This is a genomic window from Stenotrophomonas sp. YJH_SMC_79, assembly GCF_059367995.1.
The window spans coordinates 224,753-339,843 of the sequence record NZ_JCAFRK010000004.1; the positions used below are offsets into that span (position 1 = coordinate 224,753).

At 67.6% G+C, this 115,091-nt stretch carries 98 protein-coding genes (1 of these 98 cut by a window edge); 38 read left to right on the forward strand and 60 right to left on the reverse strand.

The features are described from left to right. A protein-coding gene (locus AC5P57_RS16380; protein ID WP_262235062.1) for an AraC family transcriptional regulator crosses the window boundary here: on the forward strand, positions 1 to 170 show its final stretch. Its footprint begins 706 nt before the window's first position; 170 of the gene's 876 nt are visible here — the last part of the coding sequence; the start codon falls outside the window, past its left edge; it ends in the stop codon at positions 168 to 170. 129 nt (positions 171 to 299) lie between these two features. Here the strand turns inward: AC5P57_RS16380 and AC5P57_RS16385 are convergent, their stop codons facing one another. From AC5P57_RS16385 to AC5P57_RS16420, 8 genes are all read right to left on the reverse strand, one after another. Next, a complete protein-coding gene (locus AC5P57_RS16385) occupies positions 300 to 860 on the reverse strand; it encodes a TetR/AcrR family transcriptional regulator (protein ID WP_099550940.1) in 561 nt (186 codons plus the stop codon). 4 nt (positions 861 to 864) lie between these two features. Then, positions 865 to 2,397 carry an MFS transporter gene (locus AC5P57_RS16390; RefSeq protein WP_099550941.1) on the reverse strand — a complete coding sequence of 511 codons (1,533 nt, stop codon included), beginning with the start codon at positions 2,395 to 2,397 and terminating at the stop codon, positions 865 to 867. A gap of 183 nt (positions 2,398 to 2,580) precedes the next feature. Then, positions 2,581 to 3,327 (reverse strand): hypothetical protein, encoded by a 747-nt coding sequence (locus AC5P57_RS16395; RefSeq protein ID WP_099550942.1) that lies wholly within the window; start codon positions 3,325 to 3,327, stop codon positions 2,581 to 2,583. Further along, positions 3,327 to 3,947 (reverse strand): DUF3299 domain-containing protein, encoded by a 621-nt coding sequence (locus tag AC5P57_RS16400; protein WP_262235061.1) that lies wholly within the window; start codon positions 3,945 to 3,947, stop codon positions 3,327 to 3,329. The genes AC5P57_RS16395 and AC5P57_RS16400 overlap by 1 nt, the downstream gene beginning before the upstream one ends. Further along, positions 3,937 to 4,488, reverse strand: a complete 552-nt coding sequence (locus AC5P57_RS16405) for a DUF3299 domain-containing protein (protein WP_099550944.1) — start codon at positions 4,486 to 4,488, stop codon at positions 3,937 to 3,939. The genes AC5P57_RS16400 and AC5P57_RS16405 overlap by 11 nt, the downstream gene beginning before the upstream one ends. 2 nt (positions 4,489 to 4,490) lie before the next feature. Beyond that, positions 4,491 to 5,744 carry an ABC transporter permease gene (locus AC5P57_RS16410; protein ID WP_262235060.1) on the reverse strand — a complete coding sequence of 418 codons (1,254 nt, stop codon included), beginning with the start codon at positions 5,742 to 5,744 and terminating at the stop codon, positions 4,491 to 4,493. Continuing rightward, positions 5,737 to 6,432: an ATP-binding cassette domain-containing protein gene (locus AC5P57_RS16415; RefSeq protein ID WP_262235059.1), complete on the reverse strand. Its 696-nt coding sequence runs from the start codon at positions 6,430 to 6,432 to the stop codon at positions 5,737 to 5,739. Before AC5P57_RS16415 ends, AC5P57_RS16410 begins: the two co-directional genes overlap by 8 nt. Next, positions 6,429 to 6,962, reverse strand: a complete 534-nt coding sequence (locus AC5P57_RS16420) for a DUF2796 domain-containing protein (protein ID WP_262235058.1) — start codon at positions 6,960 to 6,962, stop codon at positions 6,429 to 6,431. Before AC5P57_RS16420 ends, AC5P57_RS16415 begins: the two co-directional genes overlap by 4 nt. 32 nt (positions 6,963 to 6,994) lie before the next feature. Between AC5P57_RS16420 and AC5P57_RS16425 the strand changes: the two genes are divergently transcribed. Continuing rightward, positions 6,995 to 7,468, forward strand: coding sequence for a MerC domain-containing protein (locus tag AC5P57_RS16425; RefSeq protein WP_142806076.1), 474 nt, complete (start codon positions 6,995 to 6,997; stop codon positions 7,466 to 7,468). A 153-nt stretch (positions 7,469 to 7,621) separates the two neighbouring features. Here AC5P57_RS16425 and AC5P57_RS16430 read toward each other — a convergent pair whose 3' ends face one another. Then, a complete protein-coding gene (locus AC5P57_RS16430) occupies positions 7,622 to 8,524 on the reverse strand; it encodes a LysR family transcriptional regulator (protein ID WP_099550949.1) in 903 nt (300 codons plus the stop codon). A gap of 118 nt (positions 8,525 to 8,642) precedes the next feature. Here AC5P57_RS16430 and dkgB point away from each other — a divergent pair, with 118 nt between their 5' ends. The 8 genes from dkgB to AC5P57_RS16470 all read left to right on the forward strand — a co-directional run bounded on the left by dkgB (position 8,643) and on the right by AC5P57_RS16470 (position 15,217). Next, positions 8,643 to 9,446, forward strand: a complete 804-nt coding sequence (gene dkgB / locus AC5P57_RS16435) for a 2,5-didehydrogluconate reductase DkgB (protein ID WP_262235057.1) — start codon at positions 8,643 to 8,645, stop codon at positions 9,444 to 9,446. 11 nt (positions 9,447 to 9,457) lie between these two features. Then, on the forward strand, positions 9,458 to 10,432 hold the full coding sequence (locus tag AC5P57_RS16440; protein ID WP_262235056.1) for a TIGR03571 family LLM class oxidoreductase: 975 nt from the start codon (positions 9,458 to 9,460) through the stop codon (positions 10,430 to 10,432). Positions 10,433 to 10,451: 19 nt separating this feature from the next. After that, positions 10,452 to 11,390, forward strand: a complete 939-nt coding sequence (locus AC5P57_RS16445) for a cyclase family protein (protein WP_262235055.1) — start codon at positions 10,452 to 10,454, stop codon at positions 11,388 to 11,390. Continuing rightward, positions 11,387 to 11,710 carry a MoaF-related domain-containing protein gene (locus tag AC5P57_RS16450; RefSeq protein WP_049471694.1) on the forward strand — a complete coding sequence of 108 codons (324 nt, stop codon included), beginning with the start codon at positions 11,387 to 11,389 and terminating at the stop codon, positions 11,708 to 11,710. The genes AC5P57_RS16445 and AC5P57_RS16450 overlap by 4 nt, the downstream gene beginning before the upstream one ends. Positions 11,711 to 11,836: 126 nt before the next feature. After that, positions 11,837 to 12,214: a copper homeostasis periplasmic binding protein CopC gene (gene copC, locus AC5P57_RS16455; protein WP_099550953.1), complete on the forward strand. Its 378-nt coding sequence runs from the start codon at positions 11,837 to 11,839 to the stop codon at positions 12,212 to 12,214. 10 nt (positions 12,215 to 12,224) lie between these two features. Continuing rightward, on the forward strand, positions 12,225 to 13,109 hold the full coding sequence (gene copD / locus AC5P57_RS16460; protein WP_099550954.1) for a copper homeostasis membrane protein CopD: 885 nt from the start codon (positions 12,225 to 12,227) through the stop codon (positions 13,107 to 13,109). A 45-nt stretch (positions 13,110 to 13,154) separates the two neighbouring features. Continuing rightward, positions 13,155 to 13,853 carry a heavy metal response regulator transcription factor gene (locus AC5P57_RS16465; RefSeq protein ID WP_099550955.1) on the forward strand — a complete coding sequence of 233 codons (699 nt, stop codon included), beginning with the start codon at positions 13,155 to 13,157 and terminating at the stop codon, positions 13,851 to 13,853. Continuing rightward, entirely contained in the window at positions 13,850 to 15,217 is a 1,368-nt protein-coding gene (locus AC5P57_RS16470) for a heavy metal sensor histidine kinase (RefSeq protein WP_262235054.1), read from the forward strand. Before AC5P57_RS16465 ends, AC5P57_RS16470 begins: the two co-directional genes overlap by 4 nt. Here AC5P57_RS16470 and AC5P57_RS16475 read toward each other — a convergent pair. Further along, positions 15,203 to 16,129 (reverse strand): LysR family transcriptional regulator, encoded by a 927-nt coding sequence (locus AC5P57_RS16475; protein WP_262235053.1) that lies wholly within the window; start codon positions 16,127 to 16,129, stop codon positions 15,203 to 15,205. The two genes, AC5P57_RS16470 and AC5P57_RS16475, sit on opposite strands and share 15 nt — an antisense overlap. 106 nt (positions 16,130 to 16,235) lie before the next feature. On the opposite strand from AC5P57_RS16475, the gene AC5P57_RS16480 reads away from it, so the two are divergent. Then, positions 16,236 to 16,979, forward strand: coding sequence for an SDR family oxidoreductase (locus AC5P57_RS16480; RefSeq protein WP_262235052.1), 744 nt, complete (start codon positions 16,236 to 16,238; stop codon positions 16,977 to 16,979). Between the two features lie 132 nt (positions 16,980 to 17,111). Here the strand turns inward: AC5P57_RS16480 and AC5P57_RS16485 are convergent, their stop codons facing one another. Genes AC5P57_RS16485 through AC5P57_RS16495 form a run of 3 tightly spaced genes read right to left on the reverse strand, consistent with a single transcriptional unit; the run spans position 17,112 to position 22,602 of the window. Next, entirely contained in the window at positions 17,112 to 20,189 is a 3,078-nt protein-coding gene (locus AC5P57_RS16485; protein ID WP_262235051.1) for an efflux RND transporter permease subunit, read from the reverse strand. Continuing rightward, positions 20,186 to 21,358, reverse strand: coding sequence for an efflux RND transporter periplasmic adaptor subunit (locus AC5P57_RS16490; RefSeq protein ID WP_262235050.1), 1,173 nt, complete (start codon positions 21,356 to 21,358; stop codon positions 20,186 to 20,188). Before AC5P57_RS16490 ends, AC5P57_RS16485 begins: the two co-directional genes overlap by 4 nt. Then, positions 21,355 to 22,602, reverse strand: a complete 1,248-nt coding sequence (locus tag AC5P57_RS16495; protein WP_099550960.1) for a TolC family protein — start codon at positions 22,600 to 22,602, stop codon at positions 21,355 to 21,357. The genes AC5P57_RS16490 and AC5P57_RS16495 overlap by 4 nt, the downstream gene beginning before the upstream one ends. 62 nt (positions 22,603 to 22,664) lie before the next feature. Between AC5P57_RS16495 and AC5P57_RS16500 the strand changes: the two genes are divergently transcribed. Beyond that, positions 22,665 to 23,339 carry a response regulator gene (locus tag AC5P57_RS16500; protein ID WP_262235049.1) on the forward strand — a complete coding sequence of 225 codons (675 nt, stop codon included), beginning with the start codon at positions 22,665 to 22,667 and terminating at the stop codon, positions 23,337 to 23,339. After that, positions 23,332 to 24,714 (forward strand): sensor histidine kinase, encoded by a 1,383-nt coding sequence (locus AC5P57_RS16505; protein ID WP_262235048.1) that lies wholly within the window; start codon positions 23,332 to 23,334, stop codon positions 24,712 to 24,714. The genes AC5P57_RS16500 and AC5P57_RS16505 overlap by 8 nt, the downstream gene beginning before the upstream one ends. A 245-nt stretch (positions 24,715 to 24,959) precedes the next feature. Here AC5P57_RS16505 and AC5P57_RS16510 read toward each other — a convergent pair whose 3' ends face one another. After that, positions 24,960 to 27,311: a GH92 family glycosyl hydrolase gene (locus tag AC5P57_RS16510; RefSeq protein ID WP_262235047.1), complete on the reverse strand. Its 2,352-nt coding sequence runs from the start codon at positions 27,309 to 27,311 to the stop codon at positions 24,960 to 24,962. Between the two features lie 350 nt (positions 27,312 to 27,661). On the opposite strand from AC5P57_RS16510, the gene AC5P57_RS16515 reads away from it, so the two are divergent. Beyond that, on the forward strand, positions 27,662 to 30,034 hold the full coding sequence (locus AC5P57_RS16515; protein WP_495219668.1) for an autotransporter family protein: 2,373 nt from the start codon (positions 27,662 to 27,664) through the stop codon (positions 30,032 to 30,034). A 160-nt stretch (positions 30,035 to 30,194) separates the two neighbouring features. Here AC5P57_RS16515 and AC5P57_RS16520 read toward each other — a convergent pair whose 3' ends face one another. Then, a complete protein-coding gene (locus AC5P57_RS16520; RefSeq protein WP_099550965.1) occupies positions 30,195 to 30,611 on the reverse strand; it encodes a baeRF12 domain-containing protein in 417 nt (138 codons plus the stop codon). Positions 30,612 to 30,807: 196 nt separating this feature from the next. Here AC5P57_RS16520 and AC5P57_RS16525 point away from each other — a divergent pair, with 196 nt between their 5' ends. Further along, the gene (locus AC5P57_RS16525; RefSeq protein WP_254919678.1) at positions 30,808 to 30,936 is read left to right on the forward strand and encodes a hypothetical protein; all 129 of its coding nucleotides are present in this window, start codon (positions 30,808 to 30,810) and stop codon (positions 30,934 to 30,936) included. 261 nt (positions 30,937 to 31,197) lie between these two features. Further along, the gene (gene proP, locus AC5P57_RS16530; protein ID WP_099553989.1) at positions 31,198 to 32,685 is read left to right on the forward strand and encodes a glycine betaine/L-proline transporter ProP; all 1,488 of its coding nucleotides are present in this window, start codon (positions 31,198 to 31,200) and stop codon (positions 32,683 to 32,685) included. A gap of 84 nt (positions 32,686 to 32,769) precedes the next feature. Here the strand turns inward: proP and AC5P57_RS16535 are convergent, their stop codons facing one another. The 10 genes from AC5P57_RS16535 to AC5P57_RS16580 form a co-directional block, all read right to left on the reverse strand. Then, a complete protein-coding gene (locus tag AC5P57_RS16535) occupies positions 32,770 to 33,384 on the reverse strand; it encodes a hypothetical protein (protein WP_262235045.1) in 615 nt (204 codons plus the stop codon). A gap of 109 nt (positions 33,385 to 33,493) precedes the next feature. After that, the gene (locus AC5P57_RS16540) at positions 33,494 to 34,120 is read right to left on the reverse strand and encodes an ATPase (protein WP_262235044.1); all 627 of its coding nucleotides are present in this window, start codon (positions 34,118 to 34,120) and stop codon (positions 33,494 to 33,496) included. Positions 34,121 to 34,123: 3 nt separating this feature from the next. Then, complete coding sequence (locus AC5P57_RS16545) at positions 34,124 to 34,465, reverse strand: type II toxin-antitoxin system prevent-host-death family antitoxin (protein WP_099553994.1); 342 nt, start codon at positions 34,463 to 34,465, stop codon at positions 34,124 to 34,126. Between the two features lie 70 nt (positions 34,466 to 34,535). Further along, on the reverse strand, positions 34,536 to 36,131 hold the full coding sequence (locus AC5P57_RS16550) for a sensor histidine kinase (protein WP_262235043.1): 1,596 nt from the start codon (positions 36,129 to 36,131) through the stop codon (positions 34,536 to 34,538). Positions 36,132 to 36,140: 9 nt separating this feature from the next. Further along, complete coding sequence (locus tag AC5P57_RS16555) at positions 36,141 to 36,545, reverse strand: response regulator (RefSeq protein WP_099554030.1); 405 nt, start codon at positions 36,543 to 36,545, stop codon at positions 36,141 to 36,143. A 144-nt stretch (positions 36,546 to 36,689) separates the two neighbouring features. After that, positions 36,690 to 38,144 carry a surface lipoprotein assembly modifier gene (locus AC5P57_RS16560; protein ID WP_262235042.1) on the reverse strand — a complete coding sequence of 485 codons (1,455 nt, stop codon included), beginning with the start codon at positions 38,142 to 38,144 and terminating at the stop codon, positions 36,690 to 36,692. Positions 38,145 to 38,234: 90 nt separating this feature from the next. Then, the gene (locus AC5P57_RS16565; protein WP_262235041.1) at positions 38,235 to 38,999 is read right to left on the reverse strand and encodes a Slam-dependent surface lipoprotein; all 765 of its coding nucleotides are present in this window, start codon (positions 38,997 to 38,999) and stop codon (positions 38,235 to 38,237) included. A 53-nt stretch (positions 39,000 to 39,052) separates the two neighbouring features. Further along, on the reverse strand, positions 39,053 to 42,175 hold the full coding sequence (locus AC5P57_RS16570; RefSeq protein WP_495219669.1) for a TonB-dependent receptor: 3,123 nt from the start codon (positions 42,173 to 42,175) through the stop codon (positions 39,053 to 39,055). Between the two features lie 182 nt (positions 42,176 to 42,357). Further along, positions 42,358 to 43,314, reverse strand: a complete 957-nt coding sequence (locus AC5P57_RS16575) for a FecR family protein (protein ID WP_262235039.1) — start codon at positions 43,312 to 43,314, stop codon at positions 42,358 to 42,360. Between the two features lie 82 nt (positions 43,315 to 43,396). Then, positions 43,397 to 43,900 (reverse strand): RNA polymerase sigma factor, encoded by a 504-nt coding sequence (locus AC5P57_RS16580; protein ID WP_262235038.1) that lies wholly within the window; start codon positions 43,898 to 43,900, stop codon positions 43,397 to 43,399. Positions 43,901 to 44,085: 185 nt separating this feature from the next. Between AC5P57_RS16580 and AC5P57_RS16585 the strand changes: the two genes are divergently transcribed. The 4 genes from AC5P57_RS16585 to AC5P57_RS16600 are packed head-to-tail and all read left to right on the forward strand — an operon-like array spanning position 44,086 to position 50,736. Beyond that, complete coding sequence (locus AC5P57_RS16585) at positions 44,086 to 46,029, forward strand: TonB-dependent receptor domain-containing protein (protein ID WP_495219670.1); 1,944 nt, start codon at positions 44,086 to 44,088, stop codon at positions 46,027 to 46,029. A 2-nt stretch (positions 46,030 to 46,031) separates the two neighbouring features. Beyond that, a complete protein-coding gene (cobN, locus tag AC5P57_RS16590; protein ID WP_262235036.1) occupies positions 46,032 to 49,940 on the forward strand; it encodes a cobaltochelatase subunit CobN in 3,909 nt (1,302 codons plus the stop codon). Then, positions 49,937 to 50,413 carry a MotA/TolQ/ExbB proton channel family protein gene (locus AC5P57_RS16595; RefSeq protein ID WP_099554013.1) on the forward strand — a complete coding sequence of 159 codons (477 nt, stop codon included), beginning with the start codon at positions 49,937 to 49,939 and terminating at the stop codon, positions 50,411 to 50,413. The genes cobN and AC5P57_RS16595 overlap by 4 nt, the downstream gene beginning before the upstream one ends. Next, positions 50,413 to 50,736, forward strand: coding sequence for a DUF2149 domain-containing protein (locus AC5P57_RS16600; protein ID WP_099554015.1), 324 nt, complete (start codon positions 50,413 to 50,415; stop codon positions 50,734 to 50,736). Before AC5P57_RS16595 ends, AC5P57_RS16600 begins: the two co-directional genes overlap by 1 nt. A gap of 26 nt (positions 50,737 to 50,762) precedes the next feature. Here AC5P57_RS16600 and AC5P57_RS16605 read toward each other — a convergent pair whose 3' ends face one another. Beyond that, on the reverse strand, positions 50,763 to 51,689 hold the full coding sequence (locus tag AC5P57_RS16605) for a LysR family transcriptional regulator (RefSeq protein ID WP_099554018.1): 927 nt from the start codon (positions 51,687 to 51,689) through the stop codon (positions 50,763 to 50,765). A 150-nt stretch (positions 51,690 to 51,839) separates the two neighbouring features. On the opposite strand from AC5P57_RS16605, the gene AC5P57_RS16610 reads away from it, so the two are divergent. The 4 genes from AC5P57_RS16610 to AC5P57_RS16625 all read left to right on the forward strand — a co-directional run bounded on the left by AC5P57_RS16610 (position 51,840) and on the right by AC5P57_RS16625 (position 54,636). After that, positions 51,840 to 52,706, forward strand: coding sequence for a pirin family protein (locus AC5P57_RS16610; protein ID WP_262235035.1), 867 nt, complete (start codon positions 51,840 to 51,842; stop codon positions 52,704 to 52,706). A 72-nt stretch (positions 52,707 to 52,778) separates the two neighbouring features. Continuing rightward, positions 52,779 to 53,459, forward strand: a complete 681-nt coding sequence (locus AC5P57_RS16615; protein WP_142806106.1) for a hydrolase — start codon at positions 52,779 to 52,781, stop codon at positions 53,457 to 53,459. 52 nt (positions 53,460 to 53,511) lie between these two features. Beyond that, positions 53,512 to 54,153: a hydrolase gene (locus tag AC5P57_RS16620; RefSeq protein ID WP_099554024.1), complete on the forward strand. Its 642-nt coding sequence runs from the start codon at positions 53,512 to 53,514 to the stop codon at positions 54,151 to 54,153. 84 nt (positions 54,154 to 54,237) lie between these two features. Continuing rightward, positions 54,238 to 54,636 carry an OsmC family protein gene (locus tag AC5P57_RS16625; protein WP_099554026.1) on the forward strand — a complete coding sequence of 133 codons (399 nt, stop codon included), beginning with the start codon at positions 54,238 to 54,240 and terminating at the stop codon, positions 54,634 to 54,636. A gap of 34 nt (positions 54,637 to 54,670) precedes the next feature. On the opposite strand, the gene AC5P57_RS16630 is transcribed toward AC5P57_RS16625, so the two are convergent. The 6 genes from AC5P57_RS16630 to AC5P57_RS16655 all read right to left on the reverse strand — a co-directional run bounded on the left by AC5P57_RS16630 (position 54,671) and on the right by AC5P57_RS16655 (position 61,455). After that, the gene (locus AC5P57_RS16630) at positions 54,671 to 55,000 is read right to left on the reverse strand and encodes a hypothetical protein (protein ID WP_005409871.1); all 330 of its coding nucleotides are present in this window, start codon (positions 54,998 to 55,000) and stop codon (positions 54,671 to 54,673) included. 98 nt (positions 55,001 to 55,098) lie between these two features. Beyond that, positions 55,099 to 56,844, reverse strand: coding sequence for a putative porin (locus AC5P57_RS16635; RefSeq protein WP_495219671.1), 1,746 nt, complete (start codon positions 56,842 to 56,844; stop codon positions 55,099 to 55,101). Positions 56,845 to 56,886: 42 nt separating this feature from the next. Continuing rightward, complete coding sequence (tolA, locus tag AC5P57_RS16640) at positions 56,887 to 57,552, reverse strand: cell envelope integrity protein TolA (RefSeq protein ID WP_129550516.1); 666 nt, start codon at positions 57,550 to 57,552, stop codon at positions 56,887 to 56,889. A 39-nt stretch (positions 57,553 to 57,591) separates the two neighbouring features. Further along, positions 57,592 to 58,005, reverse strand: coding sequence for an ExbD/TolR family protein (locus tag AC5P57_RS16645; protein WP_005409874.1), 414 nt, complete (start codon positions 58,003 to 58,005; stop codon positions 57,592 to 57,594). 10 nt (positions 58,006 to 58,015) lie between these two features. Further along, the gene (locus AC5P57_RS16650) at positions 58,016 to 59,800 is read right to left on the reverse strand and encodes a DUF2341 domain-containing protein (protein WP_262235033.1); all 1,785 of its coding nucleotides are present in this window, start codon (positions 59,798 to 59,800) and stop codon (positions 58,016 to 58,018) included. Positions 59,801 to 59,838: 38 nt separating this feature from the next. Continuing rightward, complete coding sequence (locus AC5P57_RS16655; protein WP_262235032.1) at positions 59,839 to 61,455, reverse strand: ShlB/FhaC/HecB family hemolysin secretion/activation protein; 1,617 nt, start codon at positions 61,453 to 61,455, stop codon at positions 59,839 to 59,841. Between the two features lie 201 nt (positions 61,456 to 61,656). Here AC5P57_RS16655 and AC5P57_RS16660 point away from each other — a divergent pair, with 201 nt between their 5' ends. Next, complete coding sequence (locus AC5P57_RS16660) at positions 61,657 to 61,992, forward strand: hypothetical protein (RefSeq protein ID WP_262235031.1); 336 nt, start codon at positions 61,657 to 61,659, stop codon at positions 61,990 to 61,992. 100 nt (positions 61,993 to 62,092) lie between these two features. Here AC5P57_RS16660 and AC5P57_RS16665 read toward each other — a convergent pair whose 3' ends face one another. Further along, positions 62,093 to 62,542: a general secretion pathway protein gene (locus AC5P57_RS16665; RefSeq protein ID WP_142806112.1), complete on the reverse strand. Its 450-nt coding sequence runs from the start codon at positions 62,540 to 62,542 to the stop codon at positions 62,093 to 62,095. A gap of 115 nt (positions 62,543 to 62,657) precedes the next feature. Here AC5P57_RS16665 and gspH point away from each other — a divergent pair, with 115 nt between their 5' ends. From gspH to AC5P57_RS16680, 3 genes are read left to right on the forward strand one after another with little or no spacing between them, the layout of a single operon-like run. Then, a complete protein-coding gene (gene gspH / locus AC5P57_RS16670) occupies positions 62,658 to 63,104 on the forward strand; it encodes a type II secretion system minor pseudopilin GspH (RefSeq protein WP_134529343.1) in 447 nt (148 codons plus the stop codon). Next, positions 63,101 to 63,463, forward strand: coding sequence for a type II secretion system minor pseudopilin GspI (gene gspI, locus AC5P57_RS16675; RefSeq protein WP_262235030.1), 363 nt, complete (start codon positions 63,101 to 63,103; stop codon positions 63,461 to 63,463). Before gspH ends, gspI begins: the two co-directional genes overlap by 4 nt. Continuing rightward, on the forward strand, positions 63,460 to 64,074 hold the full coding sequence (locus AC5P57_RS16680) for a prepilin-type N-terminal cleavage/methylation domain-containing protein (protein WP_262235029.1): 615 nt from the start codon (positions 63,460 to 63,462) through the stop codon (positions 64,072 to 64,074). Before gspI ends, AC5P57_RS16680 begins: the two co-directional genes overlap by 4 nt. Positions 64,075 to 64,410: 336 nt before the next feature. Here the strand turns inward: AC5P57_RS16680 and AC5P57_RS16685 are convergent, their stop codons facing one another. The 15 genes from AC5P57_RS16685 to AC5P57_RS16755 all read right to left on the reverse strand — a co-directional run bounded on the left by AC5P57_RS16685 (position 64,411) and on the right by AC5P57_RS16755 (position 91,275). Continuing rightward, a complete protein-coding gene (locus AC5P57_RS16685; protein ID WP_262235028.1) occupies positions 64,411 to 76,794 on the reverse strand; it encodes a filamentous hemagglutinin family protein in 12,384 nt (4,127 codons plus the stop codon). A gap of 202 nt (positions 76,795 to 76,996) precedes the next feature. Continuing rightward, a complete protein-coding gene (locus AC5P57_RS16690) occupies positions 76,997 to 78,229 on the reverse strand; it encodes a substrate-binding domain-containing protein (RefSeq protein ID WP_099553491.1) in 1,233 nt (410 codons plus the stop codon). 271 nt (positions 78,230 to 78,500) lie between these two features. Next, the gene (gene gspF / locus AC5P57_RS16695; RefSeq protein ID WP_099553488.1) at positions 78,501 to 79,700 is read right to left on the reverse strand and encodes a type II secretion system inner membrane protein GspF; all 1,200 of its coding nucleotides are present in this window, start codon (positions 79,698 to 79,700) and stop codon (positions 78,501 to 78,503) included. Positions 79,701 to 79,707: 7 nt separating this feature from the next. Next, positions 79,708 to 81,141 (reverse strand): type II secretion system ATPase GspE, encoded by a 1,434-nt coding sequence (gene gspE / locus AC5P57_RS16700; protein ID WP_099553486.1) that lies wholly within the window; start codon positions 81,139 to 81,141, stop codon positions 79,708 to 79,710. Next, positions 81,138 to 83,519 (reverse strand): type II secretion system secretin GspD, encoded by a 2,382-nt coding sequence (gene gspD / locus AC5P57_RS16705; protein WP_315974201.1) that lies wholly within the window; start codon positions 83,517 to 83,519, stop codon positions 81,138 to 81,140. The genes gspE and gspD overlap by 4 nt, the downstream gene beginning before the upstream one ends. Then, positions 83,516 to 84,043: a type II secretion system protein M gene (locus AC5P57_RS16710; protein ID WP_262235026.1), complete on the reverse strand. Its 528-nt coding sequence runs from the start codon at positions 84,041 to 84,043 to the stop codon at positions 83,516 to 83,518. Before AC5P57_RS16710 ends, gspD begins: the two co-directional genes overlap by 4 nt. Beyond that, complete coding sequence (gspL, locus tag AC5P57_RS16715; protein ID WP_262235025.1) at positions 84,040 to 85,203, reverse strand: type II secretion system protein GspL; 1,164 nt, start codon at positions 85,201 to 85,203, stop codon at positions 84,040 to 84,042. Before gspL ends, AC5P57_RS16710 begins: the two co-directional genes overlap by 4 nt. Beyond that, positions 85,200 to 86,105, reverse strand: a complete 906-nt coding sequence (gene gspK, locus AC5P57_RS16720) for a type II secretion system minor pseudopilin GspK (RefSeq protein WP_262235024.1) — start codon at positions 86,103 to 86,105, stop codon at positions 85,200 to 85,202. The genes gspL and gspK overlap by 4 nt, the downstream gene beginning before the upstream one ends. A 9-nt stretch (positions 86,106 to 86,114) precedes the next feature. After that, entirely contained in the window at positions 86,115 to 86,552 is a 438-nt protein-coding gene (gspG, locus tag AC5P57_RS16725) for a type II secretion system major pseudopilin GspG (protein ID WP_005409890.1), read from the reverse strand. Between the two features lie 57 nt (positions 86,553 to 86,609). Then, on the reverse strand, positions 86,610 to 87,170 hold the full coding sequence (locus tag AC5P57_RS16730) for a hypothetical protein (protein WP_239503792.1): 561 nt from the start codon (positions 87,168 to 87,170) through the stop codon (positions 86,610 to 86,612). Positions 87,171 to 87,314: 144 nt separating this feature from the next. After that, positions 87,315 to 87,866: a hypothetical protein gene (locus AC5P57_RS16735; protein ID WP_099553474.1), complete on the reverse strand. Its 552-nt coding sequence runs from the start codon at positions 87,864 to 87,866 to the stop codon at positions 87,315 to 87,317. Positions 87,867 to 87,924: 58 nt separating this feature from the next. Continuing rightward, complete coding sequence (locus AC5P57_RS16740; protein ID WP_099553473.1) at positions 87,925 to 88,905, reverse strand: FecR family protein; 981 nt, start codon at positions 88,903 to 88,905, stop codon at positions 87,925 to 87,927. A gap of 69 nt (positions 88,906 to 88,974) precedes the next feature. Continuing rightward, positions 88,975 to 89,505 (reverse strand): RNA polymerase sigma factor, encoded by a 531-nt coding sequence (locus AC5P57_RS16745; RefSeq protein ID WP_099553513.1) that lies wholly within the window; start codon positions 89,503 to 89,505, stop codon positions 88,975 to 88,977. Positions 89,506 to 89,521: 16 nt separating this feature from the next. After that, positions 89,522 to 90,202, reverse strand: coding sequence for a TonB-dependent receptor (locus AC5P57_RS16750; protein ID WP_315974200.1), 681 nt, complete (start codon positions 90,200 to 90,202; stop codon positions 89,522 to 89,524). 608 nt (positions 90,203 to 90,810) lie between these two features. Continuing rightward, on the reverse strand, positions 90,811 to 91,275 hold the full coding sequence (locus tag AC5P57_RS16755; protein ID WP_005413654.1) for an Lrp/AsnC family transcriptional regulator: 465 nt from the start codon (positions 91,273 to 91,275) through the stop codon (positions 90,811 to 90,813). 128 nt (positions 91,276 to 91,403) lie between these two features. On the opposite strand from AC5P57_RS16755, the gene AC5P57_RS16760 reads away from it, so the two are divergent. The 4 genes from AC5P57_RS16760 (at position 91,404) to AC5P57_RS16775 (ending at position 94,553) form a co-directional block, all read left to right on the forward strand. Continuing rightward, entirely contained in the window at positions 91,404 to 92,135 is a 732-nt protein-coding gene (locus tag AC5P57_RS16760; RefSeq protein ID WP_262235022.1) for an AzlC family ABC transporter permease, read from the forward strand. Next, positions 92,132 to 92,446 (forward strand): AzlD family protein, encoded by a 315-nt coding sequence (locus AC5P57_RS16765; protein WP_099604053.1) that lies wholly within the window; start codon positions 92,132 to 92,134, stop codon positions 92,444 to 92,446. The genes AC5P57_RS16760 and AC5P57_RS16765 overlap by 4 nt, the downstream gene beginning before the upstream one ends. Positions 92,447 to 92,598: 152 nt before the next feature. Beyond that, a complete protein-coding gene (locus AC5P57_RS16770) occupies positions 92,599 to 93,027 on the forward strand; it encodes a PAS domain-containing protein (protein ID WP_010485321.1) in 429 nt (142 codons plus the stop codon). After that, entirely contained in the window at positions 93,024 to 94,553 is a 1,530-nt protein-coding gene (locus AC5P57_RS16775) for a diflavin oxidoreductase (RefSeq protein WP_262235021.1), read from the forward strand. Before AC5P57_RS16770 ends, AC5P57_RS16775 begins: the two co-directional genes overlap by 4 nt. Positions 94,554 to 94,640: 87 nt before the next feature. Here AC5P57_RS16775 and AC5P57_RS16780 read toward each other — a convergent pair whose 3' ends face one another. After that, positions 94,641 to 95,447 (reverse strand): TOBE domain-containing protein, encoded by an 807-nt coding sequence (locus AC5P57_RS16780; protein WP_099553461.1) that lies wholly within the window; start codon positions 95,445 to 95,447, stop codon positions 94,641 to 94,643. Between the two features lie 183 nt (positions 95,448 to 95,630). On the opposite strand from AC5P57_RS16780, the gene AC5P57_RS16785 reads away from it, so the two are divergent. From AC5P57_RS16785 to AC5P57_RS16810, 6 genes are read left to right on the forward strand one after another with little or no spacing between them, the layout of a single operon-like run. Beyond that, entirely contained in the window at positions 95,631 to 97,616 is a 1,986-nt protein-coding gene (locus AC5P57_RS16785) for a TonB-dependent receptor plug domain-containing protein (RefSeq protein ID WP_262235020.1), read from the forward strand. A 2-nt stretch (positions 97,617 to 97,618) separates the two neighbouring features. Next, a complete protein-coding gene (locus AC5P57_RS16790) occupies positions 97,619 to 98,161 on the forward strand; it encodes a DUF2478 domain-containing protein (protein WP_262235019.1) in 543 nt (180 codons plus the stop codon). Continuing rightward, positions 98,158 to 99,195, forward strand: coding sequence for an ABC transporter substrate-binding protein (locus AC5P57_RS16795; protein ID WP_262235018.1), 1,038 nt, complete (start codon positions 98,158 to 98,160; stop codon positions 99,193 to 99,195). Before AC5P57_RS16790 ends, AC5P57_RS16795 begins: the two co-directional genes overlap by 4 nt. Positions 99,196 to 99,197: 2 nt before the next feature. Continuing rightward, positions 99,198 to 100,211: a FecCD family ABC transporter permease gene (locus tag AC5P57_RS16800; protein ID WP_099553451.1), complete on the forward strand. Its 1,014-nt coding sequence runs from the start codon at positions 99,198 to 99,200 to the stop codon at positions 100,209 to 100,211. Beyond that, on the forward strand, positions 100,208 to 100,984 hold the full coding sequence (locus AC5P57_RS16805) for an ABC transporter ATP-binding protein (RefSeq protein WP_099553449.1): 777 nt from the start codon (positions 100,208 to 100,210) through the stop codon (positions 100,982 to 100,984). Before AC5P57_RS16800 ends, AC5P57_RS16805 begins: the two co-directional genes overlap by 4 nt. Further along, the gene (locus tag AC5P57_RS16810) at positions 100,981 to 101,781 is read left to right on the forward strand and encodes a class I SAM-dependent methyltransferase (RefSeq protein WP_495219673.1); all 801 of its coding nucleotides are present in this window, start codon (positions 100,981 to 100,983) and stop codon (positions 101,779 to 101,781) included. Before AC5P57_RS16805 ends, AC5P57_RS16810 begins: the two co-directional genes overlap by 4 nt. A gap of 76 nt (positions 101,782 to 101,857) precedes the next feature. Here the strand turns inward: AC5P57_RS16810 and AC5P57_RS16815 are convergent, their stop codons facing one another. The 11 genes from AC5P57_RS16815 to AC5P57_RS16865 form a co-directional block, all read right to left on the reverse strand. Continuing rightward, positions 101,858 to 102,526: a sulfate/molybdate ABC transporter ATP-binding protein gene (locus AC5P57_RS16815; protein ID WP_099553445.1), complete on the reverse strand. Its 669-nt coding sequence runs from the start codon at positions 102,524 to 102,526 to the stop codon at positions 101,858 to 101,860. Further along, positions 102,516 to 103,199, reverse strand: a complete 684-nt coding sequence (gene modB, locus AC5P57_RS16820; RefSeq protein ID WP_005413347.1) for a molybdate ABC transporter permease subunit — start codon at positions 103,197 to 103,199, stop codon at positions 102,516 to 102,518. Before modB ends, AC5P57_RS16815 begins: the two co-directional genes overlap by 11 nt. A 3-nt stretch (positions 103,200 to 103,202) precedes the next feature. Continuing rightward, positions 103,203 to 103,946 carry a molybdate ABC transporter substrate-binding protein gene (modA, locus tag AC5P57_RS16825; RefSeq protein WP_099553440.1) on the reverse strand — a complete coding sequence of 248 codons (744 nt, stop codon included), beginning with the start codon at positions 103,944 to 103,946 and terminating at the stop codon, positions 103,203 to 103,205. A 19-nt stretch (positions 103,947 to 103,965) separates the two neighbouring features. After that, the gene (locus AC5P57_RS16830) at positions 103,966 to 104,742 is read right to left on the reverse strand and encodes a helix-turn-helix domain-containing protein (RefSeq protein ID WP_005416832.1); all 777 of its coding nucleotides are present in this window, start codon (positions 104,740 to 104,742) and stop codon (positions 103,966 to 103,968) included. A gap of 11 nt (positions 104,743 to 104,753) precedes the next feature. Then, a complete protein-coding gene (locus tag AC5P57_RS16835) occupies positions 104,754 to 105,968 on the reverse strand; it encodes an oxygen-independent coproporphyrinogen III oxidase (RefSeq protein WP_262235016.1) in 1,215 nt (404 codons plus the stop codon). A gap of 142 nt (positions 105,969 to 106,110) precedes the next feature. Further along, positions 106,111 to 107,442 carry an MFS transporter gene (locus tag AC5P57_RS16840; RefSeq protein ID WP_012480466.1) on the reverse strand — a complete coding sequence of 444 codons (1,332 nt, stop codon included), beginning with the start codon at positions 107,440 to 107,442 and terminating at the stop codon, positions 106,111 to 106,113. Between the two features lie 23 nt (positions 107,443 to 107,465). Then, complete coding sequence (locus tag AC5P57_RS16845; RefSeq protein WP_495219674.1) at positions 107,466 to 108,365, reverse strand: peptidylprolyl isomerase; 900 nt, start codon at positions 108,363 to 108,365, stop codon at positions 107,466 to 107,468. A gap of 3 nt (positions 108,366 to 108,368) precedes the next feature. After that, a complete protein-coding gene (gene narI / locus AC5P57_RS16850) occupies positions 108,369 to 109,076 on the reverse strand; it encodes a respiratory nitrate reductase subunit gamma (protein ID WP_099553434.1) in 708 nt (235 codons plus the stop codon). Further along, positions 109,073 to 109,753: a nitrate reductase molybdenum cofactor assembly chaperone gene (gene narJ / locus AC5P57_RS16855; protein ID WP_262235014.1), complete on the reverse strand. Its 681-nt coding sequence runs from the start codon at positions 109,751 to 109,753 to the stop codon at positions 109,073 to 109,075. The genes narI and narJ overlap by 4 nt, the downstream gene beginning before the upstream one ends. Next, a complete protein-coding gene (gene narH / locus AC5P57_RS16860) occupies positions 109,753 to 111,297 on the reverse strand; it encodes a nitrate reductase subunit beta (protein ID WP_262235013.1) in 1,545 nt (514 codons plus the stop codon). The genes narJ and narH overlap by 1 nt, the downstream gene beginning before the upstream one ends. Next, positions 111,297 to 115,040 (reverse strand): nitrate reductase subunit alpha, encoded by a 3,744-nt coding sequence (locus tag AC5P57_RS16865; RefSeq protein ID WP_142806130.1) that lies wholly within the window; start codon positions 115,038 to 115,040, stop codon positions 111,297 to 111,299. Before AC5P57_RS16865 ends, narH begins: the two co-directional genes overlap by 1 nt. Positions 115,041 to 115,091 lie beyond the last annotated feature (51 nt).

Sequence of the window (115,091 nt, forward strand, 5' to 3'; positions counted from 1 at the left end):
ACTGGCGGCTGAGCCTGGCCTGCGCGCAGCTGCGGGCCGGCGTGGCGGTCAAGCAGGTGGCGATCGAGGTGGGGTTTGCCGATACCGCCTCGCTGTCGAAGGCGTTCCGCAAGCGGTTGGGGGCATCGCCGAGGGCGTGGTTGGCCGCGAGCGCAGCGCAGGCTGGGTAAATAGGTGAGGGGTAGAGTCGACCGCTGGTCGACTATCGCGCGAAGCGCGGGGGTTTCGTTGTCTGACCGAAGGGCAGCCGACCAGCGGTCGGCTCTACCACGGCCGATGTCTGCGCGCCGGCTGGCCGCTCAACTGGACGTTCCGTCAGGCTTCGCCAACAACCCGGCGATGCGCTCGGCCACACGGGCGCGCACGCCTTCATCCAGCTGGCCTTCGTACATTGCCTCGTAGATCCACAGGCCATCGGCGGCCAGCCGCGCCACGAAATTGTCGAGCGCGGCGCTGTCTTCCGCTGCACCCGCCTCCGGCGGCAGCGGTGCCCAGCGACGTACGGCCGGCCCCCACGGGCGCTCATCGGCGTCCGGGTCGGCCGACTCGAGCATGAACATCAGCTCGGCACGGGTGGCACTCTGCGCCGAGACACGCACGAAGGTCTGGTAGCGCTCCAGTGCCGTCGCTTCGTCCGCGCGCTTGCCCAGCAGCGTTTCCATCGACGTTTCCCAGGCCTGCACCAGGTGCTCGTCGATGCCGCGCAGCAGCGCCTCGCGCGACGGGAAGTGGTACAGCAGTCCGCCGCGGGTCAGCTTGGCCTCGGCCGCCACCGACTCGAAGGTCACCGCACGCACGCCGTCACGATTGATCACGTTGACGGCGGCGTCGAGGATGCGGTCGCGCTTGCTGGTTCTCATCGCTTCATTTTACGCGATCGGCCGCGCCCTCGCGGCTGCCAACGCGGCCACGCAGCAGGCGCGCCAGGATCGTCGCGCCCATCGCCAGCACTGCGGTGATCACCAGCAGCACGATCTGGTAGCCACGGTCATACGCGGCCGCGGCCAGTGCGAACCACTCACCCTGCCCGCTCTCGCGCGCGGCATGCAGCGCCTGGGTGAAACCCTCGCGGGCAAGCGCGGGCATGTCGGCCGAGACCGGCAGGAACGCGCTGTACATCGCGGCGCTCAGGCTGCCCAGCATCGCCACCGCCAGCAGGCCGCCGAACTCATAGGACACTTCTTCCACCGACGAGGCCATGCCCGCACGGTGCGCCGGCACGTTGTTGAGGATGGCAGTGGACGCCACCGAGATGGCCGAACCCATGCCGAAGCCGGTGATGGCCATGCCGGCGACCACCCAGCCCAGGCCGTGCGGGAAGCCGAACGCCACCACGCCGACACCCAGCGCGCCTGCGGCCAGGCCACCGCAGATCAGCGGGCGCAGGCCCACCCGGTGCAGGATGCTGCCGCCCAGCAGCGCGCTGGGCAGGCTGCCCAGTGCCGCCACCGAGACCAGCAGGCCCGCCTGCAGCGGCGTGAAACCTGCCACCAGCTGGAAGCGCTGGGTGGTGACCAGCTGCAGGCCGGCCATCGCGAACAGGGTGAATACTGCCGACAGCGTGCCGGCCAGGAACGCCGGATTGCGGAAGATCGCGAAATCCAGCAGCGGGTACGGCAGCTGCTGCTGGCGGCGTGCGAACGCCGCACCGCTGACGACGGCCAGCAGCAGCGCGCCTGCGCCCAGCGCATACGACGGCGGCGTAGCGATCAACGACTTGATCGCCAGCACCAGGCCGGACAGTGCAGCCAATGCCAGAACTGAAGACACCAGGTCCCACGGCCGCGAGGTGTCGCGCTGGCCTTCCGGCGCCAGCAGCAGCGTGGCCACGAATGCGACCACCACCACCGGCACGTTGATCAGGAACACCGAGCCCCACCAGAAGTGCTGCAGCAGCCAGCCGCCAATGATCGGGCCGAGCGCCGCACCGACGATGGCCACCGAACCCCAGATCGCGATGGCGATGTTGCGTTCGCGCTCTTCGTGGAAGCTCAGGCCGATCAGCGCCAGCGTGGCCGGCATCATCGCTGCGGCACCGATCGCCAGGAACGCGCGTGCGGCAATCAGCTGCGCTGCGGTGTCGGCGAACGCCGCTGCCAGCGAGGCGACGCCGAACACCACCAGGCCGATCAGGAACATGCGGCGGTGGCCGATGCGGTCGCCCAGCGTGCCCGCACCCAGCAGCAGGCCGGCCATCACCAGCGGATAGGCGTTGATGATCCACAGCGCCTGGCCGGCACTGGCCGAGAGTTCCTCGGTCAGCGTGGGCAGTGCGGTGTAGAGCACGGAGTTGTCGAGCGTGACCAGCAGCAGGCCAGCGGCGACGGTGAACAACAGTGCCCAGCGACGGGCACGCGACAGGGCCGGAGCACCGGCCAAGGGCTGGGACAAAGCCATGGGAGAACCTGATGGGGGATGGAGTACGGCCATAACTATACAGGATGTCCTGTATAGTTATGGCCGTCGGAGCCAGCCGGTTCAGCTTTTGTAGAGGCGAGCCTGCTCGGCGGAACCGCCAGCCAGGCATGGCCTGGCTCTACTGAAACGGGCCTGGGATGGCCTGGCTCTACTGTTGAACGCCTACCGGCAGTCTTCCGGCAGCGCGGCAATCGCCGACACCACCGCCGCCTGCATGCCCTGCCCCACGGCCATGTCCAGCTCCCCGCCCGTTGCCCCATGCTGGCGCCGCAGTTCGTCCTCGCACAGCCCGCGCACCCGCGCACGGGCATTCGCGCGCAGGCTGCTGCACCGCCAATCGGTGCCGCCCAGCGGCAGCACCGAATACACCACGCTGTTGCACGCGTTGCCGGCGCGCTGCTGCAACGACAGTCCGCCGAAATCCCGCGGTTCACTGCTGCGTCGCGGGTCGAAATAGCTGTCGGGGAAGGTGCGCGCGTACTGCTCGATGTCCACCGCCATGCTGCCTCCACCGGCCAACGGCATCTGCAGCGGCTGCCCGCACGACGTCGCATCGGCGCGGTGCTGGATGTACTGATAGATCGGCCGGTCCAGCGAAGGATCCTGCTGGGTCACCGCGCTGACCGCCGCCAGCACCGGCAGCGACGCACGATTGGCCATGCGCGCCAGCAGTCCCGCCTGCGCCGGCTGGCAACGGTCGCGCAATGTTGCTGCGAGCAGGAACAGGACATCGTTGCGGAACGCGTGGTCGTCACCCAGGCGCTGTTCGATACGCTGGCTGGCATCGGACGCCGGTGCCGGAAACGCGACCGCCGGCGGCGCGATGGGTGCGCGCTGCCGCTGCCACCACACCAGCAGTACCACCGCGCCCAGCAGCACGCCGGCAGCCATGATCCATCGCCTGCGCATCAGTTGCGGATCGCCGTCAGCGTGGCTGCCGCGGCATCGTAGGACGCGCTGGCGATATCTGCATCGAAGCGTTTCACCTGCAGACGGCCGGCAAGCCGGTACGGATCCCACAGATCGCCCAGCGCGATCGGCGTGGCCAGGGTCACGTGGATGATCTGGTTTGGCGGCGGTGGTGGCACATGGATGCAGGCGCCGTAGAACGGCACGAACAGCAGTTCATCCACCAATCCTGCATCGTTGGTACCGAGCGGCACCACGTAGCCATCCAGATCCACCGCGCGACCATCGACAGCATCGACCACGCGCGAAGAGCCGAACTGCTTGGCGCGGTCCGGGCTGGAATGGTCGATCTCCAACCCCGGTGGCGTGCCCGAGCCGGTGTCATCGATCAGGCCACCCACGCCGTCCATGCCATTGCGTGACAACCCGATCTGCGGAGGTGGACGCTGGTAGGTCACTTCGTCCGGCCGCAAGGCGTCCCAGCGATCAATGGCGGCTTCGGCCGTGGCAGAGGACGCCGGTTCGTCCTGCGGCGTTACCACCACCGCATCGCCGCCCGGCGCCGTACAGCCCGCCAACCACAGGCATCCCAACGCCAGTAACAGGTGACTACGGTTCATAGGGCCTCAGCTGTGCGTCACGCATGGTGTAGGCCGAACCGGCCAGATCGTCGTCCAAGCGTTCGGCCCGCAGGGTGCCGGCCAGGAAGAACGGCGAATACATGTCGGGCATGTCGATCGGGCGCGGCAGCACCACGTGCACGATCTGGTTCGGCGGTGGTGGTGGCACGTGGATGCAGGCGCCGTAGTACGGCACGAACAGGAACTCGGTCAACCGCCCGTCCTGCGCGTTGGCCAGCGGAACCACGTAACCCGGCAGGCGCACCGGCCGCTGCAGCACCGTGTCCACCGTGCGGAAGGTGCCGAACTGCGGCATGCGCCGGTTGCCGTTGTGCTCGACTTCCGGGCCCTCGCCCCGCTCCAGCGCGGCCAGCTCGTCCCTCGGCATCATCTGCAGCCAATCCAGCTCCTGCTCCGCAGCAATTGCAGGGTCATCACGGTCGACCACCGGCGCGGGCGGCAAGGCCTGCACGCCGGTGTCCACCGGCCGCTCGCAGGCAACCAGGGCAAGCACCATCGGTAGCGACAGCATCCAGCGCATGCTCAGCCTCCGGGTGACAGGCCATCGGCCAGCGTTCGCCGGTAGGCCAGCCATGCCGGCACCAGCCCGGCCACGGCGCTGATCAGCAGCACGCCTGCCACCCACGCCAGCTCGCGGCCATCCGGCCAGACATGGGTGATCGACAGCCCGAAGGTGGCCAGCACCCAGCCGCGCCCGGCAATGCTGGCGACCACCAGCAGCGACAGGGCCAACACGCAGGCCACGGCACTGGTCGCCACCGCCTCCACCACCAGCAGGCCAGCGATGTAACCCGGCCGTGCGCCGGTGGCACGCAGGATGGCCATCTCACGTCGCCGCTCCTGCAGGGTCGAGACCAGCAGCGCCACCAGCGAGACCATGCCCAGCAGCACCACCATCGCACTGATCAGCTGCAACGCCCGCTCGGCGGTGCCCAGTGACTGCCACAGTTGCTGCAGGGTCACGCCGGGCAGGATCGCCAGCATCGCCTCGTCCGGATACTCGTTGATCCTGCGCTGTACCGAGAACGTGGCGATGCGCGAGTTCAGGCCGAGCATGAAGGCGGTGATGCTGGTCGGGGTCAGGTCCAGGTGGCGCGCCTGCTCGGCGCTGACGCTCTGGCTGCGCAGCTGCACGCCCGATCGCCAGTCGACATGGATCGCCTCGATGGCTGGCAGCGAGACCAGCAGCGACGAATCCACCGGCGTGCCGGTGCGCTGCAGGATGCCGGCAACACGGAACGGCTTGTCGGCATGCGTGGCCAGGGTGACCGCGCCGGTGCCGTGCGCCAGCACGATCTCATCGCCGAGGCCGACCTTCTGCGCGCGCGCTACCTCCGCGCCGATTACCGCGTCGTACAGATCATCAAAGGGCTGCCCCTGTGCAAAGGTCAGCTCGTGGCCGGAACCATAGCGATAGTGTTCAAAATAGCCGCCCGTGGTACCCACTACCCGGTAGCCGCGCCAGGAATCGCCCAGCGACAGTGGCACCGACCACTTCACCTGCGGCAATGCGGACAGCTCCTGGTAGGACTGCCAGGACACGTTGTTGGTCGGGTCGCCGATATGGAACACCGAGTACAGCAGCAGGTTCACCGGCCCCGAGCGCGCACCGACGATCAGGTCGGTGCCCGATACGGTGCTGGCGAACCCCTCGTGGGCCTGCGTGCGTACACGCTCGACGCCCAGCAGCAGCACCACGCTGAGAGTGATAACCAGCACGGTCAGGCCGACACTCAACGCACGGCTGCGCAGGCTGGCCCAGGCAAGCTCAAGCATGGCCGGCACCTGCCTGGTTGATCTCGGACAGTGAAATGGTGCGGTCGAACAAGGGCTGCAGGCTGTCGTCATGGCTGACCACCAGCACCGTGGTGCCGGCCGCCTCGCACTGCGCGGACATCAGCTTCAGGAAGGCGGTTGCCGCTTCGCGGTCGAGCGCCGAGGTGGGCTCATCGGCCAGCAGCAATGCCGGACGACCGATCAGGGCGCGTGCTGCCGCCACGCGTTGTTGCTGGCCGACACTGAGCGTACCCGCACGCCGCTGCATCAGTTCAGGATTGAGTTGCAGGGCCTGCAGCAGGCGGGCGACCTCGGCATCCAACGGCCCACTGATGCGCGCGCTGCGCAGGCGTGAAAAGCGCAGGCCCAGCGCGATGTTGTCGCGCACGCTGAGGAACGGCAGCAGATTGAACTGCTGGAAAATCACGCCCAAATGGTCGGCGCGGAAACGATCCCGCGCCGCGCCTCCCATGTCCTGCAGCGCCTGGCCGGCCACCTCGACACGGCCCTTGCCGGGCAGCAGCACGCCCGCCAGCAGGCCCAGCAAGGTACTTTTGCCGCCACCACTGATTCCGCGCAGCAGCACGCTGCTGCCCTGCTCGATCCACAACCGCGGGATGTCCAGCACCGGGCGCATGCCGTAGCCGAACTGCACGTCTTCCAGGGCGATCACCGGTGCCGTGCTCACGGGTCCAGCACCACGCGCAGGTTGTCGGGCGTGAGCACGCTGCGGTTCTGGCCATTGGCGGTTGCGCTGTTGACGATGACTTCGTGCAGGCCCGGGAACAGCACGGGCAGGCGTACGACGATGGCGCGCAGCTCGACCGGTTTGGCACAGTGGTACTGCAGCGTAGCGCTGAAACCTGCATGCCTATGCTGTCCCGGCGGCGGCGCGGCGACCGTCGCGTCGAAGCCCTCGGCATCGGCTTTACTGCTGGTCAGACGGCAGTCTGCAGCGGTGGGCAAGGTGACCCAGCTGCCGCCCTTGAACACTGTGGTAGCCCGTGCCAGCGCGGCCTGCTCGGCTGCATTGGCCGGCGGTCGCTCGTAATCGAGGATGCCGATGCCGGGGGCCTGAAGGGCGAATTCCAGAGTTTGCTGGTCAAGCGCAACATCGACGGTCGCCTGGCCGTGCACGTGCGGTGCGTGCTGGCGGATGTCATGGGCCTGCGCGGCGCTGGCAGCCAGCAGCAGGAAAAGAGCAGCAGAAAGCTTCATGGGGGAGGCTCCAATTGTTACTATGTAACATTATGGACCACATCCCCACGACGCCCGCAAGGGCCCTGGCCCAGCCGCCAACTTCGGCACGCTGGCACCCCCGCTTCGATCTTGCCGGTGCCTGGCTGTCGCTGGCCTGCGCCGTCCATTGCATCGCCCTGCCCCTGCTGCTGGCCTTCGTGCCGGCGGCGATGATGGCGCTGCGCTCGTTCCAGCACCCCGGCCATGGCGCGATGACGGTGCTGCTGATGATGTCGCGCTGGGAGTGGCTGTTCGCGCTGCTGGCCTCGTCGCTGGCCCTGGCGAGTACCTCGGCCGGGGTGCACCGGCATGGGCGCTGGCGGCCTGTGCAGCTGGCCTGCGCCGGCGCCATCCTGCTGCTGTCGGCCTCGCTGTATCTGCCGCTGAAGGAATCGCTGCTCTGGCATGGCGTGGCGACAGCCAGTGGTGGCGTGCTGCTGGCATGCGCGCACATCGGCAACCGGCGCGCGCTGCGCACCCGGTAACACCGGCCGCGGGGCGGTTGGCACGCGCCATCCACGCATGGCGTGGATCTACTGAAACGTTCAACGCAGCCAGTGGTAATGCCGGCCGCTGGCCGGCAGCTCCGGTGATCCCGCAGATGGGCAAAGCCGGCCATCGGCCGGCTCTACCGATCTCTATTCGTCGAACGGTCGCTGCCCCAGTGTCTGCGTCACGTGGTCCACGAAACAGGTGATGCGCGCGGCCAGCGCGGTGTTGCGGTAGTACACCGCGTTGATCGGCTGCCGCACCTCCTGCGTCTGCCTGGCGAACAGCTGCACCAGATGGCCGTCACGCCGGTCCTGGCGGGTCAGGAAATCAGACAGGCAGGCGATGCCCAGCCCGGCCACCGCCATCTGCCGCAGTGTCTCGCCACTGGATGAAGCGATGGCCGGCTCGATCACGAAAGGCCCGCCATCGGTATCGTGCAGCGGCCATTCGTTCAACGAACTGGGCTGGGTGAAGCCCAGCAGGTCATGCTCGCGCAGCTGCTCCACCCGAGTCGGCGTGCCATGCCGGCGCAGATACTCGGGGCTGGCTACCACGCGGATACGGCTGTGGCCGATCGGCCGCGCATGCAGGGTCGAATCGCGCAGCACGCCGATGCGGAATGCTACGTCGGTGCGCTTCTCGATCAGGTCGGTGATGCCTTCATTGGAATTCAGCTCCAGCTCCACCTGCGGGTAGCGCTCACGGAACCCCTCAAGCAGCGGCACGATCACGTGCAGCATGAATGGCGTGGCCGCATCCACGCGCAGGCGCCCGACCGGCTGCAGCCGCCGCGCTGCCATCTGTTCTTCGGCCTCGTCCACCGTGGCCAGGATCGTGCGCGCGTACTCCAGGAACGCCGCGCCTTCCTCGGTCAGCTCCAGCCGCCGCGTGGTCCGCCGCAGCAGCGTGGTCTGCAGCTTGTCCTCCAGCCGCGCCAGGGTGCGGCTGGTGGCCGAGATGGTCAGTTCCAGCGCCTCGGCCGCCGCCGTGATCGAACCACTGTCGACCACGGCCACGAAGGCCTTCAGCTCATCCAGGGTGGTTTTCATTTTTTACCTCGGCGCAAAAGCGTTTCCCGTATACACGGCTTAATCAACAAATGTAAAGCGCCCACACTTCGCCCTGTCCCGAGCCCACCGGCTCTCAACGAAGTCCCTGGAGTCCATCATGAGCGTTCCTTCCTTTGGCGTCGGCACCTTCCGCCTGACCGGCCAGACCGTCATCGACTCGGTGCGCAACGCCCTCGAGGTTGGCTACCGTGCAGTCGACACCGCGCAGATCTATGGCAACGAAGCCGAAGTCGGCCAGGCCATCGCCGAATCCGGCGTCCCGCGCAACCAGCTGTTCCTGACCACCAAGATCTGGGTGGACAACCATGCCGCCGACAAGCTGATCCCGAGCCTGCGCGACAGCCTGGCCAAGCTGCGCACCGACTACGTCGACCTGCTGCTGATCCACTGGCCGGCGCCGGGCAATGGCATTGAACTGCGCGAGTACATGACCGCGCTGGCCGAAGCCAAGACGCTGGGCCTGACCCGCCAGATCGGTGTGTCCAACTTCAACATCGAGCTGACCCGGCAGGCCATCGAGGTGGTCGGCGCCGGCGAGATCGCCACCAACCAGATCGAACTGAGCCCCTACCTGCAGAATCCGGCACTGACCGCCTTCCTGCAGGACCAGGGCATCACCGTCACCTCCTACATGACCCTGGCCTACGGCAAGGTGCTGAAGGATCCGGTGCTGGCCGCCATCGCTGGCAAGCACCAGGCCACCGTGGCCCAGGTCGCGCTGGCGTGGGCGCTGCAACGGGGCTACTCGGTCATCCCGTCCTCGACCAAGCGCGAGAACCTGGCCAGCAACCTGCTCGCCCAGGACCTGCACCTGGATGCCGATGACATGGCCGCGATCGCTGCGCTTGACCGCAACGGCCGCGAAGTCGATCCGCCGGGCCTGGCCCCGGCCTGGGACTGAGGAACCTCGCCATGGGCAGTGCGTTGACGCGGCTGCAGGCCGGTGGTTTCAGCATCGGCATCGAAGCACCGCTGGACAATGACTGGACGCCGCTGGGCGAACAGGCACGACGCGCCGCGCGACGCCTGCCCGGCGAACCGGACCTGCAGCGCCATGCAGAACTGGCACGGTTGGCCGACCGCCTCGGCTTCCGTGCGCTTTGGGTACGCGACGTGCCGGTGTACGACCCGGCCTTCGGCGATGCGGCACAGGTGTTCGAGGTATTCAGTTACCTCGGCTACCTGGCCGGCATCACCAATGACATCCTGCTGGGCACCGGTGCGGTGGTGCTGCCGATCCGTGAGCCGTTACTGACGCTGAAGTCGGCGCGCAGCGTGCAGCACCTCAGCGGCGACCGCCTGTTGCTGGGCGTAGCCAGTGGCGACCGCCCGGTGGAATACCCGCTGTTCGGCCGCGACTTCGACAGCCGTGGCAGCCGTTTCCGCGAGCAGATCGCATTGCTGCGCGAAGGCGCCACCGCGCACCTGCCGCAGGGGTTGGACGTGCTGCCCGCGGATGGCCCGGCCTTGCCGCTGTTCGTGGCCGGCCTGGCCCAGCAGCAACCGGCATGGATCGGCCAGCACATGGATGGCTGCCTGGCCTACCCGGGCACGCCGCAGGACCATGTACAACGCGTGGCGGCCTGGCGCGCCGTGGCCGGCAACAAGCCCTATGCCAGCTTCATCCACCTGGACCTGGTGGCCGATGCCGATGCCCCCCTGCAGCGCTGGCGCTTCGGCCTGCGCGGCGGCCGCAACGCCCTGCTGACCGAACTACGCGCCATGCAGGCGGCCGGTGTCGACCACATCGGCCTGCAGTTCCGCCGCAACGAACGGCCGCTGGCCGAAACCTTCCACGAAATCGCCGAGTACGTGCTGCCGCACTTCCCGGCCCATGCCGGCGCCGCCGCGTCGCATGCCCCGATTGCCGCCCCCGCGACGGCCTGACAGTTACCGGAGCTTTGCCATGAAGATGAAGACCCTGGCCGCGCTTGCGCTGACCACCCTGCCGCTGTCCTTCCAGGCCACCGCCGAGGACTGGTATCCCGCTGCCTACGGTGCCAACGACGAGATCGGCGCGGCCAACCTGCTCACCGCGGACGTGGTCAAGCACGCGGTATCGCTGGTCAGGACCGGCAAGACCTATCCGCTGGCGGTGCCGGTGGACAAGAACCTGCCCGCGTTCCGTCACCGCAGCTTCCGCCTGTACAACGTGCAGGTCGGCCAGCAGGCCGGCAAGTCGCTGGGCCCCAACACGTTCACCTTCAACGATGAACTGGTGAACGCCTGGACCGGCGTTGGCACCCAGCTCAACGGCATCGGCCATATCGGCATCGACAACGTCTACTACAACGGCAACAAGGCCGCCGACTTCGTCACCGTGGACGGCGTACGCAAGCTCGGCGTCGAGAAGGTGCCGCCGATGGTTACCCGCGGCGTCGTGCTGGACATGACCGCGTACTACGGCAAGGCGATCGTGCCCGGCGGCACCGAGTTCACCGTGGCCGACATCCAGGCCGTGCTGAAGAAGCAGGGCCTGAGCCTGCGCAAGGGCGACGTGGTGCTGTTCAACACCGGTTGGCTGGAACTGATCGGCAAGGACAACACGCAGTTCCTGGAAGTGGAGCCGGGTATCGGCATGGAGGCCGCGAAGTGGCTGGCCGACCAGGGCATTGTCGCCTTCGGTGGCGACACCTGGGCCTCGGAGGTCTACCCGAACCCGAACGGTGCCGAGGAGTTCCCGATCAACCAGTACATGCTGGCCAAGCGCGGCATCTACAACCTGGAGCTGATCGACAGCCGTGCCCTGGTGCGCGACAAGGCCTGGGAATTCCTGTTCGTGCTCGGCCAGCCGCTGTACGTCGGCTCGACCCAGGTCAACATCAACCCGGTGGCGATCCGATGAATACTGCCCCCGCCTTGCCGTTGTTCGCCGGCCGCCGCTTCCGCGTCAGCTATGACGGCCTGGCCGCCGACAACGTCTACAGCGCCGATGGCCGCCATGTGCAGTACGCCATCGTCTCCGGCGCCTATGCCGGTGCGCAGGGCGAAGCCGCCTGCGAGTGGCAGCAGATCAGCGAAGGGGTCTATGCCATTTCGTGGCAGGAAGCCGATGGCGCAACGGTCGTGCATGTCGATGACTTCGTCGGCGGGCGTTCGCTGGCCTGGTTCACCGCCACCGATGGCAGTTTCCATCGCATGCAGGGGCCGTTGGCAGCACTATGATGCCGGTCAGCGGCCGGCACCACCGGTGAGTGGACGGAACATTACAGATCGGTAATGTTCGGGTCAGGGCAGCGAAAGGCGCTGCCCTCCACCCTGTGGGCCACGTCTTCTACAGGTGTCCCGCGCATGACCCGTTCCCTGCTCCGCTCCGCTTCCCTTGCTCTTCTCCTGTCCGGCCTCGCGGTTGCGCCGCTGGCCCTGGCCCATCCCAGCCTGGTGCGTTCGACGCCGGCCGCCGACGCCACCATAGCTCCGGCGACCGAGATCACGCTGCAGTTCAGTGAGAAGGTGATGCCGCGCGCCACCCGTATCGAACTGAGCATGGACCATGGCCGCATGAAGATGGCCGTGCCCACCGCCGCGCAGGACCTCTCCGAAGATGGTCACACGCTGCGTGCGCGCTTCGCCAAGCCGCTGCCCGCCGGCAGTTACGCACTGCAATGGCGCGCGGTCGGCCAGGACAGTCATCCGATGACCGGCAACTACCGCTTCACCGTGAAGTAAGGCCGCCGTCATGGCCGAGCTCTCGCCGTATGCGCTGCGGCTGGCGCTGTACCTGGTGCTGATGCTGCTGTTCGGGCGGCTGCTGTTCGTCCGCCCCGGACTGCCGCGCAGCATCTCGCTGACGCTCGCCGTGGTTGCGCTGATCCTGGTCGTCATCGATGCCGTGAACCGGTTGTCGGGCGTGCTTGGCGTCCCGGCAGCCGACATCGACCCAGCAACGGCGCACTGGTTCCTCACCGGCACGCCGGTGGGTGAGGCCGGCCTGCTGCGCACCGTGGCGGTGCTGGCAATGCTGCCCCTGCTGGCATCCGTTACGCCGCTGCGGGGCCTGCGCCGCCTGGCGCTGCTCGCGTTGTCCGCCATCGCCCTGGCCAGCCTGTCCTGGAACGGCCATGCCGCCGCCGGGGATGGCTTCGGTGGCACCTTGCGGCTGGTGGCCGGCATCGTGCACCTGCTGGCCGCCGGCGCCTGGGTCGGCGCGATCGCCGCCATCCTGCAGTTGGCGGCGCGACCGCAGGGCCTGCGCCTGCGCGAGCGCACCCACGAGCTGTGGCAGGCCGCCCACAGCTTCGCCCTGCCCGGCACGATCATCGTCGCCACCCTGGCGATGACCGGGACCTACACCTATGTCGATCTTGGCGGTTCCGTGCAGACCCTCATCGGCACCGCGCACGGACGCTGGCTGCTGCTCAAACTCGCCCTGGTCGGTGGCATGCTGGGGCTGGCCGCCCTGCATCGCTGGCGGCTGGTACCGGCGCTGGCCAGCTCCATCCGCGGCGGCTGGCAACCACGGCCACTGCGCTCACTGCGCCACAGCCTGGCCTTCGAATCGGTACTGGCCGTGCTGGTGCTGGCCTGCGTGGCCGTGCTCGGTACGCTGGATCCGCTGACATGAGCCTGCGCAGCCGGCCCACGCGCAAGCTGCGATGATGGGTGCATCATGAAACTGCTGATCGTCGAAGACGAACCCAAGACCGGCAACTACCTGCGCCAGGGCCTGATCGAGGCCGGCTACGTGGTCGATCTCGCCTGCAACGGCGTCGACGGGCTGCACCTGGCCGGCAGCGGCGAGTACCAGCTGGTCATCCTCGACGTGATGCTGCCCGGCCTGGATGGCTGGAACGTGCTGTCGCGGCTGCGCGAGGCCGGCTGGCAGGTGCCGGTGCTGTTCCTGACCGCGCGCAGCAGCATCGCCGACCGCGTGCAGGGCCTTGAGCTGGGTGCCGACGACTACCTGGCCAAGCCGTTCGCCTTCGCCGAGCTGCTGGCGCGCGTGCGCACCCTGCTGCGTCGCGGCCAGGCGCTGCCACAGACCGAGCGCATCGTCATCGCCGACCTGGTGGTGGACACTCTGCGCCGCCGGGTCGAACGCGGCGGCCAGCGCATCCCTCTCAGCCAGAAGGAATACACCCTGCTGGAACTGCTGGCGCGCCGTCGCGGCGAAGTGCTGCCGCGCTCGTTGATCGCCTCGCAGGTGTGGGACATGAACTTCGACAGCGACACCAATGTGATCGACGTGGCGATCCGCCGCCTGCGCGCCAAGATCGACGATGACTTCGATGCCAAGCTGATCGTCACCGTGCGCGGCATGGGCTATGTACTGGAGGCGCCGGACGACGGTGCAGCGCACAGCGGATGAGCCTGCGTCGTTCCATCGCGGTACGGCTGACGCTGCTGTTCGCCATCGTGGCCACGCTGGTGCTGGCCGCGTTGGGCGTGGCGATCTATGTCAGTGCCCGCCACGACCTGGTCGCCCAGGACTTCGTCGAACTGGAGAACAAGGTCGCGTTGATCCGTGACCTGGCCGATAACGGACCTGCGCCCGCACGCGGGCAGCGGTTGGCAGAGGCGCTGGGCCACCATCCGGATATCGCCTTCCACATTGTTGACGGGCGTGGCGCGGTGCTGTTCTCCACCGCACCGGCACTGCTGCGCGAGCATGCACGCAGCCAGCCGATCGACGCCGCGCCACGGCGGCACGACTGGATCCTCGCCGATGGTCGCTGCATGCATGCCCTGCACCTGCGCCAGACCCTGGCCGACGGCAGCCAGCTGGTCACCCTGCTGGCCATCGATGACGACCGCCATGCCGATTTCCTGCAGCGCTTCCGCCATCTGCTGGCGATCGCCATCATCGGCGCCGCCGTGGCCAGCAGCCTGCTCGGCGGCTATGTGGTGCGGCGCACGCTGCGGCCGCTGCGCACGCTGGCCGATGAGGCCCGGCAGATCACCGCCGGTCGGTTGCAGCGACGTCTGAGCGCGCGTGCTGCACCGGCCGAACTGGAGCAGCTGGCGCAGACGCTCAACGGCATGCTGGCGCGCCTGCAGCAGGATTTCGCGCGACTGACCGAGTTCTCCGGTGACCTTGCCCACGAGCTGCGCACCCCGATCACCAACATGCTGACCCAGGTGCAGGTGGTGCTGGCGCACCCGCGCAGCAACGAGGCCTACCGCGAGACGCTGGCGTCGTGTGCCGAGGAACTGCAGCAGCTGGCGCAGACCGTGGGCGACCTGCTGTACCTGGCGCAGGCCGAGTCGCCGGGCGCGCTGCCATCGCGCGAGCCGGTGGCGCTGGAGGGAGTGGTGGATTCGCTGCTCGAGTTCTACGACCTGCTGGCCGAGGACCGGCAGTTGACCCTGCGCCGCGAAGGCACCGCACGCGTCGAGGGCAACCGCTTGATGCTGCATCGGGCGATCGCCAACCTGCTGTCCAACGCGTTGAAGCACGCCACTGCCGGTAGCGAAGTGCGGGTGCGGCTGGTCGAGGCCGATGGCATGTGCAGGGTCAGCGTGCACAACCTTGGCACGCCGATTGCCGCCGAAGCGCTGCCGCGCCTGTTCGATCGCTTCTACCGCGGCGAACGTGGCCGCCTCGAAGGTGCCGGGCTGGGCCTGGCGATTGCCCGCGCGATTGCACAGGCGCATGGCGGCAGCGTGAGTGTTGTGTCGGATGACACCGGCACCGTGTTCGAGCTGGTGCTGCCGGGCTCAGCCGCCCGGTAGTGCCGGCCGCTGGCCGGCAACCCCGGTCTGGTCGAACACCCCAGCCACCCAGTCGATGAACACCCGCAACCGCGGCGACGGCGTGCGGTTGCGGGGGTAGACCAGGCTCAACGGGCTCGGCGTCGGCGGCGCCTCAGGCAACAGCTCGACCAACTGCCCGCGCGCGATATAGGGGTCCATCCGGTAGCGCGGTGCCTGGATGATCCCCAGGCCCGCCAATGCGGCCCCAAGGAATGCATCCGCGCCTGAAACACGCACCCGCGCCGGCAGCGGCACATAGCGCACCTGTCCAGCCTGTTGGAACTCCAGGGGAATCAGCTGGCCGGTGGCGCCGGAGCGGTAGCCGACCATCTGGTGGCCTTCCTCCAGCGATTCGATGGTATCGGGCAGGCCATGCGCCTCCACATAACCCGGCGAGGCCACCGTGACCTCGCGCAGCATCGCCAGCCGGCGCGCCGCCAGATCGCTGTCGGCCAGCGTCCCCACCCGCAACGCCGCATCCACGCCTTCGCGCAGCAGGTCGACATAGCGGTCGCCTTCGCTGACGTCCAGCTCGATCTCCGGGTAGCGCTGCAGGAAGTCCGGCAGGTGCGGAAACAGCAGGTGCCGGCCCAGCGTGCCATGCACTTCAATGCGCAACGGACCGCGTGGCGGCGCGTCACGGAACGCGGCCTCGGCATCGTCCATGTCGGCGATCAGGCGCAGGCAACGCCCATAGAACGCCTCACCTTCCAGGGTGGGCACCACCAGCCGCGTGGTCCGGTGCAGCAGGCGCACGCCCAGCCGCTGTTCCAGCGCCTTGATCGCGTCGGTCACCGTGGCCCGTGGCAGGCCCAGGTCCTCGGAGGCACGGGTGAAGCTGCGGCGCTCGACGATACGGACGAAGGCGCGCATGGCCGTGAAGCGATCCATTGTTCGGCTATCCGGATGATATTGGCGGATTATGCAGGATTATCCGGACCAGCGATGTGGCGAAGATGGCTCTGCGCCACTCCGGCGTGCCCTGCTGGAAGCCACCATGACCCTCTCCCCCGCCCGCTCTGTCGCCCTGGTCACCGGCGGCTCCCGTGGCATCGGCGCCGCCATCTCCCGCCGCCTGGCCGCCGATGGCCACGCGATCGCCATCAACTATGCGGGGCGCCGCGACGACGCCGAAGCCTTGGCGGCCGAACTCAACGCGGCCGGTGCGCAGGCCATCGCGCTGCAGGCCGATGTCTCCGATCCGCAGGCGGTGCGGCAGCTGTTCGATGCCATCGAAGCCCGTTTCGGCGGCATCGACGTGGTGGTCAACAGCGCCGGCGTATTGCAGCTGGCGCCGCTGGCCGACACCGACGACGCATTGTTCGAGCGGGTGGTCGGCATCAACCTCAAGGGGGCCTTCAACGTGCTGCGCGAAAGCGCGCGACGGGTGCGCGACGGCGGCCGGCTGATCACCCTGTCCACCAGCGTGGTCGGCATCAGGCTTGAGAACTACAGCGTTTACGCGGCCAGCAAGGCGGCGGTGGAGACGATGGGCGCGATCCTCAGCAAGGAGCTGCGCGGGCGCAACATCACCGTGAACGCGGTGGCACCCGGCCCCACCGCCACCGACCTTTTCCTGGACGGCAAGTCACCGGAACTCATCGAGCGGCTGGCGAAGATGAACCCCCTGGAGCGGCTGGGTACGCCGGACGACATCGCCGGTGCGGTTGCGTTCCTGGCAGGCACCGATGGCGGGTGGATCAATGGCCAGGTCCTGCGCGCCAACGGCGGGATGGTGTAGAACGCGCGAACGGCATCCACGCATGGCGTGGATCTACTGATCGCATCTCCGCGGAGCGCGGGAACTCGGTAGCGCCGGGTCATGCCCGGCGGCGGGGTCGCATCCACGCATGGCGTGGATCTACCGTGCGGATCATCCGGCGCGCGCCTCGCGGCGGCGATGTACCCAGTAGTACAGCGTGGGCAGTACCAGCAGGGTCAGCAGCATCGCCGACAGCAGGCCACCGATCACCACCACCGCCAGCGGTTTCTGGGTCTCGGCACCAATCGCATGCGAGGTGGCCATAGGCAGCAGGCCGAACATCGCCAGCAGCGCGGTCATCAGGACCGTGCGCAGGCGCTGCAGCGAGCCCTGTACCACCGACTGCAGCAGGTCCATGCCCTGCTCTCGCAGCTGCGCGAAGCGACTGAGCATCACCACCCCGTTCAGCACCGCTTGCCCGAACAATGCAATGAAGCCGATCGCCGCAGACACTGACAGTGGAATGCCGGTCAGCCACAGGGCGAGGATGCCGCCGATCATCGCCAGTGGCACGTTGGCCAGGATCAGCGCGGCGCTGCTGATGTCCTTGAAGGCATCGAACAGCAGCACGAAGATGATCAGCACCGACAGTGGAATCACCCAGCCCAGACGCTTCATCGCACGCTGCTGGTTCTCGAACTCGCCGGACCATTCCAGGCGGTAGCCTTCCGGCAGCTGCACGCTGGCGTCCACGCGCTTGCGCATGTCGGCCACCACGCTGCCCATGTCGCGGCCGGCGATGAAGATGCTGACCGCCTTGACCCGCTGCGCGTTCTCGCGCGAGATGTTGATCGCACCGCTGGCCATGCGGAAATCGGCCACGTCGGACAGTGTCACCGTGTGGCCATCGCCGATGCCCACCGGCACCGTGCGCAGCCGTTGCAGGTCCCGGTCGGCGTCGTCCAGGCGCAGCGTGATCGGGAACTTGCGGTCGCCCTCCCACAGTTCGCCTACCTGGCGCCCGCCCAGCGCGGTCTCGATCACCTCGTCGATGTCGCGCACATTGAGCCCATAGCGCGCAGCACGGTCGCGGTCGATCTCGATCTGCAGCTGCGGCAATGAGCCGTCGCGGTCGATGAAGGCGCTCTCTACGCCCTCCACGCCACGTACCTGCCCCAGGATCGCCTGTGCCTGCTGGTTGAGCACGTCCAGATCCGAGCCGCTGACCTTGATCACCACCTGGCCCTTGATCTGCGAGATGCTCTCCAGGATGTTGTCGCGCACCGGCTGCGAGATCGAGAACTCCGGCCCGGGAATGCGCTGCTCCAGCGTGCGCTGCAGATCGCTCACCAGCTGTCGCTTGTCCACACCCTTTGGCCACTCCTTCTCCGGCTTCAACGCCACCAGCGCCTCGATCTGGTTGGCGCCCTTGGCATCGGAGCCGTCTTCCGGGCGCCCAAGCTTGGCCACGACCGTCGACACCTGCGGGAAGGTGCCGACCAGCTCACGGATGCGCCGCGACTGCTGCTGCGCCTCAGCCAGGCTGGTGCTGGGATCCAGCGTGGCGGTCAACCAGATCGAGCCTTCGTCCAGCTCGGGCAGGAACTCCGACCCCAGCCGGGTGCCCAGCGCCAGCGTGCCGACCAGCAGCGCAACCGCGGTCAGTACCACCGCACGCGGACGGGCCAATGCGCGCTCCAGGATCGGCCGGTACCAGCCGGTCAGGCGGTCCATCAACGGATTGCCGTCGCGCATGCGGTCGCGCCGCAGGCACCAGTAGCAGAACAGCGGCACCACGGTCAGCGCCAGGATCAAGGCACCGATCAATGCCGAGGTCACCGAGTACGCCATGGGCGCGAACATGCGGCCTTCCTGGCGCTGCAGGGTGAAGATCGGGATATGTGCGGCGATGATGATCAGCATCGAGAAGAACGTCGGTCGCCCCACTTCCGACGCTGCCGAAAGAATGGTCGAGAAGCGCGTCTTCCGGTCGGCCGCAGGGGGCAGTTTCGACAATCGCGAGACGATGTGCTCGGTGACGATCACCGCGCCATCGATGATGATGCCGAAGTCCATCGCACCCAACGACAGCAGGTTGGCCGGCACGCCCCACAGATGCAGGCCCAGGAAGGTCGACAGCAGCGCCAGCGGCATCATCGCCGCCACGATCAGCGCGGCACGGGCGTTGTACAGGAACAGCCACAGCACCAGGAACACCAGCACCGCACCTTCCAGCAGGTTGCGGAAGACGGTTTTCAGCGTGGTCGAGACCAGCCACGAGCGGTCATAGAACGGCTCGATGCTGACCCCTGCCGGTAACTGATTGGCCTCGATCTCGGCGATGCGTGCATGCAGAGCGTCCAGCACGTCGGACGGATTTTCGCCCTTGCGCATCAGCACCATGCCGAACACTGCATCGTCGTTGTCGTCCTGGCCGACCAGGCCCTGACGCGGCAGGCCGGTGTCGGCGATGCCGGCCAGGTCGCGCACCAGGATCGGCGTGCCCCCGCGCTGCGCCACCACCACATTGCCGATGTCGGCCGGCGAACGCATCAGGCCCACACCGCGGATCAGGAACTGCTGCTGGCCACGCTCCACGTAGCCGCCGCCCGCATTCGAGCTGCCCTTTTCCAGCGCCTCGGCGAACTCACCCAGGCTGATGCCGCGGTCACGCAGCTTGTCCAGGTCCGGCTTGACCTGGAAGGTGCGCGCGAAGCCGCCGAAGCTGATCACATCAGCCACCCCGGGTACGGTGCGCAGAGTGCGCTCCATCGTCCATTCCTGAACGGTGCGCAGCTGGGTTGGCGTCATGTGCGGGCCTTTCAGCACATAACGGTAGATCTCACCTACCGCCGAGCTCATCGCCTCCAGTTCCGGGGTCACCCCTTCCGGCAGCTCCACGCCCTGCAGGCGCTCCAGCACCTGCTGGCGCGCGAAGTAGTCATCGGCCTTGTCGTCGAAGGTCAGGATGATCATCGACAGCCCGAACTGCGTATGCGAGAACACACGCACCGAATGCGGGATGCCGGACAGCGCCACTTCCAGCGGCATCGTCACCTCGCGCTCCACCTCTTCGGCGGCCCGGCCCGGGTGCAGCGATACCACTGTCACCTGGGTGTCGGACACATCCGGGAAGGCTTCCACCGGCAGCACGCGGAACGCGGCAATGCCAGCGCCAATGAACAGCAGCAGTGCCAGCATCACCATCAATGGCTGGCGCAGGCAGTAGGCAATCAGGCGATCGATCATGGGGCGGCGTGCCCCGTGCCGGTGCTGGCGGCGGCCGGCGCGTTGTCCGCCAGCTGCTGCAGCAGCAGGCCGCCCTCGACCACTACCCTGGCGCCCGCTGCCAGGCCCTCACGCACCCACAGCCGGCCATCGCCCAGTTCCTCGGCATGCACGGCATGGCGAACGAAGCGGCCCTTGCCCTCCTCGACGAACACCACCTGCTTGCCGTCGATCAACAGCACCGCGGCATCGGGCAGCGAGACACCGCCCTCGGCCGGCAATGCAACCCGCGCACGCACGTACTGGCCAGCCTTGAAACCCCGTGCACGGTTGTCCAGCTCGGCGCGCGCCTGCACCACGCGGCGTTCGCTGTCGACGAAATCATCCACGTGCTGCAGGGTCGCCCGCAGCGGCTGTCCATCGGCGCCGGGCACGGTCACCTGCATGCCCGCCTTCAAGCGTCCGGCCAGGCTCTCGGGAACATCCAGCAGCAGCCACAGGCGGTCCGGATCGCCAATCACCGCCAACGGCTGTTCGCTGTCGGGGCTGACTGCCATGCCCGGGCTCATCCGCCGCTCCACCAGCACGCCATCGATCGGCGCGCGCAGCGGCAGGCGCTGGTCGACGTGCTGGCCGTTGCCATACGCCTTGGCGAAGGCGGTTGCACGCGCATGATCGGCCTGGCTGCCGGCGAAGTTGGCCTCGGCCTCGTCCAGTTCGCGGCCCGACGCCACACCCGCCACATGCAACTCGCGGGTGCGCTCCAGCTCCTTGCGCGCCTGCTGCAGCTCGGCGCGGCCACGCACGCCGTCGGCCTGTGCCTGGCCGAACTCGGGCGAGGTGATCCAGGCGATCACCTGCCCAGCCTTCACCTTCTGCCCTGGCTGCGCCTCGATGCGCGCCACCTGCCCCGCCAACGGCGTGTGCAGTGCACTGGATCGGGTCTCGTCCCACACCACCCGGCCCGGCAGCTGCAGGCTGGCGCTGGCGCCGGCGGTCACCGACTCGCTGCGCAGCACGTCCAGCTGCCGGCTGCCGGCAGGAAACTGGATCTGGTCGGCACGGACCTGCGGCGCATCCTCGGTGTAGGACGCCGGCTCACGGCCGCAGCCACCCAGCAGGGCCAGCGCCAGCAAGGCCGGCAGCGCTGCGTGTCGCGCCCTCGGGCGATGGGCGACGGTGGACTTCATCGGGACTCTCCTTCAGCAACGGATGTGGCCGCTTCCCAGCGCGCCAGGGCAATGGCATGGTCGGCACGCGCATCGATCAACGCGGCCTCAAAGTCGCGCCAACTGCGGCGCGCATCCAGCAGATCGGTCAGGCTGGCGGCACCGCGGCGGTAAGCCAGTTCGATGCCCTGCACTGCCTTGCGTGCAGCGTCGGACTGCAGCCCTTCGTAGTCGCTGCGGCGCTGCGCGGCGGACTGCGCGCTGGCCTGCAGCTGGTCCAGTTCGGCGCGTGCTTCGCGCTGCCGCACCTGCAGCTCCAGCACGGCATTGTCACGGTCGGCCTCGGCACGCTGGATCGCGCCGCGTGCACGTGACGGCCCGCCGAGCGGAATGGTCAATGACACACCCCAGGTGACGCCGCTGATGTCGGTCGGCTCGCGCTCGGCCTCCACGCCCAGCTGGATGTCGCGGTGGCGCTCACTGCGCGCCAGCGCCACACCGGCGTCGGCTGCGGCCAGGCGCGAACGTGCCGCGCGCAGATCGGCACGCTGCTGCGGATCGAACGGGCGCGCATCGGCCCTGCCCGCGGGGTCTGGCCACGGATCATCGGCGCTGAGGCCATGGCTGTCGTCGCGGCCGAGCAGCAGGCCCAGTGCATGCCGCGCATCGCGCAGATCCAGCGCTGCCTCGCGCGCCGCGTCGGCCACCGCCAGGTCGTCCACCGCCAGTCGGGCACGATCAACCGGCGCCATCGCCCCTGTCGCAACCTGCTTCTCCGCCGCCGCCATCTGCTCGGTCGAACTCTGGCGGTTGGCATCGGCAATCTGCGCCCGCTCCTGGGCGCCCTTCAGGCCGAAATAGGCTTCATGCAGTGCCACCTGCTGTCGGCGCCTGGCATCGAGCATGTCCAGCCCGGCGACCTCCAGCAGCGCGTCGGCCTGGCGGATGCGCAGTGCGCGCTTGCCGCCGCGTTCCCAGGTCCAGCCCAGGCCAACGGTGCTGTCCACCCGCTTGTCCTGCCAGCGTCCGGGGCCGATGCCATGCCTGGGGCTGATCTTGCTGGTGCCGATCGACAGCTCGGTGGCCGGGCGCAGCGCCGCCGTCTGCGCATCGCCCTGCACACCGCGCAGCTCCAGTGCCGCCGCACGCAGGTCCGGGTTGTGTGCTTCCATTGCGCGCTGCGCTTCCTGCAGGGACAGCGCCGAAGCCGCAGGTGCGCACAGAAGAGTGGCCAATACGGCCGCAAGACGAGAGGAGAAATTCATGCACGTCACGGTAAGGTGATGCACTTGCGCCAAACTTGCCCCAACCTTGCACGAAGCTTGCAATGCGAATCCTGCTGATCGAAGACGACGCCGCTCTGGCCGATGGACTGATCCGCGCCCTGCAGGGTGCCGGTCATCTGTGCGACCACCTCTCGCGTGGACTGCACGCGCCGGCGGCACTGGCCAGCGCACCGTATGACGTGATGGTGCTGGACCTTTCATTGCCCGACGTCGATGGTCTGGACCTGCTCTCACGCCTGCGCAACGACGGCGCCACCCTGCCGGTGCTGATCCTGACCGCACGCGATGGTGTGGAGGACCGCATCCTCGGCCTCGACCGCGGTGGCGACGATTACCTGGCCAAGCCGTTCGCACTGGGTGAGCTGGAAGCCCGCCTGCGTGCACTGTCGCGCCGCCGCAGCGATGCACCGGCGCAGAAACGGCTGGGCCGGTTGTGCTTCGACAGCATCCGCAATGAGGTGCAGGTTGAAGGCCGGCGCATCGAGCTGACCGCCCGCGAGCTGTCCCTGGTCGAGGCACTGATGCAGCATCCCGGCCGCACCGTGACCAAGCAGCGCCTGTTCGACGCGCTGTACAGCTGGGACCACGAGGCCAACCTGTCGGTGATCGAAGTGCATGTCAGCCGCCTGCGACGCAAGCTGGAACAGGCGCATGCCGGCGTCGGCATCCGCATGCTGCGTGGCCTGGGCTATCGCCTGGAGGCCGTGGGTGACTGAGCGCGTGCACAGCCTGCGCGGCCTGCTGCTGGGACGCCTGTGGCTGCCGCTGCTGGTACTGCTGCTGTGCAGCGCCGTCGGTTCATTTGCGCTGGCCCGGTTCTATGCCGGCCAGGTCTACGACCGCTGGCTGCTGGATTCGGCGATGTCGTTGTCCGAACTGGTGACGGTGCAGGATGGTCGCGCTTCGATCGAGATCACCCCAGCGGTCTCGCGCATGTTCACCTGGGACACCGCCGACGAAGTGCATGGCGAGGTGGTCGACGCTGCGGGTGGGCGTTTGTATGGTGACCTGCCCGAAGCCCTGCCACGCCCCACAATCACTGCAGGAAATGATGACGACGCCGTGTACTACGATGCACGGGTGCGTGGTCAACCGGTGCGCATGGTCGAAGTGGTGGTCAGCGCCGGACCGGGCCATGACATCCGGTTGCGCGTGGCTGAGACGCTTCGCAAGCGCCACCGGCTGGAGCGCAAGCTGCTGCTGGCCAGCGTTCCCTTCCAGGCCGCGATCCTGGCACTGGCGGCGTGGCTGGCCTGGTCCGGTACAGGCGCTGCCGCTCGCCATGCCAACCTGGTTGCGCGGAAGCTGGCCAGCCCGCGGCCGGATCCGTTGGCACCGCTGGATCCGGCGCAGGAGGCACCACGTGAACTGTGGCCGGCGGTGGAGGCCTACAACGCGTTGCTGCAGCGCCTGGACGCGATGCAGGCAGCGCAACGGCGCTTTGTCAGCAATGCCGCGCACCAGCTGCGCACGCCCTTGGCGGCAATGCAGGTGGAGCTGGAGAGTTCATTGCGCCAGCACGACCCGCAGGCCCAGCAGCTGGCGCTGTCCGGCACGCTGGCCGGGCTGGCCCGCTTGCAGCACCTGGTCAACCAGCTGCTGATGCTCAGCCGCTCGGAGGATCCGCATGGCAGTGCACTGCCACTGCAACCGGTGGATCTGGCTGCGTTGGCACGCGGCGTGGTGGAGCGCTACGCCGACCGCGCATTGGTGGTGGGCGTGGACCTGGGTTACGACGGGCCCGACGACGGCGTGCAGGTACAGGGTGATCCGCAGCTGCTGCGCGAGGCGTTGGGCAACCTGCTGGACAACGCACTGCGCTACGGTGCCGTGCCCGGTGTGATCACCCTCGGCGTTCGGCAGGAGGCCGATGGCGTGCAGGCATGGGTGGACGATGACGGCGCCGGCATTGCCGAAGCCGAGCGCACGCGCGTCACGGAACGCTTCTACCGGGCCTGCAGCGAAGGAGATGGCTGCGGGCTGGGGTTGGCGATCGTGGCCGAGATCGCGCAGCGGCATGGCGCGACCCTGATGATTGATACCGCCCCGATCGGTGGCGCGCGGGTGGGGTTGCGGTTTCGTTCCCGCTGATCTGCCGCGTGCCAACCGAGGTTGGCACCTGCCAAAGGCGCCCCGGCCGGCAGATTCCGGTAGACGCCCACCCTGGTGGGCACCGTTGATGTCCCCCGTGCCAACCAAGGTTGGCACCTACCAAAGGCGTGCCGACCCACGGATTCCGGTAGTCGCCCACCTTGGTGGGCGCCGTTGACGTCCCCCGTGCCAACCAAGGTTGGCACCTACCAGAAGCGGGACCCCGTACGCCAACCAACAACCCGTCACCGGCTCATCGAGTACGGCGCCTGCGCGCCCTGCCCCGGCCAGTCCTTGTTCGGCTCGGCCTGCATGCTGAAGCGCAGCTCGCCGCCGGCCAGGATCTCATCATGGCGCAGGAAGGTGCGCTGCAGCGGCTTGCCGTTCAACGTCACACCGCCCACATAGGTGTGCGCATCGTCCAGCCCATCGGCCACGATGGTGAAGGTCCTGCCATTCGGAAGGCGCATCGCGGTCTTCGGCAGGAACGGGCGGCCGAGGATGTACTCGCCCGAGCCCGGTGCCACCGGGTAGAAGCCCAGCGCGGTGAACACGTACCACGCTGACATCTGGCCGACATCATCGTTGCCGGCCAGGCCATCCGGACGGTCGGCGTACTGGGTGTCCATGATCTGCTTCAGGCGCGCCTGGGTGCGCCACGGCTGGCCGGCATACGAATACAGGTAGGCCACGTGGTGGCTGGGCTCGTTGCCATGTGCATACCAGCCGATCAGCCCGGTGATGTCTTCCATGTGCTCGAAGATGGACGGATCCACCTTGGCGTTGAACACCTCGTCCAGCCGCGCCAGCAGTCTGTCACTGCCTCCATGCGCTGCCGCCAGGCCGGCCACGTCCTGCGGTACGTACCACGAGTACTGCCAGGCATTGCCTTCGGTGTAGTCGGTGCCGTAACCGCTGGCACTGGGGTCGAACGGGGTGCGGAAACTGCCATCGCGCTTGCGTGCGCGCATGAAGCCGGTGTCCTTGTCGAAGGCGTTGCGCCAGTTGCCCGCGCGCTTGTCGAAGGTGGCCGCGATATCGCCCTTGCCCATCGCCTGCGCCATGCGTGCGATGGTCCAGTCGTCGAAGGCGTACTCCAGCGTCTTGCTGGCCGCTTCACCTTCCTCGTCGATCGGCACATAGCCCAGCTCGCGGTACTGCGCGATGCCGTCATAGGGGCCGTAGTTGGCGGTCTCGACCATTGCCTTCAGCGCCTTGTCGGCATCGAAGCCACGGATGCCCTTTACGTAGGCGTCGGCGATCACCGGCACGGCGTGGTAGCCGATCATGCACCAGTCCTCCAGCCCATGGAACGACCACACCGGCAGCATGCCGTAGGGGCTGTGCTCATGGTGCGCCAGCATCGAATTGACGAAGTCGCTGTTGCGCTTCTCCGGCTGCACCAGCGTCAGCAACGGATGCAGCGCACGGTAGGTGTCCCACAGCGAGAACGTGGAGTAATTCGTGTACCCGTCTGCCTTGTGCACCGCGTTGTCCGAACCGCGGTACTGGCCATCGGCATCCATGAACAGCGTCGGCCCTAGCATCGTGTGGTACAGCGCGGTATAGGCACTGCGGCGAGCGTGCTCGGGTGCATCGATATCGAGCACCGACAGCGCCTGCGTCCATTCCTGCTTCGCCTGGGCACGTACCCGCTCGAAATCGAAGTCCGGCACTTCGGCATCGAGGTTGGCGATGGCGCCAGCCTCGCTGACGGGTGAGATGGCGACCTTGACCACCAGCGGTGCGTCCAGCTTGCCGAATGCGAAGGTACCGACCAGCTGACGGCCCTCGATCTGTGCACGCTGCGCCGGATCCTTCTCGCCCGGCGGCGGGAAGCCCTTGTAGACAATGTCCTTCTCGGTGCTGTGCAGCTCGTGGCTGGCCAGCGGCCGCGAGAAACGCATGGCGAAGAACAGCTGGCGGCCCGGCGCCCAGCCGCGGGTTTCACGGAAGCCGGTGATCGTGCCGTCAGCACGCACCCGCACCCTCGACCACAACACCTTGCCCGGGTAGTCGTACATGCTGGTGCGCATGTCCAGCAGCACCTTGGCGTCGGTGCCCTTCGGGAAGGCGTAGCGATGCATACCCACGCGGGCACTGGTGGTCAGCTCGGCGCGCACCTTGTAATCGTCCAGGGTGACGGCGTAGTAGCCCGGCTCGGCTTTCTCGTCGTCATGGCGGAACCGGGAGGCATAGCCGCTGCCCGGCTTCTCCGGATCACCGCGCTCGAGCCCGGGATTGCCGGTGAACGGCATGACCAGGATGTCACCCAGGTCCGAATGGCCGGTGCCGGAGAAATGGGTGTGCGAGAAGCCGACAATGCTGCTGTCGTCGTAGCGGTAGCCGGCCGCCCAACCGTAGGCCTTTTCGCGCGGCTGGATGCGCGTATCCGGGCTGAGCTGGACCATGCCGAACGGCACCGTTGCACCCGGATAGGTGTGGCCTTCCCCACCGGTGCCGATAAACGGGTCGACCGAGGCGTAGGCCTTGTCGGCGGCGGTTTTCGGCGTGGCAGCCAGAGCGGCACCGGAAGCAAGCATGGCGGTGGCCGCGAAGGCGATCAGGAGACGACGGTCCAGCGTGGGCATCGGCATTTGGATCGATTCATATGATGGCCGGATGCTAGCACCCGGCTACCGGCACCGCATGTTGCGGCGCAGCTGAATGGATCCAAAGGCGACAAAAGTTGTCCTGTCTTATCTGCAACTATTTGCATGTTCCAGCGCCTTGGCGATCACCAGACTCTGCGCAAGCCCAATGCGGCACACAAAGAGGCGTCTTGCGACATGCCCGTTTGCGATGTGACGGCTATCGCAATACGCCTCGCGCGGGCCAGGAACAGCGCCTGATTCACTTCGCTTTCACGCCATGTGAGCGTTTGATTCACACCGACGAAGTGAATGCGGTCCCTTTCCTGAAGTTCGATACCCACAGGAGTCCGGTCATGAAGATCGCCGTTCGTCGTTCCCTTGCGCTGGCTGTCGCCAGTTCTCTTGCCCTGGGCTTTCCGGCTTACGCGGGCACCCTCACGCCGGGGCAGTCCGCCACCGTGCAACCCGGGGATACTGCCGAGACGTGGAGCCTGTCTGGTGCAACGCTTACCGTCAATCCTGGCGGACAGGCGCTGCGCATAACCGCAGGATCTTCTTCGAACCTGCTGCTGTCGGGGGCAGCGGTATCGGCGGCTGTAACGAGTGGCGCCGTCGCTCTCAATAACAGCACGGGGGAGATCAACGACACCAGTATCCGCAACACCGGCGGACGAGCACTGACGTTGGCTGATGTAGGCGGTGGCGCGCTGCCAGGCTCGGTCGCCACGGTCCGGCGAAGTGATCTTCTCGGCCTCGGTGTGGGCGCCAGCGTAAGTACTGCCGCCCCCAGCCAGCGCGCGATTCTGATTGTTGACGCCACGCGTATAGAGGCGCTTGCCAATAGTGGCGCTTCGGCAATACTCGCCGGGAACGGGCTGCTCGTGATCGGGACTGCGGATGTATCTCTCCAGAACGGCAGCAACGTCATCGGCGCTCAGAATGGTATCTATGCCATTGATACCGACGAGGGCGGAGCCTCCAACATCACCGTGGACGGATCGCAGGTGCAGGGCCGCACTGGTGCCGCCATCCGCGTGGCTCCCTCGCGTTCGCCAACGAGCCCGCGTTCCAACGTGGTCTTCAACGTTCGGAATGACAGCCAGATCGTCGGCGGCGACGGCAACCTCCTCTTTGTAGAAGCACCCGACGCCACCGTTGGATTCAAAGTGGACAACTCACGCCTGGCCGGCAACATCATCAACACGGTCGGCAGCACACTGGATGTGAGCCTTTCCAGCAATGCCAGCATCACCGGCACCATGACCAACGTCACCAGCGCCACGCTGGACTCGGCCACCTGGAACATGACCGGCAATTCCACGGTTGGCGCCCTCAACCTCGGCAACGGCACCGTCTCCCTGGGCGACGGCTCCGCCTTCCACACCCTCAACGTGGCCGGCAACTTCACCGGCAATGGCGGCATCCTCGCCTTCAACACCGTACTGGCCGGCGACGATGCGGCCACCGACAAGCTGATCATCGGCGGCGACACCAGCGGCAGTGCCAACGTACGCGTCAACAACGTTGGCGGTGCAGGTGCGCAGACCAGCCAGGGCATCCAGCTGATCCGGGTTGGCGGTGCGTCCAATGGCCAGTTCAACCTGGCCGGCCGCGCGGTGGGCGGCCAGTACGAGTACTTCCTGCACAAAGGCACCGGCGCCGACGGCAACTGGTACCTGCGTTCGCAGCTACCGACCGTGCCGGACCCGTGCGTGGTCAATCCGAGCCTGCCCGAGTGCAAGCCGGTTGATCCTGTTGATCCTGTTGATCCTGTTGATCCGGTCGATCCGGTCGATCCGGAGCCGGTGCTGCGCCCCGAACCCGGCGCCTACCTGGCCAACCTGCAGGCTGCGCAGAGCATGTTCCGCCTGGGCTACCACGACCGCCATGCCGGCCAGAATTCCGGCCGCGCCTGGGCCCGCGTGGATGGTTCGCGCAACGGCTTTGATGCCATCAGCCACCAGCTCGACATCCGCGGCAACAGCCAGGCGCTTACCGTCGGCGCCGACGTGTGGCGTCACGAATCGGGCAGCGGCGTGGGCGTGATGCTGTCCAGCGGCAATGCCACCAGCACCTCCACCAATGCGCTGACCGGCTACTACGCGCGCGGCAAGGTGAAGGGCGAGGCGCTCGGCGTCTACGGTACCTGGCGCGGCGGCAACGGCGCCGATCCGTATGCCGGCTTCTATGTGGATGGCTCGGTGCAGCGTGCGCAGTTCCGCAACCGGGTGGAAGGTATCGGCCTGGACACGGAACGCTACGACAGCCGCGCCTGGCAGGGCGCAGTGGAAACCGGCTATGCGTTCCGCGTGGGCGGTGCCAGCAACGGTGGCATCTACCTGGAGCCGCAGTTGCAGGTGGGCTACAGCCGCTGGGACAGCAACCGCCACACCGAGGCCAACGGCACGGTGGTCAGCGCCGAGAATGCCAATGGTGTGTTCGGGCGCGCGGGCCTGCGCCTGTCCGGTGTGACCCGCTGGGGCAACGGTGCCGCCGAGGTGCAGCCGTACCTCGCCGCCAACTGGCTGCATACCCGCGCCGAGTCGCAGATCCGCGTGGATGACGAGATCGCCGATGCGCGCGTGCCGCGCAGCCGTGGCGAGTTCAGTGGCGGTGCGTCGGTGAAGTTCGGCAACGGCCTCGGCGCCTGGGGCGGCCTGTCGCTGCAGAGGGCCAGTGGCTATCACCAGACCCGTGCGCAGGTAGGTGTCAGTTACAGCTGGTAGTCGGTCGCCTTTTCCTGGGCTTCCCTGGAGTGGAACCGCGCAAGGTGAACGCCGACGGGGCAGCGTCGGCTACGCCTTGCGCGGCGCAGAGATCCCACGCTTCCCACGATGGCCGAGCATGCGCTCGGCTCTGGCCTCTGGAGGAGATCGATCGGTCTTTCTACGCCGCCAGCACCTTCTGGATATCGGCCAACGGTGCGTTGGTCAGGTCCTTGGCGATGTCGCCCAGCAGGCGGGCCTGCGTTTCCTTGTGCAGCAGCGGGCGGATGCGCCCCAGCGTGGTCGGATCGGCCACCAGCACCAGGTGTGCGTAGCGGTTGTTCAGCGCGTCCTCGTTCAACTGCTCGGCAACCTGCTTGGCGAAGGTCGCTTCGTTGAGCTGGGAAATGGACATGTCCTTCGGCACTGCCCCCGACGGCCCCTGTCCCGACACGCCCTGCTCGCTGATGTCCTGCAGGCGCAGTTCGCCTTCCTGCTTCAGCGTCAGCTGATGATCGCTGCCGACGTTGGTGAACACGCGGGCCGAACCACCATCGGCGACAATGATCAGCGTACCTTCGGGAATGCGACGGGTCATGCGATGCTCCTTCTCGATTGCGTTATTGCGTTATTGCGTTCACCACCACCGTAGACAGGACCATGTGAGCGCTACGGCCAGAGTTCGTTCAATGCACGTCATCGCGTTCAGTGCAGATGAACAGGCGTGATGGAACACAGCGTGCAGATCAGTCCGCTTCGCTGCACGCTCACGCCGATGCCGTTATGATGAATCGATGATCGACAAGACCCACTACGTGACGGGCGCACCTGTTACGTGGGAAGCACTGCCGACCGGCGCTTCGCTTGCCACGAATGCTCCCGCCCTGCATTTCCATCGCCTTGCGCTGGATCCCGGCGGATGACGCCCGCAGGCCCTCTTGCCTGCACCCCTACGCTGATGTGATACCCGGCCGCTGACTGCGCGGTCGTTGTGATCCCGTTGTCGCGTCTCCGCCCCTGCGGCGGTGCTTTGCCGTGCGCGTGGCGTTGCGCCTGCACACACTCCCCGGCCCCCACGCCACCCATCGATGCCCCCGCGCCACTTGCGCCTGCATCGCCGTTTCCGATTTCCGGGACACACCACACCGCTCATTCCCCTATTCCATACCTACAAGGGAGACCCCATGCAGGACACGCCCGAGGCACATGCCCATTTCGGCTGGTTCAAACGCCGCCGCCACCTGAAGGTCGATGAGATCACCGTCGTCGACAAGCCCATGCTCAAGCGCGCCGTGGGCGCCGCCGCACTCGGCAATGCCATGGAGTGGTTCGACTTCGGTGTCTACGGCTATCTCGCCGTCACCATCGGCCAGGTGTTCTTCCCGTCCAGCAACCCTACCGCACAGGTGATCGCCGCCTTCGCCACCTTTACCGTGGCATTCCTGGTGCGGCCGCTCGGCGGCCTGGTGTTCGGCCCGCTCGGCGACCGTTATGGGCGCCAGAAAGTACTGGCGTTCACCATGATCCTGATGGCGCTGGGCACGTTTGCGATCGGCCTGATTCCTTCCTATGAGCGCATCGGCATCTGGGCGCCGGTGCTGTTGCTGCTGGCGCGCGTGGTGCAGGGCTTCTCCACCGGCGGTGAGTACGGCGGTGCGGCCACCTTCATCGCCGAGTATTCCACCGACCGCAACCGTGGGTTGATGGGCAGCTGGCTGGAGTTCGGCACGCTGGGCGGCTACATCGCAGGCGCCGGTACCGTGACCGCGCTGCACATGCTGCTGAGCAGCGGGCAGATGCTGGACTGGGGCTGGCGCATTCCGTTCCTGGTGGCCGGCCCACTCGGCCTGCTCGGCCTGTACATGCGCATGAAACTGGAGGAAACGCCGGCCTTCCGCGCCTTCGCCGAGGAAGCCGAGAAGCGCGAGCACGATCGCCCCGGGCTGGGCGCGCTGTTCCAGGTGCACGGCCGCCAGCTGCTGGTATGCATGGGCCTGGTGCTGGTGTTCAACGTCACCGACTACATGCTGCTGACCTACATGCCCAGCTACCTCAGCGTCACCATGGGCTATGCCGAGAGCAAGGGGCTGTTGCTCATCATCATCGTGATGCTGGTGATGATGCCGCTGAACATCGTCGGTGGATTGTTCAGTGACAGGCTGGGCCGCCGCCCGATGATCATCGGCGCGTGCATCGCACTGCTGGTGCTTGCCATTCCGTGCCTGCTGCTGGTCGGCAGCGGCAACGACTGGATGATCTTCCTTGGCCTGATGCTGCTCGGCCTGGCACTGGTGTGCTTCACCAGCTCGATGCCATCCACGCTGCCGGCGCTGTTCTACACCCCGGTGCGCTACAGCGCGCTGTCGATCGCCTTCAATGTGTCGGTATCGCTGTTCGGCGGCACCACCCCGCTGGTGACCGCGTGGCTGGTGGAACGCACCGGTGACCCGCTGGTGCCGGCCTACTACCTGATGGGCGCGGCGGTGATCGGCCTGGTGACCATGCTGTTCGTGAAGGAGACCGCCGGCCTGCCGCTGCGTGGTTCACCGCCGGCCGTGGGCAGCGACAGGGAAGCGGCTGCGTTGTTGAAGAGCGATGTGCCGGTAACGGTGGACCCGAGTCTGCCGCCACTGCCGGACGTTGCGGAGCCCGAGCAGGTGAAGCCGGCCTGAGGCCGGGCGCAGAACGCGATCCACGCATGGCGTGGATCTACGGGGCCAGAAGCGCCGGGTGGATACGCCCGGCGCTGCCTGGCGCTACGTCTTGATGCGGGCCAGCTTCCCCGGCGTCCAATGCAGCGTCCAGGTGTAGTTTCCGTCCGGCGGACAGACGTGGCGGTTCGGGCTCTTCCATTCGCAGACGGTCGCCCCGGCACTGACGGTGAAATCGACAATGATGCGATCACCCTGGATGCGAATGGCACGGATGGCGCCTGGAATCTGTTCAGCCGCGTCGTCACCGTAGTCATACCGGCGGATGGCGGCATAGTCTTCTGCTTCCACCGGCGACAGGCTGTTCGGGTTCTCCTGGCCGCGCGGATCGTTTGCCGTCAGCGCCGTCATCACCGCCACCACATTTCGTTGCGCGAAGCTGCCGCCGGTGTAGGTGGACGTGTAGAAGTACACGACCTCGGCACGGCCATCACCATCGAGGTCGGCAACAGCGGTCCACACCGGACGGAAATGGGATTCAATGTCGTCGCCGGGAATCAGCCGCAGATTGGCTTCGGCGGCGTGGAAGGCCTGCACCAAGCTAGGCGGCGATGGTCGCTTGGCGGCGGGCGACGCGGCCATCGCCGGCATGCAGGACAGCGCCAGCGCAGCAAGCACCAGGCAGATAGAAGTGGAGCGGAACGTCGCAGGTCCGTGCATGTCATCCTCCTTGAGTGTGCGGTCAGTCTAACCGCAGCTCCGGTGGCGCCCAGTCGTGCACGGCGCGGTTTCGCGCGATGTGTGAAAGGTATCCACGCATGGCGTGGATCTACTGCGGGGTATCCAACTCCATCGCGCGCATCACGATGGGTTTGGCCCAGTCCGGCGTGTGCAGCAGCTCGGCCACCGAGACCGGGTATTGCAGCTGGCCGCGCTCCATCGCCAGCACCGGCAGCGGCTCAACGCAGCCGTCGGCGTCGGCCGGCGCGCTGTTGTCGTAGACATGCAGCTCGGCCAGGTGTGGCAGCAGTTCCAGCAGGTTCTCGCGCGCCGAATCGAAGCGGGCGTGGATCTTCTCCACCGGAATATCATGACCGCCGGCGGCCACCCGCGCTGCAACGCGGGCAATGTGCAGGTCCACCGTGGCCAGCCCGCAGAACCAGATCGCAACATGATGGTGTTCGCAGGCCCCGCGCAGCAGGCGCGGAATAGTGTTGCCACCCAGCGTGGTCTCGAAGGCGAAGTCCGTGCCATCGGCCATGGCCTGGCGCAGGCGGCGGGTGCCTTCCAGCCAGGCCTCGGCATTGGCGTCGGGCAGCGGCCAGCCGGCCTCCACCAGGCGGCGGGTGAACGAATCGGGATTGAACCAGCTCAGCCCTTCGGCTTCCAGCCAGGTGCCCAGCAGCGAACTTTTGCCGGCGCCATTGACGCCGGCCAGCACCAGGATCCGCCCCATCGGTCAGAGCGGACGGCCGAGGGTGACCTTGCGGCCGCGGCGGATCGGCTGGCCCAGCACCTTGCCCAGCCCCTCACCGCGCTGCAGGCTGGCCAGGGTCTGGTCGAACTCACCGCGCAGGCGCAGCAGTTCTTCGCTGCGCTCACCGGCATCGCTGCCAGCGGCCTTGGCCAGCAGTTCCTGATACGTGCGGATATCCACGATCACCGCTTCGGGATGGTTGTGGTTGGTGATGACCAGCGCCTGCTTCTCGCGCACGGTGCGCATCAGGCTCGGCCAGCCACGGGTCTTCACCGACGACGCGGGGGCCTTTTCGAGGCCAGGCAGATCCAGCGGCAGGGTCATGGCACGGCTCCAGACGTGGACAGTTGAGGCCATTATGCCCAATTTGGCCCAATTGGGGATAAATGGACCTTTACCTGCCGGAACCGTCCGCCGCCGCGCCCGGAGCATCGGTCTGCAGCAGGCTGTCCCGCTCGCGCAGCGGGAAGCGGATCCAGGCATCCAGGCCTTGCGGCGCGAAGCGCAGTTCGCCACTGCCGGCCAGTTCGTAGGGGACGCGCTGCTCGATCAGGGCCCGGCCCAGGCCGCGCTGGTGGGGTACCTCCCAATCCTGCACCTCGGCATGCCGCTCGCACCAATGCAGCCCCAGCCATGGCTGCCCCTGCTGGATCTGCAGGTTCCAGGACACCTCGATCCGGCCGTCCTCATGGGTCAGCGCGCCATGCCGCAGCGCATTGCTGGCCAGCTCGTGGATCGCCAGTGACAGCACTTCGGCAGCCTTGGGTGGCAGCAGCACGTCCTCACCCTGCAGGTGATAGACCGCGGCAGCCGGTGTCTGCGCTGCAATCTCCTCATCCAGCATGCCGCGCAGGCAGACCCCTGCATTGGCGCCACGGGTCAGCAGGCTCTGCGTGCGTGCCAGAGACATCAGTCGCCCGCATAACCGTTCAGCGTATTCATCCACGCTGCTGACCGACTCGCGGGTTCGCCAGGCAATGGCATGGATGGTCGACATGATGTTGCGCACCCGGTGCTGCAGTTCGGCCAGCAGCACCGCCTGGCGCTCGGCGGCACGCTTGAGATCGTCGATGTCCACGGCGATGGCGAACACCCCGCTGACCCCTCCATCGGCGTCACGCAGCGGTGCTGCGGCAACCCGCGTCCAGCGCACCCGGCCATCGTCGTGCAGGTACTGGAACTCCAGCCCCGGCACCACGGTTTCGCCGCGCATCGCACGGGCAATGGCGAAGTCCTCGGGCCCGATGATGGAGCCATCCGGATGCCACCCCCGCCAACGATGCTGGTTCTCCGCATCGGTCGAAGGCACCTTGCCACTGGGCAGGTACGCACGCATCTGGTCATTGGACAACACCATGCTGCCCTCCAGATCGACGATGCACAGACCCACCGGCAGCACCTTGAACGCCAGCTCCAGGCGCCGCTCGCTTTCACGCCGGCGTTGCTCCTCGCGTTCGCGCGCGGCCTGGGCCACGTGCGCAGGGGTGGTCTCGAACATCGTCACCAGCACGCCATTGATGCGCCCTTCCTCGCCGCGGATCGGGCTGTAGGTGATGGTGAACCAGATGTCTTCCAGGCGACCCTGCCGCGCCAGCGGGTACAGCTTGTCCTCGAAGGTGAGGGTCTCTCCCTGCCAGACGCGGGCATAGAGCGGGCCGTTGATGTGCCAGACCTCGGGCCAGCACTCGCGGGTCGGCTGACCGAGCCCCCCGGGGTGCCTGTCGGCCAGGATCTCGGCGTAGCCATCGTTGTAGAGCTGCACCAGCTGCTCGCCCCAAAGCACGATCATCGGGAAGCCATGGGCCAGCATCAGGTCGACGGTAGCGCGCAGGTGCGGCGGCCAGCGCTCGATCGCGCCCAATGGCGTGGACGACCACTCGTGGCGGGCGATGCGCGCGGCCATGCCATCGTGCCGGGCATGCATGCGCAGTGCAGGAGGCGCGGACCCACGCATGTCGGCAGCGTGGAGACCTTCAGTCGGGCGGGCCATGCCGCGCAATCAGGCGGCGCCCGCAGAGGCCCGTGGGACCGCCACCAATCCGGCCAGTTGCTGGACCAGGGCCTCGATGTGGTAAGGCTTGGTGCAGCGAGGAGCCGCAGCAAAGCGGCTGGGCAGGTTCTCATCGTAGCCGGAGGTGAGCAGGAAGGGTGTGCCCGCCTCAGCCAGACGATCGGCCAGCGGATAGACCTGCTCACCGCCCAGGTTGATGTCCAGCAGTGCCACATCGATGGGATGGGTATCGACCAGCTGCCCCAGCGCCTGCAGGTCACCGGCAGGCCCCACCACCTGTGCGCCTTTCAGCTCCAGATAGTCGACCAGGAACATCGCGATGGCGAATTCGTCTTCTGCCACCAGTACGCGCAGCCCATTCAGGCCATCCGGTTTGCTACCTGCCTCCAGCACGCCCTGCACTCCTCGGTACACGCGGCCTGCTTGGCCGCAATGCTGGCAGGATGCGCGATCCGGGCTACAAGGGCGCGTGACGACCGATGAAGAACGCTGCCACGTCGCATTCACTCCGATGATGCAGGCGTCGCGGGCGGCGATTCAGAAGGCGCGCTCCCATTTGAGGCTGAGCAGGCTGCGGTCGTGGCTGTACAACCAGCCAACGTTGCTGTCGATGCGCGCATAGCGCAGGCTCAGGCTGGGTACCAGCCCGGCCACCGCCAGGCGCTCGCTGCGGACGACGGCGATCAGGTTCTGTTCGCTGTCCTCACGCCGCGCCTCCAGCAGCGGGCTCCACGCGTCGTAGTCGCGCTCGCGCAACGACACGAATACGGTGGCAGTGGTGCCCGTCCACTGGCGTGCCGCCCCCAGGCGCAGGCCACGCTGGCGGTAACCGTTGGCCGGATTGGCAGCGCTGCTGTCACTCAGGTCCAGCCCGGCAAAGAGGGTCCAGCGCGGGTTGAGCGCATGGAACCAGGTGGCATACACCGCGGCCAGCTCACCGTCGTAATTGCTGGCCAGGCCGCGCTGACGATAGCGCTGGCGCTTCCAGTCGGCCTCCAGCTTGAGCAGGCTGCGCGCGTCCAAGGCATATTGCCATTCGCCATGCAGCCCGCTGCCGCCCTGCAGGGCCCGGTTGCCCAGGCCCTGGTAGTCATAGCTCGGCGCGATCTGCAGGGTATGCCGTGCGCTGCGCCAGCTATAGCCCGCCTGCACGCTCGCATTGAGCTCGTTGTAGGCGCTGTGCCCGCGCCATGCCTGGCCGAACGCAAGCCCGCGCACATAGACGCCGTGATGTCCGGCCAATGCCCAGCGACGTTCGAGGTTGCCGTCGTAGTCCAGGCCCATGGCGCGCTGGGCATCGGGAAGATTGCGCTGGATGATGCAGGTGTCGCCCACTCCGAACAGGCAGGTGCGGCTGGCCGAGCTGCGGTTGATGTTGTCGCTCCATGCCGGGCCGGCCGCCAGCGCTCCTTTCCAGCGTTTGCGGGCCTGCAGCGCAGCCAGGTAGGCGTCCACCCGGCCGCGCACACCTGCGGTGGCGGGGTCGTCGGCATTGATGCCACCGGCGATGGCCGTGAACAACACCACGGCATCGCGGTCGCGCTGGTCCTCGGCATAGACACGTGCAAGCTCAAGGCGGGCCGGCAGGAAATCCGGCTGCGCCGCCAGCAGTGCTTCGTACTCGTTGGCCGCGCGGTGGTGATTGCCGGCCACCCGCGCCAGGCCGCCCTGCGCGTAGTGGCGCAGCAACGGGTCGTGGCCGGGCAGTTCGATGTATTCGTCCAGGAAGCGCTGCGCTGCGCCCCATTGCTGATGCTGCAGCGACAGGTACAGCGCCTGGCCCAGATCGTCGACCGTGCGCTCCACGCGCAGGGTCTGGCCGTCGACGGTGATGGTCGGCCGCGCCGACTCGGCCTGCTGCAGGCGCTGCTGGTCCTGCTGCTGGTGGCGCAGCTCGCTGCCCTGCTCCAGCACACGACGAAGATCATCCTGCTGGGCGCGCACATCGGCAGCCGCCAGCAACAGGATCACAAGGAAGATGGGAAGGCGCATGGTCGATCCGTGGTGATGCATGCAGCGGGCCGAAGCAGGGACTGGCGGATCGCGGCTTGTCCCTGCCCTGCCCCGTCAGGGGCGTGGCAATCAGTTCTTGCTGCCGCCGAAGGCGGTGTCGTACTGGCTGTTGCCGGCGAAGGTGGCGATGCCGGCCAGGGTGGCGGCGTTGGCGCCGAAGAACTGGCCCTGGGTGGTGCCGTTGACGCTGCCATTGACGTTGGCCGAACCGGCGAACGATGCATCGGCACTGTTGATGTTGGCAACGATGGCCAGGGTCAGGCCATTGCCGGTCAGCGCACCGTCCAGGGTGCCGGCGCCGAAGTCGGCGTCGAAGGTGCCGCTCAGCAGGTTGCTGCCGTTGAACTTGTTCAGGCCGGCCACGGTGTAGGACGCCACGCCGGCGGGCAGCGTGGTGCCGGCGCGGTCACCAACGAAGTAGACCTGACGGTTGTTGAAGCCACCGGCGGCGCCATCCTTGGACCACTCACCGAACCAGACATCGCCACTGCCGACCTTGACGAAGTTGAAGTGGCCCATGCCGGCGTGGCTGCCCGGTGCGCCGGTGATCGGCATGGCCAGGGTGCGAACCGTCACGCCATTGACGGTGGTGGGTGCCGAGTAGGCGCTCAGGCCCTGGAAGTCCACCGGCTTGGCCTGGGACACGGTGCCGACACCGATACCGGCCTTGCCAGCGCGGTGCGGGCCGCCATTGACCTGCGATTCGCCAACCGCGACGTACAGCTCGGCATCGGTCCTGGCACTGGCGGCACCAACGATATCGGCAGCATGCGCGGCACCGACCAGAGCCAGCGAGGCGGCAACGGCGAGCACCGAACGGGAGATCATTTTCATGGTATTGCTCCTTGGTTGAGGGAACTACGGGTACAACGCTTGAAGGTGGGAGATCAGAAGCGCGCGGTGACGCCGAGCTTCAGGGTGCGACCCGGGGCCGGCAGCGTGGACCGCGTGGCTGGATCGACGTAGTAGCGGTTGCCGAGGTTGCTGCCGACCAGCTCGACGCTGGCATGCTCGCTGAAGCGCCAGCGCGCATAGGCATCGACGGTGGTGATGTTTCCCCAGGTGAACGGCACGTTCTGCCAGAGCAGGCCGCTGCCACCGCTCAGCAGGCGGTCACGGTAGGCCTGCAGATCAGGGTTCTCGTGCCGCTGGTAGTGCACGATGCGGCTGCCCAGTTCCAGGCGCTCATCGAACAGGCGCGTGCCCAGCGACCAGTTGATCGACAGCTTGGGAATGGCCTGGGTCAGCAGGTAACCACCGACGAAACCATCCTGCACGCAGTTCGGGACCAGGCCGCGGTTCGCGTCCAGGAGGACCGCCATGCTCTCGTCACACACCTCGTTTTCCAGCGTGCGGGTGATGCCCAGATCGGTGAAGAAGCGCCGGTTGTCGAAGCGCGCCTGCAGCTCGATGCCACGGATGGTCTGCTTGTCGATGTTGTCGAACAGGAAGTTGCCATCGCGCTCGATCACGTCACGGGTCTTGTGCACGTAGTACGCCAGCTTGACGTCGGCATCGGCGGTGTTGCCGAACAGGGCTGACAGGTTGTGCACGTAGCCCACCTCGTAGTTGTAGGCGTGCTCGGGCTTGAGCGCATGCAGCGGATTGAGGCTGCCGGAGAAGGCGATGGTGCTTTCGAACATGCTCGGGAAGCGCACCGCTTCGCTGTAGCGCACGTAGGCACGGGCGGCCGGGGACAGGTGTGCAGTGGCCGAGAAGGTCGGCAGCCAGGCGTGGTCGCGGCGACGGCTGTTGCGACCATCGACCGGCTGCGACTGTACGCTGTTGCCGATGCTGCAGACCTGGTCGCTGCCGGCAAACACCGGCTGCACGCCGGGAAGGGCCGCCACTTCGCCATTGAGGCAGGGATTGCCGGCGCGGGTGTAGTTGCCATCGGCATCGGGCAGCCAGGGCCGCGTGTACCTGACCGGACGCGGCGTCTCGTACGGCGCCAGCAACGCACGGATGCTGTCATCGATGAACCAGCCCATGCCGCGCTTTTCCCATACGGCGCGACGTGCTTCCAGAGCGTCGATGCGGGCCTGCAGATTGGCCGGACGCGGCGGCAACTCGTTTACGGTGTACTGCGCTTCCTTGCCACCTACGCCCTTGGTCAGCAGCTCGGGGTGCGCCTCGAGGAAATCGTCGAAGGCCCAGTAGCGGCTGTAGCGCACGCCTGCATTGAGGGTGAGGAAGTCGACCGGCCGCCACTCCAGGGTGAGGTAGCCTTCGCCCTCCTGGCGGCGCCCGGCACGCGGGAACATGCGCCAGCCATCGGTGGTGCCGAAGTACGGATCGCCGGACCCCAGTTTCTCGTACTGCCAGTTGCCGCCCACGGTCAGGTCCAGGGTCGAATGCAGCGCGAAGCGGTTGCTCAGGATCAGGCCGATGCGGTCGTTGCGTGCATTGGCCAGTGCGGTGTTGCGCAGGATCGGGCTGGCGCCGGGGTTCCATGCCGGATTACCCACCGCGAAGTTCGGGAAGCCGCCAGCGGTGTAGGTATCGCTTTCCGTTTCCGTTCGCCACAGGTTGGCGTACAGGTCCAGCCAACGACTGCCGGCCGGCTGGAAACGGTACTCCAGGCTCCACGCGTCCGATTCGACCCGGCTGAGCGGCCACTGGATGCGACCGTAGTCCGGGGCCGACAGAATGCGCGACGGCATGATCTCGCCGTAGTGCGACAGCGTGCGCCGCCAGGTCGCCTTCAACTGCTGGTCATCGTTGATCTGCCAGCTGCCTTTGACCAGCCAGGACTCCTGTTCGCTGGAGGTATTGGGCACTTCATCGCCGGGCTTGAAGTAGCGCGCCAGCGTGGTGATGTAGTCGATGCCCTGGTACTCGAACTGCTCGCGCCGGTCCTGTTCGTAGTAGGCGCTGCCCTTGGTCCCGGAGAAGTAGTTGCCGCGCTTGCGCCACGCGTAGGCAGCCATCAGGTCGACGTTGTCACCACGCACGCCCAGCGCCAGGCGCCAGGCCTGGTCCTCGCCATCGAAGGGATTGTTACCACTGCGCGACTTCACGGGCACCACCAGGGTGCGGTCGTCGTAGGGTGAGTTCGGCGAGCCCTGCGGGAAGCCCGGCACGGTGCGGTAATCCTCGCCGGTGTGCAGCCGCGGCAGGCGCGGCGCCACCGCATTGCTGCTGCCTTCGATCTTCAGCTCCCCGCCGAAGCGCTCGCCGGCAGCGACGATGTCATCGACGTCGATGGTCTTGATCACCAGCGCGCCACCGATCCCGCTGTGCACATCGCGCACCAGCTCTGGCCCCTTGATGACCTGGATGCCACCAATCAGGTTGGGATCGATGTAATTGCGGTTGCTGACGCCGTTGTAGCCGCGCCAGACCGTGAGCGCCTGTTCGCCGCCGTCGATGCTGACCGGCACCCGCCCGGGCCCCTGGATACCACGGATGTTGACGTCCAGCGCGCCGCTGTTGCGCGCATCGCCACTGAACACACCGACCAGATCCTTGACCACGTCGGCCGGATTGGAGCCACGGTAGCGCTCCACCCGGTCGCGCCCCGAATACGCCGTGGTCAGGTCCAGCGCGAACACATCGTCGTAGCCACGCCGATCGCGGGCCTCACCCCCTTCCGACTGAAGGCGACCGGCCACGTCCAGTGTTTCGGTCACCCGCACCCCTTCCCCCTCACCCGCCTCCGCTGCGGCCCGCAGGCTCCAGGTACCGTCCATGCCGCGCTGGGCACGCACGCCGCTGCCGCGCAACAGCTGCTGCAGCGCCTGCATCTGGCTGTACTCGCCTTTCACTGCACTGGAGCGGCGGCCTTCCACCAGGTCGCTGCGGAACACCACCTGCACATCGGCCTGGCGGCCAAAGGCGCGTACGGCATCAGCCAGTGGCTGCTCCGGAATGGTGTACTGGCGCACCGGCGCGACGATCGCCGGTTGCGCCTGTACGGCCGGCACCCAGGCCAGCGGCAGCAGAGCGGTGGAAACAGCCAGGGCCAGAACGGTGGCGCGACGATGACAGGCGGATGCCGTGGACGGCATGGACAGGAACTCCTCAAGCGTGGCGGAACCACGGGCACATCCGGTGCCGGTGGCATGTCTGGCTTGAGGAGAAACGGTGTTTCGCTCTGGCTATACCTCTATAGACAGCGGGGCACTGCGGGTGCCCACGGTTTTTTCATGTTTTTTTCATCTGGCGGGCTGCGCGCTGCGCCGCAGGCACCTCACCACACCACCAGCACGCCACCGGGCAAGCGCTGCACGCGCAGTCCCGCCTGTGCGGCCACCGCTTCAATGGCCGTCTCCGGCTGCTGCAGATGGAACAGGCCACTGACCCGTACGTCCGCGCCCTGCCCGCCCAGTACCCACACCGGAGCACGGCGGTAGCGCGCCAGATCGGCAATGGCCTGCGCGGCCGGCCGGTCGTCGATCACCACCTCGCCCCGCCGCCACGGCGCCACGGCATCCGGATCGGCCTGCCGCAGCGGCTGCAGCCAGCGACCGTCACGGAACACCCGTGCCTGCCCGGCATGCAGGCGCTGTACGCTGCCATCGCCAGGGCGCACATCCACTACACCCTCACTGACCCGGGTCACGACCGTGGTGTCCTGCATCGACACGCTGAAGGCGGTGCCGATGTCACGGATCTGGCCACCGCCGGCCTCGACCTGGAACGGTCGCTGCTCATGCGCCACCTGGAACCAGGCCTGGCCGCGCAGCAGGCGCAGGTGCCGCTGCTGGCCATCGAACTCAACCGCCAATGCGGTGCCCGCATCGAGTACGGCGGTGCTGCCGTCCTCCAGCTGCACCACGCGCGGTGCATCGCTGCTGCGCAGGTCACTGCGTGCCAGCAGCAGCGCGTGTGGCGCAGCGGCAACCATCAGCACCACTGCGGCTGCACTGGCCAGCAGCCACGGCAAGCGCCGACGCGGTGCGATCGGGCGCAACCCTTGGCGATCAGCCGTCAACCCGGGCAGCGCGGCCAGCACGTCGGGCCCGGCGGCATCCAACCCTTGCCAGAAGGCCTGCTGCTGGCGCCAGGCCAGCGCATGGCGGGGATCGGCCTGCAGCCAGCGCTGCAGGGTTCGTTGCTGGCGTTCCGGCAGCGGGCCCGCACTGCACTGGATCACCCAGCGCAACGCCTGCCTGGCCTGACGCGGCGAGGGTTCGGACGTGGTCATGGTTGTGGCCTGCCGCACCACGAACGGGTGCGCCTTCCTGTTGTGACAACGGCGGGCGCGATCTGCCCACGGCAATCGCCGCTCATCGATGCATTCCCTGCTGGTGCTGCTGGATCAACAGCGCCGCGCGCAGCACATGCTTGCCCACCAGGCTCTTGGAAATACCCAGCCGGGCGGCGATTTCGCGCTCACTCAGGCCCAGGTAGCGGTTGAGCACGAAGCACTCGCGCACCTGGGCCGGCAGCGCGAGGATGGTCTGGGTGATCTCGCGCAGCTGCGCCTGGTCCAGCGCCTGCGCCTCGCCATCGCGACTGGCCTCGGCCATGTCGAGGGCGTACTCGGCCATCGCACGCCGCTCGCGGGCCTCGGACTGGCTGCGGTTGAGCGCGTGGTGGTAGGCCATCCGGTACAGATAGCCGCGCGGCTCCAGGATGGGCGGATCGCCGGGCACGCTGCTGGCCTTCAGGTACAGGTTCTGCAGGGTGTCCTCGGTACTGGCCGGGTCGAGATAGCGCGCGATGAAGCGAGACAACGCACGGCGCTCGCGGATCAGCAGCTCGACCAGCGCCAGGGCATTGGGAGACATAGGTGCCAAGGCCGGACCGGGGAATGATGGGCGTGATGGCGACGGTCCGAGCCGGAATTGTAGGCGTCCGGCCGCGATACCGCACCCCCGTTCAGCGATGTCGCCACAGGCAGGACCTTCGGCCTATGAAGATTTCGTGAAGACAATGCTATGTTATATCGTCACATTCGTAGCAACCCCTTCCCATGTCCCGTTCCCTCCCCGCCCGCTGCCTGTCCGGCGCGATTCTCCTTGCCCTGGCGCCCACACTGGCAGCGGCGGCCGACGCCCCTTCGCAGCTGGATCCGATCGTGGTGACCGCCACTGCCACCGATCGCCTGGCCAGCGACGCGCCCGCCTCCATCAGCGTGATCACCCGCGAGCAGATCCAGCTGCGGCCGGTGCTGGACCTGGCCGACGCACTACGCGGCAGCCCGGGCGTGACCGTGGCCGGGGTCGGCTTCGGCCGCCGCGGCATCCGCATCCGCGGCATGGACCCGGGCTATACGCTGGTGCTGCTGGACGGCCAGCGCGTCAGTGCGTCGGCCGATGCCATCGCCCACTCGGATTTCGATCTGGGCTGGCTGCCTGCCGCCGCGATCGAACGCATCGAAGTGGTACGCGGCCCGATGTCCTCGCTGTACGGATCGGAGGCACTGGGCGGCGTGATCAACGTGATCAGCCGCCGCGCCACCGACGATTGGCAGGGCAACCTGGTCTACAACGCCGGTGTGGTTGGCGGTGACCGCGGCGGCAATACCGCACAGGCCGGCTTCTATGCCGGCGGCGCGCTGCTGCCGGGCACGCTGGGCCTGAGCGTGTTTGCCGAACACCGGCAGAAAGACGCCACCCGCGATCCGACCGACGACCGGCTGGACGAACAGGAGGGCCGGCGGGTCAATACTGGCCGCGCGGTGCTTACCTGGACCCCGGACGCGCACCAGCGCATCGACCTGTCACACCTGCAGGGCAGCGAGGAGCGCCGCCGCCATGCGCTGCAGGCCGGCGCCGCACCCTACGTCTACGAGACCATCGACGACATCCGTCGCCGCCAGACCACACTGAGCCACCAGGGCGAGTGGGACTGGGGGCAAACCCGGGTAAGTGCCTACCGTGCCACGCTGGACCGCGACAACCGTCGCGACCGCGGCGACGCCTCGCGGCCGCAGCAGCTGACCGACCAGATCGTCGATGCACGCGCGACGGTTGCACTGGGTGCACGCCACCGCGTCAGCATCGGCGGCGAATGGCGGCGCCAGGAACTGGACGATGCCGCGGGTGCGCGCTCCGGCCACCTGCAGTCCGACCAGAGCGCGGTGTTCGTGCAGGACGAGATCCAGGTCAGCGACGCACTGTCACTGGTGTTCGGCAGCCGCGGCGACCGCCATCCCGAGTTCGGCTGGCACCACAGTCCGCGCGCCTATGCGGTGTGGCACGCCAGCGAAGCACTGACGATCAAGGGCGGCATCGGCAGCGGCTTCAAGGCGCCGAGCCTGAAGCAGCTGTCGCCGGAATACTCCGCGGTAGGCGGCGGTGGGCGTTTCACCATTGTCGGCAACCCGCAGTTGAAGCCGGAGCAGAACACCAGCGCCGAGTTGTCGGTGGCCTGGCAGCAGCAACGCTGGTCGCTGCAGGCCACCGCCTTCCAGAACAACCTCAAGGACCTGATCCAGACCACCTGCGTGCGTGCCTGCGGCGAGCGCGGTCGCGAACTGCGCAACTACACCAATGCGGCCCGTGCCCGCATCCGTGGCCTCGAGCTGGCCGGTACCGCGCCGATCAGTGAGCACCTGTCTTTCGAGGCGAACTGGAGCTGGCTCGACCCACGCGACCGTCAGACCGACCAATGGCTGCCGGAGCGTCCGCGCCGTAGCGGTGCAACTGCGCTGAACTGGCAGCGCGGACCGCTGCAGGCTGCGGTACGTGGCGAGTACATCGGCCCACAGCAGCAGGTGGCCGGCAGCAGCCAGGTGACCCTGCCCGACTACTGGCTGTGGTCGCTGGACGCGCGCTGGCGCGTGACCGCTGCAGTGAGCGTGGTGGCCGGCATCGACAACCTTGCCGACAAGCGGCTGGACGAAACCGGTGCGCTGTACCCGTACCCGGAAACCGGCCGCTACGTGCATGCCGGCATCGAACTGGCCTTCTGACCATGCGCAGCGGGTGGACATGGCTGCTGCTCGGGTGGCTGATGCTTGCCGCATCGGCCCGTGCCGAGCCCGAACCCTTGCGGGTGGAGGTGGTCAGCAGCAGCTTCGTGTTGCCTGGCAGGATCGCCCGCCTGGATGCGCTGGGCGCGCCCGCAGGGGTGCGCTTCCAGCAGCGCGTGGTGGACCCGGCGGCCACGCTGCCCGCTGACTGGCCGGCAGGCGCCGACCTGGTACTGCTGGATACGCCGCGACCGACCGATGTCGAACAGGTCATGGCGGTGGTCGACGGCCCCCTGCAGAAGGGCAAGGTGCCGTGGCTGCGCGTGGGCGGCGGTGCACCGGCCTCCGGCCACCTGCCCGCCGAGGTGGCGCGCAGGATCGCCGGTTACTACGGCAACGGTGGCGAGGCCAACATCCGCACGCTGGCGGCCTACCTGCAGGCGTGGCGCAGCGGTGCCGGGACCGACGCACTGCCACTGCCCCAGGTGCTGCCGGTCACCGGCTACAGCACGGGCGGCAGCCAGTGGCTGGACACCCCGCAGGCGTTGCAGGCGCAGTGGCAGCACCGCGATCAGGCGACGTGGCCGAAGGTGGCCGTGCTGATCTCCGGAAGCATGCTCAGTGGCATGCAGACCCAGGTGCTGGACGCGCTGATCGAGGCAGGACGCGCGCGCAGGATTGCGCTGTTCGGGGTCTGGTTCGACGCGACCGCCGACGACGGCCTGCAGCAGGCGCTGCGCGGCATCGAGGTGGATGCGCTGGTCAATCTGACCCATCTGCAGAACGGCAGCGCGCGTGCCACCGAGTTTTCCGCGCTGGACGTGCCGGTACTGCAGGCACTGAACCATCGGCAAGGTGATGCCGATGACTGGCGCGCGGCGACCACCGGCATCCCGATGGCCACGCTGGCGACCTTCGTCGCCGTGTCCGAAGCCTGGGGCGCCAGTGATCCGATCGTGGTCTCGGCCAATGCGCGCGGTGAACTGCAGCCGATTCCCGAACAGATTGATGCACTGGCTGCCAAACTGCAGCGGCTGGCCGCGCTGCGCCACACCGCCGCGGCCGACAAGCGCCTGGCGCTGCTGTTCTGGAATGCGCCGGATGGCGAACGCAACCTGTCCGCCTCGCATCTCAACGTGCCGCGCAGCATCGAGGCGCTGCTGCCACGGCTGGTACAGGCCGGGTATTCGACGCAGCCGGTGGATGAGACGACCCTGATCGAACGGCTGCAGGCGCTGCTCGGTGGTTACTACCATCCGGAGCGATTGGACGCGCTGCTCGATGCCGGGTTGGCCGATACCCTGCCGGTGGCGGACTACCGCCGCTGGCTGGCCACCCTGCCCGCTTCGCGCCGCGACGAACTGCGCGCACAGTGGGGCGATCCTGCACACCACCCCGCGGTACGCCAGCGGCACGGACAGGCCGTGTTCGTGCTGCCGCGCCTGCGCCTGGACAACCTGCTGCTGATGCCGCAGCCGCCACGCGCGGGCCGCGTCGGCGAGGCCACCCACGATACGGCGTCGGTGCCGAGCCACTACTACCTGGCGGCGTACCTGTACCTGCGCCAGCAGTGGAAGGCCGACGCGCTGATCCACTTCGGCACCCACGGCACGCAGGAATGGACCCCGGGCAAGGATCGCGGCCTGTGGGCGGCCGACTATCCGTGGTTGGCAGTGGGCGAGCTGCCGGTGTTCTACCCGTACATCCAGGACAACGTCGGCGAGGCGATCCAGGCCAAGCGCCGTGGCCGTGCCGTGGTGGTCAGCCACCAGACTCCGCCGTTCGCGCCGTCCGGGCTGTACGACGAACTGCGCGACCTGCACGCGGTGGTGCACGAACTGCAGCAGCTGGACCAGGGGCCAGTGCGTGATGCCACCGCCGCACGCCTGCGCACCCTGGCCACCGATAGTGGCATCGCCGCCGACCTGGGCTGGAGCGCGGTGGACATGCAGGCGCGCTTCGACAGCTTCCTGCCGGTGCTGCATGACCACCTTCATGAGCTGGCACGGCGCAACCTGCCGCTGGGGCTGCATACCTTCGGCCAGCCGGCCTCGCCCGAGCACCGCCTGCTGATGGTGATGCAGCAGCTGGGTCCGGACTATCTGAAAGCGCTGGGCGAGGATCCGATGGAGGCCACTGCGGTGGACTACCGGCAGATCCAACAGGGCCTCGGCTATCGCACGCTGCTGCACCATCTGCGCGAAGGTGCGCCGATCAGCAGCGTCGCCAACCCCGATCTGCGCGCAGCGCTGCAGCATGCCGTGCAACTGGATGCTGCTCTGGCCGATACGCAGGAGATCGAATCACTGCTGCACGGCCTCGCTGGCGGCTTCGTGCGGCCCGGCGCCGGCGGCGATCCGATCCGCACGCCGGAACTGCGCAGCGGCCGCAACCTGTTTGCGTTCGAGCCGGACCGCATTCCCACCCGCGCAGCGTTCGACACTGGCGAGCTGGCCCTGCAGCAGCTGCTGCAGGCCTATCGTGATGATCACGATGGCCAGCTGCCACGCAAGCTCGCCATCAGCCTGTGGTCGAGCGAGGCCATCCGCCATCTCGGCGTGCTGGAGGCACAGGTGCTGCACGCGCTGGGCCTGCGCCCACGCTGGGACAGTGGTGGCAAGGTGATCGCGCTGGACATCGTGCCCGACGCGGACCTGCAACGCCCGCGCATCGATGTGGTGATCCAGGCCACCAGCGTCTACCGCGACCAGTTCGATCCGTTCCTGCGACTGCTGGCTGGCGCCATCGAGCAGCTGGCGGCGATGCCGGCCTCGCCCTGCAACCCGATTGCCGGCAATGCACGGGACGTGCAGCAGCGCCTGCAGCGCGACGGCATCCCTGCGGAGCAGGCGCAACGCCTGTCGCGCCTGCGCATCTTCAGCAATGCGCCGGGCGAATATGGCAGCGGCCTCAATCATGCCGTGCTGGCGCGCGGCGGCACGGCGCGCAAGGACGATGCGGCGCTGGCGAGCGGTTTCCTCGATCGCCTGCAGCACGGCTACGGCAGTGACGGTCAGGCCACCACCCTGCCCGGCGGCAACCTGTTCGCCGAACAGCTGCGCGGTGTGCAGGCGGCGGTGCTGTCGCGCTCCTCCAACACCCATGGTCTGCTCAGCACCGACCACCCCTTCGAGTATCTGGGCGGGCTGGCGCTGGCCGTGCGCCACCTCGATGGCGCCAGTCCGGCGCTGTACGTCTCCGACCTGCGCGAACCGGCACCGCGCACGCGCAGCACCGCACGCTTCCTCGCCGATGAGCTGCGCGTGCAGACGCTCAACCCGCAATGGATCGGTGCGATGCAGGCCGAAGGCTATGCCGGCACGCTGGAAGTGCTGAAGAACGTCGACAACCTGTTCGGCTGGCAGGTGACCGCGCCCGAGACTGTCCGCGCCGACCAGTGGCAGGCGGTGCATGACACCTTCGTGCGCGACAGCCGACAACTGGGCCTGGCGCAGTGGTTCGAGCAGCACAACGCCAGCGCGCAGGTGCAGATGATCGAGCGCCTGCAGGAAGCAATCACGCGCGGCTACTGGCAACCCGATGATCGCACCCGTGCGGAGCTGCAGGTGCGGCTGCAACAGCTGCAGGCTTCGTCAGCGTCGGAACCGGCACCGCCGCAGGCACATGCCGGCTATGGGCTCGGCCGCGCGGCGGCCGCCACACCGGCACCCGCTGCTGCCGCCACCGCTGCCCAACAACCCGCCACCGTCGAACCGGCCGCCACCCCAGCGCCCAAAGTGCGAGGCCAGGTGATGCGGCGGGTACCGCCGCCGACGCCGCACTCGCCTGCCACGCACTGGGCACTCGCCGTGCTGCTGGGCCTGCTTGGCGCAGGCGCCGCGCTGCAGGCACGCCGCAACGCTCGGCGCGCCAGCCCTTCCCATTCCCCTTCCAACACGGCTTCCGCATGAACGCGCTTGAATCCACGCTCTACGATCTCTCCCACCTGTTCCTCGCTCCGGTCCTGCTGCTCATCCTGCTGTCGCTGGCCTACGCCTTCCTCAGCTTCGGCGCCTTCCTCTGGGAAGGCCTGCAGCGCCGGCGCGGCCGCCACCGGCCCGAGCTGCTGGCCTGGCAGGCCCGCCACGGTGGCAGCAGTGACGACCTGGAACTGCATATCCTCAAGCGCCTGGAAGGCCTGCGCATCGTCTCGCGCACTGCGCCGATGCTGGGCCTGGTCGCAACCATGATCCCGATGGGCCCGGCGCTGCTGGCGCTGACCCGCAGCGACGCGCAGGGCGTGGGCGAGAACATGGTGGTGGCCTTCTCGTCGGTGATCCTGGCCCTGGTCGCCGCCAGCCTGACCTATCTGGTGCTGACCGTGCGCCGGCGCTGGCTGCTGCAGGAACTGCGCATGTTCGAGCGCCTGCAGGAGGCGAACTGATGCGCTTCCTGGATGACGACGAAGCCGACGACCCGATCCTGTCGGTGGTGAACCTGATCGACCTGTTCCTGGTGGTCACCGGCATCCTGATGATCGTGATCGTGCGCAATCCGCTCAATCCGTTCACCAGCCAGGACGTGACCGTGATCGAGAACCCCGGGCAGGCCAACATGCGCATCACCGTCAAGCAGGGTGAGGAACTGACCCGCTACCAGTCCACCGGCGAGATCGGCGAGGGTGGCGGGGTCAAGGCCGGCGTGACCTATCGGTTGCCGGACGGACGCATGGTGTACGTGCCCGAGGGTGCTACCCCGGTCCAGTAGATCCACGCCATGCGTGGATGGAAGACCTAGGGTTCTTCCAGCGCCTCGAAGCGTTCGGCGAGGTAATCGATCAGCGCACGCACCGCAGGCAGCAGGCCGCGTCGCGACGGGAACACCGCATGCACGATGCCGTGCTTGGGCACCCACTCCGGAAGCACCGGCACCAGCGCACCACTGGCCAGTTCGTCGCTGATCATCATCCGCGGCAGCATCAGCAGGCCCACCCCGGCCACCGCGGCGGTGCGCAGCGCGATCATGTCATCGCTGACCAGTCGCGGGCGATGGTGCACGCTGGCCAGCACGTCGTCCGGTCCGGTGTATTCCCAGACATGCTGCTGGCTGGGCGATGCCAGATCTACGGTGGGCATCATCGCCAGGTCGGCCGGCACCTGCGGCGTGCCCAGCCGCTGCAGCAGCGCCGGACTGGCACTGGTACACCAGACCCGGCGCGCCAGCACGCGCACCACCAGGTCGCTGTCCTCCAGTGGCGGCGGCCGCACCCGGATCGCCACGTCCACGCCCTCGCCCACCACGTCCACGCGCCGGTTGGTGGCGTCCAGCTGCACCGTCACCTGCGGGTGCAGGGCGAGGAAGTCGGCCAGCATCGTGCCGATGCGTGCATGCAGGATCGCGATCGGGCACGCCAGGCGGATCGTGCCGCGCGGCTCCGCACGTGACATCGCAATCGCTTCTTCGGCCGCCTCGGCCTCGACCAGCATTGCCTTGCAATGGCGGTAGTAGTCCTGGCCGACCTCGGTGACCGAAAAACGCCGGGTCGAGCGCTGTATCAGGCGCACGCCCAACCGTTCCTCCAGCAGCGCGATGCGCCGGCTCAGTTTCGACTTGGGCATGGCCAGCGCCCGGCCGGCCTGCGAGAAGCCTCCGTGCTCGACCACCATGGCGAAGTAGAACAGGTCGTTGAGGTCACAACGGCGGATATCTGCGATGAACACGGGGCGATCTCCTGCGGCCCATGGCCTGCGACCATTGTTCACCAGATAGGACTATGACGGCAAATATTGGCGTCTACCGGCCTTATTGTCGCGGCGATATCGTCTTCGCAACGAAGAACAGCGGCCGGCAACCCCGGCCAGGAGATCGCCATGAAGCGTGTCACCGGTACCTACAGCGCCCCCCGCCCGCACTGGGTGGGTGACGGATTCCCCGCCCGCTCGATGTTTTCCTACAACACCCACGGCCAGCACCTGAGCCCGTTCCTGCTGCTGGACTATGCCGGCCCTTACAACTTCCCCCCCAGCGACACCCCGCGTGGCGTCGGCCAGCATCCGCATCGCGGATTCGAGACCGTCACCATCGTCTATGAGGGCGAGGTTGCCCACCGCGATTCAACCGGCGCCGGCGGCACCATCGGCCCGGGTGACGTGCAGTGGATGACCGCGGCCTCCGGCATCCTCCACGAGGAGTTCCACACACCGGAGTTCAGCAAGCGGGGCGGCACGCTGGACATGGTCCAGCTGTGGGTGAACCTGCCGGCGCAGGACAAGATGGGTGCACCGGGCTACCAGACCCTGCTCGACGCACAGATCCCCTCGGTTGAACTGCCTGAAGGCGCCGGCCGCGTGCGTGTCATCGCCGGTCGCTTCGACGGCCACGTCGGTCCGGCGCGCACCCACACGCCGATGGATGTCTGGGACATCCGCCTGCGGCAGGGCCACCACGCCGAACTGCCGGTGGCCGATGGCCGCACGCTGGCGCTGGTGGTGCTGAAGGGCACGGTGCGGATCAACGGCGGCCAGCCGGTCGGCGAGGCACAGCTGGTCACCTTCGACCGCAGCGGCGAGGACGTGTTCGTCGACGCCGACAGCGACGCCACCGTGCTGCTGCTCAGCGGTGAGCCGATCGACGAGCCGGTGGTGGGCTATGGCCCGTTCGTGATGAACAGCCAGGCCGAGATCGCGCAGGCGGTCAACGACTTCAACAGCGGCCGTTTCGGCCAGATCGCGCACTGATCATTTCAATGCGGCGGGCACCGGCCCGCCGCACCTTCCGGGCCATCGCCCACCTTCTCCAGGAGACTGACCATGAGTACCCCCGCCAACTTCAACGGTGCCCGCCCGGTGATCGATCCGGACAACGCCGCGATGCTGCTGATCGACCATCAGAGCGGCCTGTTCCAGACCATCGGTGACATGCCGTTCACCAGCGTGCGCGCCCACGCCACCGCACTTGCCAGGATGGCCACGCTGGCAAAGATGCCGGTGATCACCACCGCCTCTGTTCCGCAGGGCCCGAACGGCCCGTTGATCCCGGAGATCCACGATGCGGCCCCGCATGCCCAGTACGTGGCGCGCAAGGGTGAGATCAACGCCTGGGACAACCCGGAATTCGTTGCCGCGGTGAAGGCCACCGGCCGCAAGCAGCTGATCATTGCCGGCACCATCACCAGCGTGTGCATGGCCTTCCCGTCGATCGCCGCCGTTGCCGATGGCTACCAGGTGTTCGCGGTCATCGACGCGTCGGGTACCTACTCGAAGATGGCCGAAGAGATCACCCTGGCCCGCGTGGTCCAGGCCGGCGTGGTGCCGATGGACACCGCCGCAGTGGCCTCGGAGATCCAGCGCACCTGGAACCGCGACGATGCCCAGCAGTGGGCCGAGGTCTACACGAAGATCTTCCCGAACTACCAGCTGCTGATCGAAAGCTACCTGAAGGCGCAGGACGTGCAGAAGAACCACGAACAGCTGGATTCGCAGCGCAGCTGAGCTGCCCCGGTTGCCAGCCGATCCTCGGCACTCCCCGAACAGGAGACCCACCATGTCCAGTGAACCGATCCGCGACCCGGCCAGCGATCATCTGCTGACCCCGCAGAATTCCGCCTTCATCATCATCGACTACCAGCCGGTGCAGGTGAACTCCATCGCCTCGATGGACCGCCAGCTGCTGGTCAACAACATCGTCGGCACCGCCAAGGCCGCGGTGGCCTATGGTCTGCCAATCGTGCATTCGACGGTGAACGTCAAAACCGGCCTGAACAAGCCGCCGATTCCGCAGCTGCGCAAGGTGCTGGGTGACTACCCCACCTACGACCGCACCACCATCAACGCCTGGGAGGACGTCGAGTTCCGCAGGGCGGTGGAAGCCACCGGGCGCCGCAAGCTGATCATGACCGCGCTGTGGACCGAGGCCTGCCTGACCTTCCCGGCCCTGGATGCGTTGAAGGAAGGCTATGAGGTGTATGTGGTGGTTGACGCCGTCGGCGGCACTTCGCTGGCGGCGCACGATGCGGCACTGCGCCGCATCGAACAGGCTGGCGGCCAGCTGATCAGCGTGCCGCAGCTGTTCTGCGAACTGCAGCGCGACTGGGCCCGTTCGGAAACGGTGCCGGCCTTCATGAACCTCTTCATTGAAACCGGTGGTACGGCGGGCATCCAGTTCTCGTACGATCGTACCGAGTGATTGGGTGGCGGCGCCGGCCCTGGCTGGCGCCGCCGTTGGGATTGGTCGAGCATGGCTCGACACTACAGACAGATGGAGAGCGCGATGGCCTACGCACGCATTGTTTCGACCGCCGACAACTACCTGCACCACATCAGCAATGGCACATTCGCTGTGGCTGCGGACGAGCCCGCCTCGCTGGGCGGCCAGGGCAAGGGTTTCGCACCGTTCGACCTGTACCTGGCCTCGCTGGCGGCGTGCACCGCCATTACCCTGCGCATGTATGCGCAGCGCAAGGGTTGGGAACTGGGCGAGTTCCATGCCGAGCTGCGCTCGGAACGTGACGAGGATGGACGCTTCCACGTGCACCGCGTGCTGCATGCAAGCGCCGCGCTGAGCGACGCGCAGTGGCAGCGACTGCTGGAGGTAGTGGAAAAGACCCCGGTGACCCTGGTGATGCGCGAGGGTGCACGCATCACCAGTGAACGTGGGAGTGCAGCGTAACCCCATCCACGCATGGCGTGGATCTACATAAGGCTCAGCGCCGTGAATGCAGCACGGTGCGCTGGCGCATCGCGTTGAACTCCTGCTCCACCTGCTGGATATCCTCGGCCTGGAAACCGGCCGCATCCAGCAGCTGGTCGGCGGCGGCGGCCGCCAGCGGATCATCGTCACGCTGGCGCCAGCAGCGCGCCGGCAGGAAATAGCCCACTTCGCTGCGCCCGCGCATGATCACCACCGGCCGGCCTGCATACAGCAGGAATTCGGCCAGGTGCTGGCGCAGGCCTTCCACGGAAACATAGGCGGGTCCAACGCCCAGCATCTGGCTGGACGGTTCGGGACTCTCGAACAGCTTGCGACGGCTCATCCACTCCTCCTTTTGAACAACGCGTGGTCTCCTTTCCTTAGACGGGCGCATCGCTGCGCCCCCGCCACGCACTACGTGATCCGCATCACGCCCGCCACTCAGAACCCGGTGTTGAACTCCAGCTGGAAGACATCGATCGACAGCGGCGCGCCGGACACTTCCCTGGCCGCCATCCACTTGCCGCTGATCCAGCTGCGCGCGTCCAGCGCGTAGGCACCGCCCACGTAGTAGCCGCGGGCGTTGGTGCCACCGAGATGGAAGTTCGGATCGTTGTAGGCATCCGGCAGCGCATCGGCCTCAATGTGCTTGTAGCCCAGCAGCGCCTGCCACTGGCCCTTCTCCTTCAGATCGGTGGCACCGAAGGTGGCCTGCACCATCCATGCGGTGTCGCCGCTGCGGAAGGTATCGATGCCGACGGTATCGCCGGCGCCGTAGTTGTTGACGATGCCGTTCTGGGCGCGACTGAACATGGCCTGCTTGTCGTAGGCCAGGTTGCGGATGTAATCGCCGTCCAGGCGCAGACCGATGCCCTGCGCCAACTGTGTATCCCAGCGCAGGTTGAGCGTGGCCAGGCGGAATGCCGAAGCCAGGCCAACATACTGCGGCGTCGGCGTACCGGCCGGGTCCTCCGGATTGCGCGCGATGTTGCGGATCAGCATCAGCGTGTTGCCCTTCTGCATGAACGCCGGACGCGACCAGTCGGTGTCGCACCCCACTGCACCCGAATACAGCGAGCACGTTGAGGACAGCCGGCCGCTGATGTTCTTGAAATCGTAGTAGGCCAGCGCGGCACGCAACGCATTGTCATCGTTGAAGCGCCAGTTCACGCCCACCTGGGCGCCGGACAGCCACTTGTTCTCGTTCGGGGTCTTGACCTTGCTCTGGCTCGGCGAACTGTCGGAGGTGTACTCCAGCGGCACAACCGCGAGGTTGCCGAACAGGTCGAGGTCCCCCCCGTTGAAGTCGTACTTCAGGTTGGCGGCCAGGCCATCGAAGTTGAGGTCGTTGGAGAACAGCGTGTCGCTGGTCCAGAACGGATTGCCGAAGCGGCCACCACGCACCGTCACCCAGTCGGCCGGGCTGTAGGCCAGCCAGGCCTGGTCCAGCCACACGTCCTTCTTGCTCAGGCCGCCACCCAACTGTTCGGTGGTCGACACCGGGCCATTGCTGCTGCCGCTGGCCAGGCGCACGCCGGCCGTGGTGTGCTGGCCAATGGTGGCCTCGATGCCCAGGCGGGCACGGATGCGCCACAGGTTGCGGCGGTCCTGGCGGGTGTTCAGCAGCGGCGGCAACTGCAGGTTGGTGTTGGTGTTGGTGTCGAAGCCGTTGCCGGAATTGATCGACGCCCAGTTGCTCACGATGTCGCTGTTGCGTTCGGAGAAGAAGCGCGACTCGCTGCGCACGCGCATGTCACCGGTGACCTTGATGCGTTTGGTCCATTCGGCCACTTCGTTCGGTGCCGCCCAGCCCTCGGCCTTGGCCTGAGCCATCACGTCCTGGCGCACTTCGTCACGGATGCCGTCGCGCACGCTCTGCGGCACGTAGGGCACACGCACGTCTCCGGCTTCCAGGGCCACGCCACCACTGGCGGTCGAGGGCGCGGCGGCTGTACTGCGCTGGGCGGCCGCTGCTTCGGCCTCGGCCTGCACCAGCAATGCCTGGCCGTCTTCGGGTTTCAGTGCACCGCTGGCGATCAGGCCCTTGATCAGCTTGACCATGGTGGTTTCGGCGGCCATCGCACCGGCCGGGGCGGCCAGGCTGAGCAACACGGCGCAGCACAGCAGCGCCCGTCGGGCCGGCCGCGGGCGGCGGGAGTCGGTTCGTGCGCGGACGTGGTCGTTCATCACGGTTCTCATCGAAAGAAGGGAAATCACGGAGGTCGGGAATCAGGCCCCGGGCCGGCGGCCCTGGATCAGCACGCGAGCGGGAAAATCGAGCGACGGCGGCGGTGCCTGGTCGACCTTGCCGATGCGACGCAATGCATCGAGCACGGCCGCGTCGGCCTCCTCGTTGCCACTGCCGCGCACCAGCTCGACCTTTTCCAGGCGGCCATCGTTGGACAGCCACACATTCACCTGCAGCTGGAACGCCAGGCGCTTGACCTTGTCGTCGCGCGAGATCGCCTGCTGCATCAGGTAGCCGAGGTAGCGCCCATAGGTGGCATTGCCGGCGCCACCACGGCCAACGCCGGACGAACCGCCACCACTGCCGGACTGGATACCGAAGTTGTCACCACCGGCCTGCGCATCGGCGTTCATCGTCACCGGATCGGCATTGTCCGGCGTCGGCGTCGGCTCTTCCGCCGGCGTCGGTTGATCCAGCGGCTCCGGCTCGGGAATGGTCTCTTCCGGTGGCGTTTCCGGTTCCGGCGGTTTTTCCGGTGGCGGCGGTGGCGGCGGAGGGGGCGGTGGCAGCGCCAGCATCGGCGGCTGCACCACCGGCCGGCGGGTGCTGGCGGTGTCCTTGAACAGCATCCACCACACGGCGATGCCGAGCACCAGCAACGCGGCCAGCACCAGCGCGACGGTCACCAGCAACGGGCGACCGCGCATGCCGGGCTCCGGCCGAGGGGGTTGATGGGCCGTCATGCCTCAGCCCTGCGCCTTGCCGGTGACCAGGCCGACCTGGGCCAGCTCCAGCCGCCGCAGCAGGTCCAGCACCTCGACCACGCGGGCGTACTGCACCTGCGCATCACCACGCACGATCACCGGGAAATCCGGCGTGGTCGCGCGCTCGGTGCGCAGGCGGTCTTCCAGTTCGGCCATCGTCACCGGGTAGGCATCCAGGAACACCTGGCCACTGGGGTCGATGGTGATCGCCTTGGTCTTCGGCTTCTCCAGCGCGACGCTGTTGCTTGCCTTCGGCAGGTTGACCTCGATGCCGGGGATGGAGGCGTTGCTGGTCAGGATGAAGATCACCAGCACCACCAGCAGCACGTCGACGAAGGGCGTCACGTTGATGCCCTTCTCGCGCTTCTTGATGCCGAACTTCGCCTTCTGGCCCATGGCGCGCCCCTCAGCCCTGGACCGCGGCCGGGCCGCGCCCGTCCTGCTCTTCGGCCAGGCGCGCGGCGAACTCGTCGATGAACACCGCCATGTCCGCGCCGATCGCTTCGGCACGCGCGCCCAGGTAGTTGTAGCCGAACAACGCCGGGATCGCGACGCCGAGGCCGGCTGCGGTACACAGCAGCGCCGCGGCCATGCCCGGCGCCACCGAGTTGATGTCCACCGCGCCAGCCATCGCCGCCACCACGAACACCAGCATGATGCCGATCACGGTACCGAACAGGCCCACGTACGGCGCGCCTTCGATGGTGGTCGACAGCCAGTTCATGCGCCGTGCCATCGCTTCCTGCTCGCGCACCATCACCGCATCCATCGAAGCGCGGATCGCCGCAATGGTGGCGCCGCTGAGATAACCACTATTGCCGTCGCGCTGGTGGCGCTGCTGCATTTCATCGATCGCCACCTGGTAGATGCGCCACAACGAGCCGTCATGCATCGCGGTCGGTGCCTTGCCCTGGCGGTCCATGTCGGACAGGGTGCGCAGCGGCACACCAGACAGCTTGCCGAAACTCTCGGTGAACACTGCATTGGCCTTGCTGGTACGGCCGAAGTGCCTCCCCTTGGCAATCATGATCGCCCACGACAGCAGCATCATCAGGCCGAGGATGGCGACCACCACCCAGGCGTCGAACGGCATCGCCTTGAGGATGAAGGCGAAGTGGCTCTGCCCGGCGGATTGCTCGTCAGCGCCGTAGCTGATCAGGCGCGAGTCGGCGCCCTGGGCGGTGGCATCGGCCAGCAACAGTGCCGCCGGTCGTGCCACGCGCGAGATACGCAGCTCGTCCAGCGCGCCCTCGAAATTGGCGAGCGGCTGCACCGCGCCCGGCGCATCGGCGCCCACCACCGGGGCGGTGGTCAGCGCCGGCAGCTCGCCGCTCAGCTGGGCAACTACGCGCCCATTGAGGTACAGCCGCAACGCGCCCTTCTCTGCAGTCAGTGCAACGTGCGCCCACTGCCCTTCCGGAATCGGCTGCGCCGGCGTGCTGCGCTGGCCATTGAGCTGCACGAACGGCACCCGGTTCTCGATGCCCAGCACCAGTTCGGACGCACCGTCACGACGCGCATAGATCGCCTGCGCAGCGTTGTTGCTGCCCGGCTTGATCCAGGCCGAAACGGTGAACGGCGCGCCCGCTTCCTGTGCAAGCGATGCACTGGCCGGCAGCGGCAGCGGGCCTGCACCCAACTGAACGCCGCGGCCGATCACCGAACCTTCAGACGGCGGCGCCACGGCACCGGCGTTGTTGCCATAGGCGGTGGTGTCGCGTGCCGGCGCATTGGCCTCGGCGAAGTGGTAGACCAGCGTGTAGTCCGGATCGAACACCTGCTGGCCATTGCCGCTGGCCGGGGCCTTTTCGTTGCCGTAGTACATCCAGATCGTCTGCGGCGCGGCAGCACTGACCGCCGGCACGTCCACCCAGACCAGCGCGAGGCCAAGCTTGGGATCAAACTGTTCGATCTGGTGGGCCAGCACGGTGCGACCATCACCCGAGACAAAGCGCAGGTCGTTGCCCGCGTCCTGGGTACCGTCGAAACCGAAGTTGCCGGTATGCAGGCGCAGCAGCAGCGGCGTGCGGCCGGGGTCACCGGCCAGGCCCGCGCCCTGCGGGCCGGCATCGACGGTGATCGGCTTGCGGTACTTCCATTCGGCCTGCCACCAATTGGCATCGGCCGCAGCGGCCGGCAGCGCAACCAGCGCGGCCAGCAGCAACAACATTCGGGAAAGCAAACGGTCCATGCGAAGGGTCTCCGGAGAACGCATGTTCAAGGGAAGGGTCAGTAACTGGTGCTGATGTTGAAGTGCAGGCGCGGGTCGTCCTTGCGCGTGACCGGGCCATCGGCATAGGGCCAGGCGTAGTCCAGGCGCAGTTGCAGGTGTTCGCCCAGGCGCAGCTGCGCGCCCAGGCCGACCGAGGCCAGGTTGTACTTGTCACGCTGCTCGGGCAGCGGCTGACGCAGGCGCAGGTAGGCTGCGTCGGCAAAGCTGTAGACACGCAGGTCGGTGCCGCTCCACAGCGACCATGCCGGGGTGCGCCATTCCAGGCTGGCCAGGCCGCCGTAGTCGCCGATCGCTTCGGCCGACAGATAGCCGCGCACGGTATACATGCCACCGGCGGCGAACTGCTCGGCCGACACCAGCGGCGCATCGGTCAGCTGCAGCGAGCCACGCGCATACCACTGCCAGTCATTGCCAAAGGTGTGGGTGTTGGCCACGTCGGCCTTGAACGCCACGAAGCTCGGATCGGCCCAGAAGCGCTTCTGGCCGAAGGCGGTCGCGTTGCTGCCGTAACCGAACAGGCGGCGGGTACCGGCCACCAGCTGGGTGTTGATGCTCAACTGATCCTGCTCACCCTGGCGCACACCGACGAAGGCAAGCGTGATCGGCGCGTACTTCAGCGGCGTCTTCAGGTTGTCCTTGCCCATCCAGGTGTCCTCCTCGGTGTCCTTGAAATCCACACCGAGGCTGAACTGGCGCCACCATTGGCTGCTGCCGGCCACGCGATAATTCAGCTTGACGCCGATCGAATGGCCGTTGCCGATCACGTTGGTGCCGCTGCCGGCGCCGCCCTGCCCGCCCGCGTTCAGCACACGGCTGTCGGACTTGTAGCCGGAGGCTTCCAGGCTCCACGGCGTGCCTTCGAACGGCATCGTGTACGAGGCCGAGATCACCTTGGCCTGCTTTGTATCTTCGGGCGCCAGGTACACGCCGATGTTGGCGCTGTGCCCGCGCTTCCACAGGTTGTCGTAGGCCAGCGATGCACTCAGGCGCAGCTTCTCGGTGTCGGCGCTGTGGTCGTTGTTGAGTGACGCGCTGGCACGCCACGGCGACTTCTCTTCGACCTGCAGGTCCACATCCATGGTGCCCGGCACCTGACCCTCCCGCACCAGCGGCATGACCTGGCGTCGTCCGCCCTCATTCAGCGCGGTCAGTTCCTTCTGCGCCTGGTCGAAGTCCGGCACCTTGCCCTCGGCAAGTGCCGGTACGCGTTCGCGGATGCGTTCGGGCGATTCGTGCTTCGTGCCCACGACCCGCAGCTGTCCGATCGGCGTCTGCTGCACCTTCAGCAGCACCACGCCACCACTGACCTGCTGCTCGGGCAGCTCGACGTAGACCGACTGGTAGCCGGCCTGCTGGTACAGCGCATTGACAGCATCGCGTGCCTTCTCGACATCGGCCAGGGTCTTGCCCGGGCCCAGGAAGGGCTCCACCGCGCGTTCGATCTGGCGCGGATCGAGCACGGTGTTGCCGCGCACGATGTATTCATTGATGTTCACGCTGGGCGCAGGCGCCGCCTCCTGCGCGAACAGCGGCAGCGGCAGCGCCACCAGGGCCAGCACCAGCGGATGCAGGCGCAGCGGAAGGCAGACGGCTCGGCACGGAACAGGAGTCATCGAAGGCATCGCGTCGTATCGAAGGGAATGGCCAGGGAGCGGCGCGTGGGTCTACCAACAGGACGTGTACGTCGCGTCAAAGCCGCCAACAGTTTTGTGACAGCACTGTCATCTTTTGACAGCGCCGCAACGCCAGCAGGCGGACCCTGCCTTCGCCACACGTCTTCATTGCAGAACGTCGATTGCTGCGGGAGATTCAAGATGCGTGAATCCTTGCGGGCGGGCCTGCGCGCCGCCCTCGCGCTTGCGCCACTACTGGCGTTGTTCCCGGTTCGTGCCGACGAGGCGAAGAAACAGGAGGACGCCGCGCCCTGCATCGAAGTACAGGTCAATGGCGAGCGCATTCCGGCCTGGGACTGCCTGCAGCGCAAGTTGGCGCCGGCATCGAAAGCGGCGAAGTCACCGGCATTGCCAGAGGCCGAACGGCTGATGCGGCAACCGGGCAACCAGCTGATGCAGTACAACCTGGAAGGCACGCGACAGCGCATGGGCGATGCCTTTGGTCGTTCGGTGATACCGCAGCGACCGGCGCGATGAGCCTGCGCAACCGTAGAGCCGAGCCCGCGCTCGGCAGGATTCCATAGCGTCGAGTCATGCTCGACTGTTCTTCCATATGCAGCCGAGCGTCGGCGCGGCTCTACGGGGCAGCCGGCACGATGCCATCGGTCGGCACCGGCGGCAGCTCGGGCACCGGCAGGCTGCGCGATTGCCCGGCCTGGTTCAGTTCCACCGCACTGGCACTGATGCTGGCCAGCACCGTGCAGGGTCCGAGGCGTTGGCCTGGCGCATACGCTTCCGCGGGCCGGCCGTCTACCGACAGCAACGCCAGCGGCGCGTGTTCACCGGCCATCACACCGAGCACCACCACCTCGGTCTGCACCGCCCCGGGGGACAGCAGCCGTACCAGCGGCAGGCTGGCCACTGCATCGAACATCGGCCGTACCGGCGCCTCGGCTTTCGCCTCGCTGGCCGCGGCCGCTGGCGCCACCGCAGACAGGGTGACACCCCAGTAGGTCACCACGGCCAGCAGCAGCGTCGCCGCCAGCAGGGTCAACATTCGATTGCGATCCCAGCGCCTGCCATCCATGTTCCGCACCACCGCCACGTTCGTGTCCGCCTACGCTAGCAGCTGTGGCTGACGCTTTTGTTTCATCATGCTGGCCTACGCTGGCAGGTATCGACCCGGACAGGAGGCAACGTCGATGCAGCGCGTGCCGCGTGGTTTCACCCTGCTGGAACTGATGGTGGTGCTGGTGATCATCGGCATCTGCACGGCCGGGATCGGGCTGGGCCTGGGCAGCCTGCTCGACCCGAGCCGGCAGCTGCGACAGGAAGCCGAGCGGTTGGCGCAGCGCCTGCAGGTGGCGCGCGATGAGGCGCGCATCGATGGTCGCACCCTGCGTTGGCAGGCCGACGCCAACGGCTATCGTTTCAGCCGCCGCGAGGGCAACCGCTGGGTGGCCGTTGAACGCGATGATCTGCTACGTCCGCAGAAGTGGCAGGCAACGGGCATCGCGGTGCAGCCCGCCAACCCCATCGAGCTGAGCCCGGAGTGGATCGGTATCGCCTGGGAGCTTGGATTGTCGCTGGATGGCCGCAAACTGCGTCTTCGTGATGATGGCAGCGGACAGTTGCAGGTCGTGCAATGAAGCAGGCGGCACGCGGTTTCACCCTGATCGAAGTGCTCATCGCGCTGGCGATCGTGTCGATTGCACTGGCGGCGGTGATGCGCTCGGTGGCGGTGGCGACCGACGATCAGTCGCGCCTGCGGGATCGCCGCCTGGCACTGATGTGCGCGCAGGACCGCTGGCAGGAACTGCGCCTGGGCGGACAGGCACCGCAGGATGCACGACAGCGCTGCGTGCAGGGGCGCAGCAGCTTCCTGGTGCTTCAGCATCTGGGCACAGGCAACGACGGGCAGCCACAGCTGGAACTGAGCGTGGTTGCCGAGGACGCGCCGCGGCAGTCACTGGCGCGGATGCAGCTGCCTTGGACGGCGGTGCCGTGAAGCGTGCCGCGCACGGCTTCACCCTCATCGAGGTGATGATTGCGATCACCATCATGGGCGTACTGGCACTGATCTGCTGGCGGGCGCTCGACAGCGTGGCCAGCAGCGACCAGCGCCTGCGCCGGGCAGATGCCGAGACCACGACGGCGCTGCGCGTGCTGCAGCAGTTCCAGCGCGATATCGAAATGCGCGCAGACGATGCGCTGATGAATGGCGCAGTACGCCCCGCGGACCAGCCTCAGCGCCTGCTCCCCCCTTCACTGGTGAGCGAACGGCATACGGATGGAAGCTTCGCGCTGGAGATCACCCGCAACGTGGGCAGTGATGGCCTGCGCTGGCAACGGGTTCGCTGGTGGCGGCAAGGCAATACGCTGTGGCGGGCCAGTGGTGCGGCCACGGACCGGTATCCGCTGCCGGCGCCGGATCTGTCGAAGGGAATTGCGGTTGCGCGCGATGTGCAGCGGTTCGACGTGCGGGCGTGGCAGCCGGGTGCCGGGTGGGCGGTGTTGCCCAGCGACGACGACGTGCTGCCGGCCACCGGACTTGAGCTGCGGCTGGGGTTGCGCGATGGGCGCGGGCCCTTGAGTTACCGGCAGGTGCTGGAGCTTTAGGCATCGTTCGTGGCACCACATCCACGCATGGCGTGGATCTACTGCCGACCAGGGTCGGCACCTGCCGGGGCGCGTTGGCATGACCCGGCGCCCCCTCCTGCCGCCGGGCGCTCTCCTGCACCCGGCGGCGCCGTGTCGGTGATCCTCACCGCTGATGGCCGCTCCCTGCCCTCCGTGCCATCCTGGCTGGGGCCGCCACCGTTCCGTGGCGGCTGGCCCGATGCTGTTCGTTCTTCCGGCCCGATCGCATCCACGCATGGCCTGGATCTACCGCCGACCGTGATCGGCAGCGATGTGCGCCGACCAACGTCGGCACCTACCGGGATCGTGCGATGCCTAGCGTCGCTGCGTGCCCTCGTCCCGACGTGCCTGCGGGAACTGGAAGGCACTGTTGGCGTCGTAGCCGCTGTTGGCGGTGTCGCCACGCGCCGGTGGCGCGATGCTGCTGGTGCCACTGCCGAAACCGAGGATCTGCACGCTGATCACCGATGGCTGGTTGCGCCGTGCATCGTCCTGGCTCTTGCGCATCACATCCTGTGCCGCCTGGCTGGCGCTGCTGGCCGCCGCACTGGCCGAAGCCAGCGCGTTGACATTGACGGTGGCCAGGACCGGCAGGCCCTTGCTTTCGCCCTGCACCTGGATGTTGGCGGCATTGAGTACCTGCAGTGCGGCCAGATTGATGTTGCCCGACACCCGGATGCCAGCCTCGCCGGCATCGATGGTACCCAGCGGAGCAACCAGATCGACGTCGCCCGGCGGCACCTCGGCGATCGGGTTCAATGTCGCGATACCCGCACCGCTGGCCGGTGCCTGCGGCGAAAGGATCACATTGCCCCAGGTGTCGTACAGGCGGCGCGGCGGCGTGTACAGCAGGCTGGTGCGCGAACCGCGGCCAGCATTGATGTCGCCCTGCTCCGACCACGCCAGGATGTCACCACCAAAGGTGGTCATCACCCGCGACAAGCCCAGCAGCACGCTGTCCTGGCTGAACAAGCGGACGTCGCCCTGCCCCTGGGTGACCAGGCCGGCGCTGGCCGGTGGCACCACGCCCTGAACGCCTACAACGATCCGTCCACCCGGTGCCATCAGTTCGATGTTGCCGCCGGCCTCGGTGCGTACGCCGGAACCGCCGTACATCAGGATATCGCCGGTACGGTCAATGGTCGCCCCACTGGCGTCCTTGTCCGGCATCAGCGTGGCGATGGCTTCACGCCCGCGCAGGTACGAACCGAATCGCGGGCCCTGCGCATCGGTGTACTCGCGGCCACCTTCGCGCAGCTCGGCGTAGTAGACCTGGCGCAGGAAGATGCGTTGCTGTTCCTTCGGCAGCGCGTCGAACAGGGCCAACGCCTCTGCACCGTCGGCAGTCCTGCCGAAGCGCTGCTGGAGCCACTGCTTGAGTTCCCTGTCGTAGATCTTCACCGCCTTGCCCGGCTGCGAGGCCAGCGACTGCTCCGGGTCGGCCTGGTTGGCCGGATCCAGGTAGCGCGTCCGCACTGAATCGAAGTCGATGTGCTGGTTGCCGGCGGTCAACGCGATGCTCGCGCCCGGGCGGGTGTCACCCTGCACGATGCCGCCCAGGCTGACGATGCTGCCGGCCTCTTCCTGCCGCAACTGGCGGCCCGCACTGACCTCGGCGTTGCCCGGGCCGGCCACGGTCATGCTGCTGCGGACGATATCGCGGCCAGCGCTGATCATGCTGATGTCGGTGCCGGTGGTATTGAGCGATGTGACGTCCGATTCGAGCACATCGCGACCGGCGCGCAGCTGCACCGGCGCGCCGGCTTCGTACCAGTTGACCACCGAGCGCCCAGCACCCGCCGAAGAAAGGTCCAACGTGCGCTGGCTGCCCACCGTCAGGGAGCTGATGTCCCCTGCAGCCGCATAGAAGCGGCTGATTGCCGTCGGCTGCCACACCAGGCTACCCGCCAGCGGCGTGTTGGGCCCGAAGGCGAACAGGGGCAGTGATGCCTGCACCGAAGCACCGGTCGCATCGACCGACACGTTGCTCCGCACCGTCGCACCCGACGCATCCATTGCGATGAACGCCGGATCGAAGGGGTCCGGCAGGCGCACGTCGGCACCCGATCGGGTGACCTGCAGGCCATGCTTGGTGGAGAAGATCGACCCGCCAGCCAGAATGTCGAGGCGGCCACTGGCCGAGGGGGCCAGCAGCAGCACGTCCTGGGTGGTCCTGTCGGTCTCCTGAACGCCTTCCAGCCGCGGCAGCGAAATGTCACCACTGGCCGCGACGGCGCTGAAGCGGGACGGATACAGCCAGTAGTTCAGCCGGTCCATGGCACCGGTCACCCTGACCTGTTCCGCCCTCAGGTTGCTTCCGGTGAAGTGCATCGTCCCGGCCAGCGAAGGCGCCAGGCCTCCCCCTGCCGAGAACAGGTCCAGAGCAGTATTGGCCGTCCACAGCGAGAACCAGCTGGTACCGGACGCATGTCGCCCATTGTCCAGCAGCATATCGGTGTAATTGGCCACCGGTACACGACCCGGATCGGCCGCCCCGCCCAGCACCAGATCACCACGCGCCTGCAACTGCGCGGTGGCATCGCCCAGCAGGACCACCGGCCCACCCATCGCAACCGCGGAGCTGACCTTGTACGGTTCCAGCGAGGAATAGCTGTTCAGGGTGGCAGTGAGTCCGCCGATGCGCGCCGCATCCACCCGGGCACTGCCACGCAGGTTGACCAGCGCACCGTTCAGATCCAGGTCCTGCTGGTAGTCGCTCGGCTGCAAGCTGCTGGCACGCAGGCCCGGATTCAATGCCCCTCCTGTGCGCACGCTCAGGTCGCCACCACCAGTGAGGTGCAACTTGCCGTCACTGACCCGCCCCGTAGAGCCGACCGCCGCCACCACTGCACTGGAATGTGGCGCCGCGAAGAAGCCCAGGGCATTGCCCATCGGATCACGCACACCGGCATCGCGCCCCGCCTCGATCGCCAGGTTGCCACCGCCCAGCGTGCCGAAGCCGGTGAAGCCAACCATGCGTGGCGACTTGTTCGGCCCCCCCTGCACCGCGCTGTAGGTGCCGAAATTGATCCACCAGCTGGTTGCCGTCGGCTGTACGCCGGCCGCAGCGGACGTACCCTGCCGCCACAACCAGTTGCCGACTGCGGCACTGGCATGGTCGGCCGGGTCGCGGTCCGGCGTTCCCGATTCCGCGCGCGCACTCCACACGTCGCCGATGATGTCGCTGCCCGCTTCGATGCGAAGGTTGCCACCATGATCGGGATACCAGGCCTGGTAGTTCGCCAGCGCGGCATCATAGGCGCCGGGGACCAGATTCGGGCCCAGCAACGAGGCACTGCCGGGCGCCGCCGAGCGGCCCGGGTTGAACGCCGCGTCCTTGCCGTCGCCGAGCGCGGTGGGCGCACCGGCGGTGTAGACACCGAACGCAGAGCGCATGTGCACGTCCCGCGCGGCCAACAGTTCCAGATCGCCCTTGCCGGTACGCAGAACACTCCAGGCCGGTGTGCCCAGGCGCTTGCCATAGGTGGTCACTTCGGTCAGCGTGCCGCCGCCATAACAGTAGCCGACGGTGGCGCAGAACGCCTCCTCGGTCATGCCCATCATCTCGGCGAAATCCTTGGCCGACGTCCCCACATAGGTCTCGTCACCCCAGAAGTCCATCGACCCCTGCTTGTCGACCAGACGCGGCGCGGGACCACAGTAGGGACCAGCGGCGCAGAAATCGTCCTCGCTCATGCCGAAGAATTCGGCCACCTCCTTGGCCGGCTTGCCCACCAGGCTGTCATCGCCAGCCCAATCCATCGACCCGTCCACCGAGACTACGCGGTCGCCCTTCCATTCGGTCGTCGTGGTAGCCGTACCGATCGTGGCGTAGTGGCTGTCGGCCAGCACGATGCTGCCCTCACCACCCCAGCGCCGCGTGCGTGGATCGGCCGCGTCAGCGTCGGCACCTGCCACTGCGGTCAGGTCCCATGAGGTGGTGCCCTCCGGCAGCATCGATGCCAATGCCCAGTTGCGCCCCTGGTTGCCCGCGGCGTCCGCCGGCCGCAGTTTGACCGGCTCCCCCCCGGCCAGCACCACCTTGGTCATCGTGGGAATGAGCGACCCGGCGCGCAGGTTCAGGGCAGTGGCGAGCGTCAGTCTTGCCGGCAGCGGAACGTTGGCCGGCCACAGCTGCGCCGCCATCGGCGCCTCGCTGCGCAGGCGGAAGCCCGCACCCAGCTGGTCTCCGGTCCCCAGGGTGATCGGTTGCGCCAGCACCGTACCCGCCGCAATCACCTGGCCGCCGTGGATGACTGCCGCACCCAGCACGGTCCCTGCAGGCAGCAGCAGTTCGCCGGACAGCACCATCGCCGCCGGCAGCACCGTGCCTGCCGGCAGGCTGATGGCGCGGAACGGCAGGTCATAGTTGAGACGGGCACCCTGCTGGAACTCGGTGCCCGGCTGCAGCTGCACACCTTCGCCCGGCACCACCAGGTCGCCGCCGAATGCCGTGTTCGCCGAGTTGAGGCTGCGGCCCTGCACCAGGACCCAGCCACTTTCGTCCGGATTCGCAGGCGGCGGCGCGAAACCGTCATTGATGCTGCCGTAGACGTTGATGTCGCCCTCGGCACGCAGCACCAGCGCCGCAGACTCGCCGAAGCCACGTCGTGCCGGATCATTCCGGTTGGACTGCGGCCCATAGCGATAGCCAGACAGGTCGATGTCACCGGCCACGACCAGGTCGCCGCGTGGATTGTCGGCGCCCTTGCGGGCGACGACCTGCACGCCCGGGCGCAGGTGATGCTCGCCCAGCGCGGCGATGCGCTGCTGCAGGTCCGTGTTGGCGAAAGCGGCGTTGAACCACGCGCTGCTGTCCGGATCGACCACGGTATCCAGCCAGCGCTGGTTGATCATCTGCGGACGGTAGCCATGGACATCCGGTGCGCTGGTCTGCGGCGCGTTGTCGTAAGTGCGGAAGCCGTTGACCTGGATATCCCCCGCACCGGCAATGCGCACGCCGGCCGCCACATTGATGGCCGCATCGTCGCCTCCGACCCGCGGCACGTTGAGCTTGATCGTGCCGCGCGCACGCCCATCGTTCTGGCCGGCCGCCTTGCCCAGCGCTACGCCGCTGCCCGCACGCAGATCCATGCCTGCCGCGTTGCCCAGCACCAGTTCACCCTGCGTGGAGGTCAGTTCGATCATCGCCCGGTTCGGGCTGTCGATGATCTTGCCGTAGCTGTCCACGCGCAGGCCGCTGCCATGTGCGTCCAGCGTTCCGTCCACCCGCAGCCCATCCCGTGCGGACAGACGGATGCTGCCCACCTGTTCGCCACTGGCGTCTATACGGCCATCCACCCGCAGGCTGCCGCGATCGACACTGATGTCGACATTGCGCGCCTTCACTTCATCGCCCACCCGCAGATCGCCTTCGGCAAGCTGGAAGGTACGGCCACCGGTGACGCCACCTGCAGTCAGGCGCATGTTGAGGCCGGTGAAATCCTGCAGCTGGCGCGCGCGGATGACCGCCTCGCCAGCGTCGAACGGCACCATCGTGCCACCCGCATCGTATCGGCCACTGGCGCTGCCCAGCACGCTGCCGGCCAGGTCGACGCGGCCGCCCAGCTCGCCCAGCGCCGTCACTGTCAGGCGACCACCACGGTTGTCCAGTGCAGACAGGTCGATGCGCGAGGCCGCGTCGGTGTGGATGTCACCGGCGGCCGAAGACAGCAGTACGTCGCCACCCCAGCTGTACTTGTCCACGTCGAACAGGCTGACCCTGCGCCCAGCCAGGTCCAGCAGCGCATTGGCGCCCAGCATCAACCCGTTCTGCGCCACGGCGTCCAGCCGTCCGGACGCCAGCGCAATACGGCTGTCCAGTACGATCCGGTCGGCCTTCAGACTCAGCTCCGCGCCCAGCGCATCGCTGCCCGGGGTTGCACCCGCACCCTGCACGCGCAGCGTTCCGCCACTGTGCACGGCCAGGCGCGCGGCCGCATCGCCGGTCAACAGCGGGGTGTTGATATCCAGCGCGCCGCCGCTGTACTGCCAGCCCTGCCCGGTGACGTAGCCACCCTGCGACTGGTAGACATCCAGGCTGCCCTTGGCGGAAAACACCATGCGCTCGGAGGCGCTCAGGTTCACCCCGGCAAAGCCAAGTACCTGGCGGTCGGCAGCCACTTCGGAACTCGGGCGGGTGAACGGCGCGCGCCCCAGGGTCAGCGTGCGGGTGACCATGTCCAGCTGGCCGCTGCCGAGGCGGCCCACCATGGCCTCGCCCGGCCCCTGTGCCTGGCTGCTGCCCGGCACCTGGTCGACCGCCAGGGTACCGTCCCACACCAGCGTGTCGGCGAAGATGCGCGCACGATCATCCGCGCTGCCATAGCCATGAATGGCCGGTGCACCCAGCACCAGGCTGCGCAGGCTGCTGCGCCCGGTGACCGCATCGCGCGTATCCAGATCGACGCTGCCGAACACATTGATGGAATCGCGGGCGGACAGGCTGAGCGTATCCATCGCCGGCGCGCCGATCGCCGTATTGCCGCGTAGCAGCTGCTGCAGCACCTGCTGGTTCATGGTCATGCCCTGCGGCAGGCCACCCGTCGCAGCTGCCGCAGCGATGGCCTCTGCTGTGCCCAGATTCAGCGCAGACATGCCCAGGCCGAGTTGCCGCGTGCCATAGCTCACGCTGTCGCGGATGTTCAGCGCGCCATCGGTGGCGATGGTGATGCTGCCATCGGACACCAGACGAGCCTGACCGGTGCAGTCCTGCTGGCAACCTCCCAGGTCGATCGCAACCGGTCCTGCCGATGAAGATTCTGACGTGGTAACAACGTTCAGGCGCCGATTGGAGACCGCCAGCAGACCACCTCGGGCGAAGTAAGGCTCGACCGTTTCGCCCGCCCGCGACACCGTCGCTGCGGACAGGGTGTCGATCGACGCGCCCTGTTCCAGCAGGATGCCGCTGCCCCCGAACGCAGCAGAAACCAGCACCTCCTGCGCGGCCAGCGTCACACCCGAGCGCAGCACCACACTCCTTGCATTGCCGGTAATCGAGCTGCTCGCCAGAGCGGCGCGGCTGAAACTGCCACCGATCAGCAACGTGGCAGGACGGAACGCATTCAGTGCTGCATCGGTGATGGTCGCGCCAGGGCCGGTGGCTGCCGCGCCGTCCTTTCCGATGACTTCCAGGTCCCTGCCTATCGCAGTGGTCAGGTTGACCGACAGGATGCCGTCGCGGCCCTGCGCGCTGCCGGGATTGAACCGTGCAAGCCCGGCGAACGCGACGGCCGCCGTGCCGGTGCGTCCCGCACCGTCACCCAGCACAAGATTGACATTGCCGGCGTCCAGCGGACGCCAACGCATCGGCTCGCCGCGCCGTTCCGCCGTTCCCTGTACGAAGGCGTTGTAGCTGGTTTCGTTGTAGCCCGAGTGGCGCCGTACCACCTCGGCCGGGGTCACCACCATGTCGGTCAGCAGTGGCGAGGTACTCCCCCCCAGGCCCTGGCCCTGATGGCCGGACAGCCGCCAGGAACCGGTTCCCGTCGACAGCGGCTGGTTCATGCCGGTCGCGCCGGTCGCGCCCACTTCCACCCGGAACGCGCCTGACTGCAGCGCATAGCTGGCCGGAAGCAGGGTGTAGGTCCCGGCCGGAAGGCCCGGTACGCCGGCCGGCACCGTGATCTGTTGACCGACGCGGGGGTCGGCCGTGCCATCGGCCATGCCCGCTGGTGCCGGTACCTGTGCCCGGCCCGGCATGATCGCGTACACGGCGCTGCCCGATTGGCTGAAGCCATAACGTGGATTGGCATCGGCGAGCGCCGCACGCAGCACATCCACCGAACCACCACGGCCAGCAACGAAGGCGCCACCATTCAGTTCACCGCCGCCGGAAACATCCAGCACACTGCCCGGTGCAGCATCGACCACGTTGGCGGTGATCGTGACGCCAATCGGATTGCTGATGCCGCCGGGCCCCGACAGGTCGAAATCGGCGCCACTGAAGCGCCAGGTGACACCGTCGACCGTGCCGCCAAACGGCAGGCTCAGGCCCGCACCGCTGATCGAGGTCACACTGCCCGGCAGCAACTCCACCCGGCCGGCACTGCTCCGGCCCGACTGGCTGCCGCCGATCAGGATCTGGCCCCAGGGCGCCTGCACGGTGCCTCCCTGTTGCACTGTTGCGCCCAGCAGGGCAAGGCTGCCGAAGGCCGAGTCCGGCGGTGGCAGTGCGGCGCCGCCGCTGTTGCTGATGCGTAGCACCGCATCCGGGTTGACCCAGCCAGAGAGGCGCGTACCAAGGTCGGTGGCCGACGCGCCGGCCATCAGCCGTCCGTTGGCACGCAGCGTGGGATACAGGCGTGCCGCGTGCACATCCATCGAGCCCGGCACCAGCACCGACGATTCCTGCGCGCGCACGGCACCGGGCGCCAGAAAGCGGATATCGCCGCTGCTGTGCAGGCTGGCCTGATCGAAACCGGCCAACCAGTTCACGTCACGGATATCGAGCAGGTCCGCCTGCACGGAGAGCGCGTGCCCTCGGCCGATGGCCATCGCCGCCACCCCGGGCAACGACAATCTGTCGGCACTCACCTGTGGGCCGGTGCCCTGCGCCAGGCGCAGATACGGTGCTGCCAGTGACACGCGGCTGCCCTGCGCCGCATCAGGCAGCAGGCCCAGCGCGTTGGCCTGTATACCGTGCAGGCGCAGGCTCTGCCCCATGCGCAGGTCGACATCGCCATCGGCACGGATGTCACCCAGCAGCGACAGGTGCTCGAAACCACCGGCCTGGATCTGCTGCACGGAAAGCGGCGCATGCCCGTACTCGAGGCGCCCGCCCTGCCGGCTGGGATCTGCCGTCTGCTGACTGAGCAGGATCGCGCGGCTGGCCAGCACGTCCTTCTTGTCCTTGTCGACGTTCTCGCCGTAGACACCGCCGACGAAGGCGACGCCCAGAGTGCCGCCGCGTGCGCCTTGGCCGCCGGCCCTGGCATCCAGAACTCCCTCCAGGTACAGGCCGTTGGCCGAGCGCAGCGCGATGCTGCCACCGTCGCTGTCGACCTGCGTGCGACCTTGTCCATCCACATCCAGCGTGGCCGACGTACCGGTGGCCAGTAGGCGTGCCCCCTGCTCCACGACCACGAACGCATCGGGCGCACGCACGACGGCATTGGCGGCCTCCCAGTCCAACGGGCCACCTATCTCGATGCGGCCGCCGCCCTGCACCTTGCCCTGCAGCCGCCCGCTGGCGTCCGCCAACGCAACGGAGGTGCCGCGCACGTCCAGCTCGGCGCCCTCGGCAATCCGCCAGGTGCGGCCATTCGGCTGGCCGGCGTACAACCCGATCGGGGTGAATGCCTCGTTCAAGGTGATGCGTCCACCCAGCGCACGAACGGTACCCCGCACGTCGATGCTGCTGTTGCCCAGCAACGCGACGGACTGGCCCGGATCGACCGCGACCAGCGCGCCTTTGCCGATCTGCACATCACCGCCCTCGGCATTGCGGCCCGAACGCAGGGTCACACTGGCACCTGCGCGCTGGCTGACCCGCCCGCTGATCGGGTCGGCTGTGTACAGCGGCGCATCCCAGGCCTCCAGTGCCTCTGCGGCACTGCCGGCCCGGCGCGCCGCATCGGTCATGCGCAACCCGGGTGCCGCCACCACCAGCTGAGTGCCATCGGCGACGGTCAGGCCCTGATGGCCATTGATGTCGTAGCTTCCGAAGCCACTGCTGAACAACGAGGCCTGCAGCTTCAGCGCCGCATCATCCGCCCCACCCTCGCCGATCTGCACGCGTCCGCCGCTGGCGAGACTGAAACTGCCACGACCACTGCCGCCACGGCCACTGAAGTGGCTACCCTCGCCAAGTACGACCCGGCCACTGCCATCAGCGCTGACCTTCGCGCTGCTGGCCGTCAGGCTTGCACTGCCGCCCTTGCCGATCTGCCCCTTGCCCTTGGCGTCGATCAAGCCGCCGGCGTCGGCCAGGATGGCGGCGCCGTCACCCAGCACCACGTCGTGGCTGTTCTGAAGCTCTACGCTGCCGCCGTCGATCCACGCCTGACGCGCACCTTCGCCGGGCTGGGTGAGGGCATTGCTCCAGCCCCCGCCCACGTCGATACGTACGCCTTCGCCGATCCGCACCGCGCTGCGGCCTTGGACCAACAGTGCCGTCGTCGTTGCCAGCACATCCAGCAGGTTGCCTGCGCGCACCTGGCCACCGGCGATGCGCACGTCGCCAGCGAAGTTCACCTGGCTGCCGAGCAAGGCAAGCTGGCCGCCGTCCTGCAACTGCAGCATGCCCTGCAGATCCACGGTTGCCGACGTCGCCAGGTCGAGCCGGCCCCATTGCTGTGCGCTCAGGCGCGAACCATCCAGCCACACCGTGTTGCGGCGTGCCTCGTCGATCGGCGCCTGCAGTGTCCAGTCGGTCGCGGTCGCCGCTGGCGTACCCACACGGATCTGCGAGTCGAACAGGCCAGTGCGGCCGGTGCTGTCATAGCGTCCCACCCACAGCTGCGCGTTGCGCGCCACGGCAGTCTGCGCCTGCGCGTAGCCGTCCAGCGCCTGATCGGGGCGACGCACCTGCTGCGCGCCCTGGAAGGTCTGGGTATCGACCTGGCCGTCCAGCACGGCCGTGGGTGCCGACACCAGCAGCCGGCCCGCATCACGGCCGACCGTGTAGCCATTGTCCACGCGCTGGTCGGGAGCAATGAGCGGGTTGCGGAATGACTCGGTGACACCCCAGCGTTCCTGCTTGACCTCGAAGCCCTTGTACAGACCGTCGTAGAGCATCTCCGCCGGCGCATCATCAAGGCGATACAGCTGCCCGTCGCGCCCGCGCAACCAGCTCTGCTGGATGGCGCCGGACTGCACGTCCAGGCTGCCGCCGGCCAGGTTGATGCGCGAACCAGCGTGGCTGACCACGTCCTTGCCTGCCAGCTGCACGGTGCCACCCTGGGCCGCCCATTCGCCGATTGAATGGCCCTGGTTGTCGAGGTAGCCACCCACCTCCAGCAGCCCGCCACCGGCATACCAGCGCTCGCCTTCATGGCCTCCCGTTCCCGCGGCCACGTGGGTCAGCAGGCGACGATCGATCCAGACCTCGCTGCTGATCAGCTTGCCGCTGTCACGGTTGTCCGGCGAATCGCGCAGTTCGTTGCCCTGCACTTTCACCTTGACGTTGTTGCTTTCCATCGCCACCTGCACGCCCACCGCGCCGGAGACATCGACGCGGGCGCCATCGCCGACATAGCTGCGCCGCGCCGCGTCCGCGATCACCTGGCCGCCGGTCGCCACCGCCAGCGAGCCGGCCTGGAAATCCACGTCGCCACCGGAGACAACCTCGATACGCGACTGGTCCCGACGGTCCTGCAGCCGCGACAGGTTGTCGAAGGTACCGCTGTTGCTCCTGCCGCGCAGCGCGTCCTGTTCAGCCGATTCCTTGATCACGGCGTCGCGCTGGCTGTCCAGCACCGTGCTCTTGCCATCGTCCTCGATCAGCACCGCGGTCGTGGAGCCCGTCGCCAGGGTGACGCTGCCCTTCGTATCGGAGGCCGAGTTCAGCAGATGCACGGTGCCGCGCTGGTTCAAGGTGGTCGTGGCCACCGCCACGCCCGCCTGCTCGACCGCGCGCCCGGCCAGGGTGATATCGCCTTCGCGCGCCTGGATCAGGCCGCTGTTGCGCACGCTGCCGGCACTGCTGTCGGCAATGAAACGCGGCGCGACTTCGTTGCCTCGGGTAGTGGAGGCGGTGTTCTGCGCGGTGCCCACGCCGCGCCGGATCACGAAACTGTCACCGGCCGCCAGCTGGGCTTGGCCCTTGCGGGTCTCGATCTGGCCAGCGTTCTCCACGCTGTGGCCAGCCAGCAGCACGTAGCCGCCGCCACGGGTGGCGGTGGTGGGCTCGTGGGTACTGATGCGCGCGCCCTGCTCGACCATCACCTTGCCGAAGGCATCGGTCAGTGAGGCCGTGCTGGCATCGGCGCTGTACAGGCCGTTGTCGCGGAACTGCGCATCACTGATGCGTGTTGCCGCCGCGACCAGATTGCGCACGTTGACCTGGCTGTTGTTGCCGAACACCACGCCGTTGCGGTTGGCCACGAACACCGTGCCACTGGCCTTGAGCTGGCCGAGGATCTGGCTGGGCCGGGCGTTGGGATCATTGACCCGGTTCAGCACCGCCCAGTCGGGGTTCTGCAGGAAGTTCAGCGTGGTATTGCCGCCCACGTTGAAAGTCTCCCAGTTGAGGATCGCCTTGTCCGCGGTCTGCTCGATGCTGACCTGGACCCGGCCATCGGCCCCTTGCGACTGGATGGCTTCACGCGCGTTGATCCAGCCGCGCGTGAGTGGGTTCTCGTCCGCCTTCAGGCCGTCCTTGCCCAGGCCGTCGGCGATCACCAAGCCACCGTCGCGGCGCACCTGCCGGGCCTGCTCCTGCAGGCGCTGCTGCAGGGCGATCGCCTGCGCTGCGGTGCCGAGGTTGTCGATCGATTGCTGCAGCTTCTGCCGCGCCGCGTCCTGCTGCTGTGCCGGCAGCTGGAACTGGATCGGCACGCCATTGGGCATGCGCCCGCTCTGTGCCGCTGCCCCCTGGGCCGCACCGCGATCGGCGAACCATGCCGGGCTGAATGCCTGCTGCGCCTGGCTGGCCGGAGCAACGACAGAGCCCAACGCCACCGCAATGGCCCAAGCCATCGGGTGATTGCGGCGCAGCAGCGCGGCCGGACGAACAGCGGACGTGAGCGGGTGCGACATCGGGACCTCGGCAATCGGGTGGGCCGCGGCGGCGGCAGCAATCGGAAGGCACGTGCAACGCGTGCCCTGCCCTTGATAGACGGTCTACGTGACGTGAAGCCGACAGGAATCTGCGGTCCCCACAGGCGACTGACCAGGGAAACGAAGACGCCGGCCCAAAGGGCCGGCGTCGGGTCAAACAGATATCAGCAAGCGGTCGCGATTACAGCGGGCGACCGATGTTGGCGCAGGTGCTCGGGTTGTTCAGCGCTGCAGCGTTGCCGGCCAGCACGAAGCGGGCACGGATGGCTTCACGCCAGGTCTTGGTCAGCGGGATGAAGCCGTGGGCACGGACGGCGGCATCGTTGGTGCCGTTGGTGCCGGCGTTGTAGTGGTTCATCAGGAAACCACGCAGGCTGTTGGCAACCGCGGTGGCCTTGTAGCACTGGCCGAACACCAGGTTGGTGTAACCGGCGATCGGGTAGCCATTGGCCGGATTGCCGAACACCGGCACCCACTTGGCCGGGTCGCTGGCGTCGGCACCGGACGGCGGAGCTGCGGATTCCAGGGTAGCCTGCACGTCCACTTCGTTCGGCGAATAGCCCTTCACCTTGGCGACCTTGGTCGCATCGCTCAGGGCAGCCTGGCGAGCAGCTTCGGTGTTGTCGGCAGCCGGGATGGCGTCCGGGCTGACGTAGCCGATGCGGCCCACGGCAGCCTGCACGGTGCTGTACAGCGCGCTGCCGCCGGTGGCGCTGGCCGGGATGAAGTTGGCCGGCGCGGTGTTGTTGACGAACAGGTTCTTGAAGGTCGACTGCACCGCGAACTTCGGAGCGGCGGTTTCGCCCGTTGCCCAGGCAACCTGCTTCAGGGTGGTGCCTTCGACGTCGGCCTTGGTGCAGGCGGTGGTCAGGAAGCGGGTCAGCAGTTCGCTGGTGCCGCTGCTTTCGTCGCGGTAGACGACAACGAGGTCACCGCTACGGCCCGACCCGGCAATGTCTTCCCACTTGGTGATCTTGCCCGAGAACACGCCGCAGATCTGGGTCACGTTCAGGTTCAGGGCGCCACCGGCCTTGTTGAACGGAACGGTGACGGAGGTCGCGACCGACGGCACCTGGATCAGCGCGCCGTAACGGTTGGCATCGCCAGCAACGTTGTAGGTGGTGTTGTAGGTGGTCAGTTCGGTGCCGCTCAGCACCGAGTCGCTACCGGCGAAATGCACGGTGCCGGTCGCCTGGAACAGCGCCGAGTTGTTTTCAAGGAAGGCCTTCTTGCCGGTGCCCGAGCCGGTCACGGCGTAGCTGAAGCTGGCCGGCAGGATGCTGTCCGGCTTGCCCTTGTACAGGTCGGCCGGCAGCGAAGCGCCACCGCCGGTGACAGTCTGCGCCGAAGCGGCACCGGCGGTGGCCAGCAGCGCGGTGGCAACCAGCGCGGCCAGGGTCTTGTACTTGTTCATGATCTTCTCCTGAAGGGTTTACTGCGAAGGGAAACGCCAAGGGAGGAACGGTCACTACACGCCTGCTGCCGCCGAGGGCCTCCCAGCCCACTCTGCGGCGACGTGTCCATGCTGGTCCGTGCCGATGACAGGCCGCTTAAGAAACCTGTGGAAGATCGAAAAAAGGTATGGAGGATTGTGTGGAGAAATCCAGGTCTCAGTAGATCCACGCCATGCGTGGATGCGCCGCCCAGGGTGCGCGTCGGTTGATCCATCCACGCATGGCGTGGATCTACTGCACCAGCTGATTCATTTCCATGATCGGCATCAGCACCGCCAGCACGATCGTCAGCACTACGCCGCCCATCACCAGGATCATGGTCGGCTCCAGCAACGCAGTCAGTGCCATCGCGCGACGCTCGAGCTCGCGCGAGATCGTCTGTGCGGCGCGATCCAGCAGCGGTGCCAGCGAACCGGTCTTCTCGCCACTGGCCACCAGATGCACCAGGATCGGCGGATACACCTTCTGCACCTTCAGCGCAGAGCCAAGCGCGGCACCTTCGCGCACGCGCGCGGACACATCGTCGGCACAGCGCGCCAGCAGCGCATTGCCCAGGGTCTGCCGCGCCGCCTCCAGTGCACGCAGCAGCGGCACACCGGCATCCAGCAGGATCGCCAGTGTCGAGGCGAAGCGCGCACTGTTCACACCCAGCACGAATCGCCCGACCATCGGCACCCGCAGGAGCATCGCGTCCCATCGCAGGCGCAGCTCGGGCTTGCGCAGGGCCAACCGCCAGGCCACCACCAGCGCAGCGATACCGAGCCCCATCCACATGCCCCAGCTGCGCACGAACGCGCTGGCGGCCAGCATCACCTGCGTGAGCATCGGCAGCGTCTGGCGTGCCTGCACGAACGCGGTCACCACCTGCGGCACCACGTAGCTGAGCAGGAAGATCACGATCGCCACCGACACCAGGCTGATCGCCGCCGGGTAGATGAAGGCGGTCAGTACCTTGGCCTGCAGCGCATTGCGCTCTTCGATGTAGTCGGCCAGGCGCTCCATCACCCGTGCGAGGTCGCCGGAGTCTTCACCTGCACCCACCAGCGCCCGATAGATCGGTGGAAAATCGCGTGGCCGCGCTGCCAGCGCCACGGTCAGTCGCTGGCCGGCACGAACGTCGGCGCGTACCGCGGTGAGTGCCTGGGCCACGTGCGGGCGCTCGGCCTGCTCGATCACCGCGCTCAATGCGCCTTCCAACGGCAGGCTGGCAGCCAGCAGGCTTGCCAGCTGACGCGTGGCCCAGGCCAGCTCGCTGGCAGACAGCCGGCGGGCGCCCCAGCCACTGCCCGCACTGCGCGCCGCACTCACCTGCACCGGTGTCAGCCCGCGACCACGCAGCAGCTGGCGCGCACCGCGCGGGCTGTCGGCATCCAATTGGCCCTTCTCGATGCGGCCCTGCGCGTTGGCAGCCTGGTAGTCGAACAGTGCCATGCAGGCCTCAATCGTCGCCGGTGACGCGCAGGATCTCTTCCAGCGTGGTCACCCCGCTGTCGACCCAACGCTGGCCATCCTGCCGCAACGTCCGCATGCCGGCGCGCCGTGCGGCCTCGCGCAGCGCGGGCTCACCCTGCCCTTCATGGATCAACGCACGTACCCGGTCGTCGACCACGAACAGCTCATGGATGCCGGTTCGCCCCCGGTAGCCGCTGTTGGCGCAGGCTGCGCAGCCCACCGCGCGCCATACGGTGCGACCCTCGCCATCCACCTCGGCACGCCGGCACTGCGTACACAGCCGCCGAACCAGCCGCTGCGCCAGCACACCACGCAACGAGGACGCCAGCAGGAACGGCTCCACGCCCATGTCGGCCAGGCGGGTCACCGCCGAGATCGCATCGTTGGTATGCAGCGACGCCAGCACGCCATGCCCGGTCAGCGACGACTGCACGGCGATCTGTGCGGTTTCCAGGTCGCGGATCTCGCCGATCATGATGGTGTCCGGATCCTGGCGCAGGATCGCGCGCAGCGCGGTGCCAAAGCTCATGCCGATGCGCGCGTTGACCTGGATCTGGCCGATGCCGGCGAAGTCGTACTCCACCGGGTCTTCCACGGTGAGGATGTTGCTGGTGCTGCTGTCGAGCTGGCCCAGTGCGGCGTACAGCGACGTGGTCTTGCCGCTGCCGGTCGGCCCGGTGACCAGCACGATGCCGTGCGGCTGCCGGATCAATCCGGTGAACGTGGCCAGTGTGTCATCGGCCATGCCCAGGCGCTGCAGCTGCAGGCGACCGGCATCCTTTTCCAGCAGGCGCAGCACAGCACGCTCACCATGCCCGGTCGGCACCGTGGAGACGCGGATATCCAGCGGCCTCCCGCCGACGCGGATCGCGATGCGCCCGTCCTGCGGCAGGCGCTTCTCGGCAATGTCCAGGTGCGCCATGATCTTGATGCGCGATACCAGCGCGGCGTGTAGTGCGCGCCGTGGCTGCACCATGTCGCGCAGCGTGCCGTCCACCCGGTAGCGCACCACCGAATGAGTCTCGAACGGTTCGATGTGCAGGTCGCTGGCGCCATCGCGTGCAGCCTGTGCCAGCAGTGCATTGATCATGCGGATCACCGGTGCATCGTCCTGTGCATCCAGCAGATCGGTGACCTCCGGCATGTCCTGCATCAGCCGGTCCAGATCGACCTCGCTTTCGGCGGCACCGACCACGGCAGCGGCATCACCGCCGTCACGGTACTGCTCACCCAACCGCTGCTGCCAGGTCGCGGCATCCAGTGCCTGGAACGGCAGCGGTCCATGCCGGCGGCGCAGCTCGGCCACGGCCCACGCCGCGGTGTCGGCGGTGCCCAGCAACACGGGCTCGCCGCCCGCTTCGGACAGCATCACGCCATGGCTGCGCACCCAGGCGTACGGCAGCGGTGCGGCGGTGCTCACGGCCCGATCACCAGTTCCGGCGTGTAGCCCAGCCCGCGCAGCTGCTGCAGTGCCGGGTCCAGCGTTGCCGGATCGCGCGGCAATCGCACGCGCAGGCGCTGCCCACTCTCGCCCGGCGTCGCTTCGGCATAGGCCTGCAGGCCCAGTGCCCGCACCTGCGCCACGCCCTGGCTGGCACGCGCCGGGTCCAGTCCCTGTGCGAACTGCACCAGCTGGGCATCGCCCTCACCGGCCGGATACAACGCCGCCAGGCTGGTGTTCTGCAGCGGCTGGCCCTGTCCATCGCGCGCATTGCCTTGGCCGAGCACAGACAGGTCCTGCGGCGGCAGCTGCGGTGCGGACAACGCCGGCAATGCCCAGCTCTGTACGGGCTGCGCGCCGGCCTGCGCGTTGCGCATGTAGTCATAGCGGTCGCGGGTCAGGCGCTGGCCGGCGGCGGGATCGCGCACCACGTGCGGGCGCAGGAATACCATCAGGTTGGTCTTGGAACGCTTGCGCGTATCACTGCGGAACAGCGCCCCCAGCACCGGGATCTTTCCCAGCCCCGGCACCGCATCACGGCCGTGGCTGACGTTGTCCTCCAGCAGGCCACCCAGGACCATGATCTGGCCATCGTCCAGCAGCACGCTGGTATCCAGTGCACGCTTGTTGGTGATGATGCCGGCGGCACTGTTGGCACTCTGCGCGTCGATGCTGCTGACTTCCTGGTAGATGTCCAGTTTCACCGTGCCACCTTCGGAAATCTGCGGGCGCACCCGCAGCTTCAGGCCCACGTCCTCGCGCACGATGGTCTGGAACGGATTGTTGCTGCCACCGCCACCGTCGGTCACGTAGCGGCCGCTGACGAACGGTACGGTCTGGCCGACCATGATGCTGGCCGCCTCGTTGTCCAGCGTCATCAGGTTCGGCGTGGACAGGATGTTGGCACCGCCCTTGCTCTGCAGTGCGTTGGCCAGCGCTTTCATGTTGAGGATCTGGCCGACACCGGGCAGGTTGATGGTGCCGTCGATCACGCCGATCTTCAGGCCGTCCTTGGGCAGCACGTCCAGGGTGGTGCGCGCGGTGGTGCTCAGCCCGCTGCCGCCGGTGGCCCCACCGAAATGGGTGCCGCCGAAGGTTCGCCCGTTGCCCAGCATCCACTGCACGCCCAGCTCGGCCGCATCGGTCTGGTTGACCTCCACGATCAGGCTCTCGACCAGCACCTGCGCACGGCGCTGGTCGAGCTGGTCGATCACCCGCCGCAGGTTGCGGTACACCGGCTCCGGTGCCGAGATCAGCAGCGTGTTTGTGGCCACGTCCGCCTGTACCGAAATGCCGTTCTGGCTGAAGCCGGTGCTTCCCGCATCGATCGGGTCACGGCGGCTCGGGTCCAGACGCTGTGATTCCAGCGCATTGCCTCCGGTCTTGGCCTGCTGCGGCTGCGACGGCTGCGCGGGGGTGGAACGGTTGGCGTCGCCGGGCAGTGGTGTGATGCCTTCGTTGCTGCCCATTGCCGGTGCATCGCTCTGCCCGGCCACCACGCCCCGCAGCACACCGGCCAGCTGGTTGGCCTGGGCATTGCGCAGGTAGACCACATGCAGGTTGCCTGACTCGTCCTGGGCGCGGTCCAGCTTCTCCACCAGCTGCCGCGCCAGACGGGTGCGTCCGGGACTGCTGGAGCGCAGCAGCACGCTGTTGCTGCGCGGGTCGGCCATCACCACCACCTTCTGGGTGGGCTCGGCGCCCTGCGCATCCAGCAGCGGCGCGACCATCGCCGCGACGTCAACGGCAATGCCCTGCTGCAGCTTCACCACGTCGGTGTCCATGCCGGCCGGTGTATCCACGCTGGCGATCACCCGCGCGATGCGCTCCAGGTTGTCGGCATAGTCGGTGATCACCAGGGTGTTGTTGCCCGGATTGGCGGTGATCGGATTGTCCGGGCTGATCATCGGTCGCAGCACCGCCACCAGCGCGGCCGCGTTCTCGTAGCGCAGCGCGAAGGTGCGCGTGGCCACCTCACCGCCGGCACCACCGGTGCCGACGCGCCCTCCCAACAGCTTGGCATCGGCCTGCGGCACCACCCGGCTGACGCCGCCGTTCTCGACCACCGCGAAGCCACGCATGCGCAGTGCACCGAGCAGCAACTGGTAGGCCTGGGTACGACTGACCGGGCCATCGGAAACCACCGTCATCTTGCCGGTCACCCGTGGGTCGACCAGGAACTGGCGCCCGGTGAAGCGCGCGGCCATGCGCAGCACGCCGCCGATATCGGTATCCACCAGGTTCAACTGCACCGGCTCGTCGCGGGTGTCCTGCGCCAGTACCGGCGCCGGTGCGTGGGCCATGCACACGATCAGAGCCAGTGCGGTACTGCAGGCAAGGCTGCGCATCGCCCTCATGGATGGGCACCCACGTTGAGCGCCATCACGATGTTTCCGGAAATCCGTGCCGCCGGCATGTTCGCATCCCCTGTGCGTGTCAGTTGCAGCTGCTTCAGTTCGATGGCCGGGTCGGCCAGCAGCGGCAGCAGCCAGTTCCATAGCGCGTCGGCGGGCACCGCCTGCACCTGCAGGTGCCAGCGCCCGTCGCGCGCTTCGATATGCAGGCCGTCGGCAAGGCCGGCGGTCTTGATGCCATCGCGCAGCCCGGCCAGTGTCGGGTGCTGGCCCTGCGCCTGCTGCTGGCGCTCGCGGGCGCGCAGCAGCGGTGCCAGTAGGCGGGACTGCGCCTGCAGCCGGGGTAGCTCGGCCTGCCAGTGCGTACGCTGCTTCAGCAGGGGCTCCAGCCACAACGACCACAGACCCGCCACCAGCAGCGCCACCACCATCACCCACAGCATCAGCCGGTCGCGCGGTGGCAGGCGTTGCCAGCGCAGCTGCAGGCCCACCAGCCCCTCGCCCAGCCGTAGGGTGCGGGTCGTCACTGTCCAGCTCCGCTCACCCGCAGGTGTCCACCAGCTTCGCGCGCCAGTTGCAGGCCCTGTGCCTGCACCGCCTGCTGCCAGTGCTCAAGCCGCTGCGGATCGTCGGCCAATGCCTGGGCATCGGCATCCAGCTCCATGTCCAGCTGCCCGGGTTGGTAATGCAGGCTGCGCACCTGCCCTGCCAGCTCCGGGACCGCCTGCAGCGTGCTGGCAACCTGACGCTGCAGCACCGGCAATGGCGGCGCCGGCGGTGGCACTGCAAGTGCTCGCCTCGCCTGCAACACCGGGTCCACCACATCGGTGATCTCCGGGAAGCGCGCGCTGAACTGCCGTGCCATGTCCTGCTGCAGCGCTTCACCCTCGATCCGCCAACGCGAGACCTGCAGCTGCAGGCCGAGTGCAGCCAGCAGCACTGCTGCCAGTGCCAGGCCGATCGCCAGTCGCGGTGCTTGCCGGCCTGCGCCGGGCAGCGGCAATGACCAGCCTGGCAAGGGGCCACAGGCCTGCTGTTCATGCGTGACGGCGGTGGCCGGCAGGCTGTCCGGCCACGTCTGCGGCACACTATCGATCCACTGCACGGCCTGCACGCCGGCCTGTTGCAGGCGCACGGCCAGCGCCTGCATCACCGCACAGGCGTCACGTCCGCCATACCATTGAACGAAAGCCCGATCGCGCCCGCGGCGTACCAGCAGGTGCTCGCCGCTGACCTGCAGCGTGGCATGGCCGTCCTGCCAGGGCAGCAGCAGCGGCGTCGGATACAGTGCCTGCAGCCGCAGGGCACACGAAGCCAGCAGCTGCTGCGCCTGCACTATCGCCGGCTGGCCGAGCCAGGCCACCGGAACCGTGCCGTCTGCCGCCTGCGCACCGTGGGCCAGCGCCACCTCCTGCAGGTCATCCAGCAGCATCGCCTCCACCTCACCCTGCAGCGCCGACTGCAGGCGGCGCCCGGACAGCGGCGGCAGCTGCAGTTCCAGCAGGATCAGATCCTGGGGATCGAGGCAGGCCAGCACCCCGGCCTGTGGATGGCGGCGCCCCAGCACAGCCAACGCTTCGCGGCCGTGGGCCTGCATGCCCCCCTTGTGCAGCAGCGCCCACTCGACCTCGCTGTCGGCGCGCAGGTATTCCAGTGGCGGCAGGCGCACCCTCAGCTGCACGCTCATGCACCGATCCTCGTCCATACGCGCTGCACACGCACGCTGTCGTCGCGGTACTCGCGCCAGATCAGCGCGCGGAAGTCGACCGTACTGCCATCGGCCTGCACCTGGCCGAGGGCGAGGAACCATTCGCTATGGATGCCAAGCGGCACTACGGCCATCTGTGCGTCGCTCAGTTGGAGTCGATGGGCGATGTCGCCGCGGTTCAGCAGCCATTGGCCGCCGTCACGTTCACCGAGAAGCGCCCGCAGGCGCGCAGGTTCTACACTGGGTGCGACGGCCTGCAGCACGCTGATGTCACTGGTATTGGCATTGACCAGGGTCTGCGCCGGCAGCACCACGGTCCGCCGTGCCAGCGCCTGCAGTGCCACCGGATCGGCGCCGGGAAGGGCCTGCTCGATCATGGCGTCACGCGACAGCGGCGCCTGCGCCTGGATGTCGCCATCGCGCAGGCGTGCCTGGATATGGTCCGCCGCGGAGGCACAGGCACCCTGCCCCAATCCCTGCCCGGTGCACAACGCAACGAAGGCGCGTCGCGCCTCCGGGTCCACCTGACCATGGGCCAGCAGATTGCGCAGGTTGAACATCGACTGGGCATCGACCAGCTGCAGCTGCACCGGTAACGGTGCCTGCAGCTGCAAAGGACGCGCCCAGCGCCCGCCACGCACCGTGGTCAACTGCTCGCGCACATCTTCTCGCAGCTGCTGCGCCGCACGCTCCAGCGTTGCGTCCACGGCCATGCGCACCTGTGCGCGCAGCTGGTCGCCACGCAGCGCACGCAGCTGGGCCGACTGCCGGGTCAGCAGTGCCGTGGCAATCACCGCCACCAGCGCCACCACCAGCAGGGCAACGATCACCGCCATGCCACGTTGACGGACACTCGAAACAGAACGCATCCGGGCTGACATCGGCCTGCCTCACAGCTGCCAGGAGCCGATGTCCGCGTTCCCGGCGTCGCCACCGGGCTTGCTGTCCGCACCCAGCGAGAACACATCGATGTCGCCGTGGGTGCCTGGTATCTGATACTGGTACGGATGGCCCCACGGGTCATTGGGCAGGCGATCCAGATAGGGCGTGACCGGCATCGCGCCACCGCCCTGCGGTGGCTTCACCAGTGCCTGCAGGCCCTGCTCGGCACTGGGATAGCGTCCGTTGTCCAGCTTGAACAGTTTCAACGCCTGCATCAATGCGGCGATGTCCTGGCGCGCCGCCACTACGCGCGCCTGGTCGGGACGGTCCATCAACCGCGGCACGATCAATGCGGCGAGGATGCCGATGATCACCACCACCACCATGATCTCGATCAGGCTGAAACCCTGCTGCCGAGCCCTGCGACCACGAACCTGCCTTGCCATTGTTCCGCCCTCGTCATCCTGGAAGAGACCGCTGCGCCATGGTCAGCGGTGCATGTGTCAGTACGATAAACATCCGCCGGAAATCCGCTGCGCGTGTGCCTGTGCAGGCGCAACACGTGCAGCCGGGGCACATGCAGACTCGAACAGGTGCTGCGGCACGCCGGCCAGCGCATCGTCGATGCAGCCGCGCAGCAACGGGTGCGCGCAGGCCTGCAGCAGGCGCACGCACTGCATCGGCGACCACGCTGTTCCATGATCCAGGCCGATGAACATCCGATAGGCCTGGTGATAGCGCAGGTCGTCGTACACGCGCTGGGCACTTTTCAGATCGCGCACGACCACCAGCAGGGCCGCGCGTTGCAGCAGCCGGGCATCGCCTGCGTCAAGCGGCAGCGCGCTCATGGCCGCCTCGGGCCAGGGCCGCAGCTGCAGGTCGAGGGCTCTTCGCAGCGCCACCAGTGGGTGCGCACTACCATCCAGTGCCGCCCAGCGCGCCGCATCCGCCCAGGCGTCACTGGACAGCACCCAGACCCAGGAGTGCCCGTAACGGTGCACATTCAATGGCGTATGCCGTGCCTGCTCCAGTGACTGGCTGAGGTGACGATCCAGCTCCAGCATGCTGATCCTGCGACTGTCTGCCATCGGCGCCGCCCGTGCTCCGCGACGCGTGGTGCGTCGTACTCTGGAGAAGACGTCAGCAAGGCAGGTGAAGCGACAGCGCGCATGCAGCTCTGTGCACTGCGTGGCGCTTCATCGGCAACGTCATCGCAGCGTCATCCGGCTGCAGGCTTCGCGCTCCAGTCGCGGCGCTTCGCCACCACAACGGCGTGCCAGTGTCGCCACGTCGCTGCGCGCGGCGAACGCGACCAGCGCATCGGTCATGTCCACGTCGTCGCCCCATGACGCCATCGCAACACGCAACGCAGGCAGTTGCCAGCCGTCCATCACGCCGTGGGTGCCCGCCACGAACCAGTGCCACAGCCGATGGTGCAGCACCTGCTCGTGCAGCTGCGCCAGATCGTCAAGGCCGTGCATCCCCGTCAACAACAGCGCACGCGCGAGGGCCGCAGGTGACAATGCACCGGCTTCAGACAGGGGGAGTGCCTGTTGCTGCAGGCGCAGCAGCATCGCCAACGGGTGCGACTGCGGATCAAAGTCCAGCAGCACTGCCTGTTGCTGCCACTGCGCATCGGACACCACGCACACCCATGGCGAGCCATAGCGATGCACCATCAAGGGCCGTCGCTGTGTGGTTTCCAGCAGCGCCGACAGATTGCGACGCAGATCCAGCACACCGATGGTCTCGTTGCGCATCCTTGGCTTCTCCTTGCTTGCAACAGCCCTGCACGGTGCGCACGGCCAGCGTCTTCATCTATCCAAGGACGGCAATGCCACCCGGAAAGCGACGCAGATCCAGCGACATCGTCAGCCGCAGCTGCTCAAGCGCCGCATCCGGGTCATCAATGCGGAAGCGACCGCTGACCGGGGCACGCGCCAAGGCCGATTCGCCCAGCAATACCTTGCCGCGGCGGTAACGGTTGATCTCCTCGACCACCTCGCGCAGCGGTGCGCGACGGAACACCAGCATGCCTTCGGTCCAGGCACTCACTTCCGAGGCCACAGCCTCGGCCACCACGCCACTGAGGCGCTCGTCATAGCGGGTCTGCTGGCCCGCCTGCAGCTGCAGGCGGCCCTGCGGGTGCTCGATGCGGGCGCTGCCCTGCAGGCAGGTAACGCGCACCTGCCCCTGGGTGTTGCGTACGTCCAGGCGCACCGCGCCCTCATCGGCAATCACGCAGCCCGGGCCCGCGAACAACGCCAGGTGCAGGCCCGGCCGGGTCTCGATCGCGGCCTGGCCCTGCACCAGCTCGAAGCCTTCGCCCTGCGCGTCCGCGCGGCGGCGCAGGCTGCTCTGCGTATCCAGTTCGATCTTCAGCTGTGGCGAGGGCGCGATCTGCAGACGTTCACCGGTGCCGGTGTGGAAATCGGCCGCCATGGCTGTCACCGAAGGCCACAGCCCCAGCGGCGGGCGGATCGCCGCCACCACTGCCAGGCTGGCCGGGGCGGCAATCGCGGCGCCGAGGAAGGCACGGCGACTCCAGCGCTGGGCTGGCGTCGGCGCGACCGGTTGGCGCGTGGCCGCGGGCAGCTGCTCGCCGGCCAGCCGTACCTGCTCCCATTGCCGGCGCGCACGGCCGAACGCTTCACGATGACGGGGATCGGCCTCGCACCACGCGCGAAACCTGCGCCCGTCTGCGGCGGTCGCCTCGCCCGAGGTCAGCCGTACCACCCACGCGTGGGCCTGACGCTCGACGGCATCCAGCGGGCGTTGCGGGCGATCGTCAGGATCCATGGGGGCTCATGCCGGACCCGCACGCTGCGGGGTTCTGATCGGCGTCAAAGTGTAGACGGATGCCGTCGCTCAGAACCGCACCTGGCGCCCCTGCCCGCTGCGCTCGGCCAGGTAGTCCTGGGCCGCCTTCAGCTCACGCTGCACCAGCCGCAGCGACACGCCGAGATGCTCGGCCACGTCGCGCTGCTGCAGGCCATCGACGCGGATTGCCAGCAGGATGCGGCGACGGCGCTCGGGCATGCGTTGCAGCAGGCCGACCATGTCTTGCAGCGCGAAGTCCAGTTCGGCCGCCTGCGCCGGGCCCGGTGCCGGGTCGGCCATGTCCATCAGCGTATCCACCTCCTCCAGGCTCAGCAGGCGGTGGTCTGCACGTTGGCGGTCGATCACGGTGTTCATCGCCATGCGCAGCAGGTAGGCCGCGGGGTTCTGCACGGCGTCCAGGCGGTCACGGCGCGCGCTCAGGCGCATCCAGGTGTCCTGCAGCGCGTCGCCGGCCAGCTCTTCCGAGCCCAGCTTGCGCACCAGCCGGCGCTTCAGCTCATCGTAGGCGCCCAGAAGGTGCTCCATCAGGTCAACTGCCCCAGCCGTACCGTTGCTCATGTTCGAATCCTTGAAGTCATGGAAGGGGCGCACGCCGGCCACAGTCGTGGTCGGTGCCGGAAGGACGGATCTGCAGGGTCACCGGCTGTGGCAGCGCGGCGGCCTCGGTCGCCAGCACCAGGCCCTGCATCGCCTGCAGCAGGCGGGCATCGCGGCGGGGGCTGCCACTGCCTGACAGCAGCTCGGCCTCGCTCACCTGGCCCGCGCCGTCGATGCGGAAGCGCAGCGTCGCGGCATAGCGGCCGGGCGCGATCTCCGGATCGTCACAGAACACCGCACGCAGGCGCTGCTGCAGCCCGCCATACCGACGCCGAAGCTCAGCATCGGCCAGTTCGGCACCGACACCAGGTCCGGCGGCCAGGGGCGTGCCCCGGCGCAGCACCACACGCTGCTCGCCAATCACCTCGACCTCCACACCTGAGTCCTGCAGCAACATCTGCAAGGCAGGCAGTGGCGCAAGGCTGGCGCGCAGCGCATGGCTGCTGCGGCCCGCGGCAAGATCGCCCGGGTACATCACCGACCACCCGCTGATGACGCTGAAGCGCTCGACCGCCTGTTCCAGCGGCTGCGCGGGGATGTCGTAGGCATGAACACCATCCTGCGCGGCAGCGGCAAAGGACAGCAGCAGCCATGCGGCGATGGCCACCTTCCAAGTTCTGACCGCATGGTGTCCATTCAGCCCCCTGACGTAGAACACATGACCCTCGGCAGCGACAGCAGCTGCAGTGGACGCGCACCACGACCGGAACCCCGGCCCGCGCGCGACCAGCAAGCGGGCTCAAACCGTACCGGGGCCACATGTCATTGCGATGACCGCCGCCCACAGCCTGCCGTCGAGGCAGGCTCGGTAAAGCCAGTCATGCATCAGGAATCAATGAATCGAACAGACATGATCATCTGCGCACGGGGTCGGATCACGTGCCGACCCGAACGTGTCGACCAAGGTCGACACCCACCAGGAGCAGCTCGTGCCGTTCCGACAGATCGTGGAAATCTGTCGAAGGCGGGGTGGGTCCGGTTGCAGGGGTGTCCGCGGCATGGATGCCGCGGCCAAGCCCCCATGGGTGAGGGCGCTTTGCTTGCGAAGCACTGCTTCGCAAGCGCCCGAACGCACAGCCGCCAGCGGCTGGGCCGGACCGCGGAGCGGGGTTTACGGCGTCCCCTGCAACCGGACCCACCCCGCCATCCCTCGGAATGCAAGCTGTTGCTTCGGCTGTTGCTTCGGCTGTTGCTCCTGAGGTTGCCGGCCAGCGGCCGGCACTACCCGCGGGTGCCGGGTGCAACCCGGCCGCAACCACCCATCCCTCAAAGCGGCAGCTGGGTCGTCTGCTTGATCCGCTGCATCGGAATCTCGGTCTTGGTGTTCTGCACCCCGGCAATCCGGTTCAGGTGCTGCATCTGGAACTGCCGGTAGGCATCAAGATCGGCCACCGCCACCCGCAGCAGGAAGTCGCAGTCACCGGCCATCAGATGGCATTCAAGGACTTCCGGAAAAGACTTGATGCTGTTAATGAAGTGATTGGTGGTGTCCTCGTCCTGTCCGCGCAGCCACACCCGCACGAACACCGTGAAGCCACGCCCCACCTTGGCCTCATTCAGCAGGGCAACGTAGCGGTCGATGTAGCCGCCTTCCTCCAGCAGCCGCACCCGGCGCAGGCAGGCCGAGGGCGAAAGGCCCACCAGCCGGGCCAGCTCCAGGTTCTGCAGGCGACCGTCACGCTGCAGGGCATCGAGGATGCGCCGATCAAGGTTGTCGAGCTGGTACTGCATGGAATTTCACCAGTGGCGACATTGGCCGCATGTAATCTCAATATTCTCGGATTCAATGGCATCAACGCAACCCTATTTCGCGATCGGGCCGCTAGCATGGGCCACCCCCACCTTAGTTGTGCCGTTCGATGGACGCCCGTACCACCCTCCCCCTGCCCGACACCTGCGACACCGCGCCGCGTGCCGAATTCCTGCGCGGCCTGCGCGCCGCCGTGCCGGTGATGATCGGCTTCATCCCCTTCGCCCTGGTACTCGGCGCACAGGCGGCCCAGAAGGGTCTGAGCGTACTGGAAGTGCCGCTGATGACCGGCCTCAACTTCGCTGGCGGCTCGGAGTTCGCTGCCATCGAACTGTGGACCTCGCCACCGCACATCGCACTGATCGTGGCCATCACCGCGCTGGTCAACAGCCGCCACCTGCTGATGGGCGCCAGCCTGGCCCCGCTGCTGCAGCACCTGCCGCGCCGCCGGGTGCTGCCGGCCTTGTTCTTCATGTGCGACGAAAGCTGGGCGATGGGCGTGGCCGACGCGCGCCGCCGTGCACTCGGCTTCAGCCTGGCCTACTACCTGGGCGTCTCGGCAGGCCTGTACACGGTCTGGGTGGCCTGCACCGCGCTGGGCGCGGTCGTCGGCCCGATGCTGGGCGACATCCACGACTACGGCTTCGACATGGCCTTCCCCGCCGTGTTCCTGGTGCTGCTGCGTGGCATGTGGCAGGGCATGAAAGCCGCGCGTCCGTGGCTGGTCAGCCTGGTAGTGGCCGCTGCCACCTACCTGCTGGTGCCGGGTGCCTGGTACGTGGCGAGCGGCGCACTGGCCGGCCTGGCCGCGGCCTGGCTGCTGGCGGAGGACGCAGCATGATCTTCAATGGCCTGATCCACTGGACTTCGGTACTGACCATCGTGCTGATGGCCGGCGCCACCTACCTGACCCGCATCGTCGGCTTCCTCGCGCTGCGCAACCGCACGTTGAGCAAGCGCGCAGTGACGGTGATGGAAGCCGCGCCGGGCTGCGTGCTGATCTCGGTGATCGCCCCCGATTTCGTCGCCGACAAGCCCGCCGACCTGGCCGCGCTGGCGATCACCCTGCTGGCCGCCACGCGGCTGTCGATGCTGCCGACCGTGCTGATCGGCGTGGTCTCGGCGGGTGTGCTGCGCTATCTGATGGGCTGACGCGCTTCCGCCGGGCATGGCCACTGCGACACCCGGTCGCAGGCCGTCGCGTCACCCGCTTGATCAATGTCAAACCGCCCGCCGCCGCGCGGGCGTATTTCTATGCAGGACCCGAACACGCCGGCGTTACCGGCATCCACAAGGACCCTGCGATGAGCTACACCCCCGACAACGTCCAGCTTCTGAACGCCATGCAGAACGTCATGGTGATCTCCACCACCGACCTGCAGGGCAACATCACCTACGCCAACGACCTGTTCTGCACGCTCACCGGCTTCGCCCGCGAGGAACTGATCGGCCAGCCGCACAGCATCGTGCGCCACCCGGATGTGCCCAAGGCCGTCTACAAGGACATGTGGGACACCATCAAGGCCGGCAAGACCTGGACCGGCATCGTGCCCAACCTCGGCAAGGGCGGCGTGCTTTACGTGGTCGATACCACCGTGCAGCCACTGTTCGACGCCGACGGCAACATCACTTCCTACATCAGCATCCGCCGCGTGGTGAATGACCTGATGCAGAACTACGACCTGGTCGAGTTCAGCAAGGAAAAGTTCGACGACTTCTACGAGGCCGCGTGAACGCCCTCCCGACCAGTACGCCCTTCAGCCGCCTGCTGGTGGGTTTCGCGTCCGAGTCGGGCAACGCCCGCGCCCTGGCCCAGCGCCTGGGCGCGGACCTGCAGCCACACGGGCCGCAGGTGCTCCCGTTCAACGACATCGACGTGGCCAGTCTCGGCCAAGGCGATGTGCTGCTGGCGATTTCCAGTTCGTTCGGCGATGGCGAACCGCCGGCCAATGGCGAGCAGTTCTTCGAAACGCTGCGCCAGACCCCGACGCTGAGCGGCCTGCGCTATGCAGTGTTCGGCCTCGGTGACACCGGCTACCCCAGCTTCTGCGGCTTCACCAAGGCGCTGGATGCGGCGCTGAGCGAGCGCCAGGCGCAGCCGCTGCTGCATCGCGTGGATGCCGACCTGGGCTACGAGCAGTTCTTCCAGCAATGGCAGCCGGTGCTCGGCCAGGTGCTGGATGGCGACCTCAGTGCCGGCCAGGACCTGCACCTGCAGGTGACCGCCTATGGCGAAGACAATGCCTTTGCCGCCTCCATTCTCGAACGCCGCCGCTTGAACAGCAGCGATCCCGCTGCCTGGCACCTGCAACTGGACATTGCCGGCAGTGGCATGGCCTACCGCGCGGGCGACACCCTGCACGTAGTACCCGAGAACGACCCTGCCCTGCTGCAGGCATTGGCCGCCTGGTATGGCGACACCGCCGCCGTGGCCGCCCTGCACGACCGCGAGCTGCGCCTGCTGAGCAAGGGCGTGCTGCGCGAACTGGCCAAGCTCGGCGGTAGCGAGGTACTGAAGGGCCTGTTGAAGGTCAGCCAGAAGCGCGAGCTGGAAGCCTACCTGCACGGTCTGGACCTGCTGGACGTGCTGCAGGACCACGCCACGCCGGACAGTGTGCCGCTGGCCCGACTGCGCGAACTGCTGTCACCGCGGCTGCCCCGCGCCTATTCGATCGCCTCGCACCCGTGCGACGACCAGCTGAGCCTGTGCGTGCGCGAAGTGCGCTACACCCTGCGCGGCCGCGAACGCTTCGGCACTGCCACCGGCAGCCTGCTGCATGGCGGCGACCATGCCCGTGTGTACTGCCGCTCCAACCCTGGCTTCCACCTGCCCGATACCGGCGAGGCACCGCTGCTGCTGGTCGGCACCGGCACTGGCATCGCCCCCTTGATGGGCCTGATGCAGGAACTGCAGGCCAACGCCTGCGAGCGCGAAGTGCACCTGGTGTTCGGCGAGAAGCACCGCCAGCACGACTACCTGTATCGCGACCAGCTGCAGGACTGGCACACGCGTGGCGTGCTGGCCGGCCTGCATACCGCGTTCTCGCGCGATGGCGCCGAAAAGGTCTATGTGCAGCATGTGCTGCAGCAGCGCGCCAGCGAAGTGCGCGACGTCCTGGCCCGCGGTGGGCATCTGTACCTGTGCGGCAACAAGAGCCACCTGGAAGGCGCGGTCCGTGAGGCCATCGATGCCATCGGTGGCGAAGGGCACTGGGACGCGCTGCGAGGCGAAGGCCGTACGCACTGTGAGTTGTATTGACCTTTCCATGGGGTAGCGCCGGCCGCTGGCCGGCTGCGCTTCGCACCACGCGCTGCCGGCCAAGGGCCGGCACTCCCCAAGACCCCTCTACATCGGCACGCCCACGATCACGCTCGACGCCTTGAACAGCACCATCGCCGCGCCGCCCTCCTGCAGCTCCAGCGCTGCTGTACTGGCACGTGTGATCACCGCCACCACGCTGCAGCCATGGCCGATATCCACCACCACCTCGTCGTTCACCGCGCCCTCGGTGATCCGCTCCACCGTGCCGGCGAACTGGTTGCGTGCCGAGTAACGCGCCCCCTCACCCTGCGCCACGATCACCGACGAGGCCTTCACCAGCGCGTAGGCCGGCACGCCCACCGCCAGGCCCAGCGATTCCACGCTGCCATGGGTGATGGTGGCGACCAGCGCGAGGCCCGGCGCCACTTCAATCTGCACTTCATCGTTCACTGCGCCGGTGGCCAGCCCACTGACCCGGCCATGGAACTGGTTGCGTGCACTGGTGATCATGCCGATTCTCCGGATCAGGGCCAGATCCTCGTCCAGCCCAGGGGTGGCCTGCAGCGACTGCAGGAACGTACGGTGCGCGCGCTCGACCTCCTCGAACCGGGCGATCAGCTGGTGGCCGCGCTCGGTCAGTCGCGCACCGCCACCACCGCGGCCGCCCACACTGCGCGCGACCAGCGGCTCGCCGGCCGCGGTGTTCATCGCGTCCACTGCGTCCCAGGCGTTCTTGTAGGTCATGCCCATGCGCTTGGCGGCCTGGCTGATCGAGCCACAGGCGTCGATCAGGCCCAGCAGCGCGAAGCGTCCGCGGCCACCCAGGCTCTGACCGGCAATGCTCAGCCACAGGTTGCCCTGCAGCTCCAAAGGCGGTTCGGCCTCGCTCATCGTGCTCGTTTCCCTGCGTTTCGCGCGAACGGCCAGTGTACGGCGTCGCCCCCCTGCACCGGGCTTGATATGGATCAAGGTGGCCGCGCCGGCCAGCAACGAGAATCCCCGGGTCGGTCATCAAGTTGACCCCTGCCAACCGTTATATCATCTTGGATATAACGAACCCGAGGACTCGCGAGGATGCGTACCTGTCGTTTCGTTCTACCCCTGTCTGCCCTGCTGCTGCCGCTTGCCGCCGCCGCGGCCGACGCCACCTCGCCGCCCCCGGTGTTCACCCTGGGCACGATCGACGTGCATGCCGAGCGCGGCACCTCGCCCACCGTCGCCGAACGCAGCCTCGATGCCGAACGCATCCAGCAGCTCGACCGCACTACGGTCGGTGATGCGGTCAGCGTATTGCCTGGCGTGAGCCTGGCGCGCAACTCGCGCAACGAGGACATGGTCTACCTGCGCGGCTTCGATGCGCGCCAGGTACCGGTGTTTCTCGACGGCATCCCGCTGTACGTGCCCTATGACGGCTACGTGGACTTCGGCCGCTTCACTACCTTCGACCTTGCCGAGATCCAGGTCGCCAGCGGCGGCGCGTCACTGCTGTATGGGCCGAACATCCTCGGCGGTGCGATCAACCTGGTCAGCCGCCGTCCGGAACGTGCGCTGGAAGGTGACGTGCGGCTGGGCGTGGCCGATGGCGGCGAACGCAAGGCAGCGGTCAATATCGGCGGCCGTCGTGGCGACTGGTACTTCCAGCTCGGTGCGTCGATCCTGAAGGCCGATGAGTTCCCGCTGCCAGACGGCTTCGTCGACTACAAGCGCGTGCCCACCGATACCGGCAAGGACCGCCGCAACGCCTCGCGCGACGACCGTCGCCTGTCGTTCAAGCTTGGCTATACCCCGCGCGAGGGCGACGAGTACGCGATCGGCTACGCGCGCCAGGACGGCGAGAAGGACAACCCGGTCTACACCGGCACCGCCCGCAGCGGCATCCGCTACTGGCGCTGGCCGTGGTGGGACAAGGACAGCCTGTACTTCATCGGCAACACCCGCCTGGGCGAACACACCACGCTGCGCACCCGCGTCTACCGCGATACCTATGGCAACGGACTGGATGCCTACACCGACGGCACCTACCAGGTGGCGATGGACAACAGCAGCTTCCCCAGCATCTACGATGACCGCACCGTGGGCGGCTCGGTGACCCTGGCCACCACGGCCCTGCCGCGCCAGGAACTGCAGTTCGCGATCCACTACAAGGAAGACCAGCACAGCGAGCGCAACCCGCACTCGCCGACCAAGGACTTCCGTGATGTGACCACGTCGGTGGCGATCGAGGACCGCATCGCGCTGACCGACACCTCGCACCTGCGCGTGGGCATCGGCCATGACCGCCGCGACGCCAAGCGCGTGTACTTCTGGCCGACCGGCAGCACCGATGCCACCAATGCGGTGCTGGAGTACGTGCAGCAACTGGCGCCGGACCAGCAGTGGTATGCAAGCGCCGCGCGGCGCACGCGTTTCCCGACCATCAAGGATCGCTACTCCGCGCGCATGGGTTCCGCCCTGCCCAACCCGGATCTGAAAGCCGAGCATGCCACCCACTTCGAGGTGGGCCTGCGCGGCCGCTGGTGGGAAGGCGGTCAGCTGCAGGCGGCGCTGTTCCAGAGCCGTATCGATGACCTGATCCAGAACGCGGTGGTGGCCTCGCGCGAATGCGGCGGCAGCACCTGCAACCAGGCGCAGAACATCGGCAAGGCCCGCCACCAGGGCGTGGAACTGGGCCTGCGCCAGCGCATCGGCGACGACTGGGACCTGCAGTCCAGCTACACCTGGCTGCGCCGCACCAACCTGGAAAACCGCAGCGTGGCCCTGCTCGACAGCCCGCGCCAGCGGCTGTTCATGGCGGTGGGCTGGCAGTTGCTGCCGCAGCTGAAGCTGCAGGCCACGCTGGAAGCCGAACAGGGCCGCAAGGTCAGCTATGCCGATGCCGCACGCCCGGTGCGTGACCTGCCCGGCTATGGCATCACCGGCCTCAAGGCCAGCTGGAGCCCGCGCGATGCCTGGGATTTCGATCTCGGTGTACGCAACATCGGTGACAAATGGTACGAACTGGCCGACGGCTACCCGATGCCGGGTCGCACCTGGTTCGCCAATGCCAACTGGAGGTTCTGAGCATGAGCGCTGTACAGCCGCCGCGCATCGCGGCCATCGTGCATGACCACAGCGGCGAACCCGATGGCTTGCTTGCCGCATTCGCCGCACGCCAGCTGGCCGCCGGCCACCGCGTGCGCGGGCTGGTACACCTGCCACACGAGCCCACCGCCAACGGCAGGAAGCGCATGGCACTGATGGACGTGACCGATCCCGGCTCGCGCTATCCGATCAGCCAGGCACTGGGTCCGGCCTCCTGCGGCTGCAACCTGGACCCCGGTGGCATCGCCGATGCCAGCGTGGTGCTGCGCCGGGCCTTGCAGGACCATGCCGAGCTCGCCATCGCCAACCGCTTCGGCACGCTGGAATCGGAAGGCGGCGGCATGGCCGATGAGCTGCTGGCGCTGATGCTGGCCGGCATCCCGTTGCTGACCGCGGTGAAGCTGCCCTACCTCGACGCGTGGCGCCAGTTCACCGGCAGCATGGCCATCGAGCTGCCCGCCGAGGACGCGGCGCTGCAGGCCTGGTGGGATGCCTGCCGCAACGCACCCGAGGCCGCAGCATGAGGCGGCGCGCCCTGCTGCAGGCGTTCGCACTGGCGCCGTTGCTGGTTGCCAGTGCCGAGCTGCTGGCGATGCCGGCGCAGCGCGTGTTGCGGCTGGGTGCGCCCAAGGCCACGCCCAAGCGCGTGTTCGCGGCCGGTCCGCCGGCTGCGGTTTTGCTCGCCGCCGTGGCACCCGACCGCCTGCTGGGCTGGCCGATGAAGGTCTCGCCCGACGCATTGGCGCAGCTGCCGGCTGCGCTGCGCACGTTGCCGGTGGTCGGCCGCCTGGCCGGGCGCGGGAGCACGGTCAGCCTCGAGCGCCTGCTCGCGATGCAGCCGGATCTGGTGCTGGATGCCGGTGACTTCGATGCCAATTACCGCGACTCGGCCGAGCGGGTCTGGAAGCAGACCGCGATTCCCTTCGAACTGATTGCCGGACGCCTGCCCGATCATCCGGCGCAGCTGCGCCACGTTGGCCGGCTGCTGGGTGTTGCCGCACGCGGCGAAGCGCTGGCGCAGGCGGCCGAGGCGCAGCTGGCACTGGTGCGTGAGGTGCTGGCGACGCGTCCCTCTGCGACGCGGCCCACCGTGTACTACGGGCGTGGCAGCGACGGCCTGGAAAGCGGCCTGTCCGGCTCGATCAACACCGAAGTCATCGAATTCTGTGGCGGCCGCAACGTGGCCGCCAGCGCCGGGGCCGGTGGCCTCGCCCGCGTGTCGTTCGAACAATTGCTGGCCTGGGATCCGGACGTGATCCTGACCCAGGATGCCGGCTTCGCCGCGCACGCCGCACAGGATCCGCGCTGGCGCGGCCTGCGTGCCGTGCGCGAACGTCGCCTGCACTGCGCACCGGTACTGCCGTTTGGCTGGCTGGATGGTCCGCCCGGCGTCAACCGCCTGCCCGGCCTGCCGTGGCTGCTGTCCAGGCTGCATCCGGGTGCAGTGCCCGCATTGGCGCCTGCCGCGCTGCGCGCGCGCATCGGTGCGCTGCATCAACTGCTGTGGGGCGAGCCATTGCCCGCCCAGCTTGCACGCAGCCTGGATACGAACGCCTGAGCATGCGCACGCTTCCACGTTGGGCCTGGCATGCCGGTGGCTGGAGCCTGCTGCTGGCGATGCTGCTGCTGGCGTTCTCGGTCGGCCAGTTCCCGGTGCGACCGGCGGCGCTGCTGCACGCCATCGGCTGGCAGCTGTTCGGCATCGGCGAACCCAGCCCACCTGCGGTGCAGGCCGCGCTCTGGCATATCCGCCTGCCGCGCGTGCTGGCCGCCGTGCTGATCGGTGCGGTGCTGTCGGCGGCCGGTGCGGCCTACCAGGCCATGTTCCGCAATCCGCTGGTGTCGCCGGACATCCTCGGCGTCTCCGCCGGTGCCGGCCTTGGCGCTTCGCTGGGCCTGTTCCTCGGCCTGCCGATGCTGCTGGTGCAGGGCATCGCCTTCGCAGGCGGCCTCGGTGCGGTGGGCCTGGTCTGCCTGGTGGCTGCGCTGGTACGGCGGCACGATCCGGTGCTGGTCCTGGTACTGGCCGGCGTCGCAGTGTCCGCGCTGCTCGGTGCCGGCATCTCGCTGCTGAAGCTGCTGGCCGATCCGTACACGCAGCTGCCCTCGATCACTTTCTGGCTGCTGGGCGGCTTGAACGCGGTGGTCATCGACGACCTCAAGGTCACCGCGCCACTGCTGCTGATCGGGCTGTTGCCGCTGGTGCTGCTGCGCTGGCGGGTGAACCTGCTCGGCCTGGGTGATGAAGAGGCCAGCGCGCTGGGCGTGGCGGTCACCCCGCTGCGCTGGACGCTGATTGCCGCCGCCACGCTGTGCACTGCGGCGGCGGTGTCACTGGCCGGCATCATCGGCTGGGTCGGACTGGTGGTTCCGCATATCGCGCGGCTGCTGGTCGGCGCCGACTTCCGCCGCCTGCTGCCGGCCAGCCTGCTGCTCGGCGCCAGCTTCCTGCTCGCCGCCGATACGCTGGCGCGCACCCTGGCGCCAATCGAGCTGCCGCTCGGCATCCTCACTGCGTTCGTCGGTGTGCCGTGCTTTTTGCTGGTACTGGCGCGCAGCGAGCGTCGCCCATGAGCACCGCCACACTGCTGCTGGAAGCACGCAGCCTGGCCATCGGCCATGCCGGCGTGGCACTGGGCGCGCCGTTTGCGCTGTCGGTACAGCCTGGCGAGGTGCTGTGCCTGCTTGGCCCGAACGGCTGTGGCAAGACGACTCTGTTCCGTACACTGCTAGGCCTGCTGCCTGCGGTGCACGGCGAGGTGGACCTGCAGGGCTCGCCGCTACGCGCGCATGATCGCGCCGCCCGCGCCCGCCGTATGGGCTATGTGCCACAGGCCGCGCCGTTGCCCTTCCCCTGGCGCGTGCGCGAGGTGGTCGCCATGGGCCGCGCCGCGCACCTGGGCCTGCTGGCGGCACCGGGTCGCGCTGATGAAGCCATCGCCGATGACTGCCTGCGCGAACTGGGCCTGCAGGCGCTGGCCGACCGCACCGTCACCACGCTCAGCGGTGGTGAGCGCCAACTGGTGCTGATCGCACGCGCACTGGCGCAGCAGGCGCAGTTGCTGATCATGGACGAACCCACCGCCAGCCTCGACTTCGGCAACCAGCTGCGCATCCTCGATACCGTGCGCCGCCTGGCCGATCGTGGCATCGGTGTGCTGCTGTCCACCCATCAACCGCAGCACGCGCTGCAGGTGGCCGACCGCATTGCGTTGATGTCCGCCGGCAGCCTGCAGGCGCTCGGCCCTGCCCGCGAGGTCGCAACGCCCGAACGCCTCGCCACCCTGTATGGCGTCGATGCCGCACGCGTCGCCGCCGCCCTGCCCGCTTCCGGAACTTCTACATGAGTACACCGCTACCGACCCCGATCGACCACAGCGCACGCTATCGCCAACACCTGCAGGCCTGTGGCTTCCAGGCCAAGCCGGCCAGTGCCTGGGACGCGCGTGCCGCACAGTCCAGCTGGAAGCGCCGTCACGACGACTACAGCGAGGCGTTCCTCGCCCGGCTTGATCTTTCCGGCGTGGCCACCGTGCTCGACGTGGGCTGCGGCCCCGGGCTGCTGAGCCTGCCGATCGCCACGCAGGTCGGTCATGTGCATGCGCTCGACTACAGCACCGGCATGCTCGACGGCCTGCGTGCCGCCATCGCCCGCGACGGCGTTTCCAACGTCACGCCGTGGGCGCTGTCGTGGACCGACGACTGGCACGACGTGCCGCGCTGTGATCTGGCCATTGCCTCGCGCTCGCTGATGGTGGCGGATCTGGAGGCCGCGCTGCGCAGGCTGGATGCGCACGCCCGCCAGCGTGCCTGCATCACCTTCGCCACCGGTCCTCGGGCCGGCGTGCCGGAGTTGGCCGAGCTGCTTGGCCGTGATTGGGTGCCGATGCCCGACCACCGCTACCCGATCAACATGCTGCTGGACATGGGACGCGAGCCGCAGCTGGACTACCTGCCCGAATCGGTGCGCGACGTCGCGCAGGATGCCGACGGCCTGGTGCGCCAGGCGGTGGAGCTGTTCGGTGCGTTGGATGCGGATGAGGAAGCACGCGTACGTGCATGGCATACGCGCTCGCCACAGCATCGTTTCGGCATGGCGCCGACGCGGCGCTGGGCGTTCATCCAGTGGGCGACGAACGGCTGAACCGGTAGCGCCGGCCGCGGGCCGGCTGCCCCGGATTCCGTGGTTGCCGGCCAGCGGCCGGCACTACCATCACAGGTCAATTGCCAACGATGCGACCATCCACTACACGCGCCACCTGCTGCCCAAACACGGCCACATCCTGCGGGTCGTGGCTGATCAACAACAGCGGGATACCGGTCTTGTCCAGCACCGTCTCCAGCTCCTGGCGCAGGTGCTGGCGAAGATCATGGTCCAGCGCAGAGAACGGCTCATCCAACAGCAGAGCCTGCGGTTGCGTCACCAGGGCGCGCGCCAGTGCAGTGCGCTGGCGCTGGCCACCGGACACCTGGGAAGGCAGCAGATCGCCCACCGTGTCGATGCGGAATGCGTGCAACCACTGCTCCACCGCATCGAAGCGCTGGCCGATCCGCGGATTCAACCACCCCTTCTCCAGACCGAACGCCACATTCTGGCGCACGCTCAGGTGCGGAAACAGCGCGTAATCCTGGAACACGTAGCCCAACCGGCGGCGCTGCGGCGGCAGATCCACACCGGTGGCCGCATCGAACAGGGTCTGTCCCTGCAGGCGCACATGGCCCTGGCCCGGCCGAAGCAGGCCGGCCACCGCTTTCAAGGTCAGGCTCTTGCCCGCGCCCGAGGGCCCGAACAGCACCACCTGGCGCTGCGTGCACTGCAGCGATACGTCCAACACGAAATCCTGGCCGGCCGCCTGCAGGCGACGCTGCACCTGCAGGTCAAGCCACATCACGCAGCTCCCGGCGACGTCCGCCCACCAGCCGTGCAGCCAGCAACAGAATCACGATGCAGACCACCGAGGTCAGGATCACCAGCGCATTGGCCTTGCCGTCCTGGCCGGCCTGCACCGCCTCGTAGATGGCGATCGACAACGTCTGCGTTCGGCCCGGAATGCTGCCCGCCACCATCAACGTCGCGCCGAACTCGCCCATCGCGCGTGCGAACGCCAGCAGCAGGCCGGCGAGGATGCCGCGCCAGGCCAGCGGCAACGTGATGCGGAAGAACACCGCTGCTTCGGACACTCCAAGCGTACGCGCGGCCTGCTCCAGCTGACCGTCCACTTCCTCGAACGCCGCGCGTGCCGGCTTGAACACGAGCGGCAGCGAAGCCACCGCCGCGGCGATCACGGCCGCCTGCCAGGTGAACACCAGGTTGATGCCGAACCAGGACTGCAGCCACGCGCCGATCGGGCCGTTGCGACCGATCAGCACCAGCAGGTAATAGCCCAGCACCGTCGGTGGCAGCACCATCGGCAGGGTCAGCAGCGAATCCAGCAACTCACGGCCGGGAAAGCGCCGCCGCGCCAGCAGCGCGCCCAGTGCCACGCCCAGCACCAGATTGATCGCGGTGGCCCAGCCGGCCACCTTCAGCGACAACCACAGTGCGCTCCAGTCGAGATCCATGCCTCAGGGCTTGCCGAACCCGTGCTTGGCCAGGATCGCCTGGCCCTGTGCCGAACGCACGAAGGCGGTGAAGCGCTTTGCTTCGCCGGGCTGCGCGCTGGCCTTGGTCACCGCCAGCGGATACGCAATGCGCCCCGCCACCGGCACCGCGAAGGCACGGCGCACCCGGTCGGGCATCGCCTGTGCATCGGTGGCATAGACGAAGCCGGCGTCCACTTCGCCGCGCGCCACGTAATCCAGCGACTGGCGCACGTTCTGGGTGGTGATGGTCTTGCCCTGCACCGACGGCCACAGGCCCGCTGCTTCCAGCGCGCCCTTGGCATAGCGGCCGACCGGCACGCTGTCCGGGTTGCCCAGTGCGATGCGTTGCACGCCTGCACCGGCCAGGTCCTTCAAGGTACGTGGCGCAGCCTTGGCCTGCGGCGGCACCACCACCCACAGCGCATTCACTGCGAACACCTCGCGGGTACCGGCCGCCAGCAGGTCCTGCTGCTGGGCCTGGTCCATCGTGGCTTCGTCGGCCGACGCGAACACATCCACCGGCGCGCCGCGGCTGATCTGCTGCAGCAGTACGCCGGACGCGGCGAAGTTGAAGTCGACCTTGGTCCCCGGGTGCGCCTTCTCATAGGCGGCGCCCAGTTCGCGGAAGCTCTCGGTCAGGCTCGATGCCGCCGACACCGTCAGGTCGGCCGCCCACGCCGGCACCGTGGCCAGCAGTCCCAGCAACAACAGTCCAGCTCGCTTCATCGTCGGCTCCCGGCCAGGTTCAGTTCGGATCGGATTCGTCGGCCACCGCCAGCGCCGCCAGGCGCTCGGGCTGCAGCAGCAGGATCTCACGCTGCTTCACCGCGATGATTCCATCATCGCTCAGGCGACGCAGCACGCGGCTGGCGGTTTCCGGCGCCATCCGCAGGTAATTGGCGATCTCGGTACGCGCCATCGTCAGGTTGAAGCGCGTGGCGGAAAAACCACGCCGCGCGTAACGCTCGGACATGTCCAGCAGGAACGCGGCCATGCGCTCTTCAGTACGGTGGTTGGCGGCCAGGGTAGCGACCTTGCCGATCTCCGCACTGAGCAGGCTGAACAGCTTGGCCTGCAGCCCCGGCATGCGCGTGGCCAGCGAGCTGAGCTTGGGGAACGAGATGCGGCACAGGTGCACGGTATCCAGCGCCACCGCATTGCAGGGGAAGCGCGAACCGTGGATCGCATTCAGGCCGATCACTTCGCCCGGCAGGCTGAAGCCCAGCACCTGCTCGTTGCCCTGGCTGTCATCGACGAAGGTCTTGACCATGCCCGCGCGCACCGCAGCAATCGAATCGAACGATTCGCCGGCGCGGAAGATGTAGTCACCTGCATGGAACGGACCGACATGGTCGACCAGCACGTGCAGATCACCCAGTGCGGTCTTGTCGTAGCCCTGCGACATGCACGCGTCGGAAAACGCGCAGGTGCTGCAGAAGTGCAGCGCATCGCCGTCATCGGCGGCGGCGGGGTTCGGTGTGGCCTGGCCGAGGCGGCCGTGCGAAGGCGGATTCGAAGACATCGGGGCAAGACTCAAGCGATGGCGGCCGCCGGCCGGAAGCATGCGGCCATCATACGCCACAGCAGCCGCCCTTCTTCGGCCAGCTGCAGTACGCGCCCATCCCAGTGTGCCCAGCCGCGCGCCAGCAACGGTGCCAATGCCGGCAGCTGCTCGGCGAAGCATTCTTCGAACGGTTCATCGTTGCGCCATTCGAAGGCAGCCGCATCGAGCGCGTGATCGCAGGCGATGCTCTGCGCCACCTCGGCCGCCAGTCGCTCGTCTTCGGACAGGATCAATCCGGCAGACACGCCCATGTGCCCGGCCTGCAGCCGCGCACGCCATTCGCCCAGTTCGTCCTCCAGGCGGTAGAACACCTCGCCGATCTGGCTGCAGGCGGACAGGCCAAGCCCGATGAAATCGCTGCGGTCGCGGCGTGGCGCGCCGGCCAGGTCACAATGACGCTGGCCATCGCCCGGGCCATGCGGGTTGGGCAGGTCGCCGCGCTGATAGTGATCGCCACCGATCGGCTCGTAACCTGCTGCGCGCAGCAGGCGCCAGCTCTGCAGCCATCGTGCGGCCGAAGGATGTTCCGGCAGTGCACACGGCGCCGGCAACAGGATGCGCTCGGGCGCTTCGGCCAGCACCTCATGCAGTCGTTCGATGAAGCCGGTGTCCTCGCTGCCGGGCACCCGCAACTGGTAGTAGCGCGCGGTAAAGCCGACCTGTCGCGCCTGCGCCAGCAGGGTCGGCCCGGGTGCATCGGCGCGATCGATCACGTTCAAACGGGTGCAGCCCAACGCACGCAGCTGCGCCGGTGACAGCGCACTACCCGCGTCCAGACGCACCTCCACCTGTGGCCGCGCCACCGTGCGCAGGTGCTGCGGCACCGCATCCAGCAGCTGGCCCAGCTGCGGCGGCGGCAGCGTCTCGGCCAGCCCCAGCTGCAGTACCATCGCCACTACCTCGCGATCTTCAGCCAGCGCGCCGGCCTGCAGGCGCAGGGCCAGCAGCAGGGTGTCCAGATACGCCTGCGCTGGCGCATCGCGTCCACCACGACCAACCTGGAAGCCGAGCGTCAAGCCACGCGGGATCAGGTGCTCGTTGCTGGCGCGCACGGCGCCGCGCCACCCGCTTTCGCCAAAGCCGGTACTGAACTGGTCAGCCGGCGGAAACAGCACGTGCCGGGGCTGCCGCAGCAATGCCGCCTGCAGCGCAGTGTCCTCGCTCTCGTCAACGTGGAAGCTCATGGCAGACATCTTCGGGCGTTCCTCTTCGCGTGGCCCTGATTGAAATCAAGCGTGGCGCATCTGATGGTTCCTGCCGGCCAGCGGCCGGCACTACCCTTTCATCCACCACTTGGTAGTACCGGCCGTTGGCCGGCAGCACCCTTCACCCGCCACGCACCCGCTCGGCGGCAGCCGCATCGATGGCTTCGGGCAGATCGGTTTCGCGGTCGATCTGCGGGAAGTGGCGACGTTCCATGCGACGGATCGCGAAGTGCATCCATGCCAGCGCAGCCGCCACCAGCACGAACAGCAGCATGAAGCAGCTGCTCCAGATGCCCACTGCATCGTTCAACGCGCCGAACACGATCGGCAGGATGAAGCCACCCAGGCCACCGATCATGCCGACCACGCCGCCCACGGCACCCACGTGCTTCGGGTAGTACACCGGAATGTGCTTGTAGACCGCGGCCTTGCCCAGCGACATGAAGAAGCCAAGCACGAACACCAGCACGGTGAACATCACCACGCCGATGGCCAGATGGAAGTGGATCGGGCCATGGATACCCTTCACCACATACTCGGTATCCGGGTAGGCCAGCAGGAAGGTGCAGATGGCCGACACGCCGAAGGTCCAGTACATCACCCGGCGCGCGCCCATCCGGTCCGACATCCAGCCACCCACCACCCGGAACAGGCTGGCCGGGATCGAATAGCACGCCGCCAGCATGCCGGCGTGGCCCACGTCCATGCCATAGGCGCCCACCAGGTAGTGCGGCAGCCACAACGCCAGCGCCACGAAGCCGCCAAACACGAAGAAGTAGTACAGCGAGAACCGCCAGACCTGCAGGTTCTTCAGCGGTGCCATCTGCTCGGCAAACGGCACCGGCTTCACGCCTTCGCGGCGGCGCTGCTCCAGCGACGGATCTTCCTTGCTGAAGAGGAAGAACAGCACCGCAGTAACCGCCAGCGCAACGGCCCAGACCTTGGCAACCATGGTCCAGCCGGCCGCCACCATCACCAGCGGCGCCAGCAGCTTGGTCACCGCCGAGCCGATGTTGCCGGCACCGAAGATGCCCAGTGCGGTGCCCTGCTTGCTGGCCGGGAACCACTTCGACACGTAGGCCACGCCCACCGAGAAGTTGCCGCCGGCGATGCCCACGCACAGCGCGGCAATCAGGAACTGGGTGTAGGTCTGCGCATAGGTCAGCATCCAGGTGGCCACTGCGCCACACAGCATCACCAGCACCATCACCTTGCGGCCACCGAACTGGTCGGACCAGATGCCGAGGAAGACGCGGCTGACCGAACCGGTCAGCACCGGCGTGGCGATCAACAGGCCGAACTGGGTGTCATTCAAGCCGAGCTGTTGACTGATCTGGATGCCGATGATCGAAAAGATCATCCACACCGCAAAGCACACGGTGAAGGCGAACGTGCTCAGCCACAGCGCACGTTGCTGCTGCCCGGCGCTGGCGGGGGCAAGGGCCTGGTTCATGAATTTTCCTCGTTCAAGGGGGTTCAGCCGATATCCGCTTCGGCTTCGATCTCATCCAGCCCGCGCACCGGGTAGCGCTCCTGCAGCTGCAGCAGGTAGGCCTGCACCTCGCGCTGCCGCACCTGCAATTCCAGGTAGTCACGCAGCTGCGGCAACACGGCCTCGAACGGCTGCGGCTGGCCGTCCTCGCGGGCATCGACGCAGACCACGTGGTAGCCCCAGCGCGATTCCACCGGGAAGCCGGCCAGGCCCTCGCGCAGGCGGAACACCTGTCGGTCGAACTCCGGCGTGGTCTGCCCACGCTGCAGCCAGCCCAGGTCACCGCCTTCGCTGCTGGATGGGCAGCGTGAATGGCGCAGGGCGAAATCGGCGAACAGGTGCGGCGACTCCTTCAGCAGCCCGACCAGCCACTCACCCTCGGTACGTGCGGCGAAGCGCCCGGCCACGTCGTCGGCCGGCGCGGCCAGCAGGATATGGCGCAGACGCACGCGGTCGGGAGAGCGGAAGCGCTCCGGGTTCTGCTCGAAGTAGCGGCGGCAGTCTTCATCGGCCGGCACGCGGTCTTCGATCGCGTCTTCCAGCAGCTGCTGGATCAGCACTTCCTCGTCGCTTACCCGGTTGCCGTCCGGCGCCTGCAGGCCCAACCGCTGCGCTTCCAGGCGCAGCAGCTCGCGCACCACCAGTGCACGCGCCGCCTCGGCCCGTGACTGTTCCGGGCGCATCGCCCGGTGGTGCTGCATCTCGCGGGCGATGTCGGCCTCGCTGATCGCGGTCTCGTCCACGAACAGCCGGCAGGGTGCCGGTTGACCGAGCGAGCGTGGCCCCTGCGCTGCCGCGTCATGGTGATGCGAATGCGCCTCGGCGGGAACCGGTGCGGCGGAGTCGATCACGGTGATCGGCAGGAATTTCGGCAGGCTGCCCATGGCTTACTCCCGCGGACCGTAGCGCAGCGTGGCCTGGCGGCGGCGCACCACCTGGTAGGGCCGCCACAGGTAGCTGATCGGAATGCTCCACACGTGCACCAGGCGGGTGAACGGCGCGATCAGGAACAGGGTCAGGCCCAGGAAGATATGCATCTTGTAGACCCAGCTGACGCCCTCGATGTAGTCAGCGGCACCGGCGCGGAAGGTCACGATGTGCTGCGCCCACTCGGCCAGCTGCACCATCACCCCGCCGTCCAGGTGGCCGGACGAGACGCGGATGCTGTACAGGCCCAGGCACAGCTGGGCGAACAGCAGCACCAGCACCAGGGTGTCACCGAAGCTGCCGGTAGCCCGCACGCGCGCGTTGAACAGGCGACGTACCAGCAGGATGCTGATGCCGATGAAGCACAGTGCGCCGAACACACCGCCGACCACCATCGCCAGCATCTGCTTCTGCGACGAGGTGATGAAGTGCTCGTACACCGCGTGCGGAGTCAGCAGGCCGACCAGGTGGCCACCGAGGATGGCCAGGATGCCGATGTGGAAGCAGTTGCTGCCGATCCGCATGCCCTTGTCCGACAGCATCTGGCTGGAGCCGGTGCGCCAGGTGTACATGGCCTTGTCATAGCGGGCCCAGCTGCCGATCAGCAGCACCGCCACGGCGATGTACGGGTAGTACTGGAAGGCGAATTGATGCAGGGAGTAACTCATGGCTGGACCTCTCGATGCGAAGGACGGGCCGGCGAACGCACGGGCGGCTTGCAGTCTTCGGCGGGGGCTTCGGCGCCGAAGCGCACCGCCTCCTCCTCCCACAAACGGTCCATGGCCTCGGCGGTATCGTCGCGGACTTCTTCGCTGGCACGCTGGCGCAGCGCATGCAGATCGGCCTTGCCGTCACCGGCTTCGACCAGAATCTCGAACAGCACCCGGTGCGGCAGCTCACGCTCGGCCGCACGTGCCGCCAGCATCCCGGCGATGTGGCCGATGTGGTGCAGCCACTCGCGGGCCTCGCTGCCGGGGCGATGGGCCAGGAACTCCAGCAGCAGCGGCAGGTAGTCCGGCAGCTCGCGTGCATCCAGCTCGAAGCCGTTGCGGCGGTAGGTTTCGACCAGATCGACCATGGCCTGGCCACGGTCGCGCGACTCGCCATGGATGTGCTCGAACAGCAGCAGGCTCATCGAGCGGCCGCGGTCGAAACTGGCCAGCCATGCGGCCTGTGCGTCCAGCGCGTCGGTGGCCAGCAGCTGCTGCACGAAACTGCGCAGATGCTGGCGGCGGGCGGCGTTCAGCGCCGGGTCGTCACAGGCGGTGAGCAGTTCCTCGCCGTGCTCCCACAGTTCTTCGCGGGGGTAGTCCAGCAACACCCCGACCAGCTTGAGCACGCTCATCACACCACCTCCTTGCGGCGGTGGTTCGGACCCTTGTCCACCACGAAAGTGGTGGTCTTGCGCTGGCCGAACAGGTCGGCCGGGCTGTCACCATTGCAGCCGTTGCCGAAGGTGAAGCCGCAGCCGCCGCGCTCGCCGAAGGCGTCGTTGGCGTACTCGCGGTGGCCGGTCGGAATCACGAAACGGTCCTCGTAGTTGGCGATGGCCAGGTAGCGGTACATCTCTTCCACCTGGGCGATGCTCAGCCCGGTCTGTTCCAGCACCGCGGTGTCTTCCACGCCGTCCACGTTCTTGGTCCGGCGCCAGGCGCGCATGGCCATCAGCCGCTCCAGCGCGCGCACCACCGGCGCCTCGTCACCGGCCGTCAGCAGGTTGGCCAGATAGCGCATCGGAATGCGCAGCGAAGCGACGTCCGGCAGCTCGCCGCTCATGCCCACGCGGCCACGCTCGGCAGCGGACTGGATCGGCGACAGCGGCGGCACGTACCAGACCATCGGCAGCGTGCGGTATTCCGGGTGCAGCGGCAGCGCCAGCTTCCAGTCGATCGCCAGCTTGTACACCGGCGACTGCTTGGCCGACTCCAGCCAGCTGTCCGGGATCCCCTCCTTGCGCGCGGCGGCGATCACCGCCGGGTCGTTCGGGTCCAGGAAGATGTCCAGGTGGGCCTGGTACAGGTCCTTCTCGGCGGCCACCGAAGCGGCCTCGGCGATGCGGTCGGCGTCGTACAGCATCACGCCCAGGTAGCGGATGCGGCCCACGCAGGTTTCCGAGCACACGGTCGGCTCACCCATCTCGATGCGCGGGTAGCAGAAGATGCACTTCTCCGACTTGCCGCTCTTCCAGTTGTAGTAGATCTTCTTGTACGGGCAGGCCGAAACGCACATGCGCCAGCCGCGGCACTTGTCCTGGTCGATCAGCACGATGCCGTCTTCCTCGCGCTTGTAGATCGCGCCCGAGGGGCACGCCGACACGCACGCCGGATTCAGGCAGTGCTCGCACAGGCGCGGCAGGTACATCATGAAAGTCTTCTCGAAGGCGCCGTAGATCTCCTTCTGCACCTGGTCGAAGTTGTAGTCGCGCGAGCGCTTGCTGAACTCCGAACCGAGGATTTCCTCCCAGTTCGGGCCCCACTCGATCTTCTGCATGCGCTCGCCACTGATCAGCGAACGCGGCCGCGCGGTGGGCTGGTGCTGGCTGTCCTTGGCGGTGTGCAGGTTCTGGTAGTCGAAATCGAACGGCTCGTAGTAGTCGTCGATCTGCGGCAGGTCCGGGTTGGCGAAAATCTTGGCCAGCATGCGCCAGCGGCCACCGGCACGCGGCACCAGCTTGCCGGCGCGGGTACGCACCCAGCCGCCGTTCCACTTGTCCTGGTTCTCCCATTCCTTCGGGTAGCCGATGCCCGGCTTGGTTTCCACGTTGTTGAACCAGGCGTACTCGACGCCCTCGCGCGAAGTCCAGACGTTCTTGCAGGTGATCGAGCAGGTATGGCAGCCGATGCACTTGTCCAGGTTCAGCACCATCGCGATCTGTGCGCGGACCTTCATCACACCACCTCCTTGGCGGCGGCCGGTACGGCCTCGCCATCTAGCCAATCCACCTTGTCCATCTTGCGCACGATCACGAATTCATCGCGGTTGGTGCCGCAGGTGCCGTAGTAGTTGAAGCCATAGGCCAGCTGCGCGTAGCCGCCGATCATGTGTGTGGGTTTGAGCACGATGCGGGTCACCGAGTTGTGGATGCCGCCGCGGGTGCCGGAGATCTCCGAGCCCGGCACGTTGATGATGCGTTCCTGGGCGTGGTACATCATCGCCATGCCCGGCATCACGCGCTGGCTGACCACCGCACGGGCGGCGATCGCACCGTTGACGTTGAACAGCTCGATCCAGTCGTTGTCGACGATGCCGGCGCTGCGCGCGTCGTCCTCGCTGATCCACACGATCGGGCCACCGCGCGACAGCGTCTGCATGATCAGGTTGTCGCTGTAGGTGCTGTGGATGCCCCACTTCTGGTGCGGGGTGATCCAGTTCAGCACGATCTCCTTGTTGCCGTTCGGGCGCTGGTTCAGCAGCGGCTCCACCGTGCGCGTGTTGACCGGCGGCCGGTAGCTCATGAACGCCTCGCCGAAATCGATCATCCACTCATGGTCCTGGTAGAACTGCTGGCGACCGGTCACCGTGCGCCACGGAATCAGCTCGTGCACATTGGTATAGCCAGCGTTGTAGCTGACGTTGTCGTCTTCCAGGCCCGACCAGATCGGCGAGGAAATGATCTTGCGCGGCTGCGCCTGGATGTCACGGAAGCGGATCGCCTCGTGCTCCTTGCCCACGGCCAGGTGGGTGTGCTCGCGGCCGGTGAAGGTGCCCAGCGATTCCCAGGCCTTCACCGCCACGTGGCCGTTGGTTTCCGGCGCCAGGTGCAGGATCACTTCGGCTGCGTCGATCGCGGTCGAGATGGCCGGGCGGCCTTGGCTTACGCCTTCTTCGTGCACGGTGTGGTTCAACTTGCCGAGGAACTCGACCTCGTGCTTCGTGTCCCAGCTCATTCCCTTGCCGCCGTTGCCCTGCTTGTCCAGCAGTGGGCCGAGCGAGGTGAACTTGCGATACAGGTTCGGGTAGTCACGCTCCACCACCGTCATCGACGGCATGGTCTGGCCCGGAATGGCCTCGCACTCGCCCTTCTTCCAGTCGGCCACGCCGAACGGCATGCCCAGTTCGTTGGGGGTGTCGTGCAGGGTCGGCACCAGCACCAGATCCTTCTCCACACCCAGCACGCCCGGCGCCATCTCGCTCACGGTGCGGGCCACCTCCTTGAAGATGTCCCAGTCGCTGCGCGATTCCCACGCGGGGTCCACCGCCTTCGACAGCGGGTGGATGAACGGGTGCATGTCCGAGGTGTTGAGGTCGTCCTTCTCGTACCAGGTGGCGGTCGGCAGCACGATGTCCGAGTACAGCGCGGTGGTGCACATGCGGAAGTCGAGCGTGACCAGCAGGTCCAGCTTGCCTTCCGGCGCCTCGTCGCGCCACTTCACCTCCTGCGGCTTCACTGCGCCCATTTCGCCCAGGTCCTTGCCCTGCAGGCCGTGGCGCGTACCCAGCAGGTGCCGCAGCATGTATTCGTGGCCCTTGCCCGACGAACCGAGCAGGTTCGAGCGCCAGATGAACATCATGCGCGGGTGGTTCTGGCTGGCGTCCGGGTCGGCGAAGGCGAAGTCCAGCGAGCCGTCCTTGAACTTGCCCAGCGCGTAGTCGGCCGGGGCTACGCCGGCCGCTTCGGCCTCGCGTACCAGCTGCAGCGGGTTGCGGTCCAGCTGCGGGGTGCTCGGCAGCCAGCCCATGCGCACCGCGCGCAGGTTCAGGTCGGCCAGGCTGCCGCCGTACTTGCTGGCATCGGCAAGCGGCGACAGCAGCTCGTCCACCTGCAGCTTCTCGTAGCGCCACTGCCCGGTGTTGAAGTAGAAGAACGAGGTGCCGTTCATGTGGCGCGGCGGCTTGCTCCAGTCGAGGCCGAACGCCAACGGCTGCCAGCCGGTCTGCGGGCGCAGCTTTTCCTGGCCCACGTAATGCGCCCAGCCGCCACCGGTCTGGCCCACGCAACCGCACATGATCAGCATGTTGATCAGGCCGCGGTAGTTCATGTCGTTGTGGAACCAGTGGTTCATGCCCGCGCCGACGATGATCATTGATCGGCCGTGGGTCTTGTCGGCGGTACGGGCGAACTCGCGGGCGATCTCGATCACCTCGGCGCGCGACACGCCGGTGATGCGCTCCTGCCACGCCGGCGTGCCCGGCACCATGTCATCGAAGCTCGATGCCACGTTGCCGCCGCCAAAGCCACGGTCAACGCCATACTGGGCCAGCAGCAGGTCGTAGACCGTGGCCACCAGCGTTTCGCCGCCATCGGCCGTGGCCAGCCGGCGCACCGGAATGTTGCGGTCCAGTACTTCTTCGGCCGGTGCAGCGGTCCAGCCATCGCTTTCAATGCCGCCGAAGTACGGGAAGCTCACCGCCTCGATGCCGTCGTTGGTGTCGGACAAGCTCAGGCGCAGGCGTGTGTCGGCGCCATTGCTGGCCTTTTCTTCGATGTTCCAGCGGCCCTTCTCACCCCAGCGGAAACCGATCGAGCCGTTGGGCACCACGATCTGGCCACTGTTCTCGTCGTAGGCCAGGGTCTTCCAGTCCGGGTTGTTGGCTTCACCCAGCCCGCCCAGCTCACTGGCACGCAGGAAGCGGCCCGCCACCAGGCGGCCATCGTCGCGGCGCTCCAGACGTACCAGCATCGGCATGTCCGAGTACTGGCGGCAGTAGTCCTGGAAATACTGCGAGGGCGAATCGACATGGAACTCGCGCAGGATCACATGGCCGAAGGCAAAGGCCAGCGCCGCGTCGGTGCCCTGCTTGGGGTGCAGCCAGTGGTCGGTCAGCTTGGCCAGCTCAGAATAGTCCGGGCAGATCGCCACCGTCTTGGTGCCGTTGTAGCGCGCCTCGGTGAAGAAGTGCGCATCGGGCGTACGCGTCTGCGGCACGTTCGAGCCCCAGGCGATGATGTAGCGACTGTTGTACCAGTCGGCCGATTCGGGCACGTCGGTCTGCTCGCCCCAGATCTGCGGCGAGGCCGGCGGCAGGTCGCAGTACCAGTCGTAGAAAGACAGGCAGGCGCCACCCAGCAGCGACAAATATCGCGCACCGGCGGCGTAGGACACCATCGACATCGCCGGAATCGGCGAGAATCCGACCACGCGGTCCGGGCCGTACTGCTTCACCGTGTACAGGTTGGAGGCGGCGATGATCTCGTTGGCCTCTTCCCACTGCAGGCGCACGAAGCCGCCCATGCCGCGGCGGGTCTTGTACGAGCGCGCCTTCTCCTTGTCCTCCACGATGCTGGCCCAGGCATCGACCGGAGCCTTGCTCTTGCGCGCTTCGCGCCACAGGCGCAGCAGCGTGCCGCGGATCAGCGGGTACTTCAGCCGGTTGGCGCTGTACAGGTACCAGGAATAGCTGGCGCCACGCGGGCAGCCACGCGGTTCATGGTTGGGCAGGTCAGGGCGCGTGCGCGGGTAGTCGGTCTGCTGGGTTTCCCAGGTGACCAGGCCGTTCTTGACGTAGATCTTCCAGCTGCAGGAGCCGGTGCAGTTCACGCCATGGGTGGACCGCACGATCTTGTCGTACTGCCAGCGGGCGCGGTAACTGTTTTCCCAGTCGCGGCCCTCGCTCTTGGCAAAACCATGGCCATCGGCAAAGGTCTGGGGGTCACGCTTGAAGAACTGCAAGCGATCGAGGAAATAACTCATCGGGGGTCTCCCTTTGCGGACATCGGCATCGTGGCTGTGTGTGTCATCTGG

Coding starts and splice junctions, on each gene's coding strand:
- AC5P57_RS16385 (WP_099550940.1), bottom strand. CDS start 860: ATGAGAACCAGCAAGCGCGACCGCATCCTCGACGCCGCCGTCAACGTG.
- AC5P57_RS16390 (WP_099550941.1), bottom strand. CDS start 2,397: ATGGCTTTGTCCCAGCCCTTGGCCGGTGCTCCGGCCCTGTCGCGTGCC.
- AC5P57_RS16395 (WP_099550942.1), bottom strand. CDS start 3,327: ATGCGCAGGCGATGGATCATGGCTGCCGGCGTGCTGCTGGGCGCGGTG.
- AC5P57_RS16400 (WP_262235061.1), bottom strand. CDS start 3,947: ATGAACCGTAGTCACCTGTTACTGGCGTTGGGATGCCTGTGGTTGGCG.
- AC5P57_RS16405 (WP_099550944.1), bottom strand. CDS start 4,488: ATGCGCTGGATGCTGTCGCTACCGATGGTGCTTGCCCTGGTTGCCTGC.
- AC5P57_RS16410 (WP_262235060.1), bottom strand. CDS start 5,744: ATGCTTGAGCTTGCCTGGGCCAGCCTGCGCAGCCGTGCGTTGAGTGTC.
- AC5P57_RS16420 (WP_262235058.1), bottom strand. CDS start 6,962: ATGAAGCTTTCTGCTGCTCTTTTCCTGCTGCTGGCTGCCAGCGCCGCG.
- AC5P57_RS16425 (WP_142806076.1), top strand. CDS start 6,995: ATGGACCACATCCCCACGACGCCCGCAAGGGCCCTGGCCCAGCCGCCA.
- AC5P57_RS16430 (WP_099550949.1), bottom strand. CDS start 8,524: ATGAAAACCACCCTGGATGAGCTGAAGGCCTTCGTGGCCGTGGTCGAC.
- dkgB (WP_262235057.1), top strand. CDS start 8,643: ATGAGCGTTCCTTCCTTTGGCGTCGGCACCTTCCGCCTGACCGGCCAG.
- AC5P57_RS16440 (WP_262235056.1), top strand. CDS start 9,458: ATGGGCAGTGCGTTGACGCGGCTGCAGGCCGGTGGTTTCAGCATCGGC.
- AC5P57_RS16445 (WP_262235055.1), top strand. CDS start 10,452: ATGAAGATGAAGACCCTGGCCGCGCTTGCGCTGACCACCCTGCCGCTG.
- AC5P57_RS16450 (WP_049471694.1), top strand. CDS start 11,387: ATGAATACTGCCCCCGCCTTGCCGTTGTTCGCCGGCCGCCGCTTCCGC.
- copC (WP_099550953.1), top strand. CDS start 11,837: ATGACCCGTTCCCTGCTCCGCTCCGCTTCCCTTGCTCTTCTCCTGTCC.
- copD (WP_099550954.1), top strand. CDS start 12,225: ATGGCCGAGCTCTCGCCGTATGCGCTGCGGCTGGCGCTGTACCTGGTG.
- AC5P57_RS16465 (WP_099550955.1), top strand. CDS start 13,155: ATGAAACTGCTGATCGTCGAAGACGAACCCAAGACCGGCAACTACCTG.
- AC5P57_RS16470 (WP_262235054.1), top strand. CDS start 13,850: ATGAGCCTGCGTCGTTCCATCGCGGTACGGCTGACGCTGCTGTTCGCC.
- AC5P57_RS16475 (WP_262235053.1), bottom strand. CDS start 16,129: ATGGATCGCTTCACGGCCATGCGCGCCTTCGTCCGTATCGTCGAGCGC.
- AC5P57_RS16480 (WP_262235052.1), top strand. CDS start 16,236: ATGACCCTCTCCCCCGCCCGCTCTGTCGCCCTGGTCACCGGCGGCTCC.
- AC5P57_RS16485 (WP_262235051.1), bottom strand. CDS start 20,189: ATGATCGATCGCCTGATTGCCTACTGCCTGCGCCAGCCATTGATGGTG.
- AC5P57_RS16490 (WP_262235050.1), bottom strand. CDS start 21,358: ATGAAGTCCACCGTCGCCCATCGCCCGAGGGCGCGACACGCAGCGCTG.
- AC5P57_RS16495 (WP_099550960.1), bottom strand. CDS start 22,602: ATGAATTTCTCCTCTCGTCTTGCGGCCGTATTGGCCACTCTTCTGTGC.
- AC5P57_RS16500 (WP_262235049.1), top strand. CDS start 22,665: ATGCGAATCCTGCTGATCGAAGACGACGCCGCTCTGGCCGATGGACTG.
- AC5P57_RS16510 (WP_262235047.1), bottom strand. CDS start 27,311: ATGCCGATGCCCACGCTGGACCGTCGTCTCCTGATCGCCTTCGCGGCC.
- AC5P57_RS16515 (WP_495219668.1), top strand. CDS start 27,662: ATGAAGATCGCCGTTCGTCGTTCCCTTGCGCTGGCTGTCGCCAGTTCT.
- AC5P57_RS16520 (WP_099550965.1), bottom strand. CDS start 30,611: ATGACCCGTCGCATTCCCGAAGGTACGCTGATCATTGTCGCCGATGGT.
- AC5P57_RS16525 (WP_254919678.1), top strand. CDS start 30,808: ATGATCGACAAGACCCACTACGTGACGGGCGCACCTGTTACGTGGGAA.
- proP (WP_099553989.1), top strand. CDS start 31,198: ATGCAGGACACGCCCGAGGCACATGCCCATTTCGGCTGGTTCAAACGC.
- AC5P57_RS16535 (WP_262235045.1), bottom strand. CDS start 33,384: ATGCACGGACCTGCGACGTTCCGCTCCACTTCTATCTGCCTGGTGCTT.
- AC5P57_RS16540 (WP_262235044.1), bottom strand. CDS start 34,120: ATGGGGCGGATCCTGGTGCTGGCCGGCGTCAATGGCGCCGGCAAAAGT.
- AC5P57_RS16545 (WP_099553994.1), bottom strand. CDS start 34,465: ATGACCCTGCCGCTGGATCTGCCTGGCCTCGAAAAGGCCCCCGCGTCG.
- AC5P57_RS16550 (WP_262235043.1), bottom strand. CDS start 36,131: ATGGCCCGCCCGACTGAAGGTCTCCACGCTGCCGACATGCGTGGGTCC.
- AC5P57_RS16560 (WP_262235042.1), bottom strand. CDS start 38,144: ATGCGCCTTCCCATCTTCCTTGTGATCCTGTTGCTGGCGGCTGCCGAT.
- AC5P57_RS16565 (WP_262235041.1), bottom strand. CDS start 38,999: ATGAAAATGATCTCCCGTTCGGTGCTCGCCGTTGCCGCCTCGCTGGCT.
- AC5P57_RS16570 (WP_495219669.1), bottom strand. CDS start 42,175: ATGCCGTCCACGGCATCCGCCTGTCATCGTCGCGCCACCGTTCTGGCC.
- AC5P57_RS16575 (WP_262235039.1), bottom strand. CDS start 43,314: ATGACCACGTCCGAACCCTCGCCGCGTCAGGCCAGGCAGGCGTTGCGC.
- AC5P57_RS16580 (WP_262235038.1), bottom strand. CDS start 43,900: ATGTCTCCCAATGCCCTGGCGCTGGTCGAGCTGCTGATCCGCGAGCGC.
- AC5P57_RS16585 (WP_495219670.1), top strand. CDS start 44,086: ATGTCCCGTTCCCTCCCCGCCCGCTGCCTGTCCGGCGCGATTCTCCTT.
- cobN (WP_262235036.1), top strand. CDS start 46,032: ATGCGCAGCGGGTGGACATGGCTGCTGCTCGGGTGGCTGATGCTTGCC.
- AC5P57_RS16595 (WP_099554013.1), top strand. CDS start 49,937: ATGAACGCGCTTGAATCCACGCTCTACGATCTCTCCCACCTGTTCCTC.
- AC5P57_RS16600 (WP_099554015.1), top strand. CDS start 50,413: ATGCGCTTCCTGGATGACGACGAAGCCGACGACCCGATCCTGTCGGTG.
- AC5P57_RS16610 (WP_262235035.1), top strand. CDS start 51,840: ATGAAGCGTGTCACCGGTACCTACAGCGCCCCCCGCCCGCACTGGGTG.
- AC5P57_RS16615 (WP_142806106.1), top strand. CDS start 52,779: ATGAGTACCCCCGCCAACTTCAACGGTGCCCGCCCGGTGATCGATCCG.
- AC5P57_RS16620 (WP_099554024.1), top strand. CDS start 53,512: ATGTCCAGTGAACCGATCCGCGACCCGGCCAGCGATCATCTGCTGACC.
- AC5P57_RS16625 (WP_099554026.1), top strand. CDS start 54,238: ATGGCCTACGCACGCATTGTTTCGACCGCCGACAACTACCTGCACCAC.
- AC5P57_RS16630 (WP_005409871.1), bottom strand. CDS start 55,000: ATGAGCCGTCGCAAGCTGTTCGAGAGTCCCGAACCGTCCAGCCAGATG.
- AC5P57_RS16635 (WP_495219671.1), bottom strand. CDS start 56,844: ATGAACGACCACGTCCGCGCACGAACCGACTCCCGCCGCCCGCGGCCG.
- tolA (WP_129550516.1), bottom strand. CDS start 57,552: ATGCGCGGTCGCCCGTTGCTGGTGACCGTCGCGCTGGTGCTGGCCGCG.
- AC5P57_RS16645 (WP_005409874.1), bottom strand. CDS start 58,005: ATGGGCCAGAAGGCGAAGTTCGGCATCAAGAAGCGCGAGAAGGGCATC.
- AC5P57_RS16650 (WP_262235033.1), bottom strand. CDS start 59,800: ATGGACCGTTTGCTTTCCCGAATGTTGTTGCTGCTGGCCGCGCTGGTT.
- AC5P57_RS16655 (WP_262235032.1), bottom strand. CDS start 61,455: ATGACTCCTGTTCCGTGCCGAGCCGTCTGCCTTCCGCTGCGCCTGCAT.
- AC5P57_RS16660 (WP_262235031.1), top strand. CDS start 61,657: ATGCGTGAATCCTTGCGGGCGGGCCTGCGCGCCGCCCTCGCGCTTGCG.
- AC5P57_RS16665 (WP_142806112.1), bottom strand. CDS start 62,542: ATGGATGGCAGGCGCTGGGATCGCAATCGAATGTTGACCCTGCTGGCG.
- gspH (WP_134529343.1), top strand. CDS start 62,658: ATGCAGCGCGTGCCGCGTGGTTTCACCCTGCTGGAACTGATGGTGGTG.
- gspI (WP_262235030.1), top strand. CDS start 63,101: ATGAAGCAGGCGGCACGCGGTTTCACCCTGATCGAAGTGCTCATCGCG.
- AC5P57_RS16685 (WP_262235028.1), bottom strand. CDS start 76,794: ATGTCGCACCCGCTCACGTCCGCTGTTCGTCCGGCCGCGCTGCTGCGC.
- AC5P57_RS16690 (WP_099553491.1), bottom strand. CDS start 78,229: ATGAACAAGTACAAGACCCTGGCCGCGCTGGTTGCCACCGCGCTGCTG.
- gspF (WP_099553488.1), bottom strand. CDS start 79,700: ATGGCACTGTTCGACTACCAGGCTGCCAACGCGCAGGGCCGCATCGAG.
- gspD (WP_315974201.1), bottom strand. CDS start 83,519: ATGAGGGCGATGCGCAGCCTTGCCTGCAGTACCGCACTGGCTCTGATC.
- gspL (WP_262235025.1), bottom strand. CDS start 85,203: ATGAGCGTGCAGCTGAGGGTGCGCCTGCCGCCACTGGAATACCTGCGC.
- gspK (WP_262235024.1), bottom strand. CDS start 86,105: ATGTCAGCCCGGATGCGTTCTGTTTCGAGTGTCCGTCAACGTGGCATG.
- gspG (WP_005409890.1), bottom strand. CDS start 86,552: ATGGCAAGGCAGGTTCGTGGTCGCAGGGCTCGGCAGCAGGGTTTCAGC.
- AC5P57_RS16730 (WP_239503792.1), bottom strand. CDS start 87,170: ATGCTGGAGCTGGATCGTCACCTCAGCCAGTCACTGGAGCAGGCACGG.
- AC5P57_RS16735 (WP_099553474.1), bottom strand. CDS start 87,866: ATGCGCAACGAGACCATCGGTGTGCTGGATCTGCGTCGCAATCTGTCG.
- AC5P57_RS16740 (WP_099553473.1), bottom strand. CDS start 88,905: ATGGATCCTGACGATCGCCCGCAACGCCCGCTGGATGCCGTCGAGCGT.
- AC5P57_RS16745 (WP_099553513.1), bottom strand. CDS start 89,505: ATGAGCAACGGTACGGCTGGGGCAGTTGACCTGATGGAGCACCTTCTG.
- AC5P57_RS16755 (WP_005413654.1), bottom strand. CDS start 91,275: ATGCAGTACCAGCTCGACAACCTTGATCGGCGCATCCTCGATGCCCTG.
- AC5P57_RS16760 (WP_262235022.1), top strand. CDS start 91,404: ATGGACGCCCGTACCACCCTCCCCCTGCCCGACACCTGCGACACCGCG.
- AC5P57_RS16765 (WP_099604053.1), top strand. CDS start 92,132: ATGATCTTCAATGGCCTGATCCACTGGACTTCGGTACTGACCATCGTG.
- AC5P57_RS16770 (WP_010485321.1), top strand. CDS start 92,599: ATGAGCTACACCCCCGACAACGTCCAGCTTCTGAACGCCATGCAGAAC.
- AC5P57_RS16780 (WP_099553461.1), bottom strand. CDS start 95,447: ATGAGCGAGGCCGAACCGCCTTTGGAGCTGCAGGGCAACCTGTGGCTG.
- AC5P57_RS16785 (WP_262235020.1), top strand. CDS start 95,631: ATGCGTACCTGTCGTTTCGTTCTACCCCTGTCTGCCCTGCTGCTGCCG.
- AC5P57_RS16790 (WP_262235019.1), top strand. CDS start 97,619: ATGAGCGCTGTACAGCCGCCGCGCATCGCGGCCATCGTGCATGACCAC.
- AC5P57_RS16795 (WP_262235018.1), top strand. CDS start 98,158: ATGAGGCGGCGCGCCCTGCTGCAGGCGTTCGCACTGGCGCCGTTGCTG.
- AC5P57_RS16800 (WP_099553451.1), top strand. CDS start 99,198: ATGCGCACGCTTCCACGTTGGGCCTGGCATGCCGGTGGCTGGAGCCTG.
- AC5P57_RS16805 (WP_099553449.1), top strand. CDS start 100,208: ATGAGCACCGCCACACTGCTGCTGGAAGCACGCAGCCTGGCCATCGGC.
- AC5P57_RS16810 (WP_495219673.1), top strand. CDS start 100,981: ATGAGTACACCGCTACCGACCCCGATCGACCACAGCGCACGCTATCGC.
- AC5P57_RS16815 (WP_099553445.1), bottom strand. CDS start 102,526: ATGTGGCTTGACCTGCAGGTGCAGCGTCGCCTGCAGGCGGCCGGCCAG.
- modB (WP_005413347.1), bottom strand. CDS start 103,199: ATGGATCTCGACTGGAGCGCACTGTGGTTGTCGCTGAAGGTGGCCGGC.
- modA (WP_099553440.1), bottom strand. CDS start 103,946: ATGAAGCGAGCTGGACTGTTGTTGCTGGGACTGCTGGCCACGGTGCCG.
- AC5P57_RS16830 (WP_005416832.1), bottom strand. CDS start 104,742: ATGTCTTCGAATCCGCCTTCGCACGGCCGCCTCGGCCAGGCCACACCG.
- AC5P57_RS16835 (WP_262235016.1), bottom strand. CDS start 105,968: ATGAGCTTCCACGTTGACGAGAGCGAGGACACTGCGCTGCAGGCGGCA.
- AC5P57_RS16840 (WP_012480466.1), bottom strand. CDS start 107,442: ATGAACCAGGCCCTTGCCCCCGCCAGCGCCGGGCAGCAGCAACGTGCG.
- AC5P57_RS16845 (WP_495219674.1), bottom strand. CDS start 108,365: ATGGGCAGCCTGCCGAAATTCCTGCCGATCACCGTGATCGACTCCGCC.
- narI (WP_099553434.1), bottom strand. CDS start 109,076: ATGAGTTACTCCCTGCATCAATTCGCCTTCCAGTACTACCCGTACATC.
- narJ (WP_262235014.1), bottom strand. CDS start 109,753: ATGAGCGTGCTCAAGCTGGTCGGGGTGTTGCTGGACTACCCCCGCGAA.
- narH (WP_262235013.1), bottom strand. CDS start 111,297: ATGAAGGTCCGCGCACAGATCGCGATGGTGCTGAACCTGGACAAGTGC.
- AC5P57_RS16865 (WP_142806130.1), bottom strand. CDS start 115,040: ATGAGTTATTTCCTCGATCGCTTGCAGTTCTTCAAGCGTGACCCCCAG.